The organism is Amycolatopsis sp. GA6-003, from assembly GCF_046267895.1.
Taxonomy (GTDB): Bacteria; Actinomycetota; Actinomycetes; order Mycobacteriales; family Pseudonocardiaceae; genus Amycolatopsis.
Genome location: NZ_CP176499.1, coordinates 1,593,590 through 1,705,309, shown reverse-complemented (window position 1 = coordinate 1,705,309; position 111,720 = coordinate 1,593,590). Strand labels below are relative to the sequence as shown.

The window sequence follows — 111,720 nt, the reverse complement described above, 5'->3', positions numbered from 1 at the left end:
GGTCGTGCAGGAAAACCCATGCGGTGAGCGGCGCCCCGGCCAGCAGCGTCCACGGCGACGCGGCCGCGAGTGCCAGCGCGAGCACCAGCACCCACGGCCACCACCGCATCGACCGCGCCGCGGCGTTGAGCTGGCTGACGAACTCGCTCGAATCGGCGGCCGCCATTTCGAGGGTGGTCGCGCCGGTGATGTCGGCCAGGACGACCTCGCTCGCGGGCAGCAGCGGCGGTGCGCTCGGGGCCGGTGTCCGGGTCGTTGTCCGCGTCGTGGTCCGGTAGCTGACCAGCCCGCCGCCGAGCGTGACGTAAGCGCCGCGCGGGCCGGCCCCGACGCGGAACCCGGGCACCCCGGCCGACGCGCCGAGCCCGGCCCGCGACATGCTCACGCGCAGCGGACCGACGTTGACCCTCGTACGCAGATAGAACGACATAGGCGACCTTCGACGGACGGCATTGGCCCGCTCTGGATCGCCGTGCGTGCGCCGACTGTTACGCGTCGGTCGGGAGACGGTGCTGCAACGCGCCCAGCCGCTCGCCCCGCTCCTGATCGCGCGCGTCCTGCGCGGCCATTTCCGCGTCGGTCAGCACGATCGCGTCCGGACCCGGGAAGACCGTCGAATCGTGGTCCGCTCCGGCCCAGCGGACGGTGAACGGCGGCCCGCCGTCCGGCGAGCCCACGGCCACGATGCGGCCCCGGTGCTCCGGCACGTCCACGTGGATCCCCTTCACGACCAGCCAGTCTCCGCGCTGTGCGTGCATGGTTCCTCCTCTGGCGGATGCTCCTCGCCCGACGCGATACCTCGCCGCGCCGGACGCGAAACCTCGGAGTAGTCCGATCAGGTGCGGGCAAGCGGCCTGCGGGTTCGGCCAGCCCGGTCCGCACGGCGGCGCCGGGGCAGGCCCGGTCCGCGTCAGCCGCCCAGATGAGCCAGGAACTCGTCGTTGAACCGCTGCCCGATCCGCTGCACGGCGTGCGGGCTGCCCGGGAACAGCACCCGCTTGGCGGACAGCGTTTCCGCCAGCGCGCCGGCGACGTCCTCGAATCCCGGGGTGCCGCCGCCGGTCACCACCAGCTTCGGGAACGACGTGCGGGGCCAGCGCCTCCGCCGGGACACCGGTTTCCCACGGCCGTTCCGTCATCAGGTTGCGGGCGGCCTCCAGCAGCGGCGGCGGAAGCGGCAGTTCGACGTTCAGCACCCGCAGGAACCCGGCCACGAACGTCGCGGGGTCGGCCGCCCAGTAGCCGCGGAGGGCGACCGCGAGCCGGTCGGCACCGAGGCGACCGGAGCAGTTCGGCAGGGCGGGCGGCTCCGCCACGGTGAGCGACCAGACCTTGTCCGGCGCCAGCGCGGCGGCCCGCATCCGCCCATCGACGTGCCGAGCAGGTGCGCGCGGTCGCCGAGGAGTCCGGCTACGTCGGCGGCGTCGCGGTCCGGGTCGATCCGAGCGGCCGGCGGGCTCGGCTGGCAGCCCCGGCGGTACGGCGCGATGATCCGGAACCGGCCGACAAACGCCTTCTGCCCGGCGAACGCGGCGGCGGCCGAACTCAGGCTGCCGTGCACCATGAGCAGGTGGCGGGCGCCGTCCTCCTTGCCCGCGGCGATGTGGCCCTTGATGAACTCGGCCCGTTCGGCGCGGCCGGAAGAGGTGCCGTAGGGGGAAACGAACTGCCCGTCCGGGACCCAGGCATCGACCCACCCGTCGACGTCGTGGTTGTCGAGGGCGCGCATCTGGGCGTGGGAAAGCTCGACGATCGCGAGCTTGTCCTCAGTGGATAGTGGCATGGCGGCGTTCTCCTTTGCCGGTGCGGACTTGCGATGCGCAGAGTCTGCGCAGCCCGCCGCGCCGCGACTATCGCCTGCGCGAACCGCCGTCGTCGGGTTCGCGCAGCACCGCGGACGGCGATGCGCCGAACCGCCGTGTGAACTGGGCGGCGAAATCGCCGAGATGCACGAAGCCGCAAGCGAGCGCGGGCGCGGTCACCATGGTGCTGGCCGGATCCGCGGCGGCCAGCAGCGCGCGGGCCCCCGCCGGACGCGGGCCGACGACGGCGCTTTCCCTTTGTTGGCAAGGGTTTCGCTGAGGGTATTCGGGTGGCCGAGCAACAGCGTCTCGGCCAGCAGCGCGTCGAGATGTCCCGGCCGCGCGCCCTCGGCGGACAGGTGGATCGCCGCTTCGGCCAGCGCGCGCTCGTCGTGCCGTAGCCGAACCGCGCCCGGCCGGCCACCGGCAGCGAAAGCAGGAACTCGTCCTGTTCGGGAGCCAGTTCCGAGATGCGCACGGCCGCGCCGTGCCGTAGCCGGCTCACCGAATCGGTCGCGGCCTGCTGACCACCTTTTCGCCGGCTTACCCGAGCTTCGCGGTGACCACCGGACGTTCGGTCGGCCCGCTGTTCACATTGGTCCGCCGGTGCCATCGCAACCGGTCGTCCTCGAACTCGATGGTGACCGTGTCGTGGAACGGCGATTCCACGAAATACCACTCCAACACCAATTCCCCCGGAGAACGCCACTGCGCGGCAGCGAGGACACGCGTCGATTCGGCCTGATACGAGTGGTGCAGCTGCCAAGTGGTCACGCCGGTGTCCGACTCGACCCAAGCGGACAGTCCACATCGGACTGAGTGGCGGCCGCGCGCATCGTCCAAAGTCACTACCAGGACGTCATCGTCCACAGTGAACGAGATTTCCGAAAGGTCGTCCTCATTGGACTCGCATTCGTACCGCTTGCCGTCCACGTCAACGGAAGTCGGCGAAAGCGCGGGCGCATCCACGACAAGGTCAGCGGCCAGCGAAGCATCGGCCACAGTGGACGGAGTGCCGTCGAACGCGGGAACCAGCAGGTCGTGCACCAGTCCGGACAACAGGCGGTGCTTCCCGTGCGTGATGCTGCCGGTAGTGACGACCACGGCATCATGCTGGGGGAGCACGAAGACGTCTTGGCCGAACATTCCGGAAGCCCGGTAGCCGCCGTCGGCGTCGAGCCAGAGTTGGTAGCCGTAGCCTTCCGGGCGTTCCTCTCCGCCGGAACCCGGGGCCGGGACGAATTCGGTGCCGTTCCAGCTTCCGGCGTCGGCGTTCGGGACGTGCCACGCGGTCGCCTCGCGCACCCAGCCCGCGGGCAGGATCCGGTCGCCCTGCCAGATTCCGTCGTGCAGGTGCAGGACGCCCCATTTCAGGAAGTCGATGCTGCGCAGGCTCAAACCGTTTCCGCCGGAGCAGATGCCCTCCGGGTCGGTGTCCCAGCTGTGGCCGGAAAAACCGAGCGGTTCGAACAGTCGCGGCCGCAGGTAGTCGAACACCGACTGGCCGGACGCTCGCTGCACGATGGCGGACAGCATGTGCGACGTCGCGCTGGAGTAGGTGAACGCCTTGCCCGGCGGCAACTCGACCGGCGTGCGCAGGTATTCCCGCACCCAGCTGGTCTTCAGCAGCCGCCAGGTCTTGCCGGACAGGCCGACGCGGTGGCCGGTCCGCATGGTCAGCAGGTCTTCGACGGTGATCGCGCGCAGGTGTTCCGAGGCGTCGGGCGGCACGAGTTCCGGGAAGAACGAGACCAGGCGGTCGTCCAGCCGCAGCAAACCCTCGTCCCGGGCGAGGCCGATCGCCGTGCCGACAAAGGACTTCGTCGCCGAATGGGTCGTATGCGGCCGGTCCGCGCGGTAGGGCCACCAGTAGTGCTCGAACGCCAGCTTGCCCGACCGGTAGACGAGCAGGCTGTCGAGCGAGATCTCGTCGGCGGCCAGCCGCCGCAGGAAGCCGCGCACGCGGTGGGCGTCGAGGCCCGCTTCGGACGGGGCGACGGAGGGGAAAGCAGAGGTCACGAAGGCTCCCGGACGAGTGTTTTCTTGCGGTTCGCGAGCCGTTCGGCGACCCGCGAAAGGAGGATGTTCACGATGATGTAAAGCAGCCCGGCCCCGACGTAGGCCTGGATGAAGTCGCCGCTGAACTCGCCGAGCACCTTGCCGTTGTTCAGCAGTTCGGCGATGCCGACGACGTAGCCGAGGCTGGATTCCTTGATCACCCGCACGGTCTGGCTGATCAGCGCGGGCGCGAGCGCGCGGGCCGCCTGCGGGAGCACGACGAACGTCATGACCTCCCAGTGCCGCAGGCCGATCGCGTGCCCGGCCTCGCTCTGCCCGCGCCCCACGGCGAGGATCCCGGCCCGCACGATCTCGGCGAAGATCGCCCCGGCGTGCGCGACGATCGCCAGCACCAGCTGCCAGAAGATCGGCACCCGGACCCCGAGGATCGGCAGCCCGAACATGAAGAAGAACAGGATCAGCAGCAGCGGCATCGCGCGGAAGAACTCGATCACGGTCGCGGACGGCCAGCTCAGCCACCGCTTCCGGCTCAGCCGGCCGAGTGCGAGCAGCACGCCGAGCGCGACCGACAGCACCGTCGACACCACGCCGACCAGCAGCGTCATCGCCAAGCCCTGCCCCAGGAACCGCAGCATGGCGCCGTCGGCGAGGATCGCCCAGCGGGCCGGGTCGAGCTGGCCGGAGGCGCCGAGCCGGACGAGCACGAGGGTCAGCAAACCGAGCAGCACGAGTCCGCAAAGGATCGACACGGTGCGCAGCCGGGCCTTGGCCTTCGGGCCGAGCGCGTCGAAAAGGATGTCGTCGTTCACCGGAGCACCCGGACCTTTCGCTCGATGAGCCGGACGACCCCGCTGACCGCCAGGTTGATCGCCAGATAACCGCAGGCCGCGACGGCGAAGGCCAGGATCGGCTCGGCGGTCTCGAGGTTGAACGAGCGGGTTTCCAGCGTCAGCTCGTCCACGCCGACGGCCGCGCCGAGCGCCGACCCGAGCGCGACGTTGATCAGGATCGTGCCGAGCGGCTGCACCATCGCGCGAAACGCTTGCGGCAGCAGGACGTCCAGCACGACCCGGCGGAACGGCAGCCCGATCGCCCGGGCCGCTTCGACCTGCCCGCGATCCACCGCGCGGATGCCCGAACGGATGGTTTCGCAGACGTATGCGCCGAAGTAAATGCCCAGTGCGAGCACCAGACACCAGAACAACGGAATCAGCACGCCGGCGTCGGGCAGCCCGAAGATGAGCAACACCGCGATCAGCAGCAACGGCGAGTTGCGGACCAGGTCGACGTACAGCCGGCCGGCGATCCGCAGCGGCCGGACCGGGCTGATCCGGCAGATCGCGACGACGCAGCCGAGGACGAGCGCGAGCGGGAAGGCGCACGCGGTGAGCAGCAAAGTGGTGGTGAAACCGCCGAGGATTTCCCCGGCGTGACCGGAAAGCACGGGTGGTCTCCCTTCAGGAGCCGGGGACGGAGCCGGGCGCGGGCGGCTCGGGAGCGGGACCGGACACGAGCGGGCCGACGGTCTGTTCCCACAGCCGCCGCCAGCTGCCGTCGGCGGCGATGCGCCGCAGGAACCCGACGACGATCTGCTTGAACGCCGGATCGTCCTTCGGCAGCCCGATCCCGAACGGGCTGCTGCCGTACGTCGCGGGCGTCATCCGCAGCCGCGCGTCGACCGCCGCTTTGCCCAGCAGGATCGCGGTGTTCGCCGACCACGCTTGGACGCGGCCCTGCCGGACCGCGGCGGCGCACTGGCTCGATTCCTCGAACACCACCGCACGCGCCTGCGGACACGCCTTCTGCAGCGCTTCCTGCGCCGCGCCCGGCTGAACCGCGACGTCCTTGCCCGCCAGGTCGCGGACCGCGGTGATCCGGGGACCGTCCGCCGCGGTGACGATGCCGGAGCGCGCGACGTAGTACGGCCCGGCGAACGAGACGAGCCGCGCCCGGCTTTTGCTGATCGTGTAAGTACAGACGGCGACATCGACCGATTGGTTCTGCAGGATCGCTTCGCGTGTGTCGGCGCCGCCGGTGATGGTGTCCACCTCGGGCGTGCCGAGCAGGTATTTGGCCAGCAGCTGGGCGATCCCGATGTCGAACCCGGTGATCTTGCCGGTCGCCGGGTTCATCATGCCGAACCCGGGCGTGGTCACCGAACCGGACTGGCGCAGGACGCCCTGGGCGCGGATCCGGCGCAGCGTCGGCGTTTCCGGCAGGTCGGCGCCGACCGGACCGCGCGCGACGGCGTCGGCCTGATCGAGCGTGGCGTAGGCGGGGTTGCCCGCGGTGCGGGTGGTTCCGCCGCCGCAGGAGGCGAGCAGCGGGACCGTGCCGGCGGCGAGCAACGCGGTCCGGCGGGAGAAGAGGACGGACATGCGGACCTCCCGGCTCAGTGGCTGAGCACGCGGGCGAGGAAATCGCGCGCGCGTTCGGTCCGGGGCGAGCCGAAGAAGACGTCCGGCGCGGCGGATTCGGCGATCCGGCCGTCGGCCATGAACACGACGCGGTCGGCGGCCTTGCGGGCGAAGCCCATCTCGTGGGTCACCACGATCATGGTCATGCCGTCGGCGGCGAGCGCGGTCATCACGTCGAGCACCTCGTGGATCATCTCCGGGTCGAGCGCGCTGGTCGGTTCGTCGAACAGCAGCACGCGCGGCTCCATCGCCAGCGCGCGGGCGATCGCGACCCGCTGCTGCTGGCCGCCGGACAGCTGTGCCGGGTACTTGTCGCCGTGCGCGCCGACGCCCACCCGTTCCAGCAGCTCGTCGGCCCGTTTCCGCGCGTCGGCGCGGCTGAGCCCGCGCACGCGGACCGGGCCGAGCATCACGTTGTCCCGCACGGTTTTGTGCGCGAAGAGATTGAAGGACTGGAACACCATGCCGACGTCCGCGCGCAGCCGGGCGAGGTCCGCGCCCTCGGCGGGCAGCGGGCGGCCCTCGATCTCGATCGTGCCCTCGTCCGCGGTCTCCAGCCGGTTGACGCACCGGCACAGCGTCGATTTCCCGGACCCGGACGGGCCGATGACCACGACGACTTCGCCGCGCCGCACGTCGAGGTCGATCCCGGTCAGCACCCGGGCCGAGCCGAACGACTTGCCGACGCCGCGCAGCCGTACCAGAGGCTGATCTGTGCTCATGAGTGCTCCTCGTCGAGCCGGCGGGGTAGGGTTCACTACACAACGGAGAACCCTCCGGCATTTTGTAGTAGCCACTACGTCTAGTCAAGGGTGTCATGTCCACTACTTACCTCGGCGGCGACCATTTCGACGACCACGTCCGCGCCCGGCTCGACGACCTCAAGCCGGCGGAACGCCAGGTCGCGCGGTTCATGCTGGCCCATCCGAACGAGGTCCTGTTCTCCTCGGCGGGCGATCTCGGCGCGGCGGCCGGGACCAGCGACGCGACCGTGGTCCGCACCGCGAAAGCGCTCGGCTATTCGGGGCTGCCGGAGCTGAAGCGCCACCTCGGCCAGACGTTCACCGCGCGCACCGAGCCGACCGTCCGGCTGAGCGCGGCGATGGAGAACCTCGGGTCGACCGGCTCGCGCCAGATCGACCGCGTGATGGCCGACAGCGCCGAGCGGCTGCAGGAAATGCAGCGGCAGCTCGCGCCGGAGGCGGTCGAAGAGGCGGCGCAGCTGCTGCTCGACGCCCGGATGGTGTTCACCTGGGGGCTCGGGCTGTCGTCGGTCTGCGCCGAGTACGCCGCGTTCCGGCTGTCTCGGCGCGGCCTGGTGACGCGGCATTGCGCCGACACCGGGTTCCGGCTCGCGGACGCGTTGCTCCCGTTGACCGCCGAGGACGCGGTGCTGGTGTACGTCCCGGCTCGGCAGAACCGCGATGTCGAGCTGATCCTGCGTTACGCGGAGGAGGTCGGCGCGGCGGTAGTGCTCGTGACGAGCCAGCTGTCGGCGGACCTCGAATCCCGCGTCCGGGTAGTGCTGCCGGCGCCGGATTCCCCGACGAAGTTCACCGGCGAAACCCTGACCGCCTCGATCGTGACCGACATCCTGGCGCACACCATCGCGGGCCGGGAACCGGACCGCGCGAAGACGACCGCGGACCTGCTGACCCGCCTCCGGGCGGACCTCGGCGAGCGGAAGTAGCCCCTCGTGCGCGGCAATCGCGGTGAGAACCGCCGCGCCCGGCCCTCGCCGCGCTCCGGCCTCCGCACGGCTCTGCCCGTGTGCCGCCTCCGCCTCGTGAGTGCGTATCCCGGTTAGAACCGGGATCGCCGCTCACGAGTCTTGGCCACGCCTCGGTACTCGGGGCCTCTCGCTCGCCGCCCGGTGCCCCCTTGGCAGCGCCTGTGCTGCGGGTCGGCCGACCCGCCCTCGCCCCTCTCCGCCCCGGCTCCCGCCGCGCGACGGCCTCCTCACGGCTCTGCCCGTGTGCCGCCTCCGCCTCGTGAGTGCGTATCCCGGTTAGAACCGGGATACGCACTCACGACCCCCTGACCTGCCAAAACGCACTACTCTATGGTGGTATACACGCCGCGTATACCTCTGCGGTATAGTGATCTTCACCCCGGGATTCCGGGGGCAAGGGAGGAACAGGGGAATGTCGGTTTCACACACCTTGCTCGCTTTGCTCGAGTCGGGTCCGAGACACGGGTACGACCTGAAACGGGCGTACGACGAGCAGTTCGGGCAGGACCGCCCGCTCGCGTACGGCCAGGTCTACTCGACGCTGTCGCGCCTGCTGCGCAACGGCATGGTCGAGGTCGCGGGGGTCGAGAGCGGCGACGGGCCGGAACGGAAGCGCTACACGATCACCGACGCCGGGATCACCGACGTCGAGCAGTGGCTGAGCACTCCGGAAAGCCCGGAGCCGTACCTGCAGAACACGCTGTACACCAAGGTGGTCCTCGCGCTGCTGTCCGGGCGCGACGCCACCGACGTGCTCGACGTCCAGCGCAGCGAGCACCTCAAGGTGATGCGCTCGCTCACCAAACGGAAGTACGAGGGCGACCTCGCCGATCAGCTGATCTGCGACCACGCGCTCTTCCACCTCGAGGCGGACCTGCGGTGGCTCGAGCTCACCGCGGCCCGGCTCGGCGAACTCGAGAAGGCGGTGCGCTGATGACCAGGCCGGGGACTCCGTTGCTCGCGGGCAACGGGCTGCACAAATCGTTCGGCCAGACGCGGGCGCTCGACGGGGCGGCGCTGACCGTCTCGGCGGGCGAGGTGCTCGCGATCATGGGCGCGTCCGGTTCGGGGAAATCGACGCTGCTTCACTGCCTGGCCGGGATCGTCCGGCCGGACTCGGGGGCGATCCACTACGGCGGGCGCGACCTGGTCGCGATGGACGACAAGGGCCGCAGCGCGCTGCGGCGCACCGAATTCGGCTTCGTGTTCCAGTTCGGCCAGCTCGTTCCCGAGCTGACCTGCCTGGAGAACGTCGCGCTCCCGCTGCGGCTGACCGGGGCGAAGCGCGGGCCGGCCGAGGCCAAGGCGAAGGAATGGCTCGCCCGGCTGGAGGTCGACAACCTGGCGAAGCGGCGTCCGGGCGACGTGTCCGGCGGGCAGGCGCAGCGGGTCGCGGTGGCGCGGGCGCTGGTGACCGGGCCGAAGGTCGTCTTCGCCGACGAGCCCACCGGCGCGCTCGACTCGCTCAACGGCGAGAAGGTCATGCAGATGCTCACCCAGGCGGCGCGGGAAACGCACGCCGCGGTGGTGCTGGTGACGCACGAACCGCGGGTCGCGGCGTACTCCGACCGCGAGATCGTGGTCCGGGACGGGCGCACGGTCGACCGGGAGCTGGTCGCATGACGCGGGATCTGCTGCTGGGACTCCGGCTGGCCGTCGGGGGCGGCCGGATGTCCGGCTCGGCGCTCCTGCGGCTCGCGATGACCGCGTTCGGGATCGCGCTCGCGGTCGCCGTGCTCCTGCCCGCCGCCTCGGTGAGCCACCTGGTGGACGCGCGGGCGGAGCGGGCGGCGGCGATCAAGCAGGACACCACGCCGCGGGAGGGGATCGCGCCGCTGGCGACCTACCGCTGGTACCCGTCGATCGGCGCGGACTTCCTCCAGCTGACCGCGGTGGCTCCGACCGGGCCGAACTCGCCGGTGCCGCCGGGGCTTTCCCGGCTGCCCGCGCCGGGCGAGGTGATCGTGTCGCCGGCGCTGGCGGAGAAGCTGGACTCGGCCGAGGGCGCGTCGATCAAGGCGCGGCTGCCGGGGACCGTGGCCGGCCGGATCGCCGAGCCGGGCGTCAGCGACGCGGCCGACCTGACGGCGTACTACGGGTCGACCGCCGCGGAGATCAAGGCCGAGGGGGAGAGCGCCAACAGCGTGTACGCCTTCGGCAAGCCGGTGGAAGGGTTCGCGCTGTCGGCGGTCATGTGGATGATCGTCGCGCCGATCGCCGCGGTGCTGCTGCTGCCGCTGCTGATCTTCGTGACCACCGCGTCGCGGATGGGCGCGGCGCAACGGGAACGGCGGCTCGCCGCGCTGCGGCTGATCGGGGTGGACGCCCGGCAGATCAAACGGGTCGCGGCGGCGGAATCGCTGGTCGGCGCGGTGATCGGGCTCGTGGCGGGCGGTGCGCTGTTCTACGCGCTGCGGCCGTTCATCGGGGACTGGCTCCCGTTCGGCCTGCGCGTGTTCGCGGACGACTTCACGCCGTCGTGGGTGTCGCTGCTGGTGATCGTGCTGCTCGTGCCCGGCCTGGCGGTCGGCTCGGCGCTGTTCGGGCTGCGCCGGACGATCGTCGAACCGCTCGGCGTGGTCCGGCAGGGCAAACCGGTGCGGCGGCGGATGTGGTGGCGCTGGACGATCACCGCCGTCGGCGTGGTGTTCCTGCTCGGGACGCTCGTCGTCGCGCCGGGGTCGGGGGACCAGGCGGCCGCGCTGGCGCTCGCGGTCGGCAGCGTGTTCCTGCTCATGGGCGTGGCGGCGCTGCTGCCGTGGCTGGTGGAGCGGATCGTGGAACGGCTGCGGGGCGGTCCGCCGTCGTGGCAGCTCGCGGTGCGCCGGCTGCAGCTCGACAGCGGCACCGCCAGCCGGGTGGTGTCCGGGCTGGTCGTCGTGCTGGCCGGGACGATCCTGATCCAGGGCGTGCTGACGTCGATGACCAGCCGCACCACCCGGGCGTACGAAACGCCGGACGGCGTCGCGGCCGCGCCGGTGCGGGTGCAGACGACGAGCGCGCACGAGGCGGAGGTCCGCCGGCTGCTCTCCGGCGTGCCCGGGGTGACCGGCGTGCACAGCGCCCGATCCCTGCAGCTCAGCTCGGGCGACCGGGAGATTTACGGCACCGTCGGGGACTGCGTGGCGCTGAAGACGCAGGCGAACGTCGGCGACTGCGCCGACGGGGACATCTTCTACGTCGCGGGCTCCTCGGCCCAGGCCGCCCCGAAGGGCGACTACCAGCTGACCGGCTATCGCAACGGCAAGACGGTGTCCGGTCCTCAGTGGACAGTGCCGGACCACGTCCGGGTCGTGCCCGCCAGCAACACCGCGAAGGCGGCGGCCAGCAGCCTGCTGGTCACGCCGGGTGCGTTCGGCGACCATAAGCTGCCCGTGGAGCGCACCGAACTGTTCGTGGCGGGCACCGGAAGCGTCGATTCGCTGGTCGACCGGGTCGCGACCGCGGTGCGGCCGCTGGCGTGGAAGGCCGAAGTCGGCAAGACGGACTACCTGTCCGACTACTCCGGCCGCGACGAGCGGATGATGGCGAGCTTCCGCGCGGTGCTGCTGACCGCGTCGCTGTTCGTGCTGGCGGTGGCCGCGATGAGCCTGCTGATGCTGTCGATCGAGCAGATCAGCGAGCGCCGCCGCCCGCTCGCCGCGCTGTCCGCGGCCGGCGTGCCGATCGGGGTGCTGGCCAGGGGATCGCTGTGGCAGACCGCGGTTCCGGTGCTCGTCGGGGTGGTGCTGGCCGTCGGCGCCGGGCTCGGGCTGACCGCGCCGATCCTGCGGCTGGCCAAATTGCCGATGATGGTGGACGGCGGGGTCCTGGCCGGACTGGCCGGGGCCGCGGTCGCCGCGGTGCTGCTGGTGACGGCGCTGACGCTGCCGCTGCTGCGCCAGGTGACGCGGCTGGACACGCTGCGCTCGGAGTAGACCGGGGGCAGTCGGGGAAGGGCTCCTTGAGGGAATTCCCGCAAGGAGCCCTTCGCGGCTTCTGTCGAGGTCCAGCTCCGCGCACCCGTCCCGGCCCTCGAGCCGCACTTCGACCCGGGAATCGGCGACCGCGACGACGTGTGCGCCGGGCGAGCCCACCATCGGCTTGCTCGCCGGGTGCAACAGCGGCTCGGCGACTGCGGCCAGTGCGGAAACCACTGGCATCGCCCCGCCAGCGCAGCGAAGGCAAGGTCAATCCGTCCCGCATGGCCACGGAGGCCCCGTTGCGGTCAGTTCCCGCTGACCCGGACGGACAGTTCGCCGCAGTCGACCTCGACGCCGCGCTCGGCGAGCACCTCGACGGCGGCGATCCCGGACGATCCCGCGCCGACGACGCAGACCCGGAAGCGATATGACCACTGGTCATATGACCGGCGGTCAGACGAGTACGATCGAGGCCGGGGGAGAGTCAAGAAGAGGAGGCCGGGGGTGCCGACGGGAACGTGGGAGCGGCTGCCGGAGCAGCGGCGGGCGGCCGTGCTGGCGGCGGCGGAGGCAGAGTTCGCCGCGCGCGGCTTCAGCGGCGGCAGCCTCAACACGATCTGCCGCGAGGCCGGGGTGTCGAAGGGCAGCCTTTTCCAGTACTTCACCGACAAGGCCGACATGTACGTGCACCTCGCCGAGCTGGCGAGCGCGCGGATCCGCGCGGCCATGGAGACCGAAATCGCGAAGCTCCCGTGGGACGACGACTTCGCGGGCGCGCTCGACCAGCTGCTCGACGCGTGGGTGCGGTATTTCTACGACCACCCGCTCGAACGCGCGATGACCGCCGCGGCCAACCTGGAACCCGATCCGGTCGCGCGCACGCCGGTGCGCGAGGCGGTCAACCGGCACTATCTGGCAGTGCTGCGCCCGCTGTTCGAGCGGGCGGTGGCGGCGGGGCAGCTGAGCGCGGAAACCGACGTCGAGATCGTGTTGTCGTTGCTGCTGCTCGTTTTGCCGCACCTGGCGCTGGCTCCGCACGTCGCGGGTTTGGACCCGCTTCTCGGCCTGGCGGAAGGAGATCCCGCGCACGCGACGGCGACGGCGCGCCGGATGACCGGGGCGATACTGGCTCCGTATCTCCGCTGAGGGTGCGGTGCCGGCGGGTCAGGTCGGGACGCGTGCGGTGCGCAGGTAGGCCGCCAGCCGGATTCGCAGTCCGCGCAGGTCTCGCAGGGCCAGCGGCAGGTGGTAGGCCGGGCGGTAGCCGACCGCGGGGCCGGTCTCGCCGCATGGCCCGGCGAAGTAGACGAAGCCGTCGTCGTGGTCGTGGCGGGCCGGGGACCACGGCTGGTCCTGCCAGGCGCGCGGGGCGGCGTGGCTGGCGATCCAGTAGTTCGGGGCCTTCATCGTCTCGGCGATCGCGGCGGCGAACCCGGAGGCGTCGGTCTCGCTGACGCCCAGCCCGCGGCCCGGCCACAGCCGCGGCAGCACCCGGTCCGCGGTGTGGTCCTCGAGCCACGGCGCGCAGGCGAAGACGGCGTGGGAGCCGTCGACCGAGACCGACCAGCGCTGCATGGCCGCCGTGGGCGGGATTTCGTACATGGCGACCACCTGCCGGGAAGACGAGGGTTGGGCGAAGCATAAATGAACTCCGTCCCGGTGCGCCGGGCGCGGCGGGGATCCGGCGGCGGCGGGCCGAGGCGCGATTTCGGGGCGGGCACGGCGATTGTCGCCGCGCAAGCCGGTCACCGGCCCGCCGCCCCGGGCCCGGCGGGTTCCGTCCCGTTCGCTCGGCAACACCCGTCCGGGGGAGACCCGGCGTGCGGCTCGGGGATAATCCGCGTGGTGGCCATGCTGCGGTTCGAATTCCATCCGCCCTCCGAGCTGGGCGGTCCGGTCGTCATGCCCTACGTCGACGACGTCGCGCTCGCCGACCTGGTCGACCGGTTCGAGCTCGCCGCCGGAATGTCCCCGGCAGGCGAGGCTTACGGCGGCCTGATCCCCGCGTATTTCCGCGGCACGATGGCCGAGCACTTCCACGGTCTCGCCGCAGAGGACGGCAAAACCACGCTGCTCGCCTGCGCGTGCGGGGATTGGGGCTGCTGGCCGCTGCTGGCGCGCGTCACCGTGACCGGGGACGAGGTGGTCTGGGATTCGTTCGGACAGCCGCACCGGCCGGAGCGGGACTATCGCGGGTTCGGGCCGTTCCGGTTCGCCCGCGCCCAGTACGACGCGGCGGTGCTGCGGTTCGGGTCTGCCTGACGGTCTGCCCTAGCCGCGGGGGCCGGTTTCGGCGGCGGTTTTGAGGTCGGAGAGCCAGGTTTCGAGGCCCATATCGGAAGCTGGGTCGGCTTGCGGGCCCGAGTGGCTTTCCTCGGTGCGGACGAGGACGCCGCCGCGGGATGGGCGGAAGGTCCAGACGTGGGTACCCTCGATGTGGTAGCCGGTGCTGTTCGCGGGGCCGGTCCAGCGGAGGCATTTGCCGCGCTGGAATTGGTCTGAAGGTCCCAGATTCGGCGCAGCGGTGCGTGGATCAGGATTTCCGCCCGATGCCGGGCTTTCGCGGACTGGTCGACGCCTTTGCCTTGGCAGGTCAGCGAGGCCAGTCCGGCGGCTTGAGCGGGGCCGCGGCGAGCGTGCCCGCGACAGCCAGCGGGATCGCGAGCAGGGGGGTCCGCGACGGGGCCGGTTTCGTGGCGCTCGATCGTGAGCACGGTGACTCGTTCGCGGAAGACGTCGACCACGAGGTCCGACTCCCGCCGGTCCCGGATGTGGACGCTGTGCTGGACCACGTCCCAGGTGAGGTGGAGCGGGGAGGGCAGAACCGAAGTGAATTAACCGGTGCCGCGTCCCGGGTCGGCGGTGTGCCCGTCCGCGGAAAGGCGCGGATGCCAGGTCGAGAAGCCGCAGGGAAGGGGCGCGTTCGCCCCCCGAAGCACGCGAAAGGGCCCCGCCTCCCGAAGGAAAGCGGGGCCCCGCGCGGAAAATCAGTGTGCCGCGGCCAGTGCCGCCGTCGCGGGCGGCATCAGCTTCGGGTATTCCTTCTGGAACTTCTCGATCATCTTCGCGGACGGGATGATCCGGTTCGGGTTGTTCTGGTTCACAGCCTGCTTCTCGCCCCACGCGCCAGCGGCCTTGCGCTGGTCGGGGGTGCCGTGGCTGTGGTAGCAGTCGCCGATGGAGGCGTCGAGGTAGGTGACCTCCTGCTGGGTGCGGGCATTCCACGCTTCGCCCTTGGCGTGCGCTACGAAGTAGCCGCCGTAGGCGTCCGGGCCCATTTCGCCGGATTCGTTGCGCGGGTAGTTGTTGTGCGCGAAGTCGACCTGGTGGCCGTATTCGTGGCCGACGACCGCTTCCACCGACACGTCGTCGAAGCCGAGGTGGTTGACCACGTCGAGCAGACCGTCGCCGAGCATGATGCGCTTGCCTCCGAGGCTGTCGGCCGGGGCGGAGTACGCGTTCAGGGTCAGCAGCGGGTGGCGGCCCCCCTGCAGGGCCGGGACCTCGTACAGCACCTTGGTCGCTAGCGCGCCCGCTTCGGCGGCCCGCTTCGGGTCGAGGCCCAGCTTGAACGTCTGGGTCGTGCGTTCCTGGCTGCCCAGGTCGGTGCCCTTCCAGGCGACCAGCTGGATGTTCCAGCTCTCGATGTCCCAGAACCCGCGCAGCTTGTCGATCGTCGCGCCGGCGCGCGGCGTGTACTGGCCGTCGGTGCCGAAGACCTGCGGGGTCTTGTCGCTGGCGACGGCCTGGGTGTAGAGCTGGCCGATCGCGCTCAGCGCGCTGAGCGCCTTGCCCTCGGTCGGGGTCAGCGTGGACGCGAGCTTGTTCGCGTACGTCAGCAGCGATCCCTCGGTGCAGCCCGGGATCGGGCCCTGCGCGGCGTGCGCCTGCTGGCCCGGCCGCTTGACCGGCGAATCGAACAGCGGGTCGACGCCGCGCAGCGCGTTCGCGGGCAGCCCGTTGTAGAGGTCTTCGACGTCCTGGTACAGCTGCGCGATGTCCTGGTCGACCGACGTCGGCTCGGCCGCCTGCGGCGCCGCGGTCGCCGGGACGGCCGTGGCCACCGTCAGCGCCGCGAGGGTGCCCGCCGCGGCGAGCGTTCTGCCGAGAATCCTGGTCCGTTTTCGCATGGGCCCCTCGTTCCGGTTTCAAGATCGCCAAGTACCGCCACCCTAAGACGATCTTGGGCGCGGAAACCGGGCCGGGGAAAAGAACCCCGGGATGGCCCACGCCTTTCGGCGGGTTTTCGCCCTGCGGACATCGGCCGAAAGTACTATCGGGCACTTCTCCGGCGGCACCGCGGAGACGGGCATTCGGGAAAAACGGCCGCTAAGCCCCGATCCGGAACCGCATCCGGCAGACCACCGCGTCGGAACGGCGGCGCAGCGCCCGGGCCAGCACCGCGCCGCGGCGGTTCTGCAGCACGCGCTGCCAGACGTGTTCCGGTTCGACCTCGGCGACGAGCACGAAGACATGGCAGCCGTCGTGCCGGCGAAGATGCTCCACGATCGGCTCGCCGAGGCGGCGGCGCTCGTCGTGCAGCTGGACCAGGGCGACCTCCGGATGCCAGCGTTCCCACGCTTCGACGAACTCGCGCGCTGACGCTTCTTCCTCGGGGTGCGTCACGTGGACGGCCTCGACGTGGTCGCCGAGCGAGAGCGCGGCGGCGAGCGCGTCGCGGGTCAGCCGGGACACCGCGTGGACCGGGACGACCACCAGCGACCGGTCGGGCCGCGGCGGAGACGGGACGCGCCCGAGTTCGAGGCGATCGCCGATCCGGCGGTAGCTGCGGTGGACCCATTCCATCAGCAGCACGAGCAGCGGCAGCGCGACCACGATCAGCCAGCCGCCTTCGGCGAATTTCGTCGCGGCGACGACGATCGCGGCGAGTCCGGTGAGCAGTGCGCCGAACCCGTTGAGTGCGGCTTTCCTCCGCCAGCAGCGCGGGCGGGCCCGGAACCAATGCCGCACCATTCCGGTTTGCGACAAGGTGAATCCGACGAACACTCCGATCGCGAACAGCGGCACCAGGGTGTTCATATCGCCATTCGCGAGGAGCAGCAGCGATGCCGAAGCGAGCGCGAGGAAACCGACGCCGTAGCGGTACACCTGGCGTTCGGCGCGCAGGGCGAAAACGTGCGGCAGGTTGTTGTGTTTCGCGAGCAGCTGGGCCAGCACTGGGAGCCCGCCGAAGGACGTGTTCGCGGCCAGCGCCAGCAAGACGACTGTGGAGAATTGCACTGCGTAGTAACCGAAACCGTTCCCGAACGACGCGGCGGTCACCTGCGACAGCACGGTCACGCCGTCGACCGGGTGGATCGAGAACTTCCCGATCAGCACGGCGATTCCGAGCAGCATCACCGCGAGCAAGCCGCCGAGCGCGACCTCCGCGCGCTGCGCCCGGCGTACGCGTGGTTTGCGGAACGACGGGACGGCGTTGGCGATCGCTTCGACCCCGGTCAGTGCTGCGCAGCCGTTGGCAAAAGCCTTGAGCAGCAACAGGATTCCGACCGCTTGGAGATTCTGGAGGGAGCCGCTCGCGACCGTCGCCGCCGGAGCGTCGCGGAAGAGGCCGACCACGACGACGGTGAGAATCGAGCCGACGAACACCGCGGTCGGCACGATGAACGCCCGCGCGCTCTCGGCGATGCCGCGGAGGTTGATGCCGGTGATCAGCGCGAGCACGCCGAGGCAGAGCCACAGCTTAGAGGGCAGCAGCGAGGGAAACGCCGAGGTCAACGCGGCGACCCCAGCGGCCACCGACACCGCGACGTTCAGCACGTAGTCGACGATCAGCGAGGCCGCGGCCACCAGCGAAGCGCGGCGGCCGAGCTGGGCGCGGCTGACGCCGTAGGCCCCGCCGCCGTCCGGGAACGCGGCGATGACCTGCCGATACGACAGCGTCAACACAGCGAGCAGAACGGCGATCGCGAGCGTGACGGGCAGCGTGAAGCCGAGTCCGGTCCCGCCGGCGACGGCCAGGACCACCACGATCGCCTCGGGTCCGTAGGCGACCGACGCCATCGCGTCGAGGGACAGCGCGGCGAGGCCGCCGACGACGGACAGCCGGTGCCGGTCGGCGGCTCGCGGCGTTTCCGGGCGGGACAAAATTGCGGTCACCCGCTCAGGCTGGCCTCCGGACCGCGCTGGCGGGACGGCAGTTGACGCTTTCCTGACAGTGATCTAGCGAACGCGGGTCACCGCGACGATCCAGCTTTCCAGTGCCGCACCGCGAACGGCCCGCCCAAGAGCGCCGCGAGCCCGACTACCCCGGCCACGACCATGCCCGGCCGCGTGTCGAACGCTCCGGTCGCGACGAGCACCACGCTGGTGAAGATCGCCAGCACCTCCAGCGCGGAGCGGCGTCGGCGCGGACGCCCGGATCCGCGGGCCAGCTTCGCGCTGAGCCGCGGGTCCGTGGCGGACAAACCGCGTTCGATTTCCTTGAGTGCACGCTGTTCCCGGTCGGTCAGCATGCCTCACCCTGCTTCCGGTGCGCGTGCCGGCGTCGGAGCAGGAAACGGAGCACGAGCACCCCGCCGAAGACCGCCGCGAACAGCGGGAGTGGATTGCTCCGCACTGCCTGCGCGCCCGCGCGGACCTTCTCCGCGGCCGGTGCCGAGATGGTCTTTTCGACCTGCTCGGCGGCCCGGTCTATGGTCGCGTCGACCTTTTCGCCGGCTCGGCCGCGGACGTCCAGCTTCTGCGAAAGCGCGTCCAGCGTTTCGGCCAGTTCCTCGCGGGTGACGTCCCGGTCCGCCCGGGCCTGCTCAACCTTGCGTTCGGTCATCACTGCCCCCGTGCTTGATCGTTTCGACGTCCTCGCGGACCCTTTCGACGGATTCCTCCGGCATCACCGGCCCGGCGCGGCGCGCTTCCTTGCCGCCGACCAGCGCGGCGAGCCCCGCCATCAGCAGCAGCGCGCCCCCGATGATCAGCGCGGAAAGCCACCCCGGAAGCACCAGCGCGAGGGCGAGCACGGCCGCGGCGATCAGCGTCGCGCCGCCGAGCAGCGCCAGAACGCCGGCGAAGCCGACGAGCCCGGCTCCGATGCCGAAACGCTTGCCCTTCGTCTGGAGTTCGGCCATGGCCAAGCGGAATTCGTCTTGGAGCAGGCGCTTGACGGAAGCGGTCAGGTCGGCGGCGAGGTCCGCGGTGGACTTCTCGCGCGCGGGCGTCCGGTTCATTTCCTCCAGCACGGCTTCCTCCCTTCCTGTTCGAGGCGTACCCGGCTCGCGGACGGCGAAACCGGTCAGCGCCCGGCTGATTCCCGCTTGGCGAGGGTTTCCCGGAGCGCGTCGACCACCCAGTCGTGGCCCAGCGGCAGCGGGCTCGGCACCTGGTCGTCCGGGTCGTCGGCACTGTGCGCGAGCACTTCGACTTCGACGCCGGACTCGCGCAGGGCGGCGATCTCGGCGTCGTGCCGGGCCAGCCAGGCTTCGTCGGCGACCGCGGCGTCACCGGGACTGGTCACGCCCTCGGCGGCCGGATCGACGAGCAGGACAGACCGCACCGACCCGGCATGTTCGGCGGCCAGCCGCAGGGCGTCGGCGGCGAGCGGGCCGCTCGTGACGAGGTCGCTGCGCTGCGGCGCGGCGAGGGCCTCCGCGCTCTCGCGCCACGCCCCCTCGACCGGGATCCGGTACCAGAGGATCTCGTGGTCCTCGGCGAGCGGCCGCCAGGTGGCGGGCAGGCCGTCGTGTTTGGCGAGGCCGGCCGGGTCGAGCACGACCAGCCGGGGCGCGCCGGTCCGGCCTGCCGTGACCACCGGCGGGCCTTCCGCGCGGACCGGGTCGGACGGGAACGGTTCGGGCATGTCGGCTCCTTCCACGAGCCTCCGGTTACCCGGGCGCGGGAAGGAGAAACGGCTCGGAGGCGTAACCGCGGCGAACGTGGGTAGCCGGGGAGTGATCGGAGGAAGGAGACGATCTCATGACCACTGCCCGCGACCTGATGACTCCGAACGCTGTCTGCGTACGCGAGTCGGAGACCGTGAACGACGCCGCGCGGAAGATGGCGAGCGAACAGCTGGGTGCGCTGCCGGTGTGCGGCGAGGACAACCGGCTCAAGGGAATGCTGACCGACCGCGACATCGTGGTGAAGGTGATCGCCGAGGGCAAGGACCCGCGCGCCGTGCACGCGGGCGAGCTGGCGCAAGGGGAAGCGGTGACGATCGGCGCGGACGACGACGTCACCGAAATCCTGCAGACCATGTCCCAGCACCGGGTGCGCCGGCTGCCGGTGATCGACGGCCACGACCTGGTGGGCGTCGTCGCGCAGGCGGACGTCGCCCGCGCACTGCCCAATCCGGACACCGGCGTGCTGGTGGAGGCGCTGTCGCACGATTACTGAGCCTCGCGGGTTTGCCTTGAGCGTGCCTGGGTACCCGCCGGGCAACGCAGTGCGGGCCAGGGGCTGGCGGCCGCGTGACTGTCGCAGGGGGACGGTCACGCGGCCTTTCCCGTGATTGAACCGCGGCGCAGCGGGTAGCCGGAACGGAACAGAACCGACTTTTCCGGGGAGGACTCCGTGGCAGACCGCATCCGACCGCCGCAGCAGCAGGATCCGCCGGGCACCACCGCGGACATGGACCCGCGGCCGCGCGATTCGATGACCGACTACGAGGGCCGCGGCCTGCTCGCCGGACAGCGCGCGCTGATCACCGGCGGGGATTCCGGCATCGGCCGCGCGGTCGCGATCGCCTTCGCGAAAGAGGGCGCGGACGTCGCGATCTCCTACCTCAACGAGCACGAAGATGCCGAATACACCGCCGATCGCGTGCGCGCCGAGGGCCGCGAATGCGTGCTGCTTCCCGGCGATCTCGCCGAGGCGAAACAGTGCCGGGACATCGTCGAGAGCACTCTGTCCGAACTGGACGGACTCGACATCCTGGTCAACAACGCGGCGACGCAATGGCCGGTCGACAGCCCCGAGGACCTGACCGAAGAGCAGTGGATGCACACGTTCGACGTGAATCTGCACAGCTACTTCCGGGTGACCGCCGCCGCGCTGCCGCATCTGGGCGACGGCGACGTCATCATCAACACCGGGTCGGTGAACGGCTTGCGCGGCAACAAGAGCCTCATCGACTACTCGGCGACGAAGGGCGCGATCCACGCTTGGACGTACTCGATGGCGCAGGCGCTGGCCGATCGCGGGATCCGGGTGAACTGCGTCGCGCCGGGTCCAGTGTGGACACCGCTCATCCCGTCGACGTTCCCGCCGGAGAAGGTGGAGAAGTTCGGGTTGCAGGTGCCGCTCGAACGGGCCGCGCATCCGGACGATCTCGCGCCGTCGTACGTGTTCCTGGCTTCGAACCGGCTGTCGTCGTACTACAGCGGCGAGGTGCTGGCCGCGCTGGGCGGCGAGACCGTGCCGGGCGGGTAACCGGGGTTCGGTCCGGGAAGGGCTCCTTGGAGGAACCAGTTCCTTCAAGGAGCCCTTCCCGGACCGGGGATTGCGCCGACGACCGGGGTCCGGTCGCAGGTCAGCGAAGAATCCGCCAGTCGGGCCTTCACCGGTCCGGCGAGTCGAGACCGGCGGCCAGCAGTTCGGCGAGATGGATGCCTTCCCGGCCGCCGCTGTCCAGTTCGTGCAGCTGGGTCCGGCAGCTGAATCCGTCCGCCAGCACCGCTGTCCGCCGGTCCGCTTGGCGCACTCGGGGGAGCAGCACCCGTTCCGCGCACGCCTTGCTGACTTCGAGGTGCCCTCGTTCGAAGCCGAAGTTCCCGGCGAGGCCGCAGCATCCCGAATCGAGCCGTTCGACGTCCGCTCCGGCCGCCTGCAGCAGTTCCTTGTCCGCGTCCCAGCCCAGCACCGCGTGCTGGTGGCAGTGCACTTGAGCCAGCGCGTGCCCGGGAATCCGCGGCGGCCGGTAGCCGGGGGAGTGCCGGGTGAGCAGTTCCGCGAGCGTGACGGTCTGGTCCCGCAGCCGCCGGACGTCCTGGTCGCCGGGGAACAGCTCCGCCACGTCGGAGCGGAAGACCGCGGTGCAGCTCGGTTCCAGCCCGAGGACCAGGCCGCCGGCTCGGAGATGCGGCGCCAACGTGCGCACGGTGCGCGTCAGCACTCGCTTCGCGACGCCGAGCTGGCCGGTCGAAATCCAGGTCAGGCCGCAGCACCCGGACGGCTCCGGCAGCGTCACGCGCCAGCCCGCGTCCTCGAGGACCCGCACGGCGGCTTCGGCGACGTGCGGGTGGAAGTAGGACGTGAAAGTGTCCGGCCACAACAGCACAGTGCCGCGTGCGCCGGTACCGGTGGGTTGCCGCCGGGCGAACCAGCGCGGCAGGGTTTTCGGGGCGAAACGGGGGATTTCGCGGTCTTCGACCCCGGCAGCGCGCGTGGCGAGGCGGGTTTTGCCCAGCAGGTTCACAAGCCGGGCGGTATGGGTTTTCGCGACCAGCCGGGCGATCAGCGGAAGCCAGCCCATGCTGAAGTCCGACCGCGGCCGTTTCCACGGGCGGCCCTCGTAGTGGTGGGCGAGGAATTCCGCTTTGTAGGTGGCCATGTCCACATCGGCCGGACAGTCGGATTTGCAGCCCTTGCAGGAAAGGCACAGGTCGAGCGCCTCGCGGACCTCGGCGGAGCGCCAGCCGTCGGAGATCGGGCCGTCGCCGTGCCCGTTGAGCATCTCGAACAGCAGCCGGGCGCGGCCGCGCGTGGAATGTTCCTCCTCGCGGGTGACCTGGTACGACGGGCACATCACGTCGCCGCTTTCCGGGGTGGACTGACGGCAGCGGCCGACGCCGACGCACCGGTTGGCCGCCTGGGAGAACGAGCCGCCGTCGTTCGGGAAGCGGAAGTAGAGGTCCTGCGGCTCGGCGGGGGACCACGAGCCGCCGAGCCGCAGGTTTTCGTCCAGCGAGTACGGCGCGACGACCTTGCCCGGATTCATCCGGTCGGCCGGGTCGAAGATCGCCTTCAGCTGGCCGAAAGCGGTGACCAGATCGGTGCCGAACATGCGCGGCAGCAATTCGCCGCGGCTCTGCCCGTCGCCGTGCTCGCCGGAGAACGAGCCGCCGAACTCCGCGACCAGGTCGGCGGCCCGTTCCATGAACCGCCGGTAGGTCGCGACGCCGGACGCGGTGTACAGGTCGAACGGGATCCGCGTGTGCACGCAGCCCTGTCCGAAGTGGCCGTACAGGCTCGGCCCGGTTTCGTCGGCGTAGCCGAATTCCGCGTACAACGCGTCGAGCCGGCGAAGGTAGTCGCCGAGTTTTTCCGGCGCTACCGCGGAATCCTCCCAGCCCTCGAAGGTGTCCCGCTCGCCGGGGACGTGCGCGGTCGCGCCGAGCCCGGCCTCCCGGACCTGCCAGAGTTCGGCCTCCTTGGCCGGATCGTCGAGAAACGCGACCTCGGCGCCCTCGATCGAGTCGAGCAGCCCGCGCGCCTGTTTGTCGGCTTCTTCCCGTGTCTGCGCGCCGAACTGGACCATCAGGAACGCCCGGCCGCGCGGCAGTTCCTCGCGGGCTTTTTCGTTGAGGTGCTTCAACCGCTCGTCGTAAAGCAGCCGGTGGTCGACGCCTTCGAGCGCGATCGGTTCGTGCGGCAGGATGTCCGGCACCGCGTCGGCGGCGGTCCCGATGTCCGGATAGCCCAGCACGACCATCGCGCGCTCCGGCAGCACCGGCACCAGCTTCAGCTCCGCGCGCAGGACGGTGACCAGCGTCGATTCGCTGCCGACGAGCAACCCGGCGACGTCGAAGCCGTGTTCGGGGAGCAGCGAATCGAGGTTGTAGCCCGACACCCGGCGCGGGATGTCCGGGAAACGGCGGCGGATCTCGTCGGCGTACTCGTCGCGCAACCGGCGCAGCTGCCGGTAAATCGCGGCGCGCCGGTCGCCGTGGTGCTCGATCTCGGCGTATTCGGCGTCGCTCGTTTTGCCGCACCAGAACCGGGTTCCGTCCGCCAGCAGCACCTCCAGCGCCGCGATGTTGTCCACGACCTTGCCGGTGCGCTGGGCGGTCGCGCCGCAGGAGTTGTTGCCGATCATGCCGCCGAGCGTGCAGTTCATGTGCGTGGCGGGCTCCGGGCCGAAGCGGAGCCCGGTGTCGGCGAGCTGCCGGTTGAGGTCGTCCAGCACGATGCCCGGCTGCACCACGCAGGTGCGGCGCTCGGCGTCGACGGATTCCAGCTCGGAGCAGTACTTGGACCAGTCGAGCACGACCGCGGTGTTGGTGCACTGTCCGGCGAGGCTCGTTCCGCCGCCGCGCGACAGCACCGGCGCGCCGAACTCCCGCGCCACCGCCAACGCTTCGACGGCGTCGTCCGGGGAACGCGGGAGCACGACGCCGAGGGGGACCTGGCGGAAATTGGACGCGTCGGTGGAGTAGGCGGCGCGGCTGCCGTCGTCGAAGCGGACCTCGCCCTCGACCCGCTCGCGCAGGGCGGCGGCGAGGGCCTCGGTGTCGATTTCGGCGGGTTCCGGCGGGCGGACGACGGGATGGGGGAGTTCGGCAGTGCTCATCAGCCCTCCTTGACCGCGTATTCGGCGGCCGCGTCCGCGTGCAGGCGCAGCCCGTGCCCGGCGGCGGACATCGACGGGGCGACCCGGCCGCCGCTCGGGTCGAGACCGCCGTAGAACAGCTCCTGTTCGATCCGGTCGTGGTCGGCGAACCATTCGATGTGCCGGAAGTTCGGAGTCGCCGCGGCCGCGTGCGCGGATAGATTCGGCGCGCAGTGCGCGGAAACGTCGCGATTCGCGGCGGCGGCCAAGGCGGCGACGCGCCGCCATTCCGTGTAGCCGCCGCAGCGCGTCACGTCGACCTGGAGACAGTCGACGGCGGGCAGCATCCGGGCGAAATAGGGCAGGTCGTAGCCGTATTCGCCGGCCGCGATGTCCGGTCCGTCCGGCGTGCGCAGCTGCGCGAGCCCGGGCAGATCGTCGCTGGACACCGGCTCCTCGAACCACGTCACGCCGAACTCCCGCAACGTGTCGGCGATCCGACGGGCCCGGCCGATCGAATAGCCGCCGTTCGCGTCGACGTACAACGCGGCGTCGTCCCCGATCGTCTCGCGGGCGAGCCGGACCCGGCCGATGTCGCGGGCCACCGCGGACCCCCACGACTCGCCGATCTTGATCTTCACCCGCGGAATGCGCTGTTCGCGGACCCAGTGGTCGAGCTGTGCGGCCAGCTCGTCGTCGTCCTGCGAGGTGAACCCGCCGCTGCCGTACACGTCGACCTCTTCGTGCACCCGGCCGAGCAAGCGGCTCAGCGGAAGGTCGAGCAGCCGCGCGGCAGCGTCCCAGATCGCGATGTCCACAGCGGACAGTGCACAAGAGACCAATCCGGCGCGGCCGAGGTTCCGGATCGCGTGCTGCATCGCGGTCCAGCACGCGGGCGGGTCCAGCACCGGCATGCCGACGACCGCCGAGGCCAGTTTGCCCTCGATCAGCGGGACACCGGAGAAGTCGGCGTACGTCCAGCCGAGCCCGTCGGCGCCGCCGGCCCGCACCCTGGCCACGACGAGCGTGGTGGAGTCCCAGGAGAGCGTGCCGTCGGCCTCCGGCGAAGGAGTGGGCACCCGGTAGGCGCGCGCGTCGATCCGTTCGATGTGCGGGGCGGCGACGGTCACCGCGACCGTCCGGGCAGGAATTCCTGCAGCTTCGTCTTCGCGCCCTGGAACATCAGGTGGAACGCTTCCGGATCGCCCTTGAGCACGGATTCGGTCACCGATTTCATCTGCTCGAACGTCGCGTGCGGTGGAATCGGCGGGACCTCGGCGTCGCAGCGCACGTCGAGCACGGCCGGCCGGTCCGCGGCGAACGCGGTCCGCCAGGCCTCAGCGAGGTCGCCCGGGTCGTCGACGTTCACGCCTTCGAGCCCGATGCTGCGGGCGAATCCGGCGTAATCGACGTCCGGCAGCGACTGCGATTCCTCGAACTTCGGCGCGCCGCCCATCGCGCGCAGCTCCCAGGTGACCTGGTTGAGGTCGTTGTTGTGGAACACGCAGACAATGCACCGCGGATCCGTCCACAACCGGTGGTAGCGGGCGATGGTGATCAGCTCGGCCATGCCGTTCATCTGCATCGCGCCGTCGCCGACCAGCGCGATCGCCGGCCGGTCGGGATGCGCGAACTTGGCCCCGATCGCGTAAGGCACGCCGGGGCCCATCGTCGCGAGCGTGCCGGACAGCGTGCTGCGGATGCCTTCGCGGATCCGGAGATTGCGCGCGTACCAGTTGGTCGACGAACCGGAATCGGCGGTGACCATCGCGTTGCCCGGGATCTGCTTCGACAGCTCGTGCACGATCCGCATCGGGTTGACCGGTTTCGCGCCGACCTCGGCCTGCTGGTCCATCGTGGTCCACCAGTCGGCGACGTTCTTCTCGATTTTCTCGCGCCACGACCGGTTTTCGTTCCGGTTGAGCTTCGGCAGCAGCGCGCGCAGGGTCGCCGCGGCGTCGCCGACCAGGTTGACCTCGGTGGGATAGCGCATGCCGATGAACCGGCCGTCGAGGTCGATCTGCACCGCGCGGGCCTGGCCGTATTCCGGCAGGAACTGGCTGTAGGGGAAGTTGGAGCCGACGATCAGCAGCGTGTCGCAGTCGCGCATCATCTCGTAGCTCGGCCGGGTGCCCAGCAGCCCGATCGCGCCGGTCACGTACGGCAGGTCGTCCGGGAGGACGTCCTTGCCCAGCAAGGCTTTCGCCACTCCGGCCCCGGTGAGGTCGGCTGCCTGGCGCACCTCGTCGACCGCGCCGCGCGCGCCTTGCCCGACCAGGATCGCGACCTTCTCCCCGGCGTTGAGCACGTCGGCCGCTTCGCTGAGGGCGGGTTCGGGCGGCACCGGATTCGGCCACGCGGTCCCCGGCGGGCTGGACGGCATCTGCTTGAACGCGTGCTGCGGCGGCTCGTACGGCTCTTCCTGCAGGTCCGCCGGGATGATCAGCGCGGTCGGCGTGCGCGAGGCCTGCGCGACCCGGAACGCGCGGTCGAGCGCGTTGGGCAGCTGCTCGGCGACGTTCACCTCGATGCAGTACTCGTTCGCGACGTCCCGGTACAGCGTCTGCAGCTCGACCTCCTGCTGGTAGCTGCCGCCCATCGCGGTCCGCGCGGTCTGCCCGACGATCGCGACCACCGGCACGTGGTCGAGTTTCGCGTCGTAAAGCCCGTTCAGCAGGTGGATCGCGCCCGGCCCGGATGTCGCCATGCACACGCCGACGGCCCCGCTGAACTTCGCGTAGCCGACCGCGGAGAAGGCGGCCATCTCCTCGTGCCGGGCCTGGACGAAGCGCGGCTGGTTGTCCGCTTTGCCGAAGGAGGCGACGAGACCGTTGATCCCGTCGCCGGGGTATGCGAACACCTGCTCCACGCCCCAGTCACGCAGCCGCGAAAGCACGTAATCGCCGACGGTTTCGGTCATGACAAGTCCCTCCCGTGCGTTGGGTCTTCCCCGGCTACCCGGAGGTCCGGGGCGTTACACGTCGTCGCGCAGGCCCTGTTCGGGTCCGGTCGCGTTCGTGGTGGTTTCCGCGCCGTCGAGGTGGCGCGCGGTGTTGACGAGCCCGACCATGCTGAAGGCCTGCGGCATGTTCCCGAGCTGCCGTCCGGCGGTCACGTCGTATTCCTCGCTCAGCAGCCCGACGTCGTTGCGGACCGCCAGCATCCGCTCGAAAACCTCGACGGCTTCCTCGGTGCGGCCGGTGCCGTGCAAGGCGTCGGCGAGCCAGAAGCTGCACGGCAGGAACGCGCCTTCGCTGCCGCGCAAATCGGCAGGCCCGGGATCGGCGTCCGGGTCGTACCGATGGACGAACCCGTCGTGCGACAGCTCTTTCCGCACCGCGTCGACGGTTCCGCGCACGCGGGGGTCGCTGCCGGGCAGGAAGCCGACGCGCGGGATCAGCAGCAAGGCCGCGTCCAAGCCGCGCGAACCGTAGAACTGGGTGAACGTATTGCGCTCGGCGTCGTAACCCTCGCGGCACACTTCCTCGTGAATCCGGTCGCGCAGCGCGCGCCAGCGGTCGACAGGCCCGTCGAGTTCATGGCGTTCCACCGTGCGGACGGCGCGGTCGACGCCCGCCCACGCCATCACCTTGGAATGCACGAAATGCTGCGGTTCGCCGCGTACTTCCCACAGGCTGCGGTCCGGCTGGTCCCAGTGGCCTTCGAGGAAATCGAGGAGCCCGCGCTGCAGGTCCCACGCCGGATGCGTCACCGGAAGCCCCGCCTCGCGGACGAGGTGCAGGCCGTCGAGCGCCTCGCCCCACACGTCGAGCTGGATCTGGCCCGCGGCGGCGTTCCCGATCCGCACCGGGGCCGAACCGGCGTACCCGTCCAGCCAGTCCAAAGTGGACTCCGGAACCCGGCGGGAACCGTCGAGTCCGTACAGGACCTGGAGCTCGGCCGGATCGCCGGCTGCTGCCCGGACGAGCCATTCGCGCCACGCGCGCGCCTCGTCGGGATAGCCGGTGCCGACGAGCGCTTGCAGCGTGAAAGTGGCGTCGCGCAGCCAGCAATAGCGGTAGTCCCAGTTGCGTTCGCCGCCGAGTTGTTCCGGCAGCGACGTCGTCGGCGCGGCGAGAATGCCGCCGGTCGGCTCGTAGGTCAGCGCCTTCAAGGTGATCAGCGCGCGGCGCACCGCGGCGGGCCACCGGCCGTCGTACCGGCAGCGGCCGATCCAGTCCGCCCAGAAGCGTTCGGTGTGCGCCAGTGCTTTCTCGGCGTCGGCCGGATCGGGGCGTTCCCGGTAGGAGGGGTGGTAGGTCAGCACGAACGGCAGCCGTTCGCCCTCGGCGACGGTGAACTCGGCCAAGCCGTCCGTCGACACTGCGACCGGCGTGGTCAGCCGAACCGCGTCCGGACCGGCGACCGCGTCGAAGCGCCCGTCGACGTGCCGGACCCACGGCCGCACCGAGCCGTAGTCGAACCGGGGCCGCAGGCAGGTCCGCATCGGGACCCGGCCGCGCAGCCCTTCGACGATCCGGACGAGATCGGCCGCGCCGTCGCGCGGCGGCATGAAATCGAGCACGCGCACGGCACCGTCGGCGGTCTCCCATTCGCTGGCCAGGACGAGGGAATCGCCGACGTAGTCCCGGCGCGTCGCCGGACCGCCGCTCGCGGGCCCCAGCTGCCACACCCCCGCGCGCTCGTCGTGCAGGAGCGCGGCGAAGCACGCGGGGGAGTCGAACCGCGGCAGGCACAGCCACTCGACCGCACCCTCCCGCGACACCAACGCCGCGGTGTGCAGATCGCCGAGCAGGGCGTAGTCCTCGAGCGGGCGCTGGTTCATGGCGGGGAACTCAGTCCCGGCCGAGCGCCTTCGCCAGTTCCTTCTTCGTCATCGTGGACCGGCCGTGGATGTTGCGCTTCTTGGCCTCGTTGTACAGCTGGTCGCGCGTCGGGCCGCCGGGGCCGAGCCGCTTGCCGGAGCGGTGCCCGCCGCGCTGCTGCGGCGATTTGTCCCGCACCGAGGATTTGCTCGCGCGGTCCGATTCGCCCGACTGCGCCCGGTTCTTGTTCACCGTGCGGGCGGCGATCTCCTTCGCGCGCTTCTTGCTCGCGCCGCGTTCTTCCTGCGACTCCTCGATGTGCTGGTACTGCCGTTCGCGTTTCGCGCTCCAAGCCTGCTGCGGCATCCCAGTCTCCTTCCGCCGTTCTTGATCCCCGGGTTGCCCGCGCGGGCGAGGCGGAAACATCGCGGTTCGCCGCGTCGGAAACGGGTACCCGCTCGCGAGTGGGACGCGAACAGACTCTCGCCGGGCGGCTGCTGGCCGAGCACCTGGTCGCCGGCCGGCTCGAACCGGGGACCGAAATCGGCCTGCGGGTCGACCAGACGCTGACCCAGGACGCCACGGGCACGCTCGTGATGCAGGAACTGGAGGCGCTCGGGCTCGACCGGGCGCGGACCGAGCTGAGCGTGCAGTACGTCGACCACAACCTGCTGCAGGCGGACGAGAAGAACGCCGAGGACCACGCCTATCTGCGCTCGGCCTGCCGCCGGTTCGGGCTGTGGTTCTCCAAACCGGGCAACGGGGTGTCGCATCCGACGCACATGGAGCGCTTCGGCGTGCCCGGCAAGAGCCTCGCCGGGTCCGATTCGCACACCTGCGCGGCCGGGGCGCTGGGCATGCTCGCCGTCGGCGTCGGCGGCCTCGAAGTCGCGCTGGCCATCGCCGGGGAGCCGCTCTACCTGCGGATGCCGGAGATCTGGGGCGTCCGGCTGGAGAACGAGCTGCCGTCGTGGGTGTCGGCGAAGGACGTCGTGCTGGAGATGCTGCGACGGCACGGCGTGAGCGGCGGACGGCACCGGATCGTCGAGTACCACGGTCCCGGGCTGGCCTGCCTGAGCGCGATGGACCGGCACGTGATCGCGAACATGGGCGCCGAGCTGGGCGCGACCGCGACGGTGTTCCCCGCCGACGAGGCGATCCGCGTCTTCCTGCGGGCGGAGGGCCGCGAACACGACTTCCGCGACCTGCGCGCCGGACGCGACGCTTCCTACGACCTCGAGGACGAGATCGATCTGTCCACTGTGGAGCCATTGGTGGCGAAGCCGTCGTCTCCGGGCAACGTGGTGCCGGTGCGCGAGGTGTCCGGGACGCCGGTCGGGCAGGTCGTGCTCGGGTCGTCGGCCAACCCCGGGTTCCGCGACTTCGCGGTCGCCGCCGCCACGATCCGGGGCAGGCAGACGGCCGATTCGGTCAGCTTCGACGTCAACCCGACGTCGCGGCAGATCCTCGTCGAACTGGCCCGCAGCGGGCACCTCACCGACCTGGTCGCGGCCGGGGCCCGGGTGCATCAGGCGGGCTGCCTCGGCTGCATCGGGATGGGGCAGGCGCCCGCGCCGGGCACGAACTCGCTGCGCACGTTCCCGCGCAACTTCCCCGGCCGGTCCGGCACCGCGGACGACGCGGTCTGGCTGTGCTCGCCGGAGACCGCCGCGGTGTCGGCGCTGACCGGCGTCCTGACCGATCCGCGCGATTACGCCACCGCCCACCACCTCGCGCACCCGCGCGTGACCGCTCCGGCCCGTTCGGCCGCCGACCCGCGCGTCTTCGCCGCTCCGCCGCCCGAGGAGGAGGCGCTGCGGGAGGAGCTGGTGAAGGGCCCGAACGTCGCCGGGCTGCCGGACTTCGACCCGCTGCCGGACGAGATCGAGGGCCCGGTCCTGCTGAAGGCCGGGGACAACGTGTCGACCGACGAGATCTCGCCCGCCGGCGCCCGCGCGCTGCCGTACCGCTCGAACATCCCGAAACTGGCCGAGTTCACCTTCACCCGGATCGACGAGGACTACCCGAAGCGCGCCGCGGACAGTCCGGTGCATTTCGTGGTGGCGGGGGAGAACTACGGCCAGGGCTCCTCGCGCGAGCACGCCGCGATCACCGCCCGGTACCTGGGCCTGCGCGCGGTGCTGGCCTGCTCGTTCGCCCGGATCCACTGGCAGAACCTGGTCAACTTCGGCGTGCTGCCGCTGGAATTCGCCGACCCGGACGACAGCGGGAAGATCGAGCGCGACGACGTGCTGTGCGTCTCCGGGCTGCACCGGCTGGCCGAGGTGGCGGAATTCCTCGTGCGGAACCGGACGCGGGGCGAGGAATACCGGGCGAGGCACCAGTTGTCGCCGCGCCAAGTCGACGTGCTGCTGGCGGGCGGCCGGATTCCGCAGCTGGCGCGGACGCTGCACTGAGGCTGGTCAGGAAGCCTTCAGCGCGGCCTCCAGGTCTGCCCGGGACATCTTCGAACGGCCCTTGACGTCGCGTTCCTTCGCCAGTTTCTGCAGTTCCGTCTTGGACAGTTCGGACAGGTCCGGGGTCTTCGAGCGGCTGTCCGAACCGCGCGGCTTGCGGCTGCTGCGCACGCTGTTGGCCAGCGCCTCCATGAGGTCGACCACCTTCGTCGGCTGCTGCGGCTCCTCGGCGGGCGTGACGGTGTTCCCGGCCCGTTTCGCCTCGATCAGCTCGTCCACCCGCTGCCGGTAGGTGTCGTGGAACTCCTCCGGCTTCCACGGCTCGGACATCGCGTCGATCAGCTTGACCGCGAGGTCCAGCTCCTTCTGGTTGGTCTTGGCCTTGGCCGGCAGCTGCGGGACGTCGTCCGCCTTGCGCACCTCGGCGGCGTAATGCAGCGTGTTGAGCACGATCACCCCGTCGCCGGCGCGGGCGAGCGCGAGGTGCTCGCGGCCGTGGAAGACGAACTTCGCCACGGCTGCCTTGTCGCGGCGGGCCAGTGCGTCGAGCAGCAGCACGTACGGCCGCTGTCCTTCCTCTTTGGCCGGCGCGAGCCAGTAGGCGCGGTCGAAGTACACCGGGTCGACCTCGGCGAGGTCCACGAAGGCCTCCACCTCGAGCGAGCGCGACCGGCCCGGCGCGATCTCGTCCAGTTCCTCCTGCTCGACCAGCACGTACTCGTCGTCGCCGACCTCCCGGCCGCGGACGATGTCGGAGTAGGGCACCTCGTCGCCGGTCCGCTCGTTGACCCGCCGGTACCGGATCCGGTCGCGGGTCCCGCGCTGGAACTGCGTGAAGTGCACGGCGTGGTCCTCGACCGCCTTGTACATCCGCACCGGGACGTTCACCAGCCCGAACGACAGCGAACCCTGCCAGACCGGACGCATCGGCCGCTCCTTCCTCTTCGTTGCCCGCCGGGTACCCGATCCGGGCGCCCGGCACACCGCGCCGGTGTAACCGAGGGGGTTTCGGGGTAGCTTCTGCTCCGATGCGCATAAAACCTCGCGGAAGCCAGTTCTTCCAGCTGCTCGCGGACGCGGCCGCGAACCTCGTCACCGCCACCGCCCTGCTGCGCGACCTCACCGAGGCCGCTCCCCCCGACCGGGAGGCGATCGCGGCCCGGCTGCACGAGGTCGAACACGCCGGCGACGACCTGACGCACACCATCATGGTCGAGCTGAACAGCACGTTCGTCACGCCGTTCGACCGCGAGGACATCCAGGCGCTCGCCGCGCGGATCGACGACGTCCTGGACTTTTTGGACACTGCCGCCGACCTCGCGGTGCTCTACCGGCTCGAGGCGTTCCCGCCGGGCACCAAGGGGATGCTGCGCGTGCTGTGCCGGGCCGCGGAGCTGACCGCGGAAGCCATGCCGGGGCTGGCGAAGGTCGGCGAGCTGTCGCCGTACTGGATCGAGATCAACGCGCTCGAGAACGAGGCCGACCACACCTACCGGCGGATGCTGGCCGACCTGTTCCAGCCAGGGGCGGACGCGCTCGAGGTGCTCAAGGCGAAGGAAGTCGTCGAACAGTTCGAACTGGCCGCCGACGGGTTCGAGCACGTCGCGGACGTGGTGCAGACCATCGCGGTCAAGGAGTCCTGAGTGGACGGCACCGCCGCGCTGGTCGCCGTCGTGGTGCTGACGGTCTTCTTCGACTACACCAACGGTTTCCACGACGCCGCCAACGCGATCGCCAGCGCGGTGTCGACCCGGGCGCTCCCGCTGCGCACCGCGCTCGTGCTGGCCGCGGTGATGAACCTGGCCGGGGCGCTGCTGTCGACCGGGATCGCCGCGACCGTCGCGAAAGGAATCATCGACGTCCCGGCCGGGCCGGGCGCGCTGACCGTGGTGCTCGCCGCGCTGGTCGGCGCGATCGCGTGGAACCTCGTGACCTGGTATTTCGGGCTGCCGTCCTCGTCGTCGCATTCGCTGATCGGCGGCATGGTCGGGGCGGCGCTGGCCGCGGCGAGCACGGTGCACTGGACGGGCATCGTCGAGAAAGTGCTGGTGCCGATGGTCGCGTCGCCGCTGCTCGGGCTGGTGCTCGGCTACGCGGCGATGATGGCGGCGCTGTGGCTGCTGCGCCGGGCGAACCCGCACCGCAGCGGCCGGGTGTTCCGCCGGATGCAGATCGTGTCGGCCTCGGCGCTCGCGCTCGGACACGGGTTGCAGGACGCGCAGAAGGGCATGGGGGTGCTCGTCCTGGCCCTGATCGCGGCGGGCAAACAGGACACGTTCGCGGTGCCCCTGTGGGTGACGCTGGTGTGCGCCGGGGCACTGTCGCTCGGCACCTGCTCGGGCGGCATGCGGATCATGCGGACGCTCGGCCGCCGAGTCTTCCCGCTCGACCCGCCGCACGGCTTCGTCGCGGAATCGGTCGGGGCTTCGGTGCTGTACCTGACCGCTTTCGCGGTGAAGGCCCCGATTTCGACCACGCACGTGATCACCGCGGCCGTGATGGGGGTGGGCGCCACCCGGCGGCTTTCGGCGGTGCGCTGGGGAATCGCGCGCGACATCGTGCTGGGCTGGGTACTGACGTTCCCGGCGGCGGCTGGGGTGGCCGCGCTGATGTTCTGGCTTTTGTCGGCGTTCGGCTGATCACCTGGCGGCGGCGACCAGGTTTGCAGTGCGGTGGTGGTGCTGGCCTCTGTCGGGTTGCTCACCTGGGGACGAGGGGTTGTCGCTGGCGGGGCTGAAGTCAGGGAGACCGCTGCTTCGCGGGTGAGCGTGTCCAGCGCGCGGCGCGGTGATTGTTTTGACCTCTGTCGTTGGGCTGATCACCTGGGCACGAGGGCGAGGACTTCGTCGTCGCTGGTGGGGCTGAAGTCCGCGTAGAACTGGCCGACCGCGCGGAACTCGTCGGGTTCCTCCAGGCAGACCACTTCGTCCGCTTCGCGGGTGAGCTTGTCCAGCGCGGGCGGCGCACCGACCGGAGCGGCGAAGACCAGTCGCAGCGGGGCGTGTGACCGGAGTGCGCGCAGGGCGGCGATCGCGGTTCCGCCGGTGGCCACGCCGTCGTCGATCACTACCACGTCGTGGCCTGCCGGGGAGCGGGGAACGCGCTCGCCCAGGTAGCGGCGGACCTGGTCGCGGGCCTCGGAGCGGGCGTGGTCGACCTGAGGGGCGACGTCGTCGGGCGTCAATCCCAGCGCGCGGAGCCCGGCGCGGTCGAAGAACGGCGGTCCGTCCGCCGCGACGGCGCCGAGACCGAGTTCCGGCTGTCCGGGTGCGCCGATTTTGCGGGCGACCATCAATTCCAGCGGCGCGTCCAGTTCCTGCGCGACGGGTGCGGCAACCGGCAGCCCGCCGCGGGCGAGGCCGAAGACGACCGGGTCGGCCCACTCCCGGCAGGCCAGTGCGGAGGCCAGCCGGGCGCCCGCGTCGGCGCGGTTGCGGAACGGTCTCATCGGCGGTCCTTCTTCGCGATGCGGCGCAGCAACAACCCGGCGGCGGCCAAGCCCGCGGCTGGCTTCCGGGTTTTCTTCCGCTGAGCGGGTTTCCGGCGCGAACCGGTTGCCGCAGGCCGGGTGTCCTTTGTGGACTTCCCGGTGCGGCGAAGCAATTGCCCGGCGGCGACAGCAGCCGCGGCCACCCCGGCCGCCACCGCGCCGTGGTGGCGGCTGAGCATCGGCTGGACGTCGTGCGCCTTGGCCTGCTGGTCGAATTCCCCGTGCGCGCCGTAGTCGAAACCGCGCGGGCCGTCCGCCGGTTCCCACAGGTTCGCGGGCTGGGCCGGCGACTGGGGCTGCCCGGTTTGCTGTGCGCCGAAGCCGGTGCGGGCGAGGTACCGGTCGAGCAGCCCGGGCGCGACGGCGTTGGCCAGCAGCGTCGCGGCGGTGCTCGTGCCGACCCAGTATTCGCGGCGGCGCGGGTGGTCGGCGGCGTGCAGCACCGCGCGGGCGGCGAGTTCGGGCTGGTAAATCGGCGGCACCGGCTGGGCGTGCTCGGGAAGCCGGGACAGCAGCCAGCTGAACTGTGGCGTGTTGACCGCGGGCAGCTGCACCATGGTCGTGCGGATTCCGCTGTGCTCGTGGAGAAGTTCGCAGCGAAGCGCTTCGTTGAAGCCCTGAATCGCGTGCTTGGCCCCGCAGTACGCGCTCTGCAGCGGAATTCCGCGGTACGCGAGCGCCGAGCCGACCTGCACGATCGTGCCCGCGTCGCGCGGTTTCATCCGTTCGAGGGCGGCCATCGTGCCGTGCACGAAACCGAGGTACGTCACCTCGGTGACCCGGCGGTATTCGTCGGGGCGGATGTCGGCGAACCGGGCGAACACCGAGCTGAACGCGACATTCACCCAGACGTCGATCGGCCCCAGCTCTTCCTCGGCCCGGGACGCGGCGGCGTCGACCTGGGCGAAGTCGGCCACGTCCGTCGGCAGCTCCAGCGGCGTGCCCCCGGCTTCGCGGACGTCCTCGGCTGCGGCGGCGAGCCCCTTCTCGCCCCGCGCCAGCAACGCGACTTTCGCGCCGCGGGCTCCGTAAGCACGGGCGACGGCCCGGCCCACCCCGGCGCTGGCCCCGGTCACGACTACGACGGGCGGCATGGAAATCCTTTCCCCGGACCAGGAGTCCGGCGGCTCGGCGGACACTCCCCGCACACCGCGCTGAGCGGTGCCTCCGCCGGGGCTTACCCGCTCCTGGCCAGGCCAAACGGGAACGCCGAGAGCGTCCGGTTTGCCCAGCGAGGCCCCGGGTAACCGGGCGGGCGACAGCGACCGCCGGAAGGAGCGCGAGATGAGCAGGCTGCTGGTAGACCCGGAAAGCGCGACCGTCCCCTGTGGACAGTGCGGGCGCGAGGCGGTGCACGTGGGCAGGCTGGTCCAGGAGGACGGGACGCCGGTCAGCCACGCCGTGGTGTGCACGGTGTGCCGCGCACACCGGCCCGGACCCGGGCTGGGGGAGACGCGCCGTCCTCGGCTGGCCATGCTCGCGCGGCCCTCGGAAGGATGACCGGGAACCTGGTGTACGGCCGGGGAGCCTGATTCCGGATCGGCTGCTCCGGAATCAGGCTCCCCGGTTGCCGGAAGCGCGGCGGTGTGACCATCAGGAGCACGGGGTTCTGCGCAGCGCCGACCCGGAAGAACGTGGGCCGACTGCGCCGGGAAGGGCTCCGTGAGGGAATCCGATTCCCTCACGGAGCCCTTCCCGGACGTTCGCGGCGCGGCGCGGCCGGAGTTCGCGCATCAGTCGATGCCGAGCACGGACTCCGCGGTGGTCCAGTCGGTCAGCATGGCGTGCTGCGCGTCGGCGAGGGTCGCCTTCCCTGCGCAGACCGCCTTCTTGACCGCGTTCTCGACCGAATCCTTGCGGTAGGAGTTCTGGTCGCCGTCGTGCGGTTCGGGCCAGAGGTTCTTCGGGTCCTTCGGCGCGCCGCCCAGTTCGAGCGGCAGGAAGTGGTCCTCCTCGTACGAACTCAGCGAGGTGTCGGAATAGCCGTAATCGATGATGCCCTGCTTTTTGAGCTTGGTGGTGTAGGACGTCGGCGGGCGGACGGTGGCCGTCCAGCCGGGAACGCAGATCGTGTCGTCGATGGTGTCCTGGGTGACGTCCGGGTTGGTCGCGCCCGGCGTGCAGACGGGATCGGGCAGCGGCAGGTAGGACTGCGAGCATTTCGCGGCGAGCGGGTGGGCCGCGGCGGCGTGCGCGGCCGGCGCGGTCAAAACGAGCGAACCGGCCACTAAAACGGCAGGCGCGCCGAAACGGGCAAGTCGGGACATGGAAATCTCCTCCCTGGAGCACGGTCGCGCCAGGGTGTGCCGAATCCGGACGAGCGCACTACCTACCTTCGAAGGAATGCGTGAAGAATTAACCGGGTGCTCAACTTGCCGGGCGACAAAATGCGCGAGCGGGCTCGAACTGCTTGATCTGTCGGCATTCGGGCGTTCAGGGCAGGCTGCGGCGGCGTGCCCCGGACGTCAGGAAAGATTCTTCGAAACCGTTTCCAGTCGGTTTTTATGCGCCTTCTCGGCGGGCCGGTAAAAAGCTGCGGGAATCGATTTCCGCTGCGCCGTTCGGCTGAAGTCGCGGTGCGCCGGTATCCGTTCCCGGCCCGGATGCGACCTTTTTCGTGAACGCGTCCGGAAGCGATCTTTTCGGGCGGAATTCCCGGGGGTGGACGATGGGCGAACGGGAAGAGCCGAGGTCCGGAGCCGGGCGCGGCGAGGGCGCGGAAAGCGGTCCGGCGGGCGAAAACGCGCCCGCCGAACCGGAACTGGGGTACGAGATTCCGATCGGGATGCCGGTTCCGGCCGCCGAGCTGGAGCGGCTGAAGGCGGCCGCGGAGCGGCACCGCGATCGGGAGGAGGAGGCCGACGCCCCGGCACGGGCCGGCGACGAGGCCGCGGAGGAAGAGGGTGATCACCGTGATGCCTGAGGCACAGGCGCTCGAGGGCCAGGCCGGCGGAACGGCGGGCGGCGCGTCGCGGGAAATGGCGGATCTGACGGTCGGCGAACTGCTCGCCGAACCGCCGTCGCCGGAACGGTCTCCGTTGTTCGCGCACCGGTTCCCGGTGCCGGTCGAGGAGTACGACCGGCTGAAGACCGGCGCGCGGGAGCACGGCGCGGAGGCGCTCGCGCCCGGGGACGCGCTCGACGTGCAGCTCGACGAAGAAGCGGCGGCGGAACCGGCGGAGGACAATCCGCCGGAGGACGAGATCGCCGAGGGCCTGGCCCCGGCGGCGTCGGCGAGTTTCGACGGGATTTCGCAGACCGCGTTCCGGCCGCCGGACTGCACGGTCGCGGTCGGTCCGAAGCAGGTGCTGGCCGCGGTCAACGTGGACCTGGTCGGCTACGACAAGACTGGCCTGCAGCAGTTCCGGTGGGCCAATTTCACCGCGCTGTTCAACCCGGTGCTGCCCGCCGGCGCGCAGCTTTTCGACCCGAAACTGGCCTACGACCACTACAGCGGCCGGTGGATCGTCTGCATCGCCGCCCGGCGGGCGAACCCGCGGGGCTCCTGGATCATGCTCGGCGTCTCGCAGACCGGCGACCCCGCGGGCGCGTACTGGATCTGGAGCACGGACGCGACGGCGAACGGCTCCACCGCGACCGGCAACTGGTCGGACTATCCGATGCTGGGCTTCGACACCCAGGCGATTTACGTGTCCACCAACCAGTTCGCCTTCGGCGGCGGGTTCGCCCACGCGAAACTGCGGATCTTCAACAAGGCGGAGCTGTACGGCGGCGGGGCCGGCGCGGCCCACACCATCCGCTGGTGGGATTTCTGGGGCCTGAAGAACCCGGACCGCAGCGACGCGTTCTCCGTCCAGCCGTGCTGCCATTTCCAGGGCTTGGGCGGGAATCCGCGCGCCTACCTGGTGAACTCGCTGTTCCCGTCGGGGTCGAGCCTCACCCTGTGGACGCTGGCGAACCCGCTGGCCCTGTGGTCCGGCGGCGCGCCGAGCCTGACCTCGGCCTCGGTGCCCTGCCGCAGCTACAACCTGCCGCCCGGCGCGGTGCAGAAGGACGGCGGGGCGACGCGGATCGCCACGAACGACACCCGGTTGCTCAACGCGGTCTTCCAGTCCGCGGGCCGCACCCAGCGGTTGTGGACGACGCACACGTCCGCGTACAGCTGGCCGGGCGACACCGAGGCACGGTCCGTGGTGCAGTGGTACGAGATCGACGTGCCGAGCCACTCGATCGCGCAGCAAGGCGCGTTCGGCGCACCGAGCAGGCACTACTTCTTCCCGGTGATCCAGACCGACGTCTCGCGCAACGCCCACGTGGCGTTCGGCCGGTCCGCGGCCGACGAATACGGGCACTTCCGCCAGACCGGCCGCCTCGCCGCCGACCCGCCGGGCACGCTGCAGGGCAGCGCCTCGGTGATCGCCGGGCAGAGCGCCTACACCGGGGGCCGCTGGGGCGACTACTTCGGCATCGGCCGGGACCCGTCGGATTCCCGGACCGTGTGGAGCTACGGCGAATACGCCGGCGCCGGCAACACCTGGCGGACCCGCCTCAACGCGGCGAAGTACTGAGAGCAGGGAGGTTCTCATGAACACTGCGCACAAGCTCCGGATCGCGGCGGAGGCCGTGCTCGCCGCGCTCAGCGCGGTCACGCTGGTGCTGAGCCTGACGGTTCCGGACTGGATCGAGCGCACGACCGGCGCGTCTCCGGACGGCGGAGGCGGGGAGGCCGAATGGCTGCTGACGGCGGTCGCTTGCGTGGCGACGGTGCTGTTCGCGGGGCTGGCCGCGTGGGAGTGGCGGCGGTTGCGGACGGCGTAAGCGGCGGGGCGGGCACCGGCTCCGGTGCCCGCTTTTCCGGGTTTCAGCGAGGAATCTCGCGCGCCGCTCTAGGCTGGCCCGGTGACTTCCTTCGCACCGTCGGCCGCGGTCCGCCGCCCGGACGTTCCGATGTATTTGGTGGAAGACTCGCACGTCCCGGCGAGCCCTGGTTCCCGGAACACCTTCGGCGGGCGGCCGATCCTGCCCGAAGGCGAGGACTGGCCGGAATGCTGCTGCGGCGCGCGGATGGTGCTCTTCTTCCAGCTGGACGTCCCGCCGGACATCCCGCGCTTCGGCGGCGACCACCTGCTCGTGTTCCAGTGCCCGGTGCACAACGACGCGGCCTGTCTGCGGGAAGAGTCGGAGCAGTTTCCGCCGCGATACTGGGAAAAACCGCGGATTTGGGGCCATCCTGGCGCGTTCTGGCGGATCATGCTGCATCGGGATCCGACCGTTCCGGCCGAGGAGGAACCGCATCTCCCCGGCTCGGAACTGGTGCTCCGTCCGGAGTGCGAGACGGAGACCCGGTGGCGGGCCGTTCCCTCAGGCGAAACCGGAGTGAGCGTCGGCCGGAGCGAGTTCAAGGTCGGCGGTCTGCCCCACTGGCAACAGGATCCGGAAAGCCACCGCTGCGCGTGCGGAGCCGAGATGCTGTTCTTGTGCGGGCTGCCGGAGGATGTCGGGTTCGAGAGCCGCCCCGGTCAGCCTGAACAGCCGGACAGCTCCTATTCCGACGCCTACGTGCTGTTTCTCGGCAACGCACTGTACTTGCTCGCGTGCCCGGAACACTGCCATCCGGCGGCGGTCTGGCCGGTGCTGCAGCACTGAGCCCGCGCGGCGTCACTCCTCATACGTGATCGAATACCGGGCCGCCACCGGATTGATCTTCGCCGGGTCCAGTGCGCCGTCCGTCAGCACCGCCGGTCCGGCCTCGAACAGGTCCTCCAGATAGTGCTCCCACCCGCCCGGCGAGGAGATCTGCAGCAGCCGCGGCGGGGGATCCGACACCGCCCGCAGCGCGTGCGGGACCCCGTGCGGCAGCAGCGCGAACATCCCCTTCGTCGCGACATGAGTCTCGTCCGCGAAGTCGATGCCCAGTTCGCCTTCCAGGACGTAGACGCACTCGTCGGCCTCGTGGTGGACGTGGCGCGGGATGTCGCGCGCCAGCGTCACCTCCAGCAGGGAGAACCGGGTCTCGGTGTCGCCGGTCATCGCCTTCACCGCGAACGCGGGCGGCAGCGGCACCCGGCCCGGGCGCGCCTCGCCGGGCTGGAGGAGCAGGAAACGGTCCTTCGGCATGGGGTATCCTCGCAGACATAGTGGAAGCGGAGTCCGTTTCCAGATTAACCCGAGGAGGACGTCGGTTGTCAACGGAGCGCAGGCCGAGGGCGGACGCGGAACGCAACCGGGCGCGGGTGCTCGAGGCGGCCCGCACGCTGCTCGCCGGGCAGGAAGACGTCCAGCTGCCGGAGATCGCGCGGGCCGCCGGGGTGGGCGTCGGGACGGTGTACCGGAATTTCCCGGACCGGCGGGCGCTCGTGGAAGCGGTGGCGGAGCAGCGGTTCGCCGAGATCGCGGAGTACGCGCGCAAGCGGTGCCTCGACGGGAAATCCGGCGTCAAACGCTATCTGCGGCACGTCGGCGAGGTGCTGTCCGGGGACCGGGCGCTGTCCTCCGCGATCGAGGCGGCGCGCGGGTCGGCGGGGAGCGAACCGCGGGGCGAAGCGCGCGAGGAGCTGGAAACCGTGGTGGCGCAGGCGATCGAGGCGGACCAGGCGGCGGGGGTGCTCCGCGCGGATTGCACGGTCGGCGACGTGTATCTGCTGGTCGGCTGCCTGTCGTCGGTGGTCCGCACGGGGAGCGGGGACTGGCGGCGGTTCCTGGAACTGGCGCTGGAGGGCTTGCTGCCCCGGGACTAGCCGGCCAAGCGCAGCAGACGAGACGTGAGTTCGCCGCTGTCGTGCATCGCGATCAGCACGGCGGCCATGTTCCGCACGCCGGGTTCGCGGACGATCAGCCCGTCCGGCACCGCGAAATAGCTGCCGCCGGCGCACTCGCCGGTGCTTTCCCAGCGGCGCATGATCCGGTCCGCCTCGTCGAGGGTGACCATCGTCGCGCTCCACCGGGACCCGTCGGGGCAATGGACCTCGACGTCGACGTTGTCCACCTCGTCGGGGTCTTCGCCGCCGCCGACGAGGAACTTCGCGTCGAACGCCGACGTCCGGAAGACGTAGAACGAAGAGTCCCAGCCTGCGGACAGGATTTCGGTCGCCACGGCGAAAGCCTAGCGGGCCGTTCCGGGGCACGGTCCGGAACGGCCCGCGGGATCAGGCGAGGTCCTCCAGCGCGACCCCGGGGTCGGCCAGCCGCTCCGGGTCCACCGTCGTGCCGGAGCGGATGAGCGCCTTGATCGGGTCCGTGACGTCCCAGACGTTGACGTTCATCCCTGCCAGAACGCGGTTTTCCTTGAGCCAGAAGGCGATGAACTCGCGCCCGGGCACGTCGCCGCGGAACACGACGCGGTCGTGGCCCTCGATGGTGCCCAGGTATTCCATGCCGAGGTCGTACTGGTCGGTGAAGAAGTACGGAAGCTCGTCGTACGACTCCTCCTTGCCGAGCATCCCGGCCGCCGCCACCGCGGGCTGGTTGAGCGCGTTCGCCCAGTGCTCGACGCGCAGGTGCTTGCCGAGGAACGGGTGGTAGGCGTTCGCCACGTCGCCGGCGGCGAAGATGTCCGGGTCGCTCGTGCGCAGGCTCGCGTCGGTCACCACGCCGTTGTCGACGCGGAGGCCGGCCGCCTCGGCCAGCTCGACGTTCGGCTTCGCGCCGATCCCGGCCAGGACCGCGTCCGCCTCCAGGACGCTGCCGTCGCCGAGGCGGATCCGCTTGCCCTGCCCGCCGTTGCTGATGTGCTCGACCTGGACGCCGAGCCGCAGGTCGACGCCGTGCGCGCGGTGCAGGTCGGCGAACACCGGGGCGACCTCCGGGCCGAGCGCGGTGAGCAGCGGCAGGTCGAGCGCCTCGACCACGGTGACCTCGACCCCGGCCTGGCGCGCGGCGGCGGTCGCTTCGAGGCCGATCCAGCCGCCGCCGACGACCACCAGCTTCGCCGCGGTGCCGAACAGCTCCTTGAGCCGGTCGGCGTCCTCGATCCGGCGCAGGTAGTGGATTCCCGCGGTGTCCGGCAGTTCGCGCGGGCTCGCGCCGGTGGCCAGCAGGAGCTTGTCGTAGCCGAGGCTGGTGCCGTCGTCGAGCGTCACCTGCTTCTCGTCCCGCGCGATCGCCGTCGCCTTGACGCCCTGGCGCAGCTCGATGTTCTTCTCGGCGTACCACGCGGCGTCGTGCACCTGGAAGCTCTCGGCCTCCGCGTTGCCCGCGAGGTAGTCCTTCGACAGCGGCGGACGCTCGTAGGGCAGGTGCCGCTCGTCGCCGACGATGGTGATCTTCCCGTCGAAACCCTTGTCGCGCAACGCTTCCGCGGCCTTGGCTCCGGCCAGTCCGGCTCCGATGATGACGAACGGCGAGGTCACTGGCGAACTCCTTCGATGCGGGGACGACGGGAGTACTTATATCACTAGCGAAGTTTGGTCTTATTCGGCCGCCCGGTCAAGGTCCCCTGATCAGAGGTACCCCTTGGGGGCAGCGCCTACCCGGAAGGGTGTTACTTCGCTGCTCAGTAGCCGCCTCCGCCGGATCCGCTCGCCGGCGCGGAAGTCGTGATCGCGGCACCGCCGGGCGTGACCGTCCACCACAGCCCGCCGTTGAGATTCAGGCCCTGGCCGTTGGTCTGCCCGGGAGACTTGTCGCCGATATACCGGTACAGCGGGTGCCCGCCGAGCGTTCCCTGCCGGGACCCGTCCGGCCGCGTGATCGCGCCGACGCTGCCCGGGGCCGGACCGGCGAGCGGCGTGCCCGCCGCGAGCGGCGTGCCCGCCGCGACCGGGGGCCAGTAGCTCGCGCAGCTTCCGGTGCAGGCCGACTGGCCGTCGTGGTCCGCGGCGAACAGGTAGACCGTGTCGCCCTTGGTGTCGGTCAAATGCGTTGGTGCGGCGGGCGGTGCGGCCGTGGTCCCGCCGCCGCAGGCCGCGGCGAACAATCCCGTCGCGGCCAGTGCGGCCAGCAGCCCGAAGGTTCTCGGGTTCGCCGGAGTTTCGACAGTCATCCCAGCCTCCAACCGTGCGCGGGTGGCCCCCTTCCCCGGACACGCGGCCCGGACCGGAACGGTTCAGCCGGCTTTGTCGAGGGTCACAGCATCTGGACGGGAGGGACCCCGGCACGTACGGTATGGCGAGCCTAACCTAAGTCACTCTCCGAGGAGGACCCATGCCAGAGCGTGCGCTCGACCGGGCCGTCCCTTTCGTGCTCGCCCTGTTCCGGATCGTCGTCGGGCTGCTGTTCGCGGCCCACGGCGCGGCGGCGCTGTTCGGCGTTTTCGGCGGCGGGCCGAAGGGCGGCACCGTCGCCTTCGGCATGTGGCCGTCCTGGTACGCCGCGGTGATCCAGCTCGTCGGCGGCCTCCTGGTCGCCTTCGGCCTCGGCACCCGGATCGCGGCGCTGCTCGCGTCCGGCTCGATGGCGTACGCCTACTTCGTCGTCCACCAGCCGGACGGCTTGCTGCCGCTGCAGAACAAGGGCGAGCCCGCGGCGATGTTCTGCTGGGCCTTCCTGCTGCTGGTGTTCACCGGCCCGGGCGCGCTCGCGCTCGACGGGTTGTTCCGGAAGCGGTCCGGCGACGCGCCCGGCGCGGAAGCCGAACCGCGTGGGGTGCTGGGTGCGGTTCAGGCCAATCCCGAGTAGCCGGGCCGGCGTCCGCGATCAGACGATGCTCGCCGCCCGCGACCACTGGGCGGCCAGCCGCGCGGCGTCCCGGGCGCGACCGAGGTCGACTCCGGCGCGGGCGACCAGCCGGAGCCGGGAAACGCCGTCCGGGACGCTCGGCGGCCGGAAGCAGCCCACGACGATGTCCCTTTCGTACAGCAGGTTCGCGGCCTCGACGGCTTGTTCCGGAGAGTCGGCGGGAATCGACTGCACCGCGCCAGGCGCGCGCGAAACCCTTGCGGCGTCGGCGATCGCGACGGCAGCGCGGTGCAAGTCTTCGACCCGCGAAGGTTCGGCGGCGATGATCCGGCACGCTTCCGCCGCGCTCGCGGCCGCGGCGGGGGCGAGGCCGGTGTCGAAGATGAAGGTGCGCGCGGTGTTGACCAGATGTTCGCGCAGCAGCGGCGATCCGAGCACCGCGCCGCCTTGCGCGCCCAACGCTTTCGACAGCGTGGCCGTCACCGCGACGTGCGGCGCGCCCGCGAGACCGGCCGCGTGCACCGCACCCCGGCCGTTGCCCGCGACGCCGATGCCGTGTGCTTCGTCGACCACCAGGAAAGCGTCGTATTTCGCGCACAATGCCGCGGTGCGCACAAGATCCGTGGCGTCGCCGAGCACCGAATAAATCGACTCGACCGCCACGATCGCCCGCTCCTGCGCCCGGTCGCGCAGCAAGTGCGCGAGGGCGTCCAGGTCGCCGTGCGGGCAGATCGCGACGGGGGAGCGGGACAGCCGCGCGCCGTCGATCAGCGACGCGTGGATGTGCGCGTCGGTGATCAGCAGCGTGTCCGGCGAACCGAGCGCGGTGATCACGCCGATATTGGCCGTGTAGCCGCTGGAAAACGCGAGCGCGGCCGGTTGCCCGGTGAGGCTGGCCAGTTCGCGTTCCAGTTCGGTGTGGCACGGCGTGGTGCCGGTGACGACTCGCGACGCGCCCGCGCCCGCGCCGTACTTTTCGACGGCCTGGACAGCGGCGGCGCGCAGCCGCGGATCGGTGCTGAGGCTCAGGTAATCGTTGGACGCGAGGTCCAATGTGGACGACCGCGGATGCCTCCGGTCGTCGGTTCGCCGGACGAGACCGGCGACGTGCCGGTCCCGCCCCGCGGCGGTGAGCCAGTCGTGCATCGACACCATGGCGGTCACGCGTTGGGCGCGGCGGCGGTGCCCGCTCCGCGTTCCCGCAGTGCCGGAGCGGTGTGCGCGGTCCGCTGCTGCTCGCCCGCGCCGAGCACCTCGAAGCCGGCGTCGGCGATCATCTCCAGGTCGGCCTTCGCCGCCTGGCCCTCGCTGGTCAGGTAGTCGCCGAGGAACAGCGAGTTCGCCACGTGCAGCGCGAGCGGCTGCAGCGACCGCAGGTGCATCTCGCGGCCGCCGGCCATCCGGACTTCCGTTGCCGGGCAAGCGAACCGGGCGAGCGCGAGGATGCGCAGCGCGCGCAACGGGCTCAGCTCCCACGTGCCGGCGAGCGGCGTGCCCTCGAACGGCATCAGGAAGTTGACCGGGATCGAATCGCTGCCGAGGTCGCGCAGCGCGAAGATCGCGTCGATCAGCTCGTCGTCGGTCTCGCCCATGCCGACGATCAGGCCGGAGCACGCGGAAAGCCCGGCGGACTTGGCCTTTTCGACCGTGTCGACGCGGTCGTCGTACCCGTGCGTCGTGCAGATCTCGGAGTACCGGGACTCGCTCGTGTTCAGGTTGTGGTTGTACGCGTCAACCCCGGCTTCACGCAGCTTCTCGGCCTGGCCGTCCTTGAGCAGCCCGAGGCAGGCGCACACCTCCACGCCGGAGTGCGCGGACTTCACCGCCTCGACGGCTTGCGCGACCCGGTCGACGTCGCGGTCGCTCGGCCCGCGCCCGCTCGCGACCAGGCACACCCGCGACGCGCCGCCCTGGATGCCCGCTCCGGCCTGGCGCGCCGTTTCCTCGGCGGACAGCCACGAGTACTTGAGGATCTGCGCGGACGACCCGAGCCGCTGCGAGCAGTACCCGCAGTCCTCGGGGCACAGGCCCGATTTCAGGTTGACGAGGTAGTTGACCTTGACCTTGTTGCCGAAGTGCGCGCGCCGCAGCCGCCCCGCGGCCGCGACCAGGCCGAGCACGTCCTCGTCCGGCGCTTCCAGCACCGCGCGGGCGTCAGTTCGGTCGAGTACGCCGCCGGCCAGCTGCCGGTCGGCCAGGTCGTCGAAGGTTTTGAACACCTATCAAATCCTAGGCGGCCGATCGGCCGGAAGCAAGCGGCAGGCAGAATGGGAGGGGTGAAGGTGACGCGAGACCAGATCGTCGACCGGGCGTACGAGCTGCTGCGGGAAGCGGGGCTGAGCAGCTTGTCGATGCGGCGGGTGGCGCTCGACCTGGGGGTCCAGCCGGGCGCGCTGTACTACCACGTCGCCAACAAACAGGAGCTGCTCGCCGTCGTCGCCGCGCGGATCCTGAAGGGGCTGCCCGGGGTGGCCAAGGATCCGCGCGAGGCGGCCGAGGAATTCCGCTCGGCGCTGCTGCAGGTCCGCGACGGCGCCGAGGTGGTGTCGTTCGTGCAGGCCTACCGGCCGGATCTGCTGGTGCCCACGCACGCGCTGCGCGAGCTGTTCACCGGGAAATTCGACGAGAGGCGCGCGGAATGGGCCGCGCGGACGGTCGTCCACTATGTACTCGGGTTCGTCGCGGAGGAACAGAACCACGCCGAACTGGTGCGGGCCGGGATCGTCGAGGAGGACCCGGCGCACAGCGGGGATTCGGACGAGGCGTTCGGATTCGGCATCGACGCGATCCTCAATGGACTGTCGTGAGCGCTGGTTCTCGCCGGTGGCGGGACCGGTGCCAGGTCGCCATTTACCTTGGCGCGCTGGCCGTAGGCGCACTGGTCGGCTGGCTGGCCCCGGCTGCCGGGCCGGGGCTGGAACCGGCCATCAACCCGGTGCTCGCGGCACTGCTGTACGTCACGTTCCTGCAGGTGCCCGCCGCCGAACTCGGCCGCTCCCTGCGCGACGGCCGGTTTCTCGGTGCCGCGCTGGCGGTGAACTTCGTCGTCGTGCCGTTGGTCGTCGCGGCGATGTCCGTCTTTTTCCCTGCCGGGCAGGCGTTGCGGCTGGGGATGCTGCTCGTGCTGCTGGCCCCGTGCGTGGACTACGTGCTCGTCTTCAGCGGTCTGGCCGGAGGCAGCAGCCGCCGTCTGCTCGCCGCGACCCCGGTGTTGCTGCTCGCGCAAATGCTTCTGCTGCCCGGGTTCCTGTTCCTCTTCCTCGGCGCGGATTTGGCGCGCGTGGTGCGGGCCGGCCCGTTTCTCGAAGCGTTTCTCACGCTGATCGTGCTCCCGCTGGCACTGGCCTGGCTCACCCAAGCCTGGGCGGCGCGGCACCCGGCCGGACGCCGGTTCGCCGACGCGGCCGGGACCGCGATGGTTCCGCTGATGGCCGCGACGCTGGCGACGGTGGCCGCGTCCCAAACCCCGAAACTGCACGGCGAACTCGGCCCGGTCGCGTCGGTGGTGCCGTTTTACGTGGTTTTCCTGGCGGTGATGGCGTTCGCCGGCCTCGGCGTCGCGCGGGTGTCCCGTTTGGACGTTCCGGCCGGACGCGCGATCGTTTTCACCGGGGCGACGCGGAACTCGCTCGTGGTGCTCCCGCTGGCATTGGCGTTGCCGGACGAATTCGCGGTCGCGCCGGTCGTGGTGGTGACGCAGACGTTGGTGGAAGTGCTCGGGATGGTGTGTTACGTCCGCTTAGTGCCGCGATTGCTGCCGTAGCCGGGGGTAAAGCCGCGCCGGTTCGCCGCGGTCGAGTTGTGCGCGCAGCCGGGCGGCTCCGTCCGGGAGGAACGGGGAGAGTTCGGTTGCCAGTACCCGGCAAGTGCCGAGGACGGTGCCGAGCACCTCGTCGAGATCGTTGCCGCTCAATGTCCACGGCCGGGTCTGCTCGACGAACCGGTTGGCGTCCGAGATCGCCTCGACCACAGCGCCAGTGGCGGCACGGAAGTCGAAATCGGCGAGTGCCGCGTCGATCCTCCCGGCGAGCGGACGAACTGTCCTCAGTGGAGGCCCAGGGACGCTCCGGCGGGCGAGGCTGAGCACGCGGTGCACGAGATTGCCGAGACCGTTGGCGAGTTCGTCGTCGGCGCGGGCGATCAGCCGGGCTTCGGTGAAGTCGGTGTCGCCGAGCGGGGCGACTTCGCGCAGCAGCCACCAGCGGACCGGGTCGGTGCCGTAGCGGTCGATCAGGTCGGCCGGGCGGACGGTGTTGCCCGCGGTTTTGGAGATCTTCGCGCCGTCGAGGGTGAGATAGTCGTGCACGAAAATGGTGTCCGGCAGTCGTTCGCCCGCCGAGAGCAGCAGTGCGGGCCAGTAGACGGCGTGGAAGCGCAGGATGCCTTTGCCGATCACGTGCACCCGCTCGTCCGCTTCGGTCCAGCGGACCGGATCGGCGGTGAGGTAGCTGGCGAGCGCGTCCCACCAGACGTAAATCACCTGTTCCGGATCGCCGGGCACCGGGATGCCCCACCCGTCCGAGCGCGCGGCGGGCCGGGAGACGCTGAGGTCGGACAACCCCGAGCGCACGAATCCCAGCACCTCGCGGAGCCGGGCCGCGGGCTCGATCCGGATGCGGCCGGATTCCAGCAGACCCAGGATTTCGCCGGTATAGCGGGAAAGCCGGAAGAACCAGTTCCGCTCGGTGACCACCTCGGGCGGGGTTTCGTGTTCCAGGCAGCGTTCGCCGTCCGCGTAGAACTGTTCGCAGCCCGGGCAGTAGCGGCCGGTGTAGTCGCGCAGGTGGAAGTCGCCGCGCCGGGCGCTGGCCCGCCACAGCCGCCGGACGCCTTCGAGATGGCGGCGATCGGTGCTGGTGCGGATGAAATCGTCGACGGCGAGCCCGAGCGGTTCCCGCAGCGCGGCGAATCGCGCGGCCCCGCGGTCCACGAACTCCTGCACGGGAACGCCTGCAGCTTTTGCTGCGGTGACGTTTTTAAGTGCATTGTCGTCAGTGCTGTGTTTGATTGCGCCGGCTCCGCCGACGCGGGCGGGATCGCCTTTAAGTCGGCGTCTGGAGGAGCAGCGCACCCGGCCCGGGGGGCCGTGCGCACTGCTCCTCCAGACGCCGACGCGATCCCGCGTTCGGGTTGGGTCAGTGCGCGACGGCGAACCCCCGTGGGTGAAGCCTCGAGGCCACTGGTTTTCCCGTCAGCGTCCGGTGGTGCCGTCGATCAGCTCGCGCAAGATGTCAGCGTGCCCGGCGTGCCGTCCGGTTTCCTCGATCAGGTGCGTCAGCGCCCAGCGGACGCTCGGTCCGTCGCGGCCCGGCAGCGGGGCGGCGAGATCCGGGCAGGCGTCGAGGACTTCGTTGGCGAGCTTGACCGTCTCCCGGTAGCGGGCGACGACGTCGGCGACGCTGTCCTCGGTGCGGAACGTCGACGGCCAGTTCGCCACGAGCTCGCCGAGGAACAACGACCGTTCCACGAACGTCAGATGGTTGAGCAGTCCGGCGAGATTCGTGCCGGACGGCACCGCGGCGGCGTGGGCTTCCGGGTCCGGCGCACCGTCGGTCTTGGCGGCGACCGAAGTGCGGAGATAGTCGAGGAAGCCGCGCAGGACTTCGGTTTCGCTGCTTCCGGTGCGGGGCGGCGGGGTGTCGCGACGGCGGGCCACAGTGGTCTCCTTCGGGGTTCAGGCGGCGCGGCGGATCAGCAGGACGTGGTCGACGACCTCGGCGGTCTGGCCGCCGGGGCCGGTCGCCATCCGGGTGGGGGAGCCGGTGCGTTCGACGGTCCATCCCGTCGGGTCGAGCGCGAGGTCCGCGGCGATCTCCGCCGGGCTGGGGAAATGCGGGTCCGGATCCTGGTTCCACGACCACGGCGCGATCGAACCGTGGTCCACGACCAGCAGCCGGCCGCCCGGACGCAGGGCGTGCGCGGCCGTGCGCAGGACCGTCGTCCGGTCCAGTTCGAAGGGGGTCTGCAGGTAGTGCGCCGTGAGCAGGTCGAATTCGCCGGCCGGGAAGCTGACCCGCAGGTCGTGCCGCACGGCGGTGATCCGCGTGCCGGAAAGCCGGTTGACCGCGACGGCCGAGACGTCGGTGGCGGTCACGGTCCAGCCGCGCCCGGCGAGCCAGCGCGCGTCGCCGCCGTTGCCACAGCCCAGGTCGAGGGCGGTGCCGGGCGGAAGGCCGGAGACGGCCTCTACCAGGCGGATGTTCGGCTGCGGGTCGCCGGGCGGCTGGGCGGCGTGCACTGCGTCCCAGAACAGGGTCGCGTCGGTGGTCATCGGCGGGCTCCTCGGGTCGGGTCCGTCCAGCGTCGCCGGAACCGGGCCGGGAGTGCACGCGATCTTGCCGGAACGGCAATTCCCGCCTGGTGGATTCGCCGGGAGGGCGGGTTCGATGTGGACCGGCCCGCGGCAACCGCGACGCTCCCGCCCGCGCACTTCCCGGAACGCGGCTGGGATCCAGGAGTTCGTCGGGGCTTAAGCGAAAATGCCCGGCCCGGACGCCCGCTCGTCACCCGGAACCGCAGCGAGGCGGGGTTTCCCTCGACCACGCGCACGGCTGCCGGGTCCCGCCCAGCAGGAGCAGGACGTCCGGGCTCACGCCCGCGCGCACCCGGGAGGCCAGTTCGGGCGACGTCGTCCCGAGTGCCGAGTAGACCGCGCGGACCAGGCATCTCGCCGCGCGCGGGGAACGCCTGGTGCGCAACGAGATCTCGATCAGAAGGGCCTCGCGGTCGCACGTCCGGCCGCGGCTCGGCGCGACGATGCCCAGCCGGGATTGCTCGGCCAGAGGGAGACATCGCAGCAGGCTGTCGACGACGCAGTCGATCGCGAGCCGGTTCAGTTCCGTGCGAGGCAGGCGAGGCCCGGGCAGAATTTCCTTCCGCACCACCATGGGACCATCAACTCCTGGCCGCAGAGTAGCCGATCCTCCGCGCCGCGTGACGTTCCTGTTCCGTGCGACGGAAAACGATCCGCCGGGAATCCATTGTGGACGGTTCAGCCGGGCGACCCGGACAAAACGGCGAGCCGGTCGAGGGATTCGCGAATCCGGGCGGGCACGGCGTCGCGGGGCTCGCCGTCCGGGACCGACAGGTGCAGCGTCGCGCGGCTCGTGCCCGCCGCGCCGGGCGCCAGCTGCAGCCAGCCGCCGCTCCATTCGAGCCGGAGCCGGTCGCGGCGCCCGGAGAGGGGCGCGGCGACCGGCATCCATTCGTCCAGGTGCGCGGCATCGGCGGCGACGGCGTAGACGTGCTCGGCGGGCGCGGGCATCCTCCGCTGCGCTTCGAACTCGCTCATGAGGCTGGCTGCCCGTTCCTCGGCGGCGCGAAACCCGCGAGTCCACAGTGGACGCTCACGGACGGTAGCCGGTCCGGGCGCTGGTTCACACCACCTCGCGCAGGAGGGCGTCGAGGTCGGCGGGGGTGCCCAGGGTGCGGAGCTCGGGCGGGGCCAGGCAGCCGATCCGGTGGTCGTCGTCGCGCACCGCGGCGGCGAACTCGGCGACGCGGGGCGCCGGCGGCGCGACCGTGGGCCCGCCCAGGTAGCGGATGACGATGAGGTCCTCGCCGGAATGCGTTTCCACGGCGGCGGCCCAGCCGCGGATCTCGTCCCACAGCAGGGCGACGTCGCGGCCGGGGTAGGCGGGGAGGTGGCCGTCGAGGGCGACGTAGGCCGACACCGGGGTGTCGTGGTCGACGGTGCAGGACTCGAGGCCGATGCCCAGTGCGCCGGTGACGTCGGCGAGGTAGTTCCACAGGCGCATCAGCGCGGGGTGCGACGGGCCGGTCTGGGCGGTGTGCAACGGCAAGGACACGGGGACAACGCCTTTCTCGCGCGAAGGACTGACACGGGACAGGGGTGGCCTGCTCCGCGTCACGGGCCGCATCCGGCGGCGCGGCGGGGGTTTCCGGCTAGTGGCCGGAACGCGCCCTTGCGGGCGGTCCGCACCTGATTCCCGGTGAAGGGGCGCGGGAAACCTGAGGAACGCGGCGAATCGGCCCGCGGGATCGGCAGGTCATCCGGATTCACCTCCGCCGCTCGACAGGGGACGCTCTTTTCTTCTAGCATGTCATCGAAACGATGACAACTGCCAAGTCGTCGAGAGGATGACGCGATGGCGGAAGTAGACCCCGGCCTGCTGGTCCAAGGCGTCCGCGAGGCGGTGCTGGCCGCCCGGAACGGCGGAGTGTCGGCCGACCGGTCGCTGGCCGCGCTGTCCGCGCTGCGGGAGGTGCGCGAGCAGCTCGGCGCGTGGGAACCGGAACTGATCGCGGCCGCGCGCGCCGCGGGCGCGAGCTGGGCGGCGCTGGCCCCGGCGCTGGGCGTGGCGAGCAGGCAGGCGGCGGAACGCCGGTACCTGCGGCTGCGGCCGTCGGCGACCGGGGAGACGACCGGCGAAGCCCGAGTCGACGCCGAACGCGACCGCCGCGCGGGAGACCGCGCGGTCGCCGACTGGGCCCGCCGCAACGCGGCGGTGCTGCGCCGGCTGGCCGCGGAGGCGAGCGCGGCGCCCGGCCTGGACCCCGCGGGACAGGAAAGCGCCGACCGGCTCGGCGTGGCGCTGGGAGAGGACGATGTCACGAACCTGCTGCCGCCCCTGGCGGACGTGCGCGCGCACCTCGAACCCCGGCACGCGGCGCTGGCGAACCGGGTCGGGGAGATCGGCGAGCACACCGACCGCCTCCGCCAGAACGCGGCCGGGCAGCGGCGGAGCCGGACGCGGTGAGCTGGGCCGGGCTGTTCGGGACTGGGCGCGTTGTGGCGCGGCGGTCGTGCCGGAGGGTCACGCGAGGGCGTGGTCGGGCTGCGGGTCCGGGCTCGCTGAGCGGGGCGAGGGCTCCCGGTGGAGGAGGTCTGCGCGTGGCGGGGAGGTTGCGCCGGTTGGCCGAGCGAGGGTGCGGTCGGACGGCGGAGCGAGGCGCGGTAAGCCGTGCCGGGTTGGTCGCGGGCTGGGTTGTTGTGGCAGGGCGGTTGCGCCGATTGGCCGAGCGAAGGTGTGGTCGGGCGGCGGAGCCGGACGCGGTGAGCCGGGCTGTTCGGGACTGGGCGCGTTGTGGCGCGGCGGTCGTGCCGGAGGGTCACACGAGGCGTGGTCGGGCTGCGGGCCCGGGCTCGCTGAGCGGGGCGAGGGCTCCCGGTGGAGGAGGTCTGCGCGTGGCGGGGAGGTTGCGCCGGTTGGCCGAGCGAGGGTGCGGTCGGACGGCGGAGCGCGGCGCGGTGAACTGGGCCGGTTGTGCGAGAGCGGGCGTTGCGGCGCACCGGTTGGCCGAGCGTGGTCGGGCGGCGGCGGAGCAGGGCGCGGTGAGCCGGGCCGGGTTGTTCGGGGGCGGGGGCGTCGCGGCGCGGGAGCCTGCGTGCGGTCGGGCGTCGGCGCGACCAGCCGCGTCCCGAAAAGGGATTCTCGCCGGCGGCAAGCGGGTGCGAGAACCCCGCACCACCGCCACCCGGAGACCGCCCGCCCCGAGCCGGCCCCGACAGCGTGCGGACGAATCGACCCCCGCCCGAAGACCGCCCGCACTGAGCCGAAGCTCTCACCCCGGGCGCCCCGCGCTGCCGATGCCCCGGCGATCCGAGATCATTTCCCGCGGCGGCGTTCGTGCGAGCCGCCGGTGTAAGGCATGCTATTCGCGGTTGAACAGCCAGCCGCGTACTTTTCCTGCCCGGACGCAGGCGTTCCGGGCTTCCTGAGGAGGGAAAGAGCGATGAGTGAGCTGACCGACCCGGTGCTCGACCCGCCGGGTTCGCTGTCGATCGAACGGGCCGACCGCGCGCCCGCGGCGGTGCTGGCCCTGAACGGGGATCTGGACCTCGGGACCGCCCCGAAATTGACGGCCGCGGTCGCCGAAACCGTTTCCGGGAAGCCCCCGGTGCTGGTGCTGGACCTGACGGGGGTCGACTTCCTCGCCTCGGCGGGGCTGACCGTGCTGCTGGCCGCGTGCCGGGAGGCGCCGGAGGGGACGCAGGTGCGGATCGTCGCGTCCGGGCGCGCGACCCTGCGGCCCATCCAGCTCACCGGGCTGGAGCCGAGCCTCCCGCTGTACCGCACGCTCGAAGAGGCGCTGGCCGCGGAGTGATCAGTGCGTTTCCGCCCCCGCAGTGCGCTGGAGCACCACGAGCGCGACGTCGTCCTGCGGGGGCCGGGAGCCCACCATCGCGGCCATGATCCGGGCGCAGGCCCGTTCCGGGTCCTCCGGCCCGACCAGCGCGGCGAGCTGCGCCATGCCGGCGTCGACGAGCCGGTCGCGGCGCTCGACGAGGCCGTCGGTGTAGAAGGCGGCGACCGCTCCCGGCGGCAGTTCCACCGTGGTGGTGCGCCGCTGCACGGTGGATCCGACGGTCAGGCCGACCGGCGGGTCCGGCGGGGCCTGCACGAGTTCGGCCGGTCTGCCCGGCGAGGCCACCACCGGCGGCAGGTGCCCGGCGAGCGACAGCACCATGCTCTCGTGCCCGGGCCGGAGCACGCCGTACGCGACCGTCGCCATCACGCCGTGCTCGAAGTGGTTCGCTTTCCGGTCGAGTTTGGCGAGCACGACGGCGGGATCGTCGCAGTCGAGCGCATACGCGCGCAGCGCGCTGCGGAGCCGTCCCATGATGACCGCGGCTTCGAGACCGTGCCCGGAGACGTCGCCCATCACGATGCCGGTCTGGTCGCCGGGCAGCCGGAAGACGTCGTACCAGTCGCCGCCGAGCCCGGCCTCCGCGCCCGGCACGTAGCGGGCGGCCAGCCGCAGGCCGTCGATGACGGGCAGGACGCCCGGCAGCAGGCTGCGCTGCAACGCGATGGTCGCGGCCTGGTTCTGATGCATGATCTCCGCCTGCAGCACGGCGGCCAGCCGGTCGGCGAGCAGCCGCAGGGTTTCGACGTCGGTGGTGGTGAACCGGCGTTCCCGCACGGTTCCGATGTGCAGCACGCCGACCAGTTCGGTGCCGGCCAGCATCGGCACGCCGAGCATGGTGTGCAGGCCGCGTTCCGACAGCAGCGTGTTGAGCACCGTCGTCGGGTCGATCTGGTCGATCACGACCGGCTCCCGGCGCGCCGCGACGGCCCCGGCGAATCCCGCGCCGACCGGCACCTGGACGCCCTGGTAGACCTCCTCCTCGAGCCCCGCGGCGGCGATGGCCACGAGGCGCTGCCAGCGCGAATCGTGCCGCAGCACGGTGGCGGTGTCGACGTCGAGGACGGTGCAGGCCCGGGCGAGAATCTTCGCGAGGTTGTCGCCGAGGTCGGCGTTGCTCGCCCCGGCGCCGAGGATTTCGGCGAGACGGGTGCGAGATTCGGGCTCCGGCGCGTGAGGCGGCATGCAGCGACAGTAACCGAACCGCCGCCGCGGTCCAGAGACGCGCGGCAAGAGGTGTGAAGTCGGCCCGGTCCGGGTACGCCCGTTTGGGCATCGGCGAAGTCGAGCACGAGAAAGGGACTTCCCCACGTGAGGTCAAGCGGCTGCGGCGAGGGGCGGGCGAGCGCGGCGGCGTTTTCCGGCACGAACTGTTTCCGGCACCCCGGCGCGCGGTCCGCGGCCGGGGGGCCTGGTCGTCCTGGGCGGCGGAAGGGGGACCGGCGGTGACCGGCCCGGATTCCGCGGCGGGCGACGAGCCGTGGGTGCTGGACCTGCGCGGCACCGGAGTAGCGGCGCTGCCGCGGGTGCGCGCCTGGGCGGGCAAATCGCTGGGGCACCTGTCGCCGGACCACCTCGCGGACGTCCTGATGGTGATCGAAGAACTCGCCTCGAACGCCTACGAGCACACCTCGGGCCCGAGCTGCGCGCGGCTGACCGTGCTCTCCCGGCCGTGCGTCGTGGTGATCGAGGTGGAGGACCCCGAACCCGGCCGCCCGCGGGTCCGTCCGCCGGACTTCGAGCGGGCGCGCGGCCGCGGGATGCTGCTCGTCGACCGGCTCGCCGACGGCTGGGGAGTGCACGAGCATCCCGGCGGCAAGACGGTGTGGGCCCGGCTCGGCTGCGGGGTCTCGGAGCGGGAGGCCTGCGAGCCGTCCCGCTGAGCGCGCGGGTCACCGGCCCTGTTGCGGGTCGGAGTCGTCGTGCTCGTCGCCGGAGGTGCCTTGTTCGCCTCGGATCGTCTCGCGTTCTTCTTCCGGGGTGTCGCCGTAGACGTCGTCGGATTCGCGGGGTTCGGTCATGGTCTCGCTCCTTCCGTTGCTCCTTCGGGTACCCGGTGGCGGCGCCGGCTACCCGGTTGTCCGCTGTGGCTCGGGGTACCCCTCGCGCGAGCGGAAGGAGGCTCGGAATGGCCGAAGGGGACATTCACACGTGCCGCGAGGGCGGGCTGTGGAAGAACCGGATCGAGGGCATCCGCCGGGTGGCGAACACCGCGGCGCGCCGGGCGGACGCGGTTTCGGTCGGGCGGGAGATGGCGCAGGCGCGCGGGGTCGGGCACTTCGTCCACGGAGAGCCCCGGTCCAATAGCGACGGGGAGATCGTCGAACAAAGTTCCTACCGGAGCGCGGCTCGCGTCCGCTGACGGGCCGTTGACGGGCCGTTTTCCGGGCGGTGCGGCGAAAATCGCGGTTTGCGCGCACCGGACGGGGGTATCCGGGCGGACCGACCGAGATGGAGGACCGCCATGACGATGTCCGTGCGCACCGCATCGGAGGCCCGGCCGCTGGGCAGAGTATTCCGGCTGCCCGGGGTCTACCGCCCGCAAGAGGACACTGCCCTGCTTTCGAGCGTCTTGGCCGCGGACGCGCGTATCGGTTGCGGAATGCGCTGCGCGGACCTCGGCACCGGCAGCGGTGCGCTCGCGATGGCGTTGGCCCGCACGGGTGCCACCGTCGTCGCGGCGGACATTTCGATGCGGGCGCTGGCTTCCGCGTGGATGAACACCGTGCTGCGGGCACTGCCGATCGGCCTGATCCGGGGCGGCCTCCAGGAAACCGTTGAAGCCGGACCCTACGACGTCGTGGTCGCGAACCCTCCGTACGTGCCGTCCCCGACGCCGACGGTCCGCTCGACGCGCGCGTGGGACGCCGGCCCGGACGGCCGCGCGATGCTGGATCCGTTGTGCGCGGCCGCTCCTTCGCTGCTGACTCCCGACGGCGCGCTCTACCTCGTGCAGTCGACGATGTCCGATGTGGACAAGACCCGCTACGCGCTGGCCGCGGGCGGGCTGCGCAGCGAGGTGCTCGCCCGGGCGGAAATCCCGTTCGGGCCGGTGGTCTCCGGACGGCTGGACTACCTGGTCGAACGCGGTTTCCTGCGGCCGGGCGACCGCACCGAGGAACTGGTGGTGCTCCGTGCCGCGCGATGAACGCCGGGTCCGGGTGGTGCCCGGCGGGCCGGTGCTGGTCGAGGGGCCGGTGGAAGTGTCCACTCCGGACGGACAGACGGTGCGGTCGGACCGGTTCGTCGTCGCGGTGTGCGCTTGCCGCCGGAGCAAGAGGTTTCCCTGGTGCGACACGAGCCATCGGAAGCGGGTCCGCGGCTGAACGGGGCCGGCCTGGTCGCGGGGGCGCCGCGACCAGGCCGTTTCGCGGCGGTCAGGGCAGCGGCCGGCGCAGCGACGACCGCCCCTCCTGCCAGCACCCGAGCAGGTGCTGGTCCAGCTGCGCCTCCAGGAATCCGGTGGCTTGGACGCCGAACACGACGTCCGCCGCCAGTTCCGGTTCCGCGGCCAGCAGTCCGCCCACGACCTCGTGCCGCATCACCTGCTCGTGCACCGCGTCGGCCTCGATGTGCTCGGTGTAGAAGAACCGGCAGGCCTCGGGCGCGCCGAGGCGGCGCAGGATCCGGTCCATCCGCTGCGCGCCCGGCGCGGTGGTGATCTCCGCGGCGGCGAAGTGCCCGACCAGCGCCCCGCGCGACGCCCGGTGCAGGCCGAACATCGACATCATGTTGACCAGCGCGAGCATCGGCCCGGGAACGTGCTCCAGCAGCGCCAGGTACCCGTCGGGCAGGCCGGCCGCCGCGAGCAGGTCCGCGAACAGCTTGGCGTGCACCCGGTCGGCGTGCCCGCCGCCGAACTCGTCGAACTCCACCGCCACCAGCCCGGCCTTCGCCGGACCGGACAGCCGCGGGATGACCCACGCGTGCGGATCGGCTTCCTTGAGGTGGTAGACCGAGCGGTGCGCGAACAGTTCCCGCACGTGCCACCATTCGCCCTCGGCCAGCAGGAACCCGACCGCTCCGTCGGCGTCGTGTTCGGTCAGCAGCGCGTCGAACTCGGCGTCCACTTCGGAGCCGCCGGGGACCGCTTCGCGCAGTGCGGAGCGGAACGTTCTTTCCAGCTCTGCCCGGATTTTCAGCAGCCCGGTGTCCCACTCGCGGTCCGCGTCGACGCCCGGCAGGCCGCGGTAGTGCAGTTCGTAGCAAAGGTGCAGGGCGAGGTGGAGGTCGTCGCCGAACGGGTCGGCGTCGCGGAGGTCGACCGCGGTCTGCTGGCCTGGCTCGCGCAGGAGGTCCAGCAACGCCGCGGAGACCGGTCCGCGCGCGGTCGGCAAAGCGGTGAGAGAGGTCGTCATTGCCCCCGGGTACCCGCCTGGAGCGCCCTCACGCGTGGAACGGTGCGCGCGGCGAGCATCGCGACCACCCCGTCCGGCCCGGCTTTCCGCTGGACGGCCGAGCCGGTGCCGTCTCGAAGCGCGGCTTGGATGAGGCGCTGGGCGAGTTCGTGCTCTCCGGCCGCGCGAAGGGCGGGTCCGGTGTGGCGGAGCAACTCGGCGAGAGCGTCAGCAGCGGGCAGCGGTCTCGCGCGCACCGGATCGACGAGAGTGCCGGTGAGGCCGTGCCGGGTCGCTGCCCACACCGCCGCCGAGCCGAGCTGCGGGTCGATCGCGGGGGCCTTGATGCCTTTGTCGAGGTCAGCCAGTGCGGTGGCGACGAGGGCCCGCGACAGGATCGCCTGGAGGAGCGCGCCCTCGACGGTCAGCGGCACGTCGGCGACCCGCAGTTCCACCGTCGGCCAGCGCGGCGAAGGCCAGGCGAGCCAGAACGTCTGCTCGCGATCCACCAGCGCTCCGCACTCGACCAGCGAATCGACGAGACGCAGGTGCTCGGCGTGCGAACTCGCGTGCGGGGTGAGCCCGGAGCCGGGGAAACGCGTCTGCAGCGCCATTCTCCAGCTGTGCAGCCCGGTGTCGCGGCCGCGGTCGAAAGGGGAGTTGGCCGACAGGGCGAGCAAGGCCGGGAGCCAGCGCGCGAGGTGATTCACGACCGCGACCGCGGTGTCCGCGTCCGGCACTCCGACGTGCACGTGGCAGCCGCAGGCTTCGTAATCGGCGGCGAGATCGCCGTAGTGCGCGTCGATTCGCGCGTACCGGTCCGGCGGCACCGGCTCGCCGGAACAGCGCAGGGCGCCGACCGGGCTTCCGGTCGCGAGGAGCACGCAACCGGCCTCCGCCGCGGCGCGGGACAGCGCCAGCCGGCCGCGGCGCAACTGGTCTTCCAGCTGTGCCGCGGTCGTGCAGACGCCGGTGGCGTGCTCTACCTGGGTGGCGCGCAGTTCCCGGTGCACGGCCGCGCCGTCGGCGAGCCGCCCGACGTTGCCGAGGACCTCGTCCGCGACCGGCATCGGGCGGCCGTCTTCCGGCGCGGCCAGCAGGAATTCTTCCTCGACCCCGAATGTCGGCATGTCCATCGGCACCTCCCCGGGGTACCCACGCCGAGGGAAGGCAATCCGCAGCGGTCCTTTCCGGACCCTCGTCGCCGTGCTGCCGCGCCTGAGTTCAGCTGTGGAACCGGGTGGTCTCGTGCAGCGGCGCCCGCCCGACGGCGAACCGGTTGACCGGCGCGGCTTGATCCGCGTAACCGAAGGAGATGCCGAACAGCAGCTTGCCGCGGTCGAGGCCGAGCGTTTCCCGCACTGTGTCCGCGTAGAAGCTCAGCAATCCCTGCGGGCAGCTGGAAACTCCGTGCGCCTGCATGGCCAGCAGCAAGGTCTGGCCGTACATCCCGACGTCCGCGGCGAGCCGGGCCTCGGCGGTGTCCGGGGCGAACAGCAGCGCTACGTGCGGGGCTCCGTAGAAGCGCAGGCTTTCGGCGTCGTAAGCGGCGCGTGCTTCGTGGTCGTCGAACCCGATCCGCAGCGCCCCGTACAACGCGCCGCCCGCCGCGGCCCGGCGTTCCTGGTGCACGGCTTCGTAAATGGCTTCGCTGTACGGGAAATCGACCGAGCGGCGGCCTTCCTGGTGCGCGGCGACCAGCGCGTCGGCGAGTTCGTCCCGCTTGGCTCCGCTGACCACCTCGACCTGCCACGGCTGCGCGTTGGAATTGGACGGCGCCGCGGCGGCGAGGCCGAAAATCTCGCGGAGGGTGCGGTCCGGAACGGGGTCGGGCCGGAACGACCGGGTCGCGCGCCGCCCGCGGATCAGGGTCGCGGCGGCGTCGGCGAGTTCGGGCATCGGGGACTCCTTAGGTAAACGTGAACGTATATCTAAGCACGGTAGCAGGCTCCGGCGGCTTAAGTAAACGTTTCTGTACACTTGGGCGCATGGTCGAGGAGAAGGCCCGCCGGGCCGGTCGCGGGGGACGCGAGCGCATCCTGGCGGCCGCCGCGGGCCTGTTCGCCCGGCACGGCATCACCGGCACGACGATGGAGCAGGTCGCGGCCGCGGCTCCGGTGTCGAAACGGACGCTGTACCTGCATTTCCCGGTGAAAGACGATCTGGTCGTCGCCTACCTGCAGGACCTCGTGCGCTCCGGCGACACCCTCCACGACGTGCTCACCCGCACAGATCTCCCGCCGCGGCAACGGCTGCTGGCGATGTTCGACCTGCCGGACTCCGAACCGGTGCGCGGCTGCCTCTTCGTGGACGCGGCGGCCGAGTACCCCGATCCGGACAGCGCGGTGCACGCGTACGCGCGGGAGCAGAAACTGCTGATGCTCCGATTGGTGACCGACCTCGTCGCGGAACTGGGGGCCGCGGACCCGCCGGGGCTCGCCGAGCAACTGGTGACGCTGGCCGACGGAGCCGCGAGCCGAGCGATGATCCTCGGCGACCCCGGCTACGGCCGCCACGCCCGGGCGGCGGCTGAGGTGCTCCTGGAGTGCGCACTGGGCTGACCCCGTGCCTGCGGGTTGTCCACAATGGACTCGGGCGGCCGGTGGTCCAGTCGGTCGCGGGTCGGGCAACGGGACGGCGACCGGGAGTGCGGCGGCGCGGGCCGGGTCGAGAGCAGGCAGGGGGGCTGCCTGCCGACCTGCCGCTGCTGGCGGGCCCCGGGCTGCGGGTGAGATGGCAGCGTGGGCCGGGTGAGGTGGCAGCGCGGGTCGGGTGAGATGGCAGCGCTGGCCGGGTGAAGAGCGGGCAAGGGCGGAGGTGGCGCGGCTGTCCGCTGCCGGGCCGTGTCGGGCCGTCGTGCCGCTTCGGGCGAGCCTCGGGCTGGGGGTGAGATGGCAGCGCGGGCTGGATGAGATGGCAGCGTGGGCCGGTTGAGATGGCGCCGCGGGTCGGGTGGAGAGCGGGCAGGGGCGGAGGCGGTGGGGCTGTCCGCCGCCGGGCCGCGTCGGGCCGTCGTACCGCTTCGAGCGAGCCTCGGGCTGGGGGGTGAGATGGCAGCGCGGGCTGGGTGAGGTGGCAGCGTGGGCCGGATGAGATGGCGACGGTTCGGGTGAGATGGCGGCGCGGGTTGGGTGGAGAGCGGGCAAGGGCGGAGGCGGTGGGGCTATTCGCCGCCGGGCCGTGTCGGGCCGTCGGGTCGCTGTTGGCGGGCACCGGGCCGCAGGTGAGATGGCAGCGTGGGCCGGGTGAGATGGCAGCGCTGGTCGGGTCGAGATCGGCCAAAGGTGGAGGCGGTGGGGCTATTCGCTGCCGGGCCGTGTCGGGCCGTCGGGCAGCTTCCGCCGAGCACCGGGCCGCGGGTGAGATAGCAGTGCGGCCCGGGTGAGATGGCAGCGCTGGCCGGGTGAAGAGCGGGCAAGGGCGGAGCCTGGGGTTGCGACCGCCCTTGCCCGAACCGGCCGGGAGGGTCTGGCCCGGCCGGTTCGTCCCCCTTGGCGTCGGTCCCACCCTCCCGGCGGACGCGACGCACCGTGGAGGACGCTGCCGGGACGGTATGGAACAGGTCTTGAATACCGCTGGAATCCGCAGGTCATCGCATTGTCGGGCGGTCGGCGAGCGGCACCCCGCGGACGAAGTGCGCGGCGGTCAGGGACAGCAGCGCGACGACGAGCGTCCCGATCGCGACCGCGTGCAGGCCGTCGGTCACCGCGGCCGGTCCGGTGCCGCCGGCGAGCGCGCCGACGTACAGCGAGCCGAACAGGGCCGCGCCGATGCCGCTGCCCAGCGTCCGGGTCAGCGAGCCCAGGCCGAGCGCCGCGCCTAGGTCGCGGGGTTCCACGCTCAGCCGGGTGATCAGGATGGTGTTCTGGATCAGGCAGCCGAGCCCGGCCCCGAGCGGCAGTCCGACCAGCGACGCGAGCAGCGGGTCGGTGTCCGGGCCGAGGAAACACACCCCGGCCATGCCGGCGGCGACGCAGGCGCTGCCGATGATCGGCAGGATCCGGAAACGGCCGGTGCGGCGGAGGTACCTCGAACTCCCGTTCATCACCGCGACCATTCCGGCGGTCGTCGGGATCAGCAGCAGCCCGCTGAGCGCCGGCGGCACCCCGCGCGCGTTCTGGAAGTACAGCGGGAGGAAAGCGACCGTGGCGACCATGGCGACGTTGAAGGCGAACCCGAGCACCTGCGCGAGGGCGAAATTGCGGGTGCGGAACATCCGGAACGGGACGAGCGGTTCGGGACAGCGGCGTTCCACCAAGACGAACGCGGTCAACGCGGCGACCGCGACCGCGCACAGTCCGAGGATCGTCGGCGAGTTCCAGGCGTAGCGGGTGCCCGCCCAGCTGGTGACGAGGGTGAAGCAGACGACCGCGGCGACCAGCAAAACCATTCCGCCGTAATCGATTCTCGCCTTTCCGCTCTTCGGCGGCAGCCGGACCCCGACCACTGTCCCGAAGAGACACAACAGTCCGAAGGGGACATTGACGTAGAAGATCCAGCGCCAGTCGAGTGCGTCGGTGAGGAAGCCGCCGATCAGCGGACCGCCGACGAGGGAAATGCCCAGCAGCAATCCAGTCCAGCTCGAAATCCGCGTGGATTCCTGGGGCGGCACCAGGACCTGCACCATCGCCATCGCGCCGACCAGCAGCCCGCCCGCCCCGATGCCTTGCAGCGCGCGGAAACCGATCAGCGCGCCCATGGACGGGGCGAGCCCGCAGAGCATGGATCCGGCCAGGAAGACCGCGACCGACACCAGGAACATCGCCTTGCGGTCGAACTGGTCGCTGAGCTTGCCCCAGACCTGGGTGGACGCCGCGATCGCCAGCGCGTAGGCGGTGATGATCCAGGTCATCGACCCCGGACCGCCGAGATCCGCGGCGATGCTCGGCAGCGCGGTGGCCACGATGTAGCTGTCCAGCATGCCCAGCGCCATGCCGGACAGCGCCCCGGCGATGCCGATCTTGACGCGCGGGGTGAACGGGCTGGCTTCTTCGGGCACGGCGGTTTTCGGCATGGACGTCCTTCCCCCGGGAGATGTGCTCCCACGGTAGCCATAAAAGTGCCCACTAGGCAACTTTGCCCGGTGGGCACTTCAGTCTAGGGAGAGGGGATTCCTCCGGGCCGGGTTAGGCGAGTTTCAGCAGCAGTTCGCTCAGCTCGACCGGCATCGTGATCATGCAGTCGTGCCCGGTCGGCAGCTCCCACACCTGCGACGGCGTCCCGTTCGGCTGGATCGCGGGCACCGGGCGGCGGACGATGCCTTCCGGGGTCGCGCCGACGCAGTGGATGTGCGTGCGCGGGATCGCCCGCGCGGCCGGGTTGTCGAGTCGCACCGGTTGCCGCAGGCAGCGCACCGGCTGGTCGGAGAGCATTTCGCGCAGCCAGGCGACGTCGGCCGGATCGGTGACGCCGAACAGCCCGAACGGCGCGGGCCGCTCCGGCAGCGGCGGAACGCGCCAGCCGTCGCCGTGCTGTTCGGCGAGGTCGATCAGGCTTTGGCTCACCGGCTGGACGTCGACCGCGGTTTCGCCGTCCTCGGGCACCATCGCGTCGAGGTAGACCAGCTCGGCGACCCGGTCCGGCACCTCGTTGGCGGCGGACGAGACGACCAGCCCGGCGTAGCTGTGGCCGACCAGGACCACGTCCTCTTCGCCGCGGAGCAGGTCCACGACGTCCTGGACGTGGGTGTCGAGCCCGACTTCCGGGCTGAGCAGGTGTTTCTTGTCGCCGTAGCCGGTCAGCGAGGGCGCGAGCACCCGGTGCCCATCCGCCTCCAGCAGCGGGACCACCCGGTCCCACGCCCGGCCGCTGTGCCACGCGCCGTGGACCAGCACAAACGTCGTCATATCAGGATTCCTCGGGGTTTTGCGGTTACCGGAAGTAACCCGGTACTGTTCGAGAACCATCGTGATCGCATGCGTCGCGGCGGGCAATAAGGCACTCATTAGTGCCCCGGTTCTCCGGAGGTAACCATGGCCGACGAGGTGTGCCGGACCCGAGTGGTCCTGGAGATCGTGGGGGACAAGTGGGCGCTGCTGATCGTCCGCATGCTCCGCGACGGCCCGCGGCGGTTCACCGAGCTCAAAAAGGAAATCGAAGGAATCAGCCAGCGGATGCTCACTGTGACGCTGCGGGATCTGGAGCGCGACGGGATTCTCACCCGGACTGTCCACAATGTCATGCCGCCGCACGTTTCCTACGAGCTGACGGAAATGGGCCGGACCCTCCGCGAAGCGACCGCACCATTGCTGGAATGGAGCGTCGAGAATTTGGCGAAAATCGAAAAGGCGCGCGCGGACTACGACGCGCGCTGAACGGAATGCGCCAATTCGCTGAACCGGCGCAGCAGCGGATCGCTTGACCGGCGCGTCGGCCACAGCAGGCGCAGTGCCACGCGGGGCGCGTTGCGCAGCGGGAGATGCGCGACGCGGGCGTGCGTATGAGCTTCCGCGGCCGAGGTGGTGGTCGATCCGACAGCCCGGCCGGACGCGATGATCGTGAGCCATTCGTCGTAACTGCCGCACTGAAGCACCCGCGCGGGCCGGTTTTCCGGCGGCCAGTCGAGCGGGCTGGTCGCGCCGCTGACCGTGTTCACGACCACCGGATGCGCGGCCAGTTCCGTCCAGTCCAATTCCGCGCGCGTCGCCAATTCCGAATTCGCCGCGACGGCGGCCAGCCGGTCTTCCTCGAACAGCAGGGTTCCGCTGATTCCGGAAGCGTCGATTTCCCCGCGCACCAATGCCGCGTCGACGTCGCCGGAATGCAGCGCGGCCACGATGTCGTCGCGCCGCAGGAGGGTGGCGGTCGCGCCGGTCGACGTTTCGAAAGCGGTCAGCAAATCGCTCGCCCACGGATCCGGCAGCGCCCACTGGAATCCGATCCGCAGCCCGGCGTTCCCGCTCGCCGCGGCGAGCGCGGTGTCGAGGTCGCGCAACACGACGCGCAGCCGTCCGAGCAGTTCGCCGCCGGCCTTGGTCGGTTCGGCGCCGTGTGGCGTGCGCTCCAGCAGACGGGTGCCGACCGACTCCTCGAGCTGCTGGATCGTGCGCGTGAGCGCCGGCTGGGTGATCAGCAGCTCGCGGCTCGCGGCCGTGAACGTGCCGCACGTCGCGACCGTCACGAACGCGCGCAGATGCCGCAGTTCGACCTCCATGCCCGGCAGCCTACCCAGCTATGCCCGCCGTGCATGGCGTCGCCGTGACGGGCATTTCCCTGCCAGGTCCCGGATTTCTAGCGTGGGAGGCATGGACCAGGAGACCTTCCCCGGCTGGCTCGTCCGCGACGCCTTCGGTGCGACGCTCGACCGGCTCGACCCGGCGATGCTGGACGACCTCGACACCACCGTCCGGGTGCGCTGCTCGAGCATCAACTACAAGGACGCGCTCGCGCTGCACGGCCGCCCCGGCGTCGTCCGGCGGCATCCGCTCGTCGCCGGGATCGACCTGACCGGCGAGGTGCTCGCGTCCCGGCATCCGCGCTGGCAACCCGGCGACCTGGTCACGCTCAACGGCGCCGGACTCGGCGAAGACCTGCACGGCGGCCTCGCCGGCGTCGCCGCGGTCAACGGCGACGACCTCGTCCGCGTCCCCTCGCGACTCGGGCCGCTGCGGGCCGCGGCGATCGGCACCGCCGGATTCACCGCCGCGCTCAGCCTGCTCGCGCTGGAACGCCACGGCCTCTCGCCGGAAACGGGCCCGGTCCTGGTCACCGGCGCGGGCGGCGGCGTCGGCTCGATCGCGGTAGCGCTGCTCGCGGCGGCGCGCTACGAGGTGATCGCCGCCACCGGCCGTCCGGCCGAACTGTCCGCTCGACTCGCCGCACTGGGCGCGGTGCAGCTCCTCGACCGCTCGGAGCTTGCTTTTTCCGGCAAACCCCTGGGCAAACAACGCTGGGCAGGCGTGGTCGACGCGGTCGGCGGCTCCGTCCTCGCCGGTGCGCTCGCTGGCCTGCAACACTCCGGCGTCGCGACGACCTGCGGACTCGCCGGGGGCGCCGAGTATCCCGGCAACGTCCTGCCGTTCATCCTGCGCGGTGTCTCCCTGCTCGGGATCGACTCGGTCCGCACCCCGCCGCTCCGCCGCGAAGCCGCCTGGCAGCGCCTGGCAGCGCCTGGCTCAGCTGCTCGATCCGACGCTCCTGGACTCCGTGACCCGGGTCGTCCCGCTCGCGGAGGCCAAGGATGCCGCCGCTTCGCTTCTGGCCGGTGCCGGCACCGGTCGCATCGTGGTCGACGTCGCTTCGGCCGGAAAGGAACAATAATGGGTGCTTTCGACGAATTGATGTCCTTGCGCGATGCCCCGCGCCCCGCGGCCGGCGAGGTCACGATCACCGGCTCGGATCCGCTTTTCGCGTCTCCATTCCGGATCGGCGAGACTCTCGCCGACGCACTCGCCGCCCGCGCGGTCGTCGCGAACGATTTGTGGGAACTGCGCACCGGACGTCGGCAGAAGATCGCCGTCGACGTCCGCGCCGCTGCCGCCACCGCACTCGGCGGCGAAGACATGACGCTCATCCGTGCCGAGGACGGCCACTATCGCCCCGCGCCGCTTTCGCCCGCTGTTGAGCACATGGTTTCGCTCACCCAGCCGTGGCCGACCGCCGACGGACGCTGGTTTCTGCCGCATTTCAACCTGCCGCATCTGGAACGCCTCGTGCTGGACGTCCTCGGCTGCGAGCCGACGCCGTCTTCGGTCGCCGCGGCTGTCGCCAAGTGGAAGGCCGATGATCTGGAAGACGCCATCGCCGCGGTCGGCGCGTGCGGGGGAGTGGTGCGGACGCCAGAGGAATGGCTCGCGCACCCGCACGGCGCATACCTGGCTTCACGCCCGGTTGTCGAGATCACCAAAATCGCGGATAGCGCGCCGTCGCTGCTGCCCGCTGGCGGCGCTTCGCCGCTCTCGGACGTCCGGGTCCTGGACCTGACTCGCATTCTGGCCGGTCCGACCGCCGCGCTGAGCCTTGCCGAACACGGCGCGAACGTACTGATGGTGACCGCTCCGCACTTGCCGCAGGTGGCACCGTTCGTCCGGGATACCAGTCATGGCAAGCGAAGCACGTACCTCGATTACTCCACAGTGGACGGTTCGGCTCGATTGCGTTCCTTGGCCAGCACTGCGGATGTGTTCGTCGAAGGCTACCGCCCGGGCCGGATGTCGGCACACGGCTTCGGTCCGGAGGATCTCGCGGCGCTGCGTCCGGGAATCGTCTACGTGAGCGTGAACTGCTTCGGCTCCGGCGGCCCGTTCGGAATGCGCGCCGGATGGGATCAGGTCGCGCAAGCCGTGACTGGTGCGTGTGTGCTGCAAGGCGGCGACCGTCCACAGTTGACTCCGGTGTACCTGTGCGATTTCCTGACCGGTTTTCTTGGTGGTTACGGCGCGATGCTGGCTTTGGCGCGGCGGGCTCGGGAAGGCGGGTCTTACCACGTGCGGGTTTCGCTGTGCCAATCGTCGATGTTGTTGCAGCGGCAGGGTTTGTTGACCGATTACGCGGATGCCCCGGGCCGTCTTTCGCCGGAGGAATTCGAGCGGTACGCGGTTTCGGATCCAGGCACGGTTTACGGCGACTTGAAGAGCCTCGGGCCGGTGATCCGGATGAGCGAGACCCCGCCGCGGTGGGAGGGGACGACGCCGGAGCTGGGGAGTTCCCCGCCGGAGTGGTGACCGGGTCCGGCCCGTTCTGCCGGGATGGTTTCCTCCTGGTTCGGATGGGTGCCTCGCAGTCGGGATTCGGGCGGTTCTCCGCGTTGCGTGCGTTCCTGGCCGCGAGCATTTTCTTGTGCCGCGCCATGAATTGGGCGTCGCGGCGGGCCCGCCGCGACGAACTGTCGGGTTGCCAGAAGCTCGCCGGGTGAGTATTCCATCGGGGCCGCTTCGAGGCTGCTCGCGGTGGGGAACGCCTTGGTCATCGACTCGTCGATCACGGAGGTGAGTTTCGCGACGGCCGCGCACTCTTCGCGTTCGTGGTGCGGGTCGTCGCCCAAGGCTTCTTGCGCCGCGTCGGAGAGCTGCTGGCTGACTCGCCCGGAGACCGGCAGGCCGTCGAGTTCCGGGCGACGGTCGCTCCGGCCAGGCCGGTCGGCGCGGGGTGGGGGATCACCGGCCGCGACGAGTTCGTCCTGGCCGGTCCTGCGGCTCCGCGGGTTCGTTGACGGTCCCGACTGGGCCTTCCGGGCGTTCGGGTGCTGCGTTTCGCGGCCGGGGTTCTGGCATTCTGTAGCGGCTCAGGCCGCGTGCAGGGTGTCCGTCAGGGATGCTCCGGACCTCGCCTCCAGGACCGCGTCGGTTTGTTTGGCGAACTTTTCGCCTTCGGGATCATCGCTCCGTGCGGCCATCGGGGCGGTGCCGAACACGTGCGGGTCATCGACGTGCTTCAAAGGAGGTTTGCCACCAGAAGTTCGTTGCGGGCCAGGATCCGCGCCGGTCCTCCCGGTTTTGCCTGTGCGGCAAGAGGGAGGACTGATGGCGTCGCACGAAGACGAAATGGACCAGGGCGGGGCTGCGCTGGCGATGCGGGATTTCCGTGCCGCATACCGGCATTTCGGGCGCGCACAATCTCGACCACGACGTGCTGGCCGATCATCTGGCCGCCCACCGCGGGCTGCTGGCAGCGGCAGCTCGGCCGGGCCGGGACGCAGCTCTTCCTGATGGGCGGCGCGGCGCTGTTCGACCGGAACCGGCGGAAACCGGAGGGGGCTGTCTGAACGGAGTCGCCGTGCCCGCGCCGGACTTTGTCCGAGGACGTACTATTGTGGCTGGGCGGGGACAGGCCCGGGCGGACTGGACGGTCTGCCGGGGCGCGGGTGCGTAGCTAAGGTCGAGGGATGTCGACAGCAGTGGGTGGGTCAGCGAAAGGCGGCTCCCGGGCGGGGCGGCGCGTGAGCCTGGAGGCGCCCGCGGATCTCGCCGCGGCTCCCGGGTATGGGGCTCGCCGGCTGTATCAGGCGTATTTGGCGGCGTGGAATCGGCATGTCGATTCGGTGCTGACCGGGCCGCAGTTCGCGGTGCTGTCGGCGGTGCGGGCTTATCCCGGGTTCGACCAGACTGCGCTGGCCAAGGCGGTGGCCCTGGATACGTCGACGATGGCGGACGTGTGCCGCCGGCTGGAGAACCGGGGCCTGATCGCCCGGGGGCCCGCGCCGCACGATGCCCGGGCGAAGGTGCTGACGCTGACCGAGGACGGGGCGGCGGCGTTTCGCGAGGTGACCCGGCGGACGCGGAAACTGGATCAGGCGTTGCTCGCGGACTGCCCGGCGGAGCGGCGGGGGGAGATCGCCGGGTTGCTGAACGAGTTGGGGGCGTTGTGGGAGGCGGTTGCTGAGCGTCGGGAGATTTGAGTCTGGGGGCGGTTCGGTCTCGGCTCGTCGCCTGGCGGCGACATTGCTGGTGAGGGCTGCGTGGGGCACCCCGAAGCCCATTGTGATGACGATCCGGGGGTGCTTGTCAAGGCGGGAAAGATGCCTTGACAAGCACCCCCGGACCGCATTTTTGGCTTCGTATCGGGGTGCGGGGGTGGTGTGGGCACCTGGCTGGCCGGGTGCACCGGCGGAGCGGGTGGGTGGATGGTTCCCGGGGGAACTGCGTCTGTGGCGGGATTCCTTGCGGCTATCGACCGGTCGTGAGGGAAACCCTGAGGGACTCTGATTCCCTCAATGTTCGCCTCCCGGACTGTCGCGCTGCAGGGTGAGCGGTACGGCCGTTGTCTGTTGGTGCGGCTTGGGTTTCGTCGCCGGTTAAGGGCTGGTTTGTGCGGCAGCTTCGGTGGCGCGGGATGTTGGACAGCGCCCGAGCCCGTAGTGCCGGTCCGGGCGGGGCGGGCTGGTGCGGCCTGCAGTACCAACCAGGGCGGATTGGGGTTACGCGAGGCCAGCCCTGACATATCAGTCCAGGTGGCGTGGAGTGATGCGGCATCGGTCTTGCTGTATCAGGCCAGGCGCTGCGGAGCGGTACGGCGTCGGTTCTGCAGTATCGATTCGGGTGGAGTAGCGCGACGGCGGCCGTGACGTATCAGTCCGGGCCGAGTGAAGTGGTGCGGGGTTGGCCTGCTGTATCGATCCGGGTCGAACGCAGTGGCGCGGCGGTGCTGACGTACTAACCAGGTGGAGCCGGGTGGCGCAGGGCCGATTCTCCTGTATCAACCCGAGCCGAGCACGGTGGGTGGCCGCGGTCGTGACGTATCAACCTGAGCCGGGTGGAGTGGCGATGCGGCGGTCTTGCCGTATCAACCCGAGCCGAGCACGGTGGGGCGATCGCGGTCGTGGCGTATCAATCCGGGTGGAGCTGGGTGGTTCGGCAGCGGTTCTGCCGTGTCAACCGGGGCGGAGTGGTGCGGCGTCGGTTCTGCCCCATCAATCGGGGCGAAGTGGCGTGGTGCAGTGGTGGTCGTGACATGGCAACCCGGGCCGAGCGCGGTGGCGTGGCGTCGGTTCTGCCGTATCGACCCGGTCGGGGTGGGGTGGTGCGGCGGCGATCGTGATGTATCAACCCGGGCCGAGTGAAGTGGCGAGACGGCGGTCCTGTCGTATCAACCCGGGCGGATTGGCAGTCGCTGCTGCATCGATCTCGCCCCACTGCGGCGCGGTCTGAAGTGTCGCATCGCCGCGTTCGGTGACCGTCCCGGCGCCCACCGCCGCCAAAGTCTCCTCTCGGCACGAAAATCCCGCCGGACTATTGCGTGTTCGGATAATCCGTGTTCGGATTAACCGTGTCCGGGTGACGGGCGGGCGGAGGCGGCTAGCGGGTAGGAGGTCGAGCAGGTGGCGGCGAGTCAGTCTTTCGAGGTAGTGGTCGCCGGAGGCGGGTTGGGCGGGCTTTGTGCTGCCTTGTCGTTGCGGCAGCGCGGGTTGCGGGTCACCGTGGTCGAGGCGGCGCCGCAGCTCGGGGAGATCGGGGCCGGGATTCAGACGGCTCCCAATGCCAGCCGGATTCTGATTGGGCTTGGGTTGCGGGCCGAGTTGCAGAAGGTGCGGTGCGAGCCTCAGGATCAGGTTCGGCGGCGGTGGGCCGACGGGAGCATTATCGCGCAGTTGCCGCTCGGGCAGCGGGTCGTCGACAAGTACGGGGCGCCGTATTGGCATTATCACCGCGCGGATTTGCATTCCGTCTTGCTGCGGGCGTGTGTGGACCCCGACGGGGCCGGGCCGGTGGTGAAGGTGGCTACTGCAGCCAAGGTTGTCGATCTCGATCGCGGGAATCCCGAGAGGCCTGCGGTGATCACCGAGGACGGGCGGCGGTTCGAGGGCGACGTCGTCGTGGGCGCGGACGGGATTCGGTCCGCGGTAAGGGATCTCGCCGGATTCGATGACACTCTCGCGTTCTCCGGCGAGATGGCGTATCGGGCGTTGATTCCGGGCGATTCGATCGCGGCGGATCCGGCTACCCGCTTCCTGGTCGACCGTTACCATTCTACGATCTGGTATGGCCCGGACAAGCATCTGGTGCACTACATGATCCGCGGCGGCGAGTACCTGAACGTGGTGGCGATCGTGCCGTGCACGGAGGACGTCGAGAAGAACTGGAGCGCGCCCGCCAGCGCGGAGCAGCTCGCGGCCGAGTATTCCGATTGGGACGACCGCGTGCCGATGATGCTGTCGAAGGCCAAGGACGACGTTTCGGTCTGGGCGATGTACCGGCGGCGGCGCGATCCGGTGTGGGTCGACGGACGCGTCGCGTTGCTCGGGGATGCTTGTCACGCAATGCTTCCGTACCAGGCGCAAGGGGCGTCGCAGGCGATGGAGGACGGGGCGGTTCTCGCGGAGGAGCTGGGGCAGGCGACTCGCGAGGGGATCGACAGCGCGTTGGCCCGGTATGTGCACCGGCGCGCCAAGCACGCGGGGATGGTGCAGGACGCGTCCCTGCGGAACATGAGTTTCTACCACCTGCCGGACGGCCCGGAGCAGCGCGAGCGCGACGAAAAGCTGCGGAGCTTCGACGGCGAGTCCGATGTGTCCTACGACTGGCTGTGGAACGGAACCCCGCTCAACGACCCGGACAACGAATCGATTCACTACCAGTTCGCCCGATAGCACGAAACGGCACACGCAGACTTCGCAAAGGAGCAAAGGCTATGCGTACCGGAGACCAGGTGGTCCAAGACTTGCCGTGGCGCTGGCGCGTCCAGGGCAAGATCTTCCTCATCGGCGGGCTCGGCTACATGTTCGACGCCTGGGACGTGGCGCTCAACGGATTCCTCACCCCCTTGGTGGGCACGGAATTCGGGCTGTCGGCCACGCAGCGGGGGTTTGTCGCTACCGCCAATCTGATCGGCATGGCGGTGGGGGCGGTCGCCTGGGGGACGGTCGCGGACCGGATCGGCCGCAAGCGGGCTTTCAGCATTACGTTGCTGCTGTTCGCGTTTTTCTCGGTCTTCGCGGCGCTGTCGCCGAATATCGAGGTGTTCCTGCTGCTGCGGTTCCTCGCCGGAGTCGGGCTCGGCGGGTGCATTCCGGTGGATTACGCCATTGTCAGCGAATTCTCGCCGCGCAAGCAGCGCGGGCGCGTACTGTCCGCAATGGACGGTTGGTGGCCGGTCGGCACGACGCTGGCGGGGGCGTCCGCGACGCTGCTGGTCCCGGTTTCCGGGAACTGGCGGTGGATGCTGGTGCTGATGATCCTTCCCGCGGTGCTGTTGTTCTGGGCGCGGCGCGGGGTCCCGGAATCGCCGTTGTATCTGGTCCGCAAGGGACGCGAGGCGGAAGCGCGGCTGGTCATCGACGATCTCGTCGAGCGTACCGGCGCGCCGAAGGAGCCGTACCGGATTCCGCCGGCGATTCAGGAGGACAAGCGCGGTGGCGGGGTGTTCGCGGCGGTCGACCAGCTGCGCCGGGTCTGGGCGTACAATCCGAAGGTCACCGGGGTGGCCTGGGCGCTTTTCATCACCGTGATGCTGGTGTACTACGCCGCGCTCAGCTGGATGCCATCGATCCTCAAGGCGCAGGGGTTCGGCGAGATCGCGGCGTTCGCGTCGACCACTTTGATGAACGCGCTCGGCATCGTCGGGGTCGTGGTGGCGGTGCTGCTGGTGGACCGCATCGGCCGCAAGCGGGTGATCGCCGCGGCCGGGCCGCTGGCCGCGGTCACGCTTGTGATTTTCTCGCTGGTGCTCGGCTCGGCCGGGGCCGCGGTGGTGGCGATCGGCGCGTTCGGGCTGTTCTCGCTCATCGTGATCCCGGTGATGTACGCCTTCGTGTCCGAGCTGTACCCGACGGAGCTGCGCGCGTCGGGCTTCGGCTGGGCCTCGTCGTCCAGCCGGGCGGTCACCGGGTTCGCGCCGTTGCTGTTCGGCAGCGTGCTGTGGCCGGTGCTGGGGCTGCCGCTGACGTTCGCGCTGCTCGGCCTGCTCGTCGTCGGGGCCGTGGTGTTCATGGTCTTCTGCGCGCCGGAAACCCGGGGCCGGGAGCTCGACCGGATCGACGGCGAGACCTCGCCCGAGCCGCATCAGTCCGAACTGGACGCGGTCTGATCCGCCGCCGCAGAAAGGAAATCGCATGAAGCCCGCCGCGTTCGCCTACCATCGGGCGCACGACGTCGCCGACGCCGTCGGCCTGCTTTCTGACCTCGCCGGACGAGGCCGGGAGCCGAAAGCGATCGCGGGCGGGCAGAGCCTGATGCCGATGATGAGCTTCCGCCTGGCCCGCCCGAGCGACTTGGTCGACCTCGGACGGCTGCGGGACCTGCCGGGGATGACCGACATCGCGCACGCCGGTTCCGCGCTGGCCGTCGGCGCGATGACGACGCACCGCCAGGTCGAATTGGCCCGGCTCGGCCCGGGTTTCGCGGTGCTGTCGGAGGCGATGCGGTACGTCGGGCACCTGCCGATCCGGTCCCGCGGCACGGTCGGCGGCAGTCTCGTGCACGGCGACGCCACGGCGGAGTGGTGCATGCTCGCGCTGCTGCTGGACGCGGTGATCGTCGCGGAGGGTCCGAACGGCCGCCGCGAGATCCCGGCCGGGGAGATGTTCTACGGCTTCTACGCGACCGCGGTGGAAGCGGACGAGGTCGTCACCGAGATCCGGTTCACCCGGGCGGCGCCGAAGGCCGCGTTGACCGAGTTTTCCCGGCGTGCCGGGGATTTCGCGACGGTCGCGGCGGCGGTGTCGCTCGAAGCCCGCGCGGACGGGTCGCTGGAAGGCGGCCGGGTGGTGCTCGGCGGGGTCGCGCCCGCGCCGTTGCGGATTCCGGAGGCGGAGGCGGTGCTGGCGGACGGCGCGCCGGGGCCGGAGTTGTTCGCCGAGTGCGGCCGGGCGGCGGCGGAGGCGATCGAGCCGCGGAGCGACGCGCAGGGGAGCGCGGACTATCGGAGGGCGTTGACGAGAACGTTGGTGGCGCGGAGTTTGGGCCAGGCTTGGGAAAAGGGGACGAGCGGATCCGAGGCCGCGGCGGCGGGAGGCCAGGGTTGGCAGGGGGGCGGTCGGTGATGGCGAGTGCACCTGAGGTTGCGGTGGGGCGAGGCCAGGTTTGGGAAGAGGGGATGAGTGGATCCGAGGCTGCGGCGGCGGGAAGCCGGGCTTGGCAGGGGGGTGGTCGGTGATGGCGAGTGCACCTGAGGCTGCGGTGGGGCGAGGCCAGGTTTGGGAAATGGGGACGAGCGAACCCGCGGCCGCAGCAGCGCGAAGCCAGGCTTGGCAGAGGGGAGACCGGTGATGGCGAGCAAGCCCGAGGAACCCCGGTTCGACGGCCGGGGCGGGAAGTGGATCGGCGCGTCCGTGCGCCGGCGCGAGGATCCGCGGCTGGTCACTGGCCGGGGGCGGTTCGTCGACGACATCCGTCTTCCCGGTCTGCTGCACGCCGGGTTCGTGCGGGCGACCGTCGCGCACGGCAAGATCACCGGGCTCGACCTCAGTGCGGTCCGCGAGATCGACGGCGTCGTGGCCGCGTACTCGGCGGAAGACCTCCAGCTCGGCGACATGGTCGCATTGCTGGACCGCCCGCCCGAGGAGTTCACCCCGACCACGATGCCGATCCTGGCGCGCGGCAAAGTGCGGTTCGTCGGCGAGCCGATCGCACTGGTCATCGCGAAGGATCCGTACGCGGTCGAGGACGGCATCGAGGCCGCGCAGGTGAGTTACGAGGTCCTCGACGCCGTCGTATCCGAGGAAACCGCGCTCGCCGAGAACGCTCCGCTGGTGCACGAGGACGCGCCGAGCAACGTGCTCCTCGACGTCACCGCGTTCGACACCCCGGGGGTGGACGAAGCGTTCGCGGACGGGTGCGTGATCGAGCTGGTCACCCGCAGCGGCCGGCAGAACGCGTTGCCGCTGGAAACTCGCGGCGCGGTGGCGTCCTGGGACGACCGCGACGAGCAGCTTCTCGTCCAGACGTGCAGCCAGGTGCCGCACCAGGTGCGTACCGTGCTGGCGCGTTCGCTGCGGATTCCGGAGCGTTCGGTGCGCGTGGTGGTTCCGGACATGGGCGGCGGCTTCGGGCAGAAATGCGTGGTGGGACGGGAGGAAATCGCGGTCGCGGCGGCGGCGAAACGGTTGCGGCGTCCGGTGAAGTGGATCGAGGACCGCAGCGAAGCGCTCGCGTCCGGGTTCCTCGCGCGCGAGCAGCGGTACCGCACCCGCGCCGCGTTCGCTCCGGACGGCCAGCTGATCGCGCTGGAGTCCGACATTGTGTGCGACATGGGCGCGTACTCGTGTTATCCGTTCACCGTCGGCATCGAACCGTTGATGGCGGCGGCGGAAATGCCGTCGGTGTACCAGGTTCCGGCGTATCGCGTGCGGGCGAGGGCGATCACGAGCAACAAAGCGCCGACCGCGCCGTATCGCGGGGTCAGCCGTCCGCAGTACGTGATGGTGATGGAGCGGATCATGGACCTGGCCGCGCGGAAGCTCGGGCTCGACCCGGTGGAGATCCGCCGCCGCAACGTGATCACCGAGTTTCCGTACACCGGCGTCAACCAGGTCACCTACGATCCCGGCAGCTACCTGGAATCTCTGGAACTAGGCGAAAAGATACTTCGCGACGAGGGCTGGTACGACCTGCGCGAGAAGAACCCGCACATCGGAATCGGCTACAGCTGTTTCTCCGAGCGCACCGGCTACGGTTCGGAGGCGTTCGCGAAGCGGAAGATGACCGTCGTCCCGGGATTCGACGTGAGCGAGATCCGGATGGACCTCACCGGTTCGATCGTGGTCACCAGCGGCACGGTCAACCACGGGCAGTCGCACGAGACGACGTTCGCGCAGATCGTCGCGGAACGGCTCGGCGTCGACCTCGCCAAGGTCAAGCTGCGCCAAGGCGACACCGAACGGATTCCCTACGGCTGGGGCACTTTCGCCTCGCGGTCGGTGACCATCGGCGGCTCCGCGGTGGCGACCGCGGCGACCCGGCTGGGCGAGCAGCTCTGCCTCATCGCGGCGCACCTGATGGACACCCGCGTCGAGAACGTCGGCCTCGACGGCGACGGCGGAGTGATCCAGCTCGACGACCCCAGCCGGCGGCTTTCCTTCGAGGAGATCGCCGACGTCGCGTACCTGCGCAGCCACCTGCTGCCCAAGGAAGCCGAGCCGACGCTCACCGCCACCGCGGCGTTCGACGTCCCCGGCGACGGCACGTTCTCGAACGCCACCCACGCGGTGGTGGTCGAGGCCGATCCGGGCACCGGGCAGGTGAAAATCCTCCGCTACGCCTGCGTCGAGGACTGCGGCGTGGTGATCAACCCGAAGGTGGTCGACGGACAGGCGCGCGGCGGCATCGCGCAGGGCATCGCCGGCGCGTTGTTCGAGGAGGTCACCTACGCCGAGAACGGCGAACCGTCGGCGGCGAGCTTCATCGACTACCTCGTCCCGACCGCCGCGGAGATCCCCGACATCACCGTCGACCACCTCGAAACCCCTTGCGCCTTCACCGAAAGCGGCGCGAAGGGAGCCGGGGAGGGCGGCACGATCGGCGCTCCCGCCGCGGTGCTGAACGCGGTCAACGACCTCCTCTGGCGCACCGGGGTCCAGCTGGAGCAGACCCCGATCCACCCCGAGTCCGTCCTCGCCGCGCTGAGCGCGGCCGACCGGGAGAAAGCGGGTACCGGCGCATGACCGACAAACAGCTGATCGTCCTGACCGTCAACGGCGAGGAGCACGAACTGCTCGTCGAACCGCGCTGGACGCTGCTCGACGTGCTGCGCCACCACGTGGGCCTCACCGGCACGCACGCCGGCTGCGAGCACGGCGTGTGCGGCGCGTGCACGATCCTGGCCGACGGCGAACCGGTGCGCGCCTGCCTGATGTACGCCGTGCAGGCGGAAGGCTGCGCGATCCGGACCGTCGAGGACCTCGGCACCCCGGAGGAGCCGAACGATCTGCAGCAGGCGTTTTCCGAGCACCACGGCTTGCAGTGCGGGTTCTGCACGCCCGGTTTCCTCATGCTCGCCGAGGGATTCCTCGCTCAGGAACCGGCGCCGACGCGCGAGGAGATCCGGGAAACGGTGTCGGCGAACCTGTGCCGCTGCACCGGATATCAGACCATTGTGGACGCTATCGAGGCGACCGCCGCGAAGCGGTGCGCCGAGTCCGGCAGGAAAGAGGACGCGGTCCGATGATTCTCGAGAACACCCTTGACCTTCCCGGCGATCCGGACACGGTGTTCGCGCTGCTCAACGACGTCGAGCGGGTCGCGGGCTGCCTGCCCGGCGCGGTGCTGGAGGGCCGGGACGGCGAGTCCTACCTCGGCAAGGTCAAGTTCAAGGTCGGCCCGGTCAGCGCCGCGTACGCGGGCAAGGTCCGGTTCACCGAGATCGCCGAGGGCGAGCGGCGGCTGCGGCTGTCGGCGCGGGGAGCGGACAGCCACGGCAACGGCGACGCGGAAGCGGACGTCACGCTGACCCTGGCGCCCGGGCCGAAGGGCTCGTCGCTGAACCTGCACACGGATCTCGTGGTGCGGGGCAAGATCGCGCAGTTCGGCAAGGGCGCGATCAGCACGGTGTCGAACCGGATCCTGCAGCAGTTCGCGGAGAATCTCGGTGCGCTGCTGGAAAACGGCGGCACCGCACCGGAACCGGCCGAAACCGCCCCCGCCGCGGATTCGCTCGACGGCCTGGCGATGCTGGTGCCGCCCAACGCGAAGCGGTATCTCCCCGTCGTCGCGGCGGGCGTGCTCGGGCTGTTCCAGGGCTGGCTGCTCGGCCGGGTCCGGTCGCAGCACAAACTGATCAAGGAGCTGCTGCGTGAACGCTCCTGAGAACGGACTGCACGGCACCGAGACCGACCAGACCTACGCCCGCGCGGGTTTCGGCGCCGCGGTGCCGAGAGGAACCGCGCCGGTGCTGGTCGTGGTCGACCTGACCCGCGGCTTCACCGAACCGGAATTCCCTTCTGGCGCAGACCTTTCCGCGGAAGTCGAAGCCGCCGGCGCGCTGGTCCGGGCCGCTCACGAGAGCGAGGCCCCGGTCGTGTACACCGCGATCAGCTACACCCCTGCCGAGGCGGACGGCGACGCGATCGCGTGGCTGCGCAAGGCTCCCGGCATGCGCGGCCTGCGCGACGGAAGCGCCGAAGTCGCGCTCGATCCGCGGTTGGAACGGCACGACACCGACCAGCTGATCGTCAAGAAGGGCGCGTCCGCGTTCCACGGCACGGGTCTCGCCGCGCTGCTCACCGGCCTTGGCGCGGACACCGTGCTGATCTGCGGCGCGACCACCTCGGGTTGCGTGCGAGCCACCGCCGTCGACGCGGTCCAGTCCGGATTCAACACGCTCGTCGTCCGCGAAGCCTGCGGCGACCGCGCGCGTGGACCGCACGACGCCGCTCTCTTTGACCTGCAAGCAAAATACGCCGACGTCATCGGGCTGAGCGAGGGCGTCGCGCTGCTCGCCAAGGCCCGCTAGGAGTTCCCGCATGTCTTCCGTTTCCGCCCGGGTGCTGACCCAGCCCGCGCTCGCCGAACTGGCGGACGTCCCGGCGCAAAGCGTCTGGGTGCGCTCCGGTTCCGTCCGGCTGCACGTCCTCGACTACGGCCCGGCCGACGGCGTCCCGCTCGTGGTCCTGCCCGGGATCACCAGCCCGGCGATCACCATGGACTTCGTCGCCCGCGAGCTGACCGACCTGGTCCGCCCGCTGGTGCTGGACATCCGCGGCCGCGGCCTGTCCGACGACGGGCCCGGCTACGACCTCGACGCGTACGCCGCGGACGTCGAAGCGGTGGTCGACCAGTTGAATCTGTCCGCGCCGCTGCTGTTCGGCCACTCGATGGGCGCGCGGATCGCGGCCAAAGCCGCGCTGTCCGGCGGCATCGCGGGCACTGTCCTCGCCGATCCGCCGATGAGCGGCCCCGGACGGCCGTACCCGACCTCGCTGGCGGTCTTCGAATCGCAACTGGACCAAGCGCAACGGGGGACCAGCGCGGACGAGGTCGCCGCCTCGTGGCCGCGATGGCCGCGCCGGGAGCAGGAACTGCGCGCTCGCTGGCTCGCTTCGTGCTCTCGGGCCGCGATCGCGGCCACGCACGCCGGTTTTGAATCCGAGGAATTCCTTCCGCTGTGGGAAAACCTGCCCGGACCCGCCGTGCTGTTGTATGGCGCGGAGAGCCCGGTGGTGACCCCGGCGGATGTCGCGGTGCTGGAGAAATCGGCACATCAGCTGGCCCCCGTGGCGGGTGCCGGGCACATGATCTTCTGGGACGAGCCCCTGCCCGCCCTGCAGGCGCTGCGCTCGGCGCTGAAGGACCTGCTCGCTCGCTAGCCGGGGCGGCTTTTTCGTACTCGGATAATCCGTATTCGGACAATCAAGGAGGTCGCCATGGACCAGAACCTGTTCAACGACATCTGCTTGCGCCAGCTGACTTTTTCCGGCGTGCACGAGGGGGAGACGGTCGTCGTGCTGACGCGCGGCCACGAACGCGCCGAGTACGCGGACGCCTTCCTCTGGGCCGCTCAGCAACTCGGCGCGGCGACCTACCACCTGCGGCTGCCGTCGCCGGCGAGCGCGTCCGGCGCGTGGGCGGTCGGGCAGTCCGGCCTGGACCAGCTGCCGCTCGCCGTCGAGGCGCTGAAGGCCGCGGACATGGTCGTGGACTGCACGTTCCTGCTGTTCAGCGAGGAGCAGTTCGCCATCCAGGCCGCCGGAACGCGGATCCTGACCGCCGTCGAGCCGCCGGAGCTGCTCGCCCGGCTGATGCCGACGAAGGAACTGCGCGAGCGCGTCGAGATCGGCGCGGAGCTGCTGGCCAAGGCCAAGACCATGCGGATCACCAGTCCGCACGGGACGGACGTGACCTACCAGCTGGGCGTGTATCCGACGATGAGCGAGTACGGCTACACCGACCAGCCGGGCCGCTGGGACCACTGGCCCGCGGCGTTCGTGTTCACCGGCGGTTCCGACGACGGCGTGGACGGCAAGATCGTGCTCGCGCCCGGCGACGTGCTGCTTCCGTTCAACACCTATGTGCAGACGCCGGTCGAACTGACCATCGAAAAGGGTTTCATCCAGGACATCCGCGGCGGCGCGGGCTCGTCCGGGCTCGACGCCGACCTGCTGCGCAGCTACATCGAGTCCTTCCACGACCCGCGCGGCTACGGCATGTCGCACGTCGGCTGGGGCCTCGACGAGCGGGCGCACTGGCACGGCCTGACCCAGTTCCCCGGCGGCATGGGCATGGAGCTGCGCAGCTTCTACGGCAACGTGATGTTCTCGATCGGCCCCAACAACGAACTCGGCGGCCCGAACGACACGGCGTGCCACTTCGACATCCCGATGCGCGGCAACAGCCTGTACCTCGACGACGAGCTGATCGTCGACGCGGGCGAGCTGACCGTGAAGGACATGCGCCCGGCGGCGAAGCGATGACCGACCACCACATCGGGATGATCGTCCCGAGCTCGAACCTGACCATGGAAACCGAACTGCCGCGGATGCTGCGCGCCCGCGAGGAGCGGTACCCGGAGGACCGGTTCGTCTTCCACTCCGCCCGCGCGCGGATGCAGCACGTGACGCCGGAACAGCTGCGCGCGATGAACGCCCAGGCGGAACGCGCGGCGACGGAACTGGCCGACGCGCGACCGGGCGTCGTCGCGACCGCGTGCCTGGTCGCGATCATGGCGCAGGGGCCCGGTTATCACTGCACCGCCGAGGAGTCGATCACTTCGGCATTGCGCGCGGAAGGCTCGGACGCGCCGGTGGTTTCGTCGGCGGGTGCGCTGCTGTCCGGAATCGCCGCGTTGGAGGCGAAGCGGGTCGCGATCGTCACGCCGTATCTGAAGCCGTTGACCCAGGCGGTGATCGAGTACCTGGAGGACGCGGGCGTCGAGGTGGTCGATTCGCTCTCGCTGGAGGTGCCGGACAACCTGGCGGTAGCGCGGCTGGACCCGGCGGATCTGCTGGCGCACTACCGGAAACTGGACCTTTCGCGGGCGGACGCGCTGGTGCTGTCGGCGTGCGTGCAGATGCCGTCGCTGCCTTCGATCCAGCCGGTGCAGGACGCGGTGGGGATCCCGGTGCTGTCGGCGGCCACGGCGACGACCTTCCGGATTCTCAGCGAGCTGGGGCTGCGGCCGGAGGTGCCGGACGCGGGGCATTTGCTGAGCGGGAAGGTTTCGGCGGCGCGGGCCGCCTGATCCGCGGAACCCCGAGGGCGGCGCCGGCCCTCGGGGTTCGCTGCGTTTTTACCGCCGGGCGGCCACCAGCTCCCGGACCCGCGGCGCGACTTCCCCGGCGAACAACCGGATCGCGTCGACGGAGTCCACCGACAGGAGAAACGCGCTCATCCCGTGCATGAGCGCCAGTTCGGCAAGCTGCTCGGCCCAGTCGGAGCTGCTGCCGGACGGAATCCCCGGCAGGTTGTACAGCCGCCGGATCTCGGCGGGGGAGCGGCCGGCTTTCCGGGCCGCCTCGTCGATCAGCGCGTTCGCGGCGGGCAGGCGGTCCGGCGGGATGCGGGTCATGCTCGGCAGCCAGCCGTCCGCGGCGCGGCCGATCAGCCGGAGCATCCGCGGGCCGAGCGCGCCCAGCCAGATCTCCATGCGGTGCACCGGAAACGGGCCGGGCGGACTGCCGGTCAGCCGATGGTGGGACCCGGGCACCGTGGCGGGCGGCCCGGGTGTCCACAGTGCGCGGACGACGGCGATCGCTTCCGTGAGCGCGGCGAAGGCTTCGCCGGGCGGATACCGCGGGCCGCCCTGCGCGGCGATGTCGTCCCAGTACGCGCCGGCGCCGAGGGCGAGTTCGGTGCGGCCGCCGCTGAGCAGGTCGAGACTCGCGGCCGAGCGCGCGAGCACCGCGGGCGGGCGCAGCGGCAGGTTCGCGACGTTGGGGAACACGCGCAGCCGTTCGGTGCGCGCCGCGACGACGCTCAGGACGGTCCACGCGTCGAGCAGGTCCGGCCGGTACGGGTGGTCGGGGACGCTGAGCAGGTCGAGCCCGGCGGTGTCGGCGGCCTCGGCGAGCCTGGTCACCGGGCCGGGACTGGCGGCTTCCGGCAGGAGGATGACGCCGAACTGGAGGTCGTGGCCGTAGTCAGGCATGGGCGGCCCGAAATCGTGTCATGACGACATGATTACCGGACGGAATGATATCTGTCCAGCGGGTAGGATTCCGGCATGGACGAACTGCGCCCGCCGACCCTGCTCGCGCTGCCGTCGTACCTGGCCGGGCACGTGGCGCGGATCGGGCGGCGGGAACTGGCCGGCGCGCTCGAGACGCACGGCCTCCGGCTGCCGCATTTCGCCGTGCTGGCCGGGCTTTCCGACTTCGGGCCGCTGGCGCAGCACGCGCTCGCCGACCGGCTCGGCCTCAACCGCAGCCACCTCGTCGGCTACCTGGACGAACTGGAACGCCGGGACCTGGTCGGCCGCGAACGGGACCCGGACGACCGCCGGCGGCAGCGCGTCGCGCTCACCGGGTCCGGGAAGGCGCTGACGCGGGAGCTGAAAGCCGAGGCCGGCCGTTCGCAGGACGTGCTCCTTTCCGCACTGTCCGCGAAGGAACGCGAGACGCTGACCTCCCTGCTCCGGCGGGTGGTGGCCGCGGACGACCGGGCGCGGGGCGGAGCCGGGATTTGACGCGAGTCTCGTGCCCGAGCCTTCCGACGTTGAGTAAAGCCGAGCTCCAGCGAGCCGGTTGTGCGATACCGGGCAGGCGGGTGCTGACGAAGCGTGGCGTTCATCCGCTGCGGTGTCGGCCGACAGTAGTCTGCCAACGGTGTCATCGAAGGTTTGGGAGGAACCTCAGCACATGACGGGCAAGAACATCGCGGTCACGCTCGAAGTAGTCGAGGACAACGGGCGGAGGATCGACGCGGCTCCGGAAGGGGTCGCCATCGGCGCGTTGAGCCTGCTTCCGTGGCAGATCCATCCGGTCGAGAAGGCCGCGGACGATTTCGCCGGATCGGCTGTCTACCTGGTTAAGGTCAGCTACGACCTCGAGCTTGAACAGGATTTGGCTCCGATCCGGTGGTACGAATTGGGACTGGAGTTCGGCGAGGACGCATCGGCAACCGTTGTGGACGCGGTGCCGCGCACCTCGCGGGTTTCGCAGCCTGCAGCCGCGTACGATCTCACTCGTTATCTGGAGTTCGCTCCGGCGGGCAAGCCAGGGCAGGTGCACCTGAGCGAAGTGAACGGCGCGGTGTTCCGCCATGGGGTGCCCGGCTCGTCGGTCAGGTGGCGGCACGCGTCCGAGCATCCCGACGGAATCGAACCGGGATCGAGGTCCGGATGGCTGGCGTTGGTGGTTCCTGACGGCTGCGACCGGCTGCCGGTGACCCTCTCTGCCCGATTTGACCTGCCCGCAGATCCGGATTCGCCTTATTGGCCGGTGCAGGAACCGGCTCACTTCGTCTTGACCTTGCGTGACGAGCAACTCGGCAGGCCGCTCGCCCCGGCCGTGGCTGGCGAGCGGAAGGCCGCCGACCCTGGAGAACCGTCCGCATTCATTTGCTATGCGCATGATGACGCCGAGCACAAAGAGAACGTGCGGAAATTCGCCGACGTCTTGCTTGCAGAAGGAATTGACGTTCATATCGACCAATATGCAGACGCTCGGCGAAGGGACTGGGGGCATTGGGCGTATCGGCACCTTCGGCACCGCGATTTCGTGCTCGTCATGGCCTCGCCTATGTGCCAGGCGGTGGGCGACGGCGACGCTGAACCTGAAAAGCATCCTGGCCTGAGGGCCGAGTTCGATGCGCTCCGTACGCTTTACCAGCGCAACCCGGAGTGGCGGCCTTATGTGCTCCCGGTCGTGTTGCCGGAGAGGTCGGAATACGAGATCCCGCTGTTTCTCGGCCCTGCCCCCAACGACTACTACCGCATTGACGACTACACGCCGGAGTGCGTCGCGAACCTGCTGCTTGTCATGCGCAGCACGGAACGGCGGACCTGGAGTCTCCGCTAGTCGTCCTCTCCGGAGAAGCGGTGATCCGGGTGGTCGCGGTCCGCAGCGAGTCCGAGATGCAATGGAGCTGGGGCGAGGGTGCGCCCGTCCCATGCAATCGGCTGCTCGCACAGCCGGGCGGCGAGCGCCGCAAGTTCGGCCGGGTCCCGGCCATCGGCGCGGACGACCGCGAACTCGCGTGCGGTGTAGGCATGCCACGGCGTGCCCAGTTCCTCCTCCCGGTCGGGCGGGAGCGTCCACCGAGTGTATTTCGTGCCGGTGCGGCCGAAAGGCCCGGCGAGGGTTATCGACGTCCCGGCCAGCAGCCATGAGGGAACACTGGTGTCTCTCAGCCGGTAGACTTTTCTGCCCGGGGCAGCAGGCTGCCCTTCGTCCGGGAGAGGCTGCCCTTCGCCTTCCCGGGTGACTGGCCGGCCGAGGTCTCCCATATCCGAATGCGAGCGCACGACGGAAACTTGTGCGCCGCGGGCGCGCAGCGTGTCACCAGGAAGCTCGGCCTCTCCTGCCTGAGCGTTGAGCAGTCCGGGCCATACTGACCGGGTCGCTTGAGCGTCTACGAAGACGACGACCGGAACCGTTGCGAGATCGCCTGTCACAAGCGCTTGAAGCCGGTGTTCGACCTCGTCGCGAGTCGCTGTTGCCTTGTCTCCGTACCTCCCGAGGCCAAGAGAGCCGATAGCGCCGGAGTGGAAATCGGTGACGCCGTCGGCGGCGCGGACCCACTTCCGCTGCTTCTCGCTGTAAGCCAGCACTCGCCAATGCTCAAGGTGGTCCGGGTCGGCGAGGACAGCGGTGAGGATCAGAACCAGCGCGGCGGGACCTGCACCGGTCTGCTGTGTTCTTGCGCTGATTCCTACCAGAAGGTTTCTGCGGTCGAGCCGGACTTTGAGGTCGGGCCGGGCGATTGCGGTCCGCACGCGTTCGTCGAGCACGCCGACGGAGCGCAAAAGGTCCCGCAGCGCGGCTCTGGCGGCATGCTGCTTGGTCGCCGTCGTGCTTGCTCGCGCGCCCTTCGGCAGCACGGCCGGTTCTGTCGCCAGGAACTGGGTCGGGATCCCGCGGTGCGCGAACAGCCTGCGGAGATGCGGTTTTGCGTCCAGCGTGGGCTTTTCGTAATCGCGATGTGCGAGGTACTCGGTCTCCACCCATGCGGCGACAAGGGTTTCCGGGTCGGCGGGCAGGCCTAGTTCGTCAAGCGCTTCGGCACGATTGGGCGTCGAATGGTCGAGCAGCTTCGGGCAGTAGCGGGCCGCGATCTCGAATTGCTCGTGCACCACGGCCGGTGCGTCGCCGCCACTCGGACGGATGCCGGTGAGCTTCTCCAGTTCGTCGAACATCCGGTTCTTGGCTTCGGTTGTCCGGTACAGGCAGGCGATGATCAGCTTCTTGGCCCCGGTCGGCCCGACTGAGGACGCGGTGAGGCCTTCCACTGGGTACTTCTTGATCCGCGGCGGCAGTTTGATCGCTGGATCAGGCTCGTACGCAAGCGGTGTCAGCAAGGGCAACCGGGCGGTGATGTGCTCGTGCAGACGCGCCATGAACCGGGGACCGAGGCCGCTGCCCAGCGCATGGAAGTTGGCAGCCCGCAGCTTCGGCCTGAACTGAGCCGGCCACTCGCCGCCGGGCTGCGGCACTTCGAGCGGTGCCAGCTCGCAGGCCGTGAGGATCGCGGCTATGGCCGGGTCGAAGTGGCGGATCCAGCTCCGCTCGCCGTTCTCGCGCTCCCAGTGCCCGCTGACCGGCAGATAGGGGACCGGCGCGTCCCCCGTGTCGCGTTCGACCCATGCCGCCCGGAAATACCTCAAGTCCGGGTCCAGCCGGGAGAGGTGTGCGTCGAACGCGAGGACGAGGTCTTCCAGCCCGGGCCGGGTGGCAAGCCGGACTGTCACATTGGCCATCGACCATGCGGTGCCGTCCGGGCTCTTGATCAGGTCGTCGCGGTGCCACGCAACAAGCCGTCCGTTGGTGTCCATTCGCAACCGGATCGATCGGCCGGAGCCAAGGTCGAGCGGTGCGTCGGCGAGGAGGCGCGCGGCCTGCCACGCCGCCACGCGGAAGACCCACGGCGGGGCATCCGGCGCGTGCCCCGGCCGCAGCTCGAGGAAATCGCTGAAAGGGCGAGACGATTCCGGCTCGGGGATGAGCCCGGCAAGGGTCGGTGCCGCGCCGTTGCGCACATGGCGTTCCCATGCGCGGACGGCGATTCGCAGCCGGTTGTCGAGCGCGTCATCGGGGGTGAGGAGGAGGGCTTTGGCGCCGGCCTCGACGTCGCGGCCGCGAATCTTGCGTCCGCCGAACAGTCGAACAGGTTTGCCAGTGGCGGCGACCAGACCCGTTGCCAGCGCGCTGTAGGTCGGCCGTTCGCCGGGCAGCGTCTTCCATGCTTCTATGAATTCCGCGGTGAGCGGATAGGCGGTCACCGTGCCGAGGAGCTCGTCGACGTGTTTGCGAGGTATGCGATAAGCCAGGGTGGTCAGCACAGAGCACTCCTCATCAGACGTTCTTTGCCGCGTAGGAGAAAAATGCCTTGAGCGTGTCGCCGTAGAACTCGTTCATCCACTTTCGTTGTTCCGGAGTCCAGGCGCGTTCGAGCCGGGTGACGAGAGAGGCGAACCCCGAACCGCGTTTGTCGTGGAAGGCGCCGTCGACAAGGTGTAGCACGGCCGGGGTACCGCCGCGACGAGCTCTCCCGACCAGCTGGATGGCTCCCACGATCATCTCGGCAGTCACCGCGAGCTTGACGCGTTCTGGTTGAGCTTGGAAGTACGGGAGGCAATGGACGATCTTGTCGAGGAAGAAGCCCGCCGCGCTGCGGCGGTCTTCCATCAGCTTGACCGGGGTTGTCGAAGGCCCCGGATGGTCGGCGAGCGCGGCTGCTTGGATGTGCGCGACCAGCTCGGCAGGCTCGTCGATCACGGGCACGGGCCGCACGATCAGCCAGACTGAGCCGAGGGCCGACCGCGACCCGGCTCCGATGATGTTGACACCGCGTTCGACGCGAGCGAGGGGCGCGATCAAGATGTCCGCGTCGGCCAGACTCGGGAACTTCTCCAAGCGATCGGCGTGCAGCTCCTGCCAGAGCCGGCCGTTGGCCGGTTCGCTGCGGGGCGGGATGGCCAGGCAGACTCTCGGAGGGTGAACCCCGGCCTCCGCCAGTCCTTCGGCGACTTCGCGTGCTGCCGCGTAGGACGTAGTCGCGAGCAGCACCCGGCACCGGTCCGGATCCTCTTCGGCGAGCCGGTCGAACTCGGCACTGAGATAACTGGGCCAGAGCCCAGAGGCGATCTGCTTCACGGCGGCGGACCTCGCGGGCCCCTCTACTCCGGAAATCCGCACCGGTGTCCGGCCGGGACCGGGCACGATCGCCGCGTGGACGCTGACGCGTGCGGCGGAATGGTCCCGCACCCACCATTTCGGCTTCGTGTGGAGATGGTGACGCGGGGCTCGAGGGAAGTACGACGTCGCTGACAGACCCAGGACGATCCGGCGGGTGCCCGCATGCGCGAGTGCGGTGACATCGCCGAGCGTGACGACATAGGTGTGCGGGTCGCCGCCGAACGCGGCGGTCGAGAGTTTGGCGGGCTGCGCGCCCGTGTCGTCGAAGTATTCCGTGAAAGCGAAAACGAGACGGCCCAGAGGGCCGGTCGGAGTCGCTCGCCACCGACCGTAGGTGCCCAGCGCGTCCGCGACGGCTTGCGCCGATTCGATCCCGGCGTCGACGAGCTGCGAGTTGTTCGACATCAGGCGGTGCAAGAACAGGCGGAGGCGTTCAAGCATGGTGCGGCGGACAACCCAGTCGGCGAACTCGCGCTGGTCGGCCGCGGACAAGTGCGGCACCAGCGCGGTGGCGGCGCTCCGCGCGTCGGCGATCGCGGCTCCTGCGGTTCCGCTGCCTATCAGACGATCGAACTGGCGTCGGGCCGCTTTGAAGTTCTCCGGCGCGTCGTCGGTGGGTTCAAGCTCACCCGGGAACAATGTCGCGAACGCGGCCCGGTGCTCATCGGTGAGGTTCACAGTGTCGGTTGCGAAGAGCTTTTCCATGAGCCAGCTGTCGTGCCTACGGGGCACTATCCACGCGCGTCCCGGCCCGTACTTGCGGTTGCCCTTGCGGGGCCGGGCGGGCCCGAGCCGCTGGTAAGTCAGGTGGCTGACATAGTTTTCCGACAGATACCGCAGCCCGAAGAACGCGTCGCGCACGTTCGCATCGACTTCTTCGTGAAGCGCTCCGTGCGCGCCCGCGAAGTCAGTATCGAGCCGCCTCAGCGGCGTGGCGACCTGCCTCGCTTCGTCCAAGACCAAGCCCCGGCCGGAGTGTTCGATGGCTTGTTGCTGGAACTCGTCCACCTCGTCGATCACCACGATCTGGCATCGGCGCAGCAGCAGTTCCTCCACGCTCAGCCGGTCGTTGGCGCCGTACCCGTCGTCCACGGGCGTTTGGAGGACTCCGAGCAACAGGTTGGCGTGCGACGTCACTATGATATCTGCGGTGCAGGCCGCTCGGGAGGCGCTGAAACGCCCACAACCCGCGCGCCACGGGCAGGCGTACGTCTTGGTGGTCGCATTGGGGCGCGGGTCATGAAGGGAAGCACAAGGTTCCCTGCCCGGCACCCATGAATCGACCGCCTCTGAACTCGTCGCTACAGCGGCGAGCGCGCATCCGTAGCCGAATCGGTCCCATACCCAGTCGTGGTCGGGCCCGTCGGAATCCAGATGCGCAGTGACTGTCTCGGCTACGTCAATACGGGAACGTGGCGAAGTCAGGGCGACTACTTCGCCCGTCTTCCCGACGGCAGCGGCAGCGGCCTCGATCTGGTGCGCGGCCTTGACTACGTCGGAATTGGTTGGAAGCACGAACGCGGCCGTGTATCCCGCACTGATGGCCCAGCAGGCGAAGACCTCGATGAGCACCACTGACTTCCCGAAGCCGGTATAGGCAAGCAGTTCGTTGAGCGACCCTTCAGTGAGCTCGATTTCGGAAACTGTGCTGGACTCGGACTCGGAGTGAACTGATCGTTCAAATCGCTCAACGATCTCGGCGCGGTGGCTGCCCTCGACGTGCGTGCTGCGATCCAGGTCTTCGGCCAGCTTTCTCAGTTCTGCGAACGGCACGGTGATCCGGTCGGCGGCAGGTGCGTCGACGACGACCGGCATCGGCCGTCCTCGGTCCTGGTGATGTGCTTGCAGGTCGAAACGGAAACTGGTGTATCTGTCCCGGGAATTCGAGCCGGGCACGCGCACCGTGGATGTGTAGTGGCCAGGCGGTGCTGGGCGGAGGCTGCGAGGCCGCGCTGCGAAGATCTTGTCGAGCTCGCCCAGAGCATGGTCGACGAATGCCGTCAAAGGCATGCCTGGATCGAGAAGGACGATGTCGCCGTCGCCGCGTCGGCAACCGCTGATGTCGCCGCTGGCGAGCATGCGGTCGAGCGATTCTCCTGCCCGGTGCGCGTTGGCGTAGTCATTGGTGCGTCGCTTGAGCAGCCTGGCGATGCGGAGCCGGTCGGCTTCGTCGAGATCGTCCCAGCCGGCCCAGGAGGTGATGTGGCCGTCGAGCAGATACAGGATGTCGGCGCGGGCGGCTGCCGGTGCGCCGTCGCCGGTTTCGTGGGGAAACAGAAGAGCGGCGAGCCCTACCGCGGCCTTGAACACGTGCGGGCCCGCTCGAACCTGTCCCGGATTTCCTCGCTCAGTCACGGGTTTGTCCTCCTGCGGAGGTTGAGGATCCTGGTCCGGAATCTCGTCTCGGTCGTGACTCGCACGCCGTGCGGGACGGCGTTCTCCAGAGCGCTCAACTGGTGTTCGTGGGTGACGGGAAGAACGACTTCCGCGGTGGGACGGGTCGTCGTGAGGTGGTCGACGAGCCGCCCGATCGATTGATATTCCTTGAGATCCGCCTTGTACTCGTGTCTGCCGACTTTGACGTGCAGGTCGTAACTGTCGGCTCCGGGCCACAGCTGTACTTCGACCCCTGGTTTGTCGAGTGCCCGGTACAGACGCAGTTCTGCTGCCCCGGGTACCACCACGAAGCGCCAGATCCCGGCATTGACGCATCGGGCGCCAGCTGCGAGCGCAGCCTTCGGCGTCGCGATGCGGGGTCCGGCGTCGACGCGATCGAGCGCAGGTCTGGCGCTGGCCGGCCTCCGCCTGATTCGGTAAGACGCGGAATGAGGCCGGTACCGGCACCGCACGAGGTCGCCGGTGACAGCCATCGGCCATCGGCACACGGGGCAGGGAAACCACCACGCCTGGCTGTTTTGATCCCGGTGCAGCTGGTCTTCCGGAATTTCTTCGTATCCGTAAGGAGCCAGTCTCGCTCCTTCCTTGCTCAGCTGTTCCCGCAGCGTGTCGAACTGCCCGGCCGGGTGTTCGATGAGAAACTTCCGGGAAGCCACGTAGTCTTCCTGCCGTCCGGTCGCGATCATCGCCGTATAAGCTTCCTGTCGGATCTGGTCGGCCCGCATCCTCGTCCAAGTCGGCAGCCACGCGGCCCGCCCGATCGCTTCTCCGAGCGGTGCCGAGTACTCACAGGCCAGGTCGTAGACGGCTGCGGTGAGCTGGCCGTTCTCCAGCAAAATCATCTCGGCTGCTTCAGTTTCAGGGCAGTCCTTGAGACAGGGAAGCTCGCCGAGGGGTCGGTGCAGCGCCTCGGCGAGCTCAGCCGGAGTCACCGGGCCCTTGCCGGGTCCGTGCGCGGCCATCACCACGCCGGTCATCCTTGCCGCTTCGCGCATCGCACCGGGCTGTTCGTGCCGCTTCGACCATGCATAGGCCGCACGCACCGTGGCAGCGACGACCGCGCGCCAGGGTGGCATGGGGCCGAACTGGTGGTCGTCGGTGGCGCCGTTCATGCGGGGCCCTTGCGCGCTGACGGACACCAACGAACGAAACCGCAGTCCCCGCATGCACTTCCGGGGCGGGCGTGCAGATCGGACCCGTCGAACATCGGCGTCGCGAGTTTTGCCAGCTCGGCGCGGGCAGCTGCGAGAACGACCGGGGAGGTCGCGTCGAGTTCGGTCAGCACCGGACCGCGGCCGGTCAATTCCTCCAGCTCAACGCGCAGCCGCACCCCGGCATCGGAGAGGACCCCGGCTGCGGAGAGACATACGGCCAAGGCCAGTTGCGGGTGCTTTCCGAAGAGGTCGCCCTGGTGCGGCGATCGGGAGGTCTTCGTCTCGCGGAGTGTCCAGCCCATGCCGTCGTGGTAGAGCAGGTCGACTTTCGCCACGATCAGCGCGTCGGCCTCCGGGTCGGAAACCGCCACGATCTGCTCGCTGTGCACGTCGGCGTCAGACGGCAGGCCGGCCATCGGACACACCACAGCGTGATCGCCGATCATCTGGATAGCCAGGCGGGCTTGGAAACCGTCTGTGCCTGCCCATTCCGCTGCCCACTGGCCGGGAGAGTCGGGGACCTCCCCGGACCGGCATTTCCGGCGGGGGACTCGCTCGTGCTGTGTCTCGAACCATTTGTGCACGTCTCGTCCACGCCGGACCTCGTCGCTGTCCTCCGCGGCTTGGTCTCGGGGGAAGCGCAGTCTGTTGAACAGGGTACGCGCAGGACATTTCGCGTGTTCCCTGCCATCGGTCACAGACCATTGCCGAGGGGTGCGTCCCGGCGTTGCCGAGACTCCCAGAATCCCGGGCACAACCGGTACGGCGGAGCAGGCGCCGAGAAGCGAGCACTTGGTGCAATCGGAGCCGGGGCGGTAGACCTCGCCCGCAGCGAGCGCGGCTACCTCGTTGGCTGCCCCTGTTCTGTAGAGATGCAGCGCTTCTTCCCTGGAACCGTCGAAGAGGATATGAAAACCTCCGTCTTCACAGCTGATCTCCACGATCCTGATCCGGATTGGAGCGGTGAAACGCGATAGGGCGTATGGCCTCTGGGCGTCCCACCGGTTGCTGAGGACCTCGCTTGCGCCCGCGAGGACGCCGGCAGCGAAGGCGATCTCCGGGTCGGGGGCTTCGCCTTCGGCCTCCGACCGCTCGCGGGCCTCCGATCGCTTGCAGACCTTCGGGCGGAGGATGCGCAGTTCCCGGATCCCGGCGCCTTCGTATCGCCGTCCGGTCACAGTCTCCTCGTAGACCGAACCGTCAGCTGATCGGCGCTGCCGCGCCCACTCACGGGACACGGGAACCAGCACGTCGGCTTCCGCGCTCGATATGGCTGCTAACGACGCCATTGCCGAGAGCGCTTGATCCACTGCGTGCGCAGCCCAGCGAGCGAGTTCCGGTGAGGGCTCGGCTCGTCGCTTCCACCTCTGCATCGCGTCGGCGAGCGGAAGCCGGTCGAATTCGACGAGATCGAGGACAGCCTTCACCGACGACATCGCCGACGGGCTGGCCGCGGCACGCGCTGCCCCTTTGGAGATGCGCACCGGACATCTGTGCTCGATCGCATGGACTTCCCAGGAATGAATTCGAACCAATGTTCGAGTATTGCCGGGTGTCTGCTTTTCAGTCGAACTCGTCATTGCTCGTCCTCCCCTGGGCCGGATCCGGAGGGTGCCTCGTCGATTCCGGAGCCAGTCCGCACGCTATCGTGAGTCGCCCGCAGATCGCCAGCATTGCTTTCGAGCCGGAAGCCGGGGAGGAAACCGGATGGTCGAGGATCCCTCTTTCCACGGCTTGTTCATCGGTCTCGACCGCTACTGCGACCCTGCATTCGGCGAGCTGCGCTTCGCTCGCCGGGATGCGGAGGTGCTGCATGCGCTGTTCCGCGACACCTTCGGTGACGACAGTGCAACGTTAGTTACCGACGCCGAGGCGACGAAGGCCAGAATGTGGACAGAAATGGGACGGTTGGCGCGCGAGTCGTCGGACTCGGATGTCGTGCTCATTTCCTTCTCCGGGCACGGCACTCCGACGCGCGAGCTCGCCACTCACGATGCGGACGGGGAACGCCTTGCCGAGACCGCGGTGTCGCTCGCGGAGTTCGCCCGGCTGGTCGACCGCATCCCGGCCCGCTTGCTGATCGTGGTGCTCGACTGCTGCTTCTCCGGCGGCGCGTGGAGCGAGCGCCTCACCGAGACGACGGCAGTCGGACACCAGCCCAAGTCGCTCCGGCTGCCTCCGGACGAGTGGGTCGCGCGGACTTCGGGGACGCCGGAGCGGGTGAATCTCGTACGCGGGCGCGGAAAGGTCATCCTGGCTGCGTCCAACGCGGATGAGCGGGCGTATGAGAAAGCGGAATTCGGGCACGGCGTGCTGACGTATCACTTCATCGAAGCTTTGCTGGGGCGACGCGGGACCGCCGACGGCGAAGGAGTGTCGGTTCTCAAACTGGTCGACCGCGTGCTGCAGGGCGTGGTGTCGCATCGGAACGGTGTCCTCGGCGTCCGGCAGAACGCCGGGTTCGAAGGGTCGATCGGCGACGCGCACCTGCCGGTCTTCACCCCAGGCGCGCGGTACGAGGCACTCGGGGGTGTAGCGCCGCGGCGTGCAGCACCGGCTCTGTCGTCGCTCGAGCAGCACGGGATTTCTGCCCCATTCATCGAACTGTGGCGGGAACGGATCGGCGTGCTGAACGAAGTACAGCTGGCCGCCGTGAACGCCGCCGGGGTCCTTCGCGGTGAATCGGCATTGGTGAGCGCGCCAACCGGAAGCGGCAAGACGCTTGTCGGCGAGATGGCCGCGGTAGCTGCCAAGCACGCCGGGAAGCGGACAGTTTTCCTTCTGCCGACCCGGGCGTTGGTCAACGAGCAGTATGACCGTTTCCGGGCGCAGTACGGATCGCGGGGGATCGCAGTGATCCGGGCTACCGGAGACCTGCGCGACCATCTCCCGCAGTTCGTTCGAGGCAAGTATGACTTCGCCGTGCTGACATACGAGAAGTTCACCGGCCTGGTCGCGGCCGATCCGGGGCTTCTGTCCCGTGTCGGGCTTGTGGTCGTCGACGAGATTCACGCGCTTTTCGATCCGAATAGAGGGCCCGGGCTGGAAGCCTTCTTCACGCGGCTGCTGGGCGGCCGAAGCGGTAGCGCGATGCCGCAGCTGATTGGATTGTCCGCCGTGCTCGGCGACCCGGAGGGCCTGGCCGACTGGCTGGGCGTGACGCCGGTGGTGAGCACCTACCGCGCGACACCGCTCGTAGAGGGAGTGCTCGGGCTGGATGGCCGGCTGCGAGGGCGTCGGGTCGCTGCCGGCGTGGTGTCGGAGGTGGAAGAACCGGGATGGCTGGACATGCCGGCATCCGAATCCCGGGAGGAGTTGCTCATCAACGTCGTATCCGCTCTGGTGGCCGCGAGGCGTCAAGTCATTGTCTTCCGCGGCACTCGGGACAGCGTGCGATCGACAGCGGCGCGGTTGGCGCAGGCTGCGCCCTCGCTTCCCGCGGATGAAGAAATCGCCGTACTGCCGCGCGGTGATGCCGGGATTCTGCACGACCAGCTTGTGCGGTGTTTGGCCACCGGTGTGGCATTTCACTTCGCGGATCTGTCCGACGAGCAGCGCCGGGTCATCGAAACGTCGTTCCGTCGGCGGGACAGCGCCATCCGAGTGGTCGTCGCTACCACTACACTGGCGCAAGGCCTGAACCTGCCCGCCGACGTTGTCCTGATCAACGAGCTGAAGCATCCGACGGATGCCCCCTATTCCGTGGCTGAGTACAAGAACATGGCAGGCCGAGCGGGGCGGACCGGTCACGGCGCAGGCGAAGGGCGAGCGGTCATCCTGACCGAGGGCGGTGCGGACTCCGAGGAGAAACTTCGGAGGTACGTGCGTGCTTCCCCCGAGCCAGGCAGATCCGTCCTCCTCGACTCCCGGATCGACCTCGCGACGCTCGTGGTCGCCGCGATCGCAGCAGGGGCGGCAGACCACGGCCGGGCCGACGAGCACACGGTTGAGGACTTTCTTCGCCGTACTCTTGCCTACCGGCAGGGGCGGATGACGGGTCGCGCGGAGGTGTTCGCACAGGCTCGGGTGCATCAGGTGATTGCCCATCTCGTCGATTGCGGTTTCGTCGAGCGGAGTGCGGACGCGCTCGTGCTCAGGCGCCTCGGCGAGATCGTCGTCCGGAGCGGGATCTCTACGGCGTCGGTGACCGCTGTCGCCGACGCGCTTCGGTTGGTGCCCGCCGACGAGGTCAAGGCGCCAGCGTTGTTGTGCGCGGCGCAGCTCACCGAAGAGCTTCAGGACGTGCGGTTCGCGGTCTCGTCTCGCGGCAGGCCGGCAGCGGTTGACGATATGCGTGATTGGCTGGAAGGGGCCGGTGCGCCGCCAGCGATAGTTCAGCGACTTTTCTGCCTTCCGGCCGAGCGGGCTCAAGCGGCCGCCAGGCGCGCGATCGCGTCCGTCTTGTGGATTCGGGGCAGTGGTTTGCCTGACATCGAACGAGCACTCCAGGCGACGTTGCCGTGGCAGAGGCGAAATGATCCAGGCCCGGTTGTCCAGGCGATGCGCCGGGCGACCGGGGTGATGGGCGCGGTCATTGACATCGCGGAGTGTGTCGTGCCCGGTGCGAGGCTTGGCGACCTTCCCGAGGTCCTGCCAGCCCAAATCGAGATCGGCGTGATCGCCGGCCAGGTGCCGATCGCGAGGTGGGCCGAGTCCGAGCTGCCGCGGGATGTGTTCCTTATGATGCGCAAAGCTGGGTTGACCTCGGTCGCAGCTGTTTTGGCAGCCGACGAGCACGAGGGTGTCAAGTGCCTGGGCGGGGACTCCGCGCTGTGGCGCATCGTGCGCGCAGCGGCTGTCGCGGCCGAGGCGGAAGCGGCTGCGCCGGGGCTCTTCGACGTCGTGTCGCCGACCGAGGAAGCTAACTGAGGCGCAACCGCGCTGGCTGGGCTCGAAGCCGTTCGGGTGTTGACGATGCGGGCTTTCCAGGCCCTGTGGCAATGGATTCGAAAGAAAATCCTGGGGAACCCAAGGTGTCACGCTCGCCCGTGACGTTGCGGAAACACCTGCCGCGGTGATTTCGTTCCGTTGTGACGGGAAATTCCTCTGTGGAGGGCCTTCCGCTGCTGAAGAGATAGCCGGGCGTGGTGGCCCGCGTGTCCGGAGACGTCGGCCAGCGTTAAAATAGAAAGATCGGTTCAAGCGAACCGCACGTGACGATTGTGTCAGGCGAACGTTGGTGGATTAGTTGCCTTCGCCGGTGCGCTTCTGCTCTCCGACGGGAGCCGAGGGACTTTGGACGGTACGCGCCTGCCCGACTGGGCGGAGCCAACATGCCCAAGGCCGCGCAGGCTCGATTCTGCTTGACCGCAGCAGTGTCGTAGGACGCCTGTTGTGTTCTGGATCAGATCAACTGTCCGGCGAACGCGGTTCGTTTGGCACCTCTGCCTGGCGCTTGGGTGATTGTTCGGCGGCACAACGGGTAACCGGAGGTTTCCCGACACCCGAGGAGGCAGCATGGCCGCACCCACCAGGACCGACCTGGTCACCGTGATCACCGACGACCATCGCGACGTGGAGCGGGTGTTCGCCGAACTCGAGAGCGAACCCGAGGCGGGCAACCGGAAAGACGTGGTCGACCACGTGATCGCCGAGCTGGTCCGGCATTCGGTCGCCGAGGAGCAGCTCATGTACCCGGCGGCGCGCAAGTACCTCGACGACGGCGACGAGATCGCCGACCACGAGATCGAGGAGCACGCCGAGGCCGAGAAGGTGATGAAGCAGCTCGAGCGCAAGAAGCCCGGCGAACCGGAGTTCGAGGAGCTGCTCGGCAAGCTGATCGCCGACGTGCGGCACCACATCAAGGACGAGGAGAACGGCCTGCTGCCGCGGCTGCGCGACGCGTGTACCGCCGAGGAGCTGGACAAGCTGGGCGAACGGGTGCTCGCGGCGAAGAAGGCCGCGCCGACCCGGCCGCATCCGCACGCGCCGAGCACCCCGCCGGCGAACCTGGTCCTCGCTCCGGGCGCGGCGATCGTCGACAAGATCCGCGACGCGCTGGCCGGGCGGAAGAGCTGACTGGACGGAAGAGCTGAACGATGACTGACGACGTGTTCGTGCTCGGGCTCGACGAGGAGAACGAGCGCATCCTGAAGAGACTCCCGTCGGCGGCCGGGCTGCGGTTCCGCCCGCTGCTCAGCCCCGACGAGCTGCAGCACGGCGAGATCGACTTCCCGGACCTGATGAAGAAGGCCCGCCAGCAGCTGGACGACTTCGACGGCGAGCCCGCCGCGATCGTGAGCTACTGGGACTTCCCGGCCGCCACGATGGCCCCGCTGCTGTGCGAGGAGCACGGCCTGCCGCACGTGCCGCTGCCGGCGGTGCTCAAGTGCGAGCACAAGTACTGGAGCAGGCTCGAACAGCGGAAGGTGATCGACGAGCTGCCCGGGTTCGGCATCGTCGACCTGGACGGGGACCCGCAGCCGCCGCCGGGGGTGGACTTCCCGATGTGGCTGAAGCCGGTCAAGGGATTCTCGTCGGAACTGGCGTTTCACGTGCGGGACGAACAGGGCTTCCGAGAAGCCGTGAAGGAACTGCGGGAGGGCGTCGGACGGGTCGGGGACGCGTTCGAGGACGTGCTGCGCCAGGTCGAGCTGCCGCGCGAGATCGCCGAGGTCGGCGGTGCCGCGTGCCTGGCCGAAACCGAGCTGCGCGGGGTGCAGGCGGCGGTCGAGGGGTACGTCTGGAAGGGCGAACCGCACCTGTACGCCGCGCTGGATTCGGTCGATTTCCCCGGCCGGTCCTCGTTTTTGCGGCACCAGTACCCGTCGCAGCTGCCGGACGAGACGGTCGGGCGGATGTTCGACGTCGCCGAGCGCGTGATGCGCCAGGTCGGCTTCGAGAACGGCACGTTCAGCATCGAGTTCTTCTGCGACCCGCGGTCCGGGCAGGTGTGCCTGCTGGAGATCAACCCGAGGCACTCGCAGTCGCACGCGGAGCTGTTCGAGCTGGTCGACGGCGTGGCCAACCACGAGATCATGGTCCGGCTCGGGCTCGGCCGGGAACCGGACTTCCCGCGCGGCCGCGGGAAGTACCGCATCGCCGGCCGCTGCTACCTGCGCCGCTTCGACGGCGACGCGGTGGTGACGCGGATTCCGACCGAGGCCGAGATCGCCGAGCTGTGCCGGGAACTCGGCGGCACGACGATCTCGATCACGCCGGAGGAAGGCCAGCGGCTGTCGGACCTTCCGGAGCAGGACAGCTACTCGTTCGAGCTGGCGGAGCTGGTCATCGGGGCGGACAGCCAGGACGAACTCGAGGCCAAGTACGAGAAGTGCCAGGAACGGCTGCGGTTTGAGTTCGAGGACTGACTAGGAGGGACAGACAGTGGAGGGCGACGTCGAGACGCGGTACGAGAACCAGCTGTGGAAGAACCGCGTGGAGGGGCACCAGCGCGCGGCGAACACGGCGAAGTCCCGTGAGGAAGCGGTGAAAACGGGACGGCATATGGCGAAGGCTCGACGGTCTGTCCACATTGTCCGCACGGAGGACGGAAAGGTGGCGAGCCGCGACGACTACCGGACGAGTCGTCGCGGCGTGCCGCTGCCGTTGGAATGACGCCGGGTGTTCGGCGGCGGGCTGGAGAACCCCGGCCACGAACAGCGGGCCGGACGTGGCGGTGCGCAAAGGCAGCGAGACCGAGGCGATCGGGTTGCCGGAGCGGGAAAACACCGTCGTGCTCGACGAGCGCCGCCCGCGCTACCGGCGGAGGATGCGTTCGATGTGGTTGCGCGCCTGGCGTCCCTCGGGGATCTGCTGCATCAGCCAGTTGTGGAACATCCCGGGATACTCCGCGTAGTCGACGTCGATCCCGGCGTCGCGGGCGCGGTCGGCGAAGCGGCGGGCGTCCGGGAGAAGGACGTCGCGGGTGCCGATGAACAGGCTGAACGGGCCCAGCCCGGTCAGGTCCGCGTACAGCGGGCTGATCCGCGGGTCGTGCGGATCGGTGCCCTCGGCGTACATCTTGCCCGCCTCGCGCAGGCCGGTGATGCCGAGCATCGGGTCGTGTTCGTCCAGTACGACCGAAATCGGGTCTTCGAGCGTCACGTCGAGCCACGGCGAGATCAGGATCGTCTGTTTCGGCTGCGGACGGCCCTCGTCGCGGAGCCGCTGCGCGACCGACAACGCGAGGGCGGCGCCGGCGGAATCCCCGGACAGGACGGTGTTTTCCGCTGGTTCTGAACCAAGCGTTTGCTCGAACGCGGCGTGCACCATGGGAATCGTCTCGACGTTGCTGTGCCGCGGGACGAGCGGGTAGATCGGCAGCGTGACCGTGCAGCCGAGCCGGCGCACCAGGTCGGCGGCGAATTCCCAGTGGTGCGATTCGATTTCCTCGACGTACCCGCCGCCGTGCAGGTGGAAGACGTGCAGCCCGGCGTTCGCCCGCGGCCGCACGGTCCAGCACGGGAAGCCGTGCACCTCGCGGTGTTCCAGGTCGAACTGCTTGCGCAGCTTCCGCGGCGGCCGGGCTTGCGCCGGCCGCTGGTGGCGGTGCAGGCGCTGGTGGAGCACGCGGGCGTCGTCGTAGAAGGCCTTCTGCCGCGTCGCGCGCAGGTACGCTTGATACAGCTGGGCTTTCATGCTGATCATGTGCGACGGGTACCCGTTCCGGTCGCGCGGGCAACACCCGTTTCGGACTCGCCGGTCCGGGTACCCGGCAGGCATGATCACGCGCGCTCTTCCCTCGCTGCCGTACGAGATCATCGAGGACGAGGACGTCCGGATCCCGGTTTCGGACGGCACCCGGCTGGCGGCGCGGATCTGGCGGCCCGCCGGATCGGAATCGCTGCCCGTGCCGGGGATCGTCGAGTACATCCCGTACCGCAAGCGAGACCTGACCTCCGTCCGCGACTCGATCCACCATCCTTATCTCGCCGGGCACGGCTACGCCTGCGTGCGCGTCGACCTGCGCGGCTCCGGCGAGTCGGAGGGCGTGCTCGCGGACGAATACCTGGAACAGGAACAACAAGACGCCGAGGACGTGCTGGCCTGGCTCGCCGACCGGCCGTGGTGCGACGGGCGCACCGGCATGATGGGCATTTCCTGGGGCGCGTTCGCCGCGCTGCAGGTGGCCGCGCGCAAGCCGCCGAGCCTCGGCGCGATCGTCATCTCGTCGTTCACCGACGACCGGTTCGCCGACGACATGCACTACATGGGCGGCTGCCTGCTGTCGGACAACATCGCCGAGTCCGGGACGATGTTCGGCGAGGCGACGATGCCGCCCGATCCGGCGCTGGTGGGGGACCGCTGGCGGGACATGTGGCGGGAACGGCTGGAAAACTGCAGTCTGTGGGCCGAACAGTGGCTGCGGCACCAGCGCCGGGACAGCTACTGGCGGCACGCCTCGGTGTCCGAGGACTACTCCGGGGTGCAGTGCCCGGTGCTCGCCTCCAGCGGCTGGGCCGACGGGTACTCCAACGCGGTCACCCGGCTGCTGGCGAATCTCGACGTGCCGTGCCGGGGGCTGATCGGGCCGTGGTCGCACAAGTACCCGCACCTCGGCGAGCCCGGTCCCGCGATCGGCTACCTGCAGGAGGTCGTGCGCTGGTGGGACCACTGGCTCAAGGGCGCCGACAACGGCGCGATGGACGGCCCGGTCCTGCGCACGTGGATGCAGGAAAGCGTGCCGCCGTCGACGTCCTACGAGGACCGTCCCGGCCGCTGGGTCGGGGAGGCGGAATGGCCTTCGCCGCACGTCCGGCCGACCGAGTACCCCTTGGCGCGGCACCGGCTCGCCCGGCCCGGCGAATCGGTCGAAGAGGAGTCGCTGAGCGTCTCGTCGCCGTTGTCGGTCGGGCAGTTCGCCGGGAAATGGGCGTCGTACAGCGCGCCGCCGGACCTGCCGTACGACCAGCGCGAGGAGGACGGCGGGTCGCTCGTGTTCGAGACGGACGTGCTCACCGAGCGTTGCGAAATCCTCGGCGCGCCGGTGGTGCGGCTGCGGGTTTCGGCGGACCAGCCGGTGGCGATGGTGGCCGCGCGGCTTTCGGACGTCGCGCCGGACGGCCGGGCGACCCGGGTCACTTACGGCCTGCTGAACCTCACCCACCGGGACGGCCACGAGGAGCCGAAACCGCTTGCGCCGGGCGAAGAGTGCACTGTGGACTTCGAGCTGAACGGCGTGGCGCAAGCTTTTCCGGCCGGGCACCGGATCCGGCTCGCACTGTCCACTTCGTACTGGCCGCTCGCGTGGCCGCCGCCGAAGCCGGTCACTCTCGCCGTGCGGACCGGCGCCAGCGCGCTGACCCTGCCGGTGCGGCCGATCGGCGAACCGGACGAGGTCGAGCCGGACGAGTTCGGCGAGCCGGAAGGGACGCCGCCGCTGCCGACCACGCAGGTGAGCCGGCCGGAGCAGAAGTGGACGGTGTCGCGGGACCTGGTGGAGTACCACTCGGCACTGGACATCGTGAAGAACTCCGGCACGATCCGCTACGACGACATCGACCTGGAAATCACCCGCGACGTGCACGAGCGCTACACGTGGGTGGCGGACGATTTCTGTTCCCCCGCCGCGGAAACCGCGTGGACGGTGACGTTCGAGCGGGACGACTGGCTGGTGCGGACGGAGACGTACACGCGGGTCACCTGCACGCCGGAGGAGTTCGTGATCGACGCTCGGCTCGACGGCTACGAGGGGGACCGGCGGCTGGTGTCGCGGAATTGGCATCGCCGGGTGCCGCGCGACCTCCTGTGACGGGCTATTCGACGAGCTGTTCGGACACCGCCCGGTCGCCGAGCGCGATGGTTTCCTTCACCGTCCCGTCGGAGACCTTGCGCAGCGCCGCGGCGGCTGTCTTGAACAGCGGCTGCTTCGACGCCGGATCCCAGTCCGTGATGGTCAGCTCGTTGGCCGCCCGGACCCCGTCCGCGCCGGTCGGGTCGGCGGTGTCCCAATAGCCGTAATGGAACGGCAGGAACAGCACCCCGTCGCGGATGCCGCAGGGACGCGCCTTGGCGAGGACGCGTCCGCGCGGGGTGCGGATCTCGAGCAGGTCGCCCTCGGTGATCCCGGCGCGTTCGGCGTCCCGGCCGGACAGTTCGGCCCAGACCTCCGGCGCGGCGGTTTCCAGCTGGGGCGCGCGGCCGGTCTTGGTCCGGGTGTGGAAGTGGTACAGGGTTCGCCCGGTGATCAACGCGAACGGGTAGCCGGCGCTGGGCGGTTCCTTCGGCGCGAGGTATTCGGCGGGTTTGAGCATGGCTTTGCCGTGCGGGTTGTAGTCCCGGTATTCCTCCGGCTCGACCGGTTCGCCGGTCTGCAGATCCTTGCCGTATTCCTCGCAGTAGTCCGGGTCTGCGAAGAACTTTCCGTCGGCGTAAAGCCGTTCGGTGCCGTCCGGATGGGCTTCGTCGACCGGCCATTGTACTCCGCTGACCACGCGGAGCTTCTCATAGGACAGTCCACTGTAGTCACAGGGGCGTCCGGCGGAAGCCTTTTGCCAAGCCGCGAAGGCGGATTCGGCGTCGTGCCACGGCGGGAAGGCAGCGCCGTCGCGGTCGCGTAACTCCATTCGGCGCGCGTAGTCGAGAAAGATGTCGAGATCCGGCCGCGCTTGCCCGGGCGGGTCGACTGCTTTCTCGGACAGGTGCACGGTGCGGTCGGCATTCGTGAAGGTGCCGGTTTTCTCGCCCCACATCGCCGCGGGCAGCACCACGTCGGCGAATTCCGTGGTTTCCGTGCGGAACGCGTCCTGCACGACGAGGAAAAGGCTGTCTTGGCCGAGAATCCTGCGCACCCGGGCGAGTTCCGGCAGAGACACCGCCGGGTTGGTCGCGGAAATCCACCAGAACCGCAGGTCGCCGCTTTCGGCGAGGTCGAGCATCTTCATCAGGTGGGTCGGCGGGCCGTCGTGCGGGATCTGCTCCATCGGCACGTTCCACAGCTCGGCCAGTTCGGCCACGTGCGCGTCGTTGTTCCAGTTCCGGAACCCGGTGAGATCGCCGTCGGCGCCGCATTCGCGGGTGTTCTCGGCGGTCGGCTGGCCGTTCATCTGCAGCACGCCGCAGCCCGGTTTGCCCAGCATCCCGCGCAGCAGCACGAGATTGTTGACCTGCACCGCGGCGGCCGTCGCCTGGTGCGATTGGTAAAACCCTTGCAGCACCGTGCACAGCAGCCGGTCGGTGGTGCCGACCAGCCTTCCGGCGGCCCGGATCTCGTCCGCCGAGACCCCGCAGAGCGCCGCGGCGCGCTCCGGCGGGTAGTCCCGGACGACCTTGACGAGATCGTCGTATCCCACGGTGTGCTGGTCGATCCAGGCGTCGTCGCACCAGCCGTGATGGATGACCTCGTGCAGGATCCCGTTCATCAGCGCGACATTCGTGCCGGGCAGCGGGGCCAGATGCAGCTCCGCGGCTTCCGCGACCGGGGTTTTGCGAGGATCGACGCAGAGCAGCCGTGGCGGTTGCGGTCCGGCGAGCCGGTCGAGGATGCGGGACCACAGCACGGGTTGCGTCGCGGCGACGTTGTGCCCGAACAGCGCGATGACGTCGGCGTGGTCGACGTCGGTGTACGACGACGGCTGGCCGTCGCAGCCGAAGCTTTCCTTCAGCGCTTCGCCCGCGGTCGCGGTGCACAATCGCGTGTTGCCGTCGAGGTGGTTCGTCCCCAGCGCGCCGCGGGCGATCGCCGCCAGCGTGTAGTACTCCTCCGCGAAAAGCTGTCCGCTGGTGTAGAAGCCGAGCGAGCTGGGGCCTTCGGCGTCGAGCAACTCGCGGCTGCGTTGGACGATCCGGTCCATCGCTTCGTCCCAAGTGGACTCGCGGAGCACCCCGTGGTCGCGGACGAGCGGGGTGCGCAGCCGGTCCGGCGCGTTGTTCGCCTGCCAGCCGAAGAGGTCCTTCGGGTCGAGCCGCCCGCGGTTGACGCGGTCGTCGGCCCGGCCGCGGACGCCGGCGATGCGGCCGTCCTTCACCGCGATGTCGAGTCCGTCGCCGTTCGAATGCAGGACCGCGGCGGTGCGGACCCAGCGGTCGACCTCGCCGACCTCCAGACCGTCGGCGAGGTGGCAGTCCACGCGGACCGGCCAGTCCTCGCCCGGGCCGTACGGCGTGCGCGTGCCCCATGGTTCGGCGATCCCGTCCCGCACCCTGCCTCCCTTTTCCCGGCCGACCCGCCGGGGTACCCGCGCAGGCGGCGGCCAAACTCCGGGTTTCGGCCCCGCCCCCTCGGGTACGCCGCCGGGAAGAGGCGCGAAGGAGGCCTGGCAGATGACTGAGCAGCGGATGCTCGTGGTCCTGGACGAAGGTGCGACGGGCGAGGCCCCGCCGGGCTGGCGGCAGGCGGCTCCGGAGCACCGGGTCGTGCACTGCCCGCCCGACCGGGCCCCCGCGCTGCTCGAACAGGCCTCCGGCGCGAAGCCGCTGGCCGACGTGGTGGCGGGCGGCCAGTGGGTGCCGGTCGCGCTGCGGCTGGCCGAACGGTACCCGGAAGCGGTGCGGTCGGTGCTGCTCGTCGGGCCGGATCCGGAGGGCAACGGCCGCGCGTCCGGAGACTGGTTCGCCGCGCACGGCACCCGCGTCGCGTCGGCCCGTGAGGCGGGCGTGGAGGTCGAGGTGCTTCCGCACGGTCCGGCGGGTGCTCCGTTGAGCGAACCGCGGGTCGCCGCGGCGGTGGTCGCGACGCTCGACCGGCTCCCGGCGGTGCGCCGCCCGGATTGGTGACTCGAGAAGGAGCGAACACAACCGTTTTGGAGGCGGCATGAGCGACGAGCGGCATGCGGAGCGGAAGACGGCGAATCCGCGCCGGGCCCAGGTGGACGACGACGAGGGGCGGCCGCCCCGGCGGCCGGAGCCGGAGAGCCCGCTGGAGGACGAGGAGGGCCGGTCGAAGCGGGGGCATCCCCAGTCGGGCGACAATTTCCGCGGCGAAAGCTGACCGGGGTACCCGGCACAGGGCCTGGTTTAACGTCTGATCGGCGGGGTTAAGCCAGGGCGCATGAGGATCTTGCTCTGGCACGTGCACGGATCGTGGACCGACGCGTTCGTCCGCGGCCGGCACGAGTATTTCGTCCCGGCGAGCCCCGAGGGCGCCCCGTGGGGGCTGGGGCTGGCGGGACGGGACTGGCCCGCGGCGACCGAGGTTCCCGTCGACCGGCTCGCGGACGCGCGGCCGGACGTGGTCGTGCTCCAGCGGCCGGAGGAAGCCGCGTTCGTGCGGCCGCAGCTGGGCTCGCGGGTGCCGATGGTGTACGTCGAGCACAACGCGCCCCGGCACGGCGCAGCGGTGTCCCGGCATCCGATGGCCGGGCAGGACGAGGTGCCGATCGTGCACGTCACCTCGTACAACGCGCTCATGTGGGACAACGGGATCGCCCCGGTGGCGGTCATCCCGCACGGCATCCCGGACCCGGGCGAGCGCTACACCGGCGAGCTGCCCGCGGGCGCGGCGATGATCAATGAACCGCGCCGGCGCGCCCGGGTGACCGGCGCCGATCTGCTGCCCGCGTTCCGCGAGATCGCGCCGGTGAACGTGTTCGGCATGGGCACCGAGGAGCTGCCCGGCGGACAGGGCGACGTACGCCCGCCGCGGCTGCACGACGAGCTGGCCCGGCACCGCGTGTATTTGCACACCGCGCGCTGGACGTCGCTCGGCCTGTCGCTGCTGGAGGCGATGCACCTGGGGATGCCGATCGTCGCGGTCGCCTCTACCGAAGCGCCTTCGGCGGTGCCCCCGGACGCCGGGGTGTGCTCCGCCGACATCGAAGTGCTCGCGCGGCGGTTCCGCGAGCTGGTGCACGAACCGGATTTTGCCGTTCTGGCCGGGAAAGCGGCCCGGGAACACGCCTTGGCGCACTTCGGTCTCGACGCGTTCCTGTCGCGCTGGGACCGCCTGCTGGCCGAAACCGCCCCCGCTGCGGAAGGAGTCTGATGAGGATCGCGATGGTGTCCGAACACGCCAGCCCGCTCGCCGCACTGGGGGAGGAGGACGCGGGCGGGCAGAACGTGCACGTGGCGGACCTTTCCGCGGCGCTGGCGCGCGGCGGGCACGAAGTGACTGTCTACACGCGGCGCGACGACCCGAACCCGCCCGAGACGGTGGAGACCCCGGCGGGTTACCGGGTGGTGCACGTTCCGGCCGGTCCGGCGCGCCGGCTGCCGAAGGACGAGCTTTTGCCGCACATGGGGGAATTCGGCAGCTGGCTGCGCGACCGGTGGACGGAGGAGCCGCCGGACGTGGCGCACGCGCATTTCTGGATGTCCGGCGTGGCAACGGTTCTCGCCGCGCGCGAAGCCGGGGTGCCGACGGTGCAGACGTTTCACGCGCTGGGAGTGGTGAAGCGGCGGCATCAGGGCGACGCCGACACGAGCCCGCCGGACCGGATGCGGCTGGAGCGGATGGTCGGCAAGCAGGTCGACCGGATCGTCGCGACCTGTTCGGACGAGGTGTTCGAACTCGCTCGCCAGGGGGTGCCGCGGCAGCGGATCTCGGTGGTGCCGTGCGGGGTCGACCTGGACCGGTTCGGCGTCGGCGGCCCGGTCGCGGAGCGGACCGCGCCCAAGCGGCTGGTTTCGGTCGGGAGGCTGGTCCCGCGCAAGGGGTTCGACCTGGCGATCGCCGCGCTGCCGAGGGTCCCGGAAACCGAGCTGGTGATCGCGGGCGGACCGGCCTCCGGCGCGCTGTCCCGGGACCCGGAGGCCCAGCGGCTGCGCCGCCTCGCGGAGCGGTTGGGGGTGGCCGACCGGGTGCACCTGGCAGGTCAGGTGAGCCGGGCGGAGATGCCGGCGTTGCTGCGTTCGGCGGACGCGGTGTTGTGCACGCCCTGGTACGAGCCGTTCGGAATCGTTCCGTTGGAAGCGATGGCCTGCGGAGTGCCGGTAGTGGCCGCGGCGGTCGGCGGCTTGACCGACACGGTGGTGGACGGGATCACCGGACGCCTGGTGCCGCCGCGCGATCCGTCCCGGCTGGCGACCCGGTTGCGGGCGCTGCTGGACGAACCCGCGGAGCTGGAGGCCCTGGGGACGGCGGGACAGGAGCGGGTCCGGGCGCGGTACTCGTGGGACCGGATCGCGGCGGAGACGGTGCGGGCGTACGAGAAGGCGGCGCCGGTCGCGGCTTCCGACTGGGCTGCGGTGCGCTGACTGTCCGTGAGGGGAAGCCTGAGGGAGTCTGATTCCCTCAGGGTTCCCCTCACGGACGGCTATCCGGACTTCCGCTGTGGTCCTTCCAGCAGCTCCCGCAGGCATTCCGCCGCCGCGGCGGTGCCATATCATTTCCGCTATCCGGTGTAGCGGCGCGCGACGGACTTCCGCTGCGGCTCCTCCAGCAACCGCAATCCGTACTCGACTTCCGCCGGGACCACGGATCGCTCCCGGAGCACCCACGGCAGCCCCCGCAGGCACTCCGCCACCGCGGCGAGCGTGGTCCGGTCCCGGGGCGCGGAGGCCAGCACCGCCGCGCCCCGGCGGAGGACCGAACGCCACGGGCGGCGCAACATCAGCGTCCACAAGGTATTCCGGATCCCCAGTCCCCGCCGCCGGCGCGGGTCGCGGAGTTTCGACGGGGCGTGGTGGATCACGACGTCCTCTCGCCAGCACATCCGCCAGCCCCGCGCGGCCAGGTCGAGGGCGAGCAGTTCCTCCTCGCCGCCCAGCCACAGGCGCGGCGAGAAGCCGCCGGCGTCGCGGAACGCGCGCACGCGGAACATCGTCAGCCCGGCCATCACGCCGAGCAGCGCCGGGCCGGGCATCCAGTCCGGGCCGGGGACCGGCGAGAACCGCATTTCCGGCGTGATCGGGTCCTCGCGCAGATCCGGTTCGACCAGGCAGCGGCCGGTCACCGAGCCGAGGCCGGGGTGGGCGTCCAGCACGTCGGCGGCGCGGGTGAGGGAGCCCGGCTGCCAGGTGGTGTCGTCGTCGCAGAACGCCACGTACGGCGTGGTCACCTCGCGCACCGCGAGGTTTCGCCCGACCGCGCCGAGGTTCCGGTCGAGCTTGATCAGCCGCAGGTCCGGGAAGTCGTGCGCGACCAGGTCGGCGGTGCCGTCCTCCGAAGCGTTGTCCACCACCAGAACCGGCGGCCGCTCGGGCAGCGCGACCAGGTGTTTCAGGGTTTCCCGCAGCTGTTCGCGGCGGTTGTGGGTGATCACCACAACGGACGTCCGGTCCATGTCATCCCTCCGTCAGCCGGGCTTGGCGTTCGATCGCCGCGGGCAGCACCCGGCGGCGGGCCAGCGCGCGCGGCAGCCGGACCGCGGCGGCGGGCAGCGCGGCGAGCAGGCCCGGTTCTCTCCGGGCCCGGGCGAACAGCCGCCGCAGCTGGGCCGCGCAGACGTCGGCCGGGCGGCGTTGCCAGCCGATGAGCAAGTGGTTGCGCGCCTCGGCTCGCCGCCGCCAGCCGGGCGACGGCCGGGACCGCGACGGATGATGGTGCGCGACCACGTCTTCCGCGTAGCAGAGCTGCCATCCCGCCGCGGCGAGGTCGTAGGACAGCAGCTGTTCCTCGGCGCCGAAGTGCAGCATCGGGTCGAATCCGCCGACCTGCAGGAACGCCGACCGCCGCACGATCGCGGAGCAGGCCAGGAAACCCAGCACGAGCGGGCCGGGCGCGTCCGGCGGCGTCCCGAGCGGACTTCGTTCCAGCGCCGGGGTGATGGGGTCTTCGCGTTCTTCCGGGCCGACCAGCGTCCGTCCGGTGAGGAGTCCGAGGCGCGGGTGCTTGTCGAAAATCGTTTCGGCGCGGCGGAACGCGTCCGGAGCCCACCAGGAATCGTCGTCGCTGAACGCGACGTACGGAGTCCGCGCCGCGATGACGCCCTGGTTGCGCGCGGTGGCGCCGTGGTTGCGCGGGCTCCGGATCACCCGGACCCGCTCGAAGGAAGCGGCGGTCTCGGCCGTGTGGTCCGCCGAGCCGTTGTCCAGGACGATCACCGGCGGCGGCGGGTCCATTGTGGACAGCCGGGTCAGCGTGCGCGCCAGTTCGTCGGCCCGGTCGCGGGTGGCCACGACGACGGTCGTCCGGTTCACGGCGTTTCCTCGAGCGCGCCGACGAGTTCGGCCAGCGGCCCGGGGAACGGGTGTTCGGCGGCGGCGCGGGCGCGTCCTTCCGCGGAGCAGCACCATTCGAACCACTTGTCGAGGTCGGCCCGGGTGGCGCTCGAGGGCAGGATCGCGGGCCAGCGCAGCGCGGTCGCCTGCGCGGTGACCTTGCCGCCGTGCGCGACGGGGTCGATCGCGAGCACCGGGACCCCGGCCTTCAGCCCGAGGGCGAGCCCGTGCAACCGGGTGCTGACCAGCACGTCCAACCGGGACAGCGTGCTGACGAACTGGTCCGGCGTCGCGCAGTGCCGCCAGTCGTCGGTGGCGAGGCGGGTGTCGAGCGGGACGCGGCCGCAGTCGAGGTCGCGCAGCCATTCGGCCAGCGTCGCGTGCACCGCGTCGTGCCGCCGGTCCGCGCCGTACTCGGGCTGGCCCGGCGCGAGGACCACGCCCACCACCGGCGGCGACGCGACCCATCCGGCGAAGGAAAGGTCGGCGGCGCAGGCGTCGCCGTCGTCCCGGGGGAGGACCACGTCGAATCCGGTGACCGCGGGGTCCGCCGGATCGGGCACGGACACGCCGATCGCCAGCCGCCGGCACCGCGGGTAGCGCTGGTGCAGTTCCCGCAGTTGCGTGCCGCGCAATGGGCCGCAGGCGAAAACGACATGGGTGAACGCGTCCGGCGGAGCGTCGTCGAGGTGCGGGCCTTCGGGGCGGAACGCGGGGCTCCACGCGGTCAGGTGGTCGACCCCGGCTTCGGTCAGCACGTCGCTCACCGCGCGCAAACTCAGCACGTCGCCCGCGGTCGCCTCGCCGCGCCGGAAGCTCGCCCAGCCGGTCAGGAGTACTCGCATGCTCGGCGGTTACCCGTGAGTCGCGGGGGTTAACGCGGCGCTGCGCGGGTATCCGGCGCGGCATGGTTTTCTCCCACGCGGTAGTCACCGGCGGAGCCGGATTCGTAGGCGCGCGGCTGTGCGCGAAACTGCTCGAAGAAGGCACGCGAGTGACCGCGGTGGACAATCTCGCGACCGCCCGCCCCGGCGCGCTGGACGCGGTCGCCGGGCATCCTCGCTTCGAACTGCTGGAGCACGACGTGACCGAGCCGATCCCGGTTCCCGGCGCGGTCGACGCGGTGTTCCACCTGGCTTCCCCAGCGTCCCCTCGGGACTACTTCCGGCTGCCGCTCGAGACCTTGCGCGTCGGTTCGGCAGGCACTGAGAACGCTCTCGCCGCGGCACGCGGGGCGCGGTTCGTTCTCGCGTCGACCAGCGAGGTGTACGGCGATCCGCTGGAGCATCCGCAGCGGGAAAGCTATTGGGGCAATGTCAACCCGATCGGCCCGCGCAGCGTGTACGACGAGGCCAAGCGCTATGCCGAGGCGCTGACCAGCGCGATGCGGCGCGGCGAGGGCGCGAACACTGGGATCGCGCGGATCTTCAACACCTACGGGCCCGGCATGCGCGCGGACGACGGCCGGATGGTGCCGTCGTTCATCGCCAAGGCGCTCGCCGGCGAGCCGCTCCAGGTCGA

109 protein-coding genes (2 of these 109 only partly in view) are annotated in these 111,720 nt (G+C 70.4%); 54 read left to right on the top strand and 55 right to left on the bottom strand.

Features of this window, described 5'->3' with window-relative positions:
* The 9 genes from F9C12_RS07150 to F9C12_RS07110 form a co-directional block, all read right to left on the bottom strand.
* Positions 1-430: the 5' portion of a DUF4236 domain-containing protein gene (locus F9C12_RS07150; protein WP_409465253.1), read on the bottom strand. The gene continues 1,412 nt to the left of window position 1, outside the view; 430 of the gene's 1,842 nt are visible here — the first part of the coding sequence; the start codon lies at positions 428-430; its stop codon lies off the left edge, out of view.
* A gap of 58 nt (positions 431-488) precedes the next feature.
* A complete protein-coding gene (locus F9C12_RS07145) occupies positions 489-758 on the bottom strand; it encodes a DUF1918 domain-containing protein (protein ID WP_409181193.1) in 270 nt (89 codons plus the stop codon).
* Positions 759-910: 152 nt separating this feature from the next.
* Positions 911-1,114, bottom strand: coding sequence for a hypothetical protein (locus tag F9C12_RS07140; RefSeq protein ID WP_409465252.1), 204 nt, complete (start codon positions 1,112-1,114; stop codon positions 911-913).
* Between the two features lie 75 nt (positions 1,115-1,189).
* Positions 1,190-1,783 (bottom strand): nuclear transport factor 2 family protein, encoded by a 594-nt coding sequence (locus tag F9C12_RS07135; RefSeq protein WP_409465251.1) that lies wholly within the window; start codon positions 1,781-1,783, stop codon positions 1,190-1,192.
* A gap of 562 nt (positions 1,784-2,345) precedes the next feature.
* A complete protein-coding gene (locus F9C12_RS07130; RefSeq protein ID WP_409465250.1) occupies positions 2,346-3,821 on the bottom strand; it encodes a serine hydrolase domain-containing protein in 1,476 nt (491 codons plus the stop codon).
* A complete protein-coding gene (locus F9C12_RS07125; protein ID WP_409181189.1) occupies positions 3,818-4,630 on the bottom strand; it encodes an amino acid ABC transporter permease in 813 nt (270 codons plus the stop codon). Before F9C12_RS07125 ends, F9C12_RS07130 begins: the two co-directional genes overlap by 4 nt.
* Positions 4,627-5,265 (bottom strand): amino acid ABC transporter permease, encoded by a 639-nt coding sequence (locus F9C12_RS07120; protein WP_409465249.1) that lies wholly within the window; start codon positions 5,263-5,265, stop codon positions 4,627-4,629. Before F9C12_RS07120 ends, F9C12_RS07125 begins: the two co-directional genes overlap by 4 nt.
* A 13-nt stretch (positions 5,266-5,278) precedes the next feature.
* The gene (locus F9C12_RS07115; RefSeq protein ID WP_409465248.1) at positions 5,279-6,199 is read right to left on the bottom strand and encodes a transporter substrate-binding domain-containing protein; all 921 of its coding nucleotides are present in this window, start codon (positions 6,197-6,199) and stop codon (positions 5,279-5,281) included.
* Between the two features lie 14 nt (positions 6,200-6,213).
* Positions 6,214-6,960 (bottom strand): amino acid ABC transporter ATP-binding protein, encoded by a 747-nt coding sequence (locus F9C12_RS07110; RefSeq protein ID WP_409181186.1) that lies wholly within the window; start codon positions 6,958-6,960, stop codon positions 6,214-6,216.
* Between the two features lie 95 nt (positions 6,961-7,055).
* On the opposite strand from F9C12_RS07110, the gene F9C12_RS07105 reads away from it, so the two are divergent.
* The 6 genes from F9C12_RS07105 (at position 7,056) to F9C12_RS07080 (ending at position 13,018) form a co-directional block, all read left to right on the top strand.
* Entirely contained in the window at positions 7,056-7,928 is an 873-nt protein-coding gene (locus F9C12_RS07105; protein WP_409181185.1) for a MurR/RpiR family transcriptional regulator, read from the top strand.
* A 454-nt stretch (positions 7,929-8,382) separates the two neighbouring features.
* Entirely contained in the window at positions 8,383-8,904 is a 522-nt protein-coding gene (locus F9C12_RS07100) for a PadR family transcriptional regulator (RefSeq protein ID WP_409181184.1), read from the top strand.
* Positions 8,904-9,593, top strand: coding sequence for an ABC transporter ATP-binding protein (locus tag F9C12_RS07095; protein ID WP_409181183.1), 690 nt, complete (start codon positions 8,904-8,906; stop codon positions 9,591-9,593). The genes F9C12_RS07100 and F9C12_RS07095 overlap by 1 nt, the downstream gene beginning before the upstream one ends.
* The gene (locus F9C12_RS07090) at positions 9,590-11,887 is read left to right on the top strand and encodes an FtsX-like permease family protein (protein WP_409465247.1); all 2,298 of its coding nucleotides are present in this window, start codon (positions 9,590-9,592) and stop codon (positions 11,885-11,887) included. The genes F9C12_RS07095 and F9C12_RS07090 overlap by 4 nt, the downstream gene beginning before the upstream one ends.
* A 266-nt stretch (positions 11,888-12,153) precedes the next feature.
* Complete coding sequence (locus F9C12_RS07085) at positions 12,154-12,303, top strand: hypothetical protein (RefSeq protein ID WP_409465246.1); 150 nt, start codon at positions 12,154-12,156, stop codon at positions 12,301-12,303.
* Positions 12,304-12,376: 73 nt separating this feature from the next.
* Complete coding sequence (locus F9C12_RS07080) at positions 12,377-13,018, top strand: TetR/AcrR family transcriptional regulator (RefSeq protein WP_409181180.1); 642 nt, start codon at positions 12,377-12,379, stop codon at positions 13,016-13,018.
* Between the two features lie 18 nt (positions 13,019-13,036).
* On the opposite strand, the gene F9C12_RS07075 is transcribed toward F9C12_RS07080, so the two are convergent.
* Positions 13,037-13,474 carry a hypothetical protein gene (locus tag F9C12_RS07075; RefSeq protein ID WP_409465245.1) on the bottom strand — a complete coding sequence of 146 codons (438 nt, stop codon included), beginning with the start codon at positions 13,472-13,474 and terminating at the stop codon, positions 13,037-13,039.
* Between the two features lie 249 nt (positions 13,475-13,723).
* Between F9C12_RS07075 and F9C12_RS07070 the strand changes: the two genes are divergently transcribed.
* Positions 13,724-14,134, top strand: a complete 411-nt coding sequence (locus F9C12_RS07070) for a hypothetical protein (RefSeq protein WP_409466975.1) — start codon at positions 13,724-13,726, stop codon at positions 14,132-14,134.
* 725 nt (positions 14,135-14,859) lie between these two features.
* Here F9C12_RS07070 and F9C12_RS07065 read toward each other — a convergent pair.
* The 6 genes from F9C12_RS07065 to F9C12_RS07040 form a co-directional block, all read right to left on the bottom strand.
* Complete coding sequence (locus F9C12_RS07065; protein WP_409465244.1) at positions 14,860-16,002, bottom strand: hypothetical protein; 1,143 nt, start codon at positions 16,000-16,002, stop codon at positions 14,860-14,862.
* A gap of 199 nt (positions 16,003-16,201) precedes the next feature.
* Positions 16,202-17,992, bottom strand: coding sequence for an APC family permease (locus F9C12_RS07060; protein WP_409465243.1), 1,791 nt, complete (start codon positions 17,990-17,992; stop codon positions 16,202-16,204).
* A gap of 77 nt (positions 17,993-18,069) precedes the next feature.
* Positions 18,070-18,348, bottom strand: a complete 279-nt coding sequence (locus F9C12_RS07055; RefSeq protein WP_409465242.1) for a DUF3040 domain-containing protein — start codon at positions 18,346-18,348, stop codon at positions 18,070-18,072.
* Entirely contained in the window at positions 18,342-18,662 is a 321-nt protein-coding gene (locus F9C12_RS07050; protein WP_409181173.1) for a DUF3618 domain-containing protein, read from the bottom strand. Before F9C12_RS07050 ends, F9C12_RS07055 begins: the two co-directional genes overlap by 7 nt.
* The gene (locus F9C12_RS07045; RefSeq protein WP_409465241.1) at positions 18,643-19,071 is read right to left on the bottom strand and encodes a phage holin family protein; all 429 of its coding nucleotides are present in this window, start codon (positions 19,069-19,071) and stop codon (positions 18,643-18,645) included. Before F9C12_RS07045 ends, F9C12_RS07050 begins: the two co-directional genes overlap by 20 nt.
* Before the next feature lie 53 nt (positions 19,072-19,124).
* On the bottom strand, positions 19,125-19,688 hold the full coding sequence (locus F9C12_RS07040) for a hypothetical protein (RefSeq protein WP_409465240.1): 564 nt from the start codon (positions 19,686-19,688) through the stop codon (positions 19,125-19,127).
* A gap of 116 nt (positions 19,689-19,804) precedes the next feature.
* On the opposite strand from F9C12_RS07040, the gene F9C12_RS07035 reads away from it, so the two are divergent.
* Both F9C12_RS07035 and F9C12_RS07030 read left to right on the top strand, forming a co-directional pair.
* Complete coding sequence (locus F9C12_RS07035; RefSeq protein ID WP_409181170.1) at positions 19,805-20,224, top strand: CBS domain-containing protein; 420 nt, start codon at positions 19,805-19,807, stop codon at positions 20,222-20,224.
* A 177-nt stretch (positions 20,225-20,401) separates the two neighbouring features.
* Positions 20,402-21,259, top strand: coding sequence for an SDR family oxidoreductase (locus F9C12_RS07030; protein WP_409181169.1), 858 nt, complete (start codon positions 20,402-20,404; stop codon positions 21,257-21,259).
* A gap of 127 nt (positions 21,260-21,386) precedes the next feature.
* Here the strand turns inward: F9C12_RS07030 and F9C12_RS07025 are convergent, their stop codons facing one another.
* Genes F9C12_RS07025 through F9C12_RS07005 form a run of 5 tightly spaced genes read right to left on the bottom strand, consistent with a single transcriptional unit; the run spans position 21,387 to position 29,449 of the window.
* Positions 21,387-24,338 carry an FAD-binding and (Fe-S)-binding domain-containing protein gene (locus tag F9C12_RS07025; RefSeq protein WP_409465239.1) on the bottom strand — a complete coding sequence of 984 codons (2,952 nt, stop codon included), beginning with the start codon at positions 24,336-24,338 and terminating at the stop codon, positions 21,387-21,389.
* On the bottom strand, positions 24,338-25,447 hold the full coding sequence (locus tag F9C12_RS07020; RefSeq protein WP_409465238.1) for an enolase C-terminal domain-like protein: 1,110 nt from the start codon (positions 25,445-25,447) through the stop codon (positions 24,338-24,340). Before F9C12_RS07020 ends, F9C12_RS07025 begins: the two co-directional genes overlap by 1 nt.
* Positions 25,444-27,237, bottom strand: a complete 1,794-nt coding sequence (locus tag F9C12_RS07015) for a thiamine pyrophosphate-requiring protein (protein ID WP_409465237.1) — start codon at positions 27,235-27,237, stop codon at positions 25,444-25,446. Before F9C12_RS07015 ends, F9C12_RS07020 begins: the two co-directional genes overlap by 4 nt.
* A gap of 54 nt (positions 27,238-27,291) precedes the next feature.
* On the bottom strand, positions 27,292-29,103 hold the full coding sequence (locus F9C12_RS07010; protein WP_409465236.1) for a glycoside hydrolase family 15 protein: 1,812 nt from the start codon (positions 29,101-29,103) through the stop codon (positions 27,292-27,294).
* A gap of 10 nt (positions 29,104-29,113) precedes the next feature.
* Positions 29,114-29,449 (bottom strand): plasmid stabilization protein, encoded by a 336-nt coding sequence (locus F9C12_RS07005; protein ID WP_409181164.1) that lies wholly within the window; start codon positions 29,447-29,449, stop codon positions 29,114-29,116.
* 98 nt (positions 29,450-29,547) lie between these two features.
* Between F9C12_RS07005 and F9C12_RS07000 the strand changes: the two genes are divergently transcribed.
* Positions 29,548-31,500, top strand: coding sequence for an aconitate hydratase (locus tag F9C12_RS07000; protein ID WP_409465235.1), 1,953 nt, complete (start codon positions 29,548-29,550; stop codon positions 31,498-31,500).
* 6 nt (positions 31,501-31,506) lie between these two features.
* Here the strand turns inward: F9C12_RS07000 and F9C12_RS06995 are convergent, their stop codons facing one another.
* Positions 31,507-32,427: a Ku protein gene (locus tag F9C12_RS06995; protein WP_409181162.1), complete on the bottom strand. Its 921-nt coding sequence runs from the start codon at positions 32,425-32,427 to the stop codon at positions 31,507-31,509.
* 101 nt (positions 32,428-32,528) lie between these two features.
* Between F9C12_RS06995 and F9C12_RS06990 the strand changes: the two genes are divergently transcribed.
* Together F9C12_RS06990 and F9C12_RS06985 are read left to right on the top strand one after the other, a co-directional pair.
* Positions 32,529-33,143, top strand: coding sequence for a DUF47 domain-containing protein (locus F9C12_RS06990; RefSeq protein ID WP_409181161.1), 615 nt, complete (start codon positions 32,529-32,531; stop codon positions 33,141-33,143).
* Positions 33,144-34,139, top strand: coding sequence for an inorganic phosphate transporter (locus F9C12_RS06985; RefSeq protein ID WP_409465234.1), 996 nt, complete (start codon positions 33,144-33,146; stop codon positions 34,137-34,139).
* 179 nt (positions 34,140-34,318) lie between these two features.
* On the opposite strand, the gene F9C12_RS06980 is transcribed toward F9C12_RS06985, so the two are convergent.
* Positions 34,319-34,948 (bottom strand): phosphoribosyltransferase, encoded by a 630-nt coding sequence (locus F9C12_RS06980; protein WP_409465233.1) that lies wholly within the window; start codon positions 34,946-34,948, stop codon positions 34,319-34,321.
* Positions 34,945-36,084, bottom strand: a complete 1,140-nt coding sequence (locus F9C12_RS06975; RefSeq protein ID WP_409465232.1) for an SDR family oxidoreductase — start codon at positions 36,082-36,084, stop codon at positions 34,945-34,947. Before F9C12_RS06975 ends, F9C12_RS06980 begins: the two co-directional genes overlap by 4 nt.
* 190 nt (positions 36,085-36,274) lie before the next feature.
* Here F9C12_RS06975 and F9C12_RS06970 point away from each other — a divergent pair, with 190 nt between their 5' ends.
* A complete protein-coding gene (locus F9C12_RS06970; RefSeq protein ID WP_409181157.1) occupies positions 36,275-36,490 on the top strand; it encodes a hypothetical protein in 216 nt (71 codons plus the stop codon).
* A gap of 233 nt (positions 36,491-36,723) precedes the next feature.
* On the opposite strand, the gene F9C12_RS06965 is transcribed toward F9C12_RS06970, so the two are convergent.
* Positions 36,724-37,257, bottom strand: a complete 534-nt coding sequence (locus tag F9C12_RS06965; protein ID WP_409465231.1) for a hypothetical protein — start codon at positions 37,255-37,257, stop codon at positions 36,724-36,726.
* Between the two features lie 401 nt (positions 37,258-37,658).
* Between F9C12_RS06965 and F9C12_RS06960 the strand changes: the two genes are divergently transcribed.
* The 4 genes from F9C12_RS06960 to F9C12_RS06945 all read left to right on the top strand — a co-directional run bounded on the left by F9C12_RS06960 (position 37,659) and on the right by F9C12_RS06945 (position 40,597).
* Entirely contained in the window at positions 37,659-37,913 is a 255-nt protein-coding gene (locus tag F9C12_RS06960) for a hypothetical protein (protein WP_409181155.1), read from the top strand.
* Complete coding sequence (locus tag F9C12_RS06955; protein ID WP_409465230.1) at positions 37,906-39,519, top strand: hypothetical protein; 1,614 nt, start codon at positions 37,906-37,908, stop codon at positions 39,517-39,519. Before F9C12_RS06960 ends, F9C12_RS06955 begins: the two co-directional genes overlap by 8 nt.
* Positions 39,520-39,535: 16 nt before the next feature.
* Positions 39,536-39,769, top strand: a complete 234-nt coding sequence (locus tag F9C12_RS06950; RefSeq protein WP_409181153.1) for a hypothetical protein — start codon at positions 39,536-39,538, stop codon at positions 39,767-39,769.
* 81 nt (positions 39,770-39,850) lie between these two features.
* Complete coding sequence (locus F9C12_RS06945) at positions 39,851-40,597, top strand: hypothetical protein (RefSeq protein ID WP_409465229.1); 747 nt, start codon at positions 39,851-39,853, stop codon at positions 40,595-40,597.
* Positions 40,598-40,609: 12 nt separating this feature from the next.
* Here the strand turns inward: F9C12_RS06945 and F9C12_RS06940 are convergent, their stop codons facing one another.
* Positions 40,610-41,068: a cupin domain-containing protein gene (locus tag F9C12_RS06940; RefSeq protein ID WP_409465228.1), complete on the bottom strand. Its 459-nt coding sequence runs from the start codon at positions 41,066-41,068 to the stop codon at positions 40,610-40,612.
* A gap of 65 nt (positions 41,069-41,133) precedes the next feature.
* Between F9C12_RS06940 and F9C12_RS06935 the strand changes: the two genes are divergently transcribed.
* Positions 41,134-41,688 carry a TetR/AcrR family transcriptional regulator gene (locus tag F9C12_RS06935; RefSeq protein WP_409465227.1) on the top strand — a complete coding sequence of 185 codons (555 nt, stop codon included), beginning with the start codon at positions 41,134-41,136 and terminating at the stop codon, positions 41,686-41,688.
* Here F9C12_RS06935 and F9C12_RS06930 read toward each other — a convergent pair.
* The 3 genes from F9C12_RS06930 to F9C12_RS06920 all read right to left on the bottom strand — a co-directional run bounded on the left by F9C12_RS06930 (position 41,685) and on the right by F9C12_RS06920 (position 43,931).
* Positions 41,685-42,044 (bottom strand): hypothetical protein, encoded by a 360-nt coding sequence (locus F9C12_RS06930; RefSeq protein ID WP_409465226.1) that lies wholly within the window; start codon positions 42,042-42,044, stop codon positions 41,685-41,687. The genes F9C12_RS06935 and F9C12_RS06930 overlap by 4 nt on opposite strands.
* Before the next feature lie 52 nt (positions 42,045-42,096).
* On the bottom strand, positions 42,097-43,299 hold the full coding sequence (locus F9C12_RS06925; protein WP_409465225.1) for an NAD(P)/FAD-dependent oxidoreductase: 1,203 nt from the start codon (positions 43,297-43,299) through the stop codon (positions 42,097-42,099).
* Positions 43,300-43,442: 143 nt separating this feature from the next.
* The gene (locus F9C12_RS06920) at positions 43,443-43,931 is read right to left on the bottom strand and encodes a hypothetical protein (protein ID WP_409465224.1); all 489 of its coding nucleotides are present in this window, start codon (positions 43,929-43,931) and stop codon (positions 43,443-43,445) included.
* Between the two features lie 161 nt (positions 43,932-44,092).
* Here F9C12_RS06920 and F9C12_RS06915 point away from each other — a divergent pair, with 161 nt between their 5' ends.
* Complete coding sequence (locus F9C12_RS06915; protein WP_409465223.1) at positions 44,093-44,566, top strand: DoxX family protein; 474 nt, start codon at positions 44,093-44,095, stop codon at positions 44,564-44,566.
* 18 nt (positions 44,567-44,584) lie between these two features.
* Here F9C12_RS06915 and F9C12_RS06910 read toward each other — a convergent pair whose 3' ends face one another.
* On the bottom strand, positions 44,585-45,721 hold the full coding sequence (locus F9C12_RS06910) for an 8-amino-7-oxononanoate synthase (RefSeq protein WP_409466974.1): 1,137 nt from the start codon (positions 45,719-45,721) through the stop codon (positions 44,585-44,587).
* A gap of 5 nt (positions 45,722-45,726) precedes the next feature.
* On the bottom strand, positions 45,727-46,785 hold the full coding sequence (bioB, locus tag F9C12_RS06905; RefSeq protein ID WP_409465222.1) for a biotin synthase BioB: 1,059 nt from the start codon (positions 46,783-46,785) through the stop codon (positions 45,727-45,729).
* A gap of 48 nt (positions 46,786-46,833) precedes the next feature.
* Here bioB and F9C12_RS06900 point away from each other — a divergent pair, with 48 nt between their 5' ends.
* Positions 46,834-47,373, top strand: coding sequence for a TetR family transcriptional regulator (locus F9C12_RS06900; protein ID WP_409181144.1), 540 nt, complete (start codon positions 46,834-46,836; stop codon positions 47,371-47,373).
* A complete protein-coding gene (locus F9C12_RS06895) occupies positions 47,370-48,329 on the top strand; it encodes a bile acid:sodium symporter (RefSeq protein ID WP_409465221.1) in 960 nt (319 codons plus the stop codon). The genes F9C12_RS06900 and F9C12_RS06895 overlap by 4 nt, the downstream gene beginning before the upstream one ends.
* Here F9C12_RS06895 and F9C12_RS06890 read toward each other — a convergent pair.
* The 6 genes from F9C12_RS06890 to F9C12_RS06865 form a co-directional block, all read right to left on the bottom strand.
* On the bottom strand, positions 48,306-49,508 hold the full coding sequence (locus F9C12_RS06890) for a methionine--tRNA ligase (RefSeq protein WP_409465220.1): 1,203 nt from the start codon (positions 49,506-49,508) through the stop codon (positions 48,306-48,308). The genes F9C12_RS06895 and F9C12_RS06890 overlap by 24 nt on opposite strands.
* A 249-nt stretch (positions 49,509-49,757) precedes the next feature.
* A complete protein-coding gene (locus tag F9C12_RS06885) occupies positions 49,758-50,222 on the bottom strand; it encodes a DinB family protein (protein WP_409465219.1) in 465 nt (154 codons plus the stop codon).
* Between the two features lie 18 nt (positions 50,223-50,240).
* Positions 50,241-50,837 carry a class I SAM-dependent methyltransferase gene (locus F9C12_RS06880; RefSeq protein ID WP_409465218.1) on the bottom strand — a complete coding sequence of 199 codons (597 nt, stop codon included), beginning with the start codon at positions 50,835-50,837 and terminating at the stop codon, positions 50,241-50,243.
* Between the two features lie 232 nt (positions 50,838-51,069).
* A complete protein-coding gene (locus F9C12_RS06875; protein ID WP_409181139.1) occupies positions 51,070-51,453 on the bottom strand; it encodes a DUF2267 domain-containing protein in 384 nt (127 codons plus the stop codon).
* 104 nt (positions 51,454-51,557) lie between these two features.
* On the bottom strand, positions 51,558-51,857 hold the full coding sequence (locus tag F9C12_RS06870; protein WP_409181138.1) for a hypothetical protein: 300 nt from the start codon (positions 51,855-51,857) through the stop codon (positions 51,558-51,560).
* An 85-nt stretch (positions 51,858-51,942) separates the two neighbouring features.
* Positions 51,943-52,323 carry a DUF6292 family protein gene (locus tag F9C12_RS06865; RefSeq protein ID WP_409466973.1) on the bottom strand — a complete coding sequence of 127 codons (381 nt, stop codon included), beginning with the start codon at positions 52,321-52,323 and terminating at the stop codon, positions 51,943-51,945.
* Positions 52,324-52,674: 351 nt separating this feature from the next.
* Between F9C12_RS06865 and F9C12_RS06860 the strand changes: the two genes are divergently transcribed.
* Together F9C12_RS06860 and F9C12_RS06855 are read left to right on the top strand one after the other, a co-directional pair.
* A complete protein-coding gene (locus F9C12_RS06860) occupies positions 52,675-53,286 on the top strand; it encodes an HSP18 transcriptional regulator (protein ID WP_409181137.1) in 612 nt (203 codons plus the stop codon).
* 976 nt (positions 53,287-54,262) lie between these two features.
* On the top strand, positions 54,263-54,634 hold the full coding sequence (locus tag F9C12_RS06855; RefSeq protein ID WP_409181136.1) for an STAS domain-containing protein: 372 nt from the start codon (positions 54,263-54,265) through the stop codon (positions 54,632-54,634).
* Here the strand turns inward: F9C12_RS06855 and F9C12_RS06850 are convergent, their stop codons facing one another.
* On the bottom strand, positions 54,635-55,861 hold the full coding sequence (locus tag F9C12_RS06850) for a PP2C family protein-serine/threonine phosphatase (RefSeq protein ID WP_409181135.1): 1,227 nt from the start codon (positions 55,859-55,861) through the stop codon (positions 54,635-54,637).
* A gap of 260 nt (positions 55,862-56,121) precedes the next feature.
* Between F9C12_RS06850 and F9C12_RS06845 the strand changes: the two genes are divergently transcribed.
* Positions 56,122-56,559, top strand: a complete 438-nt coding sequence (locus F9C12_RS06845; RefSeq protein ID WP_409465217.1) for an ATP-binding protein — start codon at positions 56,122-56,124, stop codon at positions 56,557-56,559.
* 9 nt (positions 56,560-56,568) lie between these two features.
* Here F9C12_RS06845 and F9C12_RS06840 read toward each other — a convergent pair whose 3' ends face one another.
* Positions 56,569-56,697 (bottom strand): hypothetical protein, encoded by a 129-nt coding sequence (locus F9C12_RS06840; protein ID WP_268744698.1) that lies wholly within the window; start codon positions 56,695-56,697, stop codon positions 56,569-56,571.
* Positions 56,698-56,804: 107 nt separating this feature from the next.
* Between F9C12_RS06840 and F9C12_RS06835 the strand changes: the two genes are divergently transcribed.
* From F9C12_RS06835 to F9C12_RS06825, 3 genes are all read left to right on the top strand, one after another.
* A complete protein-coding gene (locus tag F9C12_RS06835; RefSeq protein ID WP_409465216.1) occupies positions 56,805-57,038 on the top strand; it encodes a DUF2188 domain-containing protein in 234 nt (77 codons plus the stop codon).
* Between the two features lie 102 nt (positions 57,039-57,140).
* Positions 57,141-57,824: a methyltransferase gene (locus tag F9C12_RS06830; protein ID WP_409181132.1), complete on the top strand. Its 684-nt coding sequence runs from the start codon at positions 57,141-57,143 to the stop codon at positions 57,822-57,824.
* Entirely contained in the window at positions 57,811-58,002 is a 192-nt protein-coding gene (locus tag F9C12_RS06825) for a CDGSH iron-sulfur domain-containing protein (RefSeq protein WP_409465215.1), read from the top strand. Before F9C12_RS06830 ends, F9C12_RS06825 begins: the two co-directional genes overlap by 14 nt.
* Positions 58,003-58,053: 51 nt before the next feature.
* On the opposite strand, the gene F9C12_RS06820 is transcribed toward F9C12_RS06825, so the two are convergent.
* From F9C12_RS06820 to F9C12_RS06810, 3 genes are all read right to left on the bottom strand, one after another.
* A complete protein-coding gene (locus F9C12_RS06820; RefSeq protein ID WP_409465214.1) occupies positions 58,054-59,034 on the bottom strand; it encodes an iron-containing redox enzyme family protein in 981 nt (326 codons plus the stop codon).
* Positions 59,031-60,149, bottom strand: coding sequence for a glutamate--cysteine ligase (locus F9C12_RS06815; protein ID WP_409465213.1), 1,119 nt, complete (start codon positions 60,147-60,149; stop codon positions 59,031-59,033). The genes F9C12_RS06820 and F9C12_RS06815 overlap by 4 nt, the downstream gene beginning before the upstream one ends.
* 88 nt (positions 60,150-60,237) lie before the next feature.
* Positions 60,238-60,912 (bottom strand): nitroreductase, encoded by a 675-nt coding sequence (locus F9C12_RS06810; protein ID WP_409181128.1) that lies wholly within the window; start codon positions 60,910-60,912, stop codon positions 60,238-60,240.
* Positions 60,913-61,001: 89 nt separating this feature from the next.
* On the opposite strand from F9C12_RS06810, the gene F9C12_RS06805 reads away from it, so the two are divergent.
* On the top strand, positions 61,002-61,574 hold the full coding sequence (locus F9C12_RS06805; RefSeq protein WP_409465212.1) for a TetR/AcrR family transcriptional regulator: 573 nt from the start codon (positions 61,002-61,004) through the stop codon (positions 61,572-61,574).
* 1,028 nt (positions 61,575-62,602) lie between these two features.
* On the opposite strand, the gene F9C12_RS06800 is transcribed toward F9C12_RS06805, so the two are convergent.
* The gene (locus tag F9C12_RS06800; protein WP_409465211.1) at positions 62,603-64,027 is read right to left on the bottom strand and encodes an MFS transporter; all 1,425 of its coding nucleotides are present in this window, start codon (positions 64,025-64,027) and stop codon (positions 62,603-62,605) included.
* 112 nt (positions 64,028-64,139) lie between these two features.
* Positions 64,140-64,859: an alpha/beta fold hydrolase gene (locus F9C12_RS06795; RefSeq protein WP_409465210.1), complete on the bottom strand. Its 720-nt coding sequence runs from the start codon at positions 64,857-64,859 to the stop codon at positions 64,140-64,142.
* Between the two features lie 126 nt (positions 64,860-64,985).
* Here F9C12_RS06795 and F9C12_RS06790 point away from each other — a divergent pair, with 126 nt between their 5' ends.
* On the top strand, positions 64,986-65,327 hold the full coding sequence (locus tag F9C12_RS06790) for a winged helix-turn-helix transcriptional regulator (protein WP_409181124.1): 342 nt from the start codon (positions 64,986-64,988) through the stop codon (positions 65,325-65,327).
* Here F9C12_RS06790 and F9C12_RS06785 read toward each other — a convergent pair.
* Positions 65,312-66,166: a LysR family transcriptional regulator gene (locus F9C12_RS06785; protein ID WP_409465209.1), complete on the bottom strand. Its 855-nt coding sequence runs from the start codon at positions 66,164-66,166 to the stop codon at positions 65,312-65,314. The genes F9C12_RS06790 and F9C12_RS06785 overlap by 16 nt on opposite strands.
* 91 nt (positions 66,167-66,257) lie before the next feature.
* Between F9C12_RS06785 and F9C12_RS06780 the strand changes: the two genes are divergently transcribed.
* From F9C12_RS06780 to F9C12_RS06720, 13 genes are all read left to right on the top strand, one after another.
* On the top strand, positions 66,258-68,675 hold the full coding sequence (locus tag F9C12_RS06780; RefSeq protein ID WP_409465208.1) for an acryloyl-CoA reductase: 2,418 nt from the start codon (positions 66,258-66,260) through the stop codon (positions 68,673-68,675).
* A 299-nt stretch (positions 68,676-68,974) separates the two neighbouring features.
* Positions 68,975-69,163: a hypothetical protein gene (locus F9C12_RS06775; protein ID WP_409465207.1), complete on the top strand. Its 189-nt coding sequence runs from the start codon at positions 68,975-68,977 to the stop codon at positions 69,161-69,163.
* A 684-nt stretch (positions 69,164-69,847) separates the two neighbouring features.
* A complete protein-coding gene (locus F9C12_RS06770; RefSeq protein ID WP_409187018.1) occupies positions 69,848-70,348 on the top strand; it encodes a MarR family winged helix-turn-helix transcriptional regulator in 501 nt (166 codons plus the stop codon).
* 1,419 nt (positions 70,349-71,767) lie between these two features.
* Positions 71,768-73,036 carry an FAD-dependent monooxygenase gene (locus F9C12_RS06765; RefSeq protein ID WP_409465206.1) on the top strand — a complete coding sequence of 423 codons (1,269 nt, stop codon included), beginning with the start codon at positions 71,768-71,770 and terminating at the stop codon, positions 73,034-73,036.
* Between the two features lie 41 nt (positions 73,037-73,077).
* Positions 73,078-74,472, top strand: a complete 1,395-nt coding sequence (locus F9C12_RS06760) for an MFS transporter (RefSeq protein WP_409181115.1) — start codon at positions 73,078-73,080, stop codon at positions 74,470-74,472.
* Between the two features lie 25 nt (positions 74,473-74,497).
* A complete protein-coding gene (locus F9C12_RS06755; RefSeq protein ID WP_409465205.1) occupies positions 74,498-75,427 on the top strand; it encodes an FAD binding domain-containing protein in 930 nt (309 codons plus the stop codon).
* 225 nt (positions 75,428-75,652) lie between these two features.
* Positions 75,653-78,046 (top strand): xanthine dehydrogenase family protein molybdopterin-binding subunit, encoded by a 2,394-nt coding sequence (locus F9C12_RS06750; RefSeq protein WP_409465204.1) that lies wholly within the window; start codon positions 75,653-75,655, stop codon positions 78,044-78,046.
* A complete protein-coding gene (locus F9C12_RS06745) occupies positions 78,043-78,549 on the top strand; it encodes a (2Fe-2S)-binding protein (RefSeq protein WP_409181112.1) in 507 nt (168 codons plus the stop codon). Before F9C12_RS06750 ends, F9C12_RS06745 begins: the two co-directional genes overlap by 4 nt.
* Positions 78,546-79,187 carry an SRPBCC family protein gene (locus F9C12_RS06740; RefSeq protein WP_409181111.1) on the top strand — a complete coding sequence of 214 codons (642 nt, stop codon included), beginning with the start codon at positions 78,546-78,548 and terminating at the stop codon, positions 79,185-79,187. Before F9C12_RS06745 ends, F9C12_RS06740 begins: the two co-directional genes overlap by 4 nt.
* Entirely contained in the window at positions 79,174-79,833 is a 660-nt protein-coding gene (locus tag F9C12_RS06735; RefSeq protein ID WP_409465203.1) for an isochorismatase family protein, read from the top strand. The genes F9C12_RS06740 and F9C12_RS06735 overlap by 14 nt, the downstream gene beginning before the upstream one ends.
* Positions 79,834-79,843: 10 nt before the next feature.
* A complete protein-coding gene (locus F9C12_RS06730; RefSeq protein ID WP_409465202.1) occupies positions 79,844-80,686 on the top strand; it encodes an alpha/beta fold hydrolase in 843 nt (280 codons plus the stop codon).
* A gap of 57 nt (positions 80,687-80,743) precedes the next feature.
* Positions 80,744-81,790: a leucyl aminopeptidase gene (locus F9C12_RS06725; RefSeq protein ID WP_409181108.1), complete on the top strand. Its 1,047-nt coding sequence runs from the start codon at positions 80,744-80,746 to the stop codon at positions 81,788-81,790.
* On the top strand, positions 81,787-82,557 hold the full coding sequence (locus tag F9C12_RS06720; RefSeq protein ID WP_409181107.1) for an Asp/Glu racemase: 771 nt from the start codon (positions 81,787-81,789) through the stop codon (positions 82,555-82,557). Before F9C12_RS06725 ends, F9C12_RS06720 begins: the two co-directional genes overlap by 4 nt.
* A gap of 48 nt (positions 82,558-82,605) precedes the next feature.
* On the opposite strand, the gene F9C12_RS06715 is transcribed toward F9C12_RS06720, so the two are convergent.
* Positions 82,606-83,463, bottom strand: a complete 858-nt coding sequence (locus tag F9C12_RS06715; protein WP_409465201.1) for an LLM class flavin-dependent oxidoreductase — start codon at positions 83,461-83,463, stop codon at positions 82,606-82,608.
* Between the two features lie 75 nt (positions 83,464-83,538).
* Here F9C12_RS06715 and F9C12_RS06710 point away from each other — a divergent pair, with 75 nt between their 5' ends.
* Both F9C12_RS06710 and F9C12_RS06705 read left to right on the top strand, forming a co-directional pair.
* Positions 83,539-84,000 (top strand): MarR family winged helix-turn-helix transcriptional regulator, encoded by a 462-nt coding sequence (locus F9C12_RS06710; RefSeq protein WP_409465200.1) that lies wholly within the window; start codon positions 83,539-83,541, stop codon positions 83,998-84,000.
* A 172-nt stretch (positions 84,001-84,172) separates the two neighbouring features.
* Positions 84,173-85,333 (top strand): SEFIR domain-containing protein, encoded by a 1,161-nt coding sequence (locus tag F9C12_RS06705; protein WP_409465199.1) that lies wholly within the window; start codon positions 84,173-84,175, stop codon positions 85,331-85,333.
* Here the strand turns inward: F9C12_RS06705 and F9C12_RS06700 are convergent.
* Genes F9C12_RS06700 through F9C12_RS06685 form a run of 4 tightly spaced genes read right to left on the bottom strand, consistent with a single transcriptional unit; the run spans position 85,330 to position 93,800 of the window.
* Entirely contained in the window at positions 85,330-87,813 is a 2,484-nt protein-coding gene (locus F9C12_RS06700) for an RNaseH domain-containing protein (RefSeq protein ID WP_409465198.1), read from the bottom strand. The two genes, F9C12_RS06705 and F9C12_RS06700, sit on opposite strands and share 4 nt — an antisense overlap.
* 13 nt (positions 87,814-87,826) lie before the next feature.
* Complete coding sequence (locus F9C12_RS06695; protein ID WP_409465197.1) at positions 87,827-91,024, bottom strand: hypothetical protein; 3,198 nt, start codon at positions 91,022-91,024, stop codon at positions 87,827-87,829.
* On the bottom strand, positions 91,021-92,178 hold the full coding sequence (locus tag F9C12_RS06690) for a hypothetical protein (protein ID WP_409465196.1): 1,158 nt from the start codon (positions 92,176-92,178) through the stop codon (positions 91,021-91,023). The genes F9C12_RS06695 and F9C12_RS06690 overlap by 4 nt, the downstream gene beginning before the upstream one ends.
* Positions 92,175-93,800, bottom strand: a complete 1,626-nt coding sequence (locus tag F9C12_RS06685) for a PD-(D/E)XK nuclease family protein (protein ID WP_409465195.1) — start codon at positions 93,798-93,800, stop codon at positions 92,175-92,177. The genes F9C12_RS06690 and F9C12_RS06685 overlap by 4 nt, the downstream gene beginning before the upstream one ends.
* Before the next feature lie 127 nt (positions 93,801-93,927).
* On the opposite strand from F9C12_RS06685, the gene F9C12_RS06680 reads away from it, so the two are divergent.
* From F9C12_RS06680 to F9C12_RS06665, 4 genes are all read left to right on the top strand, one after another.
* Entirely contained in the window at positions 93,928-97,089 is a 3,162-nt protein-coding gene (locus tag F9C12_RS06680) for a DEAD/DEAH box helicase (RefSeq protein WP_409465194.1), read from the top strand.
* A 588-nt stretch (positions 97,090-97,677) separates the two neighbouring features.
* Positions 97,678-98,238 (top strand): hemerythrin domain-containing protein, encoded by a 561-nt coding sequence (locus F9C12_RS06675; RefSeq protein WP_409465193.1) that lies wholly within the window; start codon positions 97,678-97,680, stop codon positions 98,236-98,238.
* A 20-nt stretch (positions 98,239-98,258) separates the two neighbouring features.
* The gene (locus tag F9C12_RS06670) at positions 98,259-99,530 is read left to right on the top strand and encodes an acetyl-CoA carboxylase biotin carboxylase subunit family protein (protein ID WP_409465192.1); all 1,272 of its coding nucleotides are present in this window, start codon (positions 98,259-98,261) and stop codon (positions 99,528-99,530) included.
* A 16-nt stretch (positions 99,531-99,546) separates the two neighbouring features.
* The gene (locus tag F9C12_RS06665) at positions 99,547-99,777 is read left to right on the top strand and encodes a DUF2188 domain-containing protein (protein ID WP_409181102.1); all 231 of its coding nucleotides are present in this window, start codon (positions 99,547-99,549) and stop codon (positions 99,775-99,777) included.
* A gap of 141 nt (positions 99,778-99,918) precedes the next feature.
* Here F9C12_RS06665 and F9C12_RS06660 read toward each other — a convergent pair whose 3' ends face one another.
* On the bottom strand, positions 99,919-100,809 hold the full coding sequence (locus tag F9C12_RS06660) for an alpha/beta hydrolase (RefSeq protein WP_409465191.1): 891 nt from the start codon (positions 100,807-100,809) through the stop codon (positions 99,919-99,921).
* A 73-nt stretch (positions 100,810-100,882) separates the two neighbouring features.
* Between F9C12_RS06660 and F9C12_RS06655 the strand changes: the two genes are divergently transcribed.
* The gene (locus F9C12_RS06655) at positions 100,883-102,913 is read left to right on the top strand and encodes a CocE/NonD family hydrolase (protein ID WP_409465190.1); all 2,031 of its coding nucleotides are present in this window, start codon (positions 100,883-100,885) and stop codon (positions 102,911-102,913) included.
* Between the two features lie 4 nt (positions 102,914-102,917).
* Here F9C12_RS06655 and F9C12_RS06650 read toward each other — a convergent pair whose 3' ends face one another.
* Positions 102,918-105,302 carry a molybdopterin oxidoreductase family protein gene (locus tag F9C12_RS06650; RefSeq protein WP_409465189.1) on the bottom strand — a complete coding sequence of 795 codons (2,385 nt, stop codon included), beginning with the start codon at positions 105,300-105,302 and terminating at the stop codon, positions 102,918-102,920.
* 121 nt (positions 105,303-105,423) lie between these two features.
* Between F9C12_RS06650 and F9C12_RS06645 the strand changes: the two genes are divergently transcribed.
* From F9C12_RS06645 to F9C12_RS06630, 4 genes are read left to right on the top strand one after another with little or no spacing between them, the layout of a single operon-like run.
* Entirely contained in the window at positions 105,424-105,876 is a 453-nt protein-coding gene (locus F9C12_RS06645; RefSeq protein WP_409465188.1) for a hypothetical protein, read from the top strand.
* Between the two features lie 37 nt (positions 105,877-105,913).
* Positions 105,914-106,090, top strand: coding sequence for a hypothetical protein (locus F9C12_RS06640; RefSeq protein WP_409465187.1), 177 nt, complete (start codon positions 105,914-105,916; stop codon positions 106,088-106,090).
* A gap of 60 nt (positions 106,091-106,150) precedes the next feature.
* Positions 106,151-107,083 carry a glycosyltransferase gene (locus F9C12_RS06635; protein WP_409181096.1) on the top strand — a complete coding sequence of 311 codons (933 nt, stop codon included), beginning with the start codon at positions 106,151-106,153 and terminating at the stop codon, positions 107,081-107,083.
* A complete protein-coding gene (locus F9C12_RS06630; protein ID WP_409465186.1) occupies positions 107,083-108,294 on the top strand; it encodes a glycosyltransferase in 1,212 nt (403 codons plus the stop codon). The genes F9C12_RS06635 and F9C12_RS06630 overlap by 1 nt, the downstream gene beginning before the upstream one ends.
* Positions 108,295-108,431: 137 nt before the next feature.
* On the opposite strand, the gene F9C12_RS06625 is transcribed toward F9C12_RS06630, so the two are convergent.
* From F9C12_RS06625 to F9C12_RS06615, 3 genes are read right to left on the bottom strand one after another with little or no spacing between them, the layout of a single operon-like run.
* The gene (locus F9C12_RS06625; protein WP_409465185.1) at positions 108,432-109,322 is read right to left on the bottom strand and encodes a glycosyltransferase family 2 protein; all 891 of its coding nucleotides are present in this window, start codon (positions 109,320-109,322) and stop codon (positions 108,432-108,434) included.
* Position 109,323: 1 nt separating this feature from the next.
* Positions 109,324-110,178, bottom strand: coding sequence for a glycosyltransferase family 2 protein (locus F9C12_RS06620; protein WP_409465184.1), 855 nt, complete (start codon positions 110,176-110,178; stop codon positions 109,324-109,326).
* Positions 110,175-111,044: a polysaccharide pyruvyl transferase family protein gene (locus F9C12_RS06615; RefSeq protein WP_409181092.1), complete on the bottom strand. Its 870-nt coding sequence runs from the start codon at positions 111,042-111,044 to the stop codon at positions 110,175-110,177. Before F9C12_RS06615 ends, F9C12_RS06620 begins: the two co-directional genes overlap by 4 nt.
* Positions 111,045-111,106: 62 nt before the next feature.
* Here F9C12_RS06615 and F9C12_RS06610 point away from each other — a divergent pair, with 62 nt between their 5' ends.
* Positions 111,107-111,720 carry the 5' portion of an NAD-dependent epimerase/dehydratase family protein gene (locus F9C12_RS06610; RefSeq protein WP_409465183.1) on the top strand. Its footprint extends 331 nt past the window's final position, so the window shows 614 of its 945 coding nt (coding positions 1-614); its start codon is at positions 111,107-111,109; the stop codon falls past the right edge of the window.

Coding starts and splice junctions, on each gene's coding strand:
- F9C12_RS07145 (WP_409181193.1), bottom strand. CDS start 758: ATGCACGCACAGCGCGGAGACTGGCTGGTCGTGAAGGGGATCCACGTG.
- F9C12_RS07135 (WP_409465251.1), bottom strand. CDS start 1,783: ATGCCACTATCCACTGAGGACAAGCTCGCGATCGTCGAGCTTTCCCAC.
- F9C12_RS07115 (WP_409465248.1), bottom strand. CDS start 6,199: ATGTCCGTCCTCTTCTCCCGCCGGACCGCGTTGCTCGCCGCCGGCACG.
- F9C12_RS07110 (WP_409181186.1), bottom strand. CDS start 6,960: ATGAGCACAGATCAGCCTCTGGTACGGCTGCGCGGCGTCGGCAAGTCG.
- F9C12_RS07105 (WP_409181185.1), top strand. CDS start 7,056: ATGTCCACTACTTACCTCGGCGGCGACCATTTCGACGACCACGTCCGC.
- F9C12_RS07100 (WP_409181184.1), top strand. CDS start 8,383: ATGTCGGTTTCACACACCTTGCTCGCTTTGCTCGAGTCGGGTCCGAGA.
- F9C12_RS07095 (WP_409181183.1), top strand. CDS start 8,904: ATGACCAGGCCGGGGACTCCGTTGCTCGCGGGCAACGGGCTGCACAAA.
- F9C12_RS07090 (WP_409465247.1), top strand. CDS start 9,590: ATGACGCGGGATCTGCTGCTGGGACTCCGGCTGGCCGTCGGGGGCGGC.
- F9C12_RS07085 (WP_409465246.1), top strand. CDS start 12,154: ATGGCCACGGAGGCCCCGTTGCGGTCAGTTCCCGCTGACCCGGACGGA.
- F9C12_RS07075 (WP_409465245.1), bottom strand. CDS start 13,474: ATGTACGAAATCCCGCCCACGGCGGCCATGCAGCGCTGGTCGGTCTCG.
- F9C12_RS07070 (WP_409466975.1), top strand. CDS start 13,724: ATGCTGCGGTTCGAATTCCATCCGCCCTCCGAGCTGGGCGGTCCGGTC.
- F9C12_RS07065 (WP_409465244.1), bottom strand. CDS start 16,002: ATGCGAAAACGGACCAGGATTCTCGGCAGAACGCTCGCCGCGGCGGGC.
- F9C12_RS07055 (WP_409465242.1), bottom strand. CDS start 18,348: ATGCTGACCGACCGGGAACAGCGTGCACTCAAGGAAATCGAACGCGGT.
- F9C12_RS07050 (WP_409181173.1), bottom strand. CDS start 18,662: ATGACCGAACGCAAGGTTGAGCAGGCCCGGGCGGACCGGGACGTCACC.
- F9C12_RS07040 (WP_409465240.1), bottom strand. CDS start 19,688: ATGCCCGAACCGTTCCCGTCCGACCCGGTCCGCGCGGAAGGCCCGCCG.
- F9C12_RS07035 (WP_409181170.1), top strand. CDS start 19,805: ATGACCACTGCCCGCGACCTGATGACTCCGAACGCTGTCTGCGTACGC.
- F9C12_RS07025 (WP_409465239.1), bottom strand. CDS start 24,338: ATGAGCACTGCCGAACTCCCCCATCCCGTCGTCCGCCCGCCGGAACCC.
- F9C12_RS07015 (WP_409465237.1), bottom strand. CDS start 27,237: ATGACCGAAACCGTCGGCGATTACGTGCTTTCGCGGCTGCGTGACTGG.
- F9C12_RS07010 (WP_409465236.1), bottom strand. CDS start 29,103: ATGAACCAGCGCCCGCTCGAGGACTACGCCCTGCTCGGCGATCTGCAC.
- F9C12_RS07005 (WP_409181164.1), bottom strand. CDS start 29,449: ATGCCGCAGCAGGCTTGGAGCGCGAAACGCGAACGGCAGTACCAGCAC.
- F9C12_RS06995 (WP_409181162.1), bottom strand. CDS start 32,427: ATGCGTCCGGTCTGGCAGGGTTCGCTGTCGTTCGGGCTGGTGAACGTC.
- F9C12_RS06990 (WP_409181161.1), top strand. CDS start 32,529: ATGCGCATAAAACCTCGCGGAAGCCAGTTCTTCCAGCTGCTCGCGGAC.
- F9C12_RS06980 (WP_409465233.1), bottom strand. CDS start 34,948: ATGAGACCGTTCCGCAACCGCGCCGACGCGGGCGCCCGGCTGGCCTCC.
- F9C12_RS06975 (WP_409465232.1), bottom strand. CDS start 36,084: ATGCCGCCCGTCGTAGTCGTGACCGGGGCCAGCGCCGGGGTGGGCCGG.
- F9C12_RS06970 (WP_409181157.1), top strand. CDS start 36,275: ATGAGCAGGCTGCTGGTAGACCCGGAAAGCGCGACCGTCCCCTGTGGA.
- F9C12_RS06965 (WP_409465231.1), bottom strand. CDS start 37,257: ATGTCCCGACTTGCCCGTTTCGGCGCGCCTGCCGTTTTAGTGGCCGGT.
- F9C12_RS06960 (WP_409181155.1), top strand. CDS start 37,659: ATGGGCGAACGGGAAGAGCCGAGGTCCGGAGCCGGGCGCGGCGAGGGC.
- F9C12_RS06955 (WP_409465230.1), top strand. CDS start 37,906: ATGCCTGAGGCACAGGCGCTCGAGGGCCAGGCCGGCGGAACGGCGGGC.
- F9C12_RS06950 (WP_409181153.1), top strand. CDS start 39,536: ATGAACACTGCGCACAAGCTCCGGATCGCGGCGGAGGCCGTGCTCGCC.
- F9C12_RS06940 (WP_409465228.1), bottom strand. CDS start 41,068: ATGCCGAAGGACCGTTTCCTGCTCCTCCAGCCCGGCGAGGCGCGCCCG.
- F9C12_RS06920 (WP_409465224.1), bottom strand. CDS start 43,931: ATGACTGTCGAAACTCCGGCGAACCCGAGAACCTTCGGGCTGCTGGCC.
- F9C12_RS06915 (WP_409465223.1), top strand. CDS start 44,093: ATGCCAGAGCGTGCGCTCGACCGGGCCGTCCCTTTCGTGCTCGCCCTG.
- F9C12_RS06910 (WP_409466974.1), bottom strand. CDS start 45,721: ATGGTGTCGATGCACGACTGGCTCACCGCCGCGGGGCGGGACCGGCAC.
- F9C12_RS06900 (WP_409181144.1), top strand. CDS start 46,834: ATGGGAGGGGTGAAGGTGACGCGAGACCAGATCGTCGACCGGGCGTAC.
- F9C12_RS06880 (WP_409465218.1), bottom strand. CDS start 50,837: ATGACCACCGACGCGACCCTGTTCTGGGACGCAGTGCACGCCGCCCAG.
- F9C12_RS06875 (WP_409181139.1), bottom strand. CDS start 51,453: ATGGTGGTGCGGAAGGAAATTCTGCCCGGGCCTCGCCTGCCTCGCACG.
- F9C12_RS06870 (WP_409181138.1), bottom strand. CDS start 51,857: ATGAGCGAGTTCGAAGCGCAGCGGAGGATGCCCGCGCCCGCCGAGCAC.
- F9C12_RS06865 (WP_409466973.1), bottom strand. CDS start 52,323: ATGCGCCTGTGGAACTACCTCGCCGACGTCACCGGCGCACTGGGCATC.
- F9C12_RS06860 (WP_409181137.1), top strand. CDS start 52,675: ATGGCGGAAGTAGACCCCGGCCTGCTGGTCCAAGGCGTCCGCGAGGCG.
- F9C12_RS06855 (WP_409181136.1), top strand. CDS start 54,263: ATGAGTGAGCTGACCGACCCGGTGCTCGACCCGCCGGGTTCGCTGTCG.
- F9C12_RS06850 (WP_409181135.1), bottom strand. CDS start 55,861: ATGCCGCCTCACGCGCCGGAGCCCGAATCTCGCACCCGTCTCGCCGAA.
- F9C12_RS06840 (WP_268744698.1), bottom strand. CDS start 56,697: ATGACCGAACCCCGCGAATCCGACGACGTCTACGGCGACACCCCGGAA.
- F9C12_RS06835 (WP_409465216.1), top strand. CDS start 56,805: ATGGCCGAAGGGGACATTCACACGTGCCGCGAGGGCGGGCTGTGGAAG.
- F9C12_RS06830 (WP_409181132.1), top strand. CDS start 57,141: ATGACGATGTCCGTGCGCACCGCATCGGAGGCCCGGCCGCTGGGCAGA.
- F9C12_RS06820 (WP_409465214.1), bottom strand. CDS start 59,034: ATGACGACCTCTCTCACCGCTTTGCCGACCGCGCGCGGACCGGTCTCC.
- F9C12_RS06815 (WP_409465213.1), bottom strand. CDS start 60,149: ATGGACATGCCGACATTCGGGGTCGAGGAAGAATTCCTGCTGGCCGCG.
- F9C12_RS06810 (WP_409181128.1), bottom strand. CDS start 60,912: ATGCCCGAACTCGCCGACGCCGCCGCGACCCTGATCCGCGGGCGGCGC.
- F9C12_RS06805 (WP_409465212.1), top strand. CDS start 61,002: ATGGTCGAGGAGAAGGCCCGCCGGGCCGGTCGCGGGGGACGCGAGCGC.
- F9C12_RS06800 (WP_409465211.1), bottom strand. CDS start 64,027: ATGCCGAAAACCGCCGTGCCCGAAGAAGCCAGCCCGTTCACCCCGCGC.
- F9C12_RS06795 (WP_409465210.1), bottom strand. CDS start 64,859: ATGACGACGTTTGTGCTGGTCCACGGCGCGTGGCACAGCGGCCGGGCG.
- F9C12_RS06790 (WP_409181124.1), top strand. CDS start 64,986: ATGGCCGACGAGGTGTGCCGGACCCGAGTGGTCCTGGAGATCGTGGGG.
- F9C12_RS06785 (WP_409465209.1), bottom strand. CDS start 66,166: ATGGAGGTCGAACTGCGGCATCTGCGCGCGTTCGTGACGGTCGCGACG.
- F9C12_RS06780 (WP_409465208.1), top strand. CDS start 66,258: ATGGACCAGGAGACCTTCCCCGGCTGGCTCGTCCGCGACGCCTTCGGT.
- F9C12_RS06760 (WP_409181115.1), top strand. CDS start 73,078: ATGCGTACCGGAGACCAGGTGGTCCAAGACTTGCCGTGGCGCTGGCGC.
- F9C12_RS06755 (WP_409465205.1), top strand. CDS start 74,498: ATGAAGCCCGCCGCGTTCGCCTACCATCGGGCGCACGACGTCGCCGAC.
- F9C12_RS06750 (WP_409465204.1), top strand. CDS start 75,653: ATGGCGAGCAAGCCCGAGGAACCCCGGTTCGACGGCCGGGGCGGGAAG.
- F9C12_RS06745 (WP_409181112.1), top strand. CDS start 78,043: ATGACCGACAAACAGCTGATCGTCCTGACCGTCAACGGCGAGGAGCAC.
- F9C12_RS06740 (WP_409181111.1), top strand. CDS start 78,546: ATGATTCTCGAGAACACCCTTGACCTTCCCGGCGATCCGGACACGGTG.
- F9C12_RS06730 (WP_409465202.1), top strand. CDS start 79,844: ATGTCTTCCGTTTCCGCCCGGGTGCTGACCCAGCCCGCGCTCGCCGAA.
- F9C12_RS06725 (WP_409181108.1), top strand. CDS start 80,744: ATGGACCAGAACCTGTTCAACGACATCTGCTTGCGCCAGCTGACTTTT.
- F9C12_RS06720 (WP_409181107.1), top strand. CDS start 81,787: ATGACCGACCACCACATCGGGATGATCGTCCCGAGCTCGAACCTGACC.
- F9C12_RS06715 (WP_409465201.1), bottom strand. CDS start 83,463: ATGCCTGACTACGGCCACGACCTCCAGTTCGGCGTCATCCTCCTGCCG.
- F9C12_RS06710 (WP_409465200.1), top strand. CDS start 83,539: ATGGACGAACTGCGCCCGCCGACCCTGCTCGCGCTGCCGTCGTACCTG.
- F9C12_RS06705 (WP_409465199.1), top strand. CDS start 84,173: ATGACGGGCAAGAACATCGCGGTCACGCTCGAAGTAGTCGAGGACAAC.
- F9C12_RS06690 (WP_409465196.1), bottom strand. CDS start 92,178: ATGAACGGCGCCACCGACGACCACCAGTTCGGCCCCATGCCACCCTGG.
- F9C12_RS06685 (WP_409465195.1), bottom strand. CDS start 93,800: ATGACGAGTTCGACTGAAAAGCAGACACCCGGCAATACTCGAACATTG.
- F9C12_RS06680 (WP_409465194.1), top strand. CDS start 93,928: ATGGTCGAGGATCCCTCTTTCCACGGCTTGTTCATCGGTCTCGACCGC.
- F9C12_RS06675 (WP_409465193.1), top strand. CDS start 97,678: ATGGCCGCACCCACCAGGACCGACCTGGTCACCGTGATCACCGACGAC.
- F9C12_RS06670 (WP_409465192.1), top strand. CDS start 98,259: ATGACTGACGACGTGTTCGTGCTCGGGCTCGACGAGGAGAACGAGCGC.
- F9C12_RS06660 (WP_409465191.1), bottom strand. CDS start 100,809: ATGATCAGCATGAAAGCCCAGCTGTATCAAGCGTACCTGCGCGCGACG.
- F9C12_RS06655 (WP_409465190.1), top strand. CDS start 100,883: ATGATCACGCGCGCTCTTCCCTCGCTGCCGTACGAGATCATCGAGGAC.
- F9C12_RS06645 (WP_409465188.1), top strand. CDS start 105,424: ATGACTGAGCAGCGGATGCTCGTGGTCCTGGACGAAGGTGCGACGGGC.
- F9C12_RS06640 (WP_409465187.1), top strand. CDS start 105,914: ATGAGCGACGAGCGGCATGCGGAGCGGAAGACGGCGAATCCGCGCCGG.
- F9C12_RS06635 (WP_409181096.1), top strand. CDS start 106,151: ATGAGGATCTTGCTCTGGCACGTGCACGGATCGTGGACCGACGCGTTC.
- F9C12_RS06630 (WP_409465186.1), top strand. CDS start 107,083: ATGAGGATCGCGATGGTGTCCGAACACGCCAGCCCGCTCGCCGCACTG.
- F9C12_RS06625 (WP_409465185.1), bottom strand. CDS start 109,322: ATGGACCGGACGTCCGTTGTGGTGATCACCCACAACCGCCGCGAACAG.
- F9C12_RS06615 (WP_409181092.1), bottom strand. CDS start 111,044: ATGCGAGTACTCCTGACCGGCTGGGCGAGCTTCCGGCGCGGCGAGGCG.